We start from the raw sequence: 113,677 nt of genomic DNA, 5'->3' as shown, positions 1-113,677 counted from the left end.
CTTCGCTCCTTGTCGTCCTTTCGTTCGTACAATAGACGTTCTTTCGTTTCATCGACAAACCCTTGCAGTTCTGTAAACTCTTCATGCTCCCTGGAAAGCCGTATATGGATGTCTTCAATTACTTGCTTATACCGCAAATAAGTCTCCTCCGAGATGATGTTTCGCTGCACTTCATGCTTCATCCGTACCATGCGTTCCTGCAAGGTTTCGACGTCGATACGCATTTCGCTAACCTGGCGGAGGGCTCCCACGAACTCGCCCTTCTCTAGTTGTTTTCGCAATAGCAGCTGATTGATCGACAAATGGAACTCCCGGAAAAACTCCTTCGTGGCAAAGACTAGTTCCAGTCCGTCTTCATCCAGCGAATAATACTGTTTATTTGCGGCGATGTCCCCTCGCTCCGCTTTTAGAAGAGAGAACTCGACATTGTCCATCTGCCGCGTCTCCCAGTTGTAGAAGCTGCGGCGGTTGCGTTTTCCGCTGGCAGGACGAAATGCCTCGATAATGGTTCGGGCGAGCTTTTCAAACCCGGATTCGTCCATATCGATTTCCCCTTGGTTCATCTGTTTAAGAAAAATGGCAAGCTCCTGGACGCCTGTTTTTTTGTTGCGAATCAGCATGTTTTCAAAGAAAAACAAGAGTGTAAGCAGCCCTAGTCCGAACATGTCTATGGGGCGCTCTTGCCTGTCTTTTCCGCGCATGGCATCCAATTTGTGCAGAGGATCAAATAAGGCCAAACGTTGGATGCGTTCTTTGTATCCTTCTACTACTCCCGCCAGACGTTCTTGTTCCAATGTCATTTTTCCTCCCCACTTCCACCTGCAATCCCCAGCAGCCTATCCCTCAACGCCTCCGCAGTTATCGCCTCTTGCGGCAGGTACTCTCCTTTTTCTAGGATAGACGGGATATGCAGTTTTTCCTCGGCTGAAAAGAAAGCCGCAAAACTCTTTATCGCTTCCTTCTTTATCCTTTGTTCCCTTTTTCCAACAGACGGCTCGCACTGCAATAACGTGCAATATAATGCAGTTGCTGGAACCGCCTTGCATTTTTGATACAGGGAATACCAGATGGCTAATCCCTCATGGTCAAGATCTCCAAAGTACTCGAAGTGGTGCGAAACTTCTTCACCTACTCCCAACTGTCCCGGCAAGTTTCCGATCCCGGACACCACCTTCCAGCCTGCTCCATAGATCAGGGTCGTGTAGGGAAGCCACTGGAGAATGGGCAAGATCGCATAGTACGTAGTCTTGTTTTCGACGACCAGATGCCTGTGTAGATTCTGGTTTTCCTGTATTTTTCTGGGGTTGATTGCAAACATGAGTGGATCTGGCATTGTGGCAATTTTCAATCGCTCCCATACCCCGATTGTTTCGAGTAGCTTGCGCCCACCCTTCTCATCGATCCATTTTTCGTCTCCGGTTATGTGAAAAGATCGTTCGGGCGCCGTTGCTTCCTCTTGTGGAATCCCGTGGTGTGTGAGGTAGTCGTGAACATTTTCGATGTAGGGCAAATCTTTGGTCCATTTGGATTGGGAGGAACGAAAATACGAGTCCAGCCTGATACTTGGATGGAAACGCAGCTGTGAGGTCTTGATGTCTTGTTTGATCGGCTCTGTGATGATGGCTTTCCGGATGCGAAAGGTAAGTGGCAACGGCGGATTTTTGCCGTTCGTCCCGTGATTGCGGACAGGGATAAGGATTTGGTTGTCCTGCAACACTTGTAGGGTATGGTGAAAATCGACATAGGTCATCTGCGGGTCAGCCCATGCTTCGAGCAGGCCGAGGGATATTTTCGTGTTTTTATAGGTGGTCAGATGCTTGATCATTTTTTCGTACATGGAATCACCCCATTTTGATTATAGGAGAAAGGATGGATGGGGAGTGTGAAATTTTGTTTGTAGAGAAAAATATTTGCTAGCTTTATCATGATCTTATTGATGGGGGTGACAGAAGTTGTCAGGGAACAATCGTTCTTTTGATAGAGCAAATAGAATGGGCATGACGAAGTAGTGAGGAGTGGTACAAGGGGAGGATTGTTATTGTGAGGTATGAAGTAAACTAGACTTCCCCTTGGATTGCTTTGTGCTGACACAATGCGCAAAGTGAGTCCAGTAAGTAAAAATTGCATGGTATTCGTAATTCAGTGAAGCGGCGGGAGAAATTTAAATGACTCCCGCTTTTTCACAAAAGGGAGGTACCTCCTTTAGCGTTCCCCTCCTTAATTGGTATTCTTAAAATTGTATTTCTTATTGATTTTCTCTGCTATTTTTTCCAGAAAAGCATCCACTGTCATTTTTTCTACATGGTTTGTGTACCAGGAGAGCTTCGCTCCTTTGTCCACCCCGTCATATTCCACTTTTAGTGGTATGTATTTTTTCATCGCATAAGTATAGTCGAACTTGATGTAAAGTTCGTTGCCTTGCGGGCATTCCAGGATGACCGTGTAGTTTGGGTTTTTGTATTCCGGTTCGAATTTTACTTTTTTGATTTTGGTTTGCATGGGGTGCTCCTTGTGGTTAAACATCTATTAAAAATTTTACTGTAATTTAATAACCCTTTAATTCGTATATAGATAGATTAATTTTCTTAGTATGTTATTCAGTTCTAATAATCTTTGCATTGGTTAAAATATATTATCAAATATAATGATGGACAGCAGCAACCACTATAAGGATTTGTCTCAACGCCTTAGTCAAAACTTGATTTACCTTTCTTTCAATCTTACATCGGAAGAAATCCATAAACGTGTATAAATGGATTTCAAATATCAATCTCTATGATTTGTAGAATTTAGATCATTCAGTCTTAAAAACAATGATTAAGACTCAGATACAAAAAGGAGTGGATTAATCCTCACCTCCACTCCTTCCTTGTATAGTTTCTTCTTCATAACAATGATTATTATTGATATTTTTTTCGAGTTAATGTCACTAAAAACTAATGCGTGAAATTATTTAACATGTCGGCGCCCGTCCCCCACAATACTCGATATTCGCTCAAAGTTAATCGTTGGAGCCAAGTAAATTGTTTAGTTTCCAGTTTTATACAATCACTACTCTGCACTTCCGGACCTGAGAACGTTCGGATGCGGCTCTTATTACCAAGGCTCACTTAGTTTACTTACAATGTCACGACGAGATAAAACAGAAGCACATCGTTCCCATAAATGTGCCTCAGGATCTATGGTTCCACGATATTTCACAGAAAAAGCATCCTCAGCTTTTTTCCTTTCGTGCATGTACTCGTTCATTCGGCGTTTAAGCTCTTCTTCGTCCTTAATCCATTCATCATCGATTGTATCAGGGAGGCTTCCAAAAATGTCATAGGTGTCGCGCAGACGTTCTGATAAAACATTGTAAACTTTCTCATCTTGTGTTTCACTGTAAACAAGATTGAGCATGTCAACAAACTTTCGGGCCTGACCGAACCGTTTAATTCTACCCAGTCGCTGTTCCAGACGTGACGGATTCCAAGGAAGATCGATGTTAATCAAGGTGCCTAGTGTTTGAAGGTTCAAACCCTCGCATGCCGCGTCGGTTGCTACTACTAACCGAATTTCGCGGGTTCTAACAGCGGCCTTAATGACTTCACGTTCTACATTGTTAAACTGCTCGCCTCGAAAAAGTCCACTCTTCCCTACCCCCGCATATACGGCCACAACTTCACCTTTGAAAGACTTCGCAAGCTCTTTGGCAATCCATTCAGCCGTATCGAAGTACTGGCTGAAAATAATACAGCCATGTTCAAGCCATGTCTTCCCGTCTGTCCTGAATTCAGTTAAGAACCACTTCACGGTATTGAGTTTAGAATCTACTGCTTCAGCACGAGATAGCTGTGTCTCTATAGCTTTGAGACAGGAAACCTCTGCAGGAGTCATTTCAGTAAGGATGTGTTCTACTTCTTCAATACGATCCTCATCCTCATTAGTAATAGAATGCTTGAGCATTTTCTGTGCGGTTTTCAAACCAGAAGCAAAGCTCGAACAAATACGCTGAAGCATCAAAGACTTCATAAAGCCGCCAGCTTTTGTTCTAGATTGAAGAAGCGTGCAAAACTCTTCGGCTTTTTCGTACGCCACCTGAAAGGGTGTATTTGTTGGAATTCCCAATCCAACAAAACGAGAATGATATTGAGCCGGATTTCGAGTTACCGGATGTGTATTGACGCCGACTTTTTCCAAAAGTCCATCGTCTTCAAGCTGTTTTCGCTTTCTTAAAACGGTATGACGCAATACAGGGTTATTTTCTTTAAAAAATCTAGGGTCCAAACATTCAGAAAGCCACATGTTCTGAATCATGTAGTCAAGGTCTTCAAACCGGTGAGCGCATAAAAAAGCCTGGGTGTCGATTGCCAAATGATCGCGAATCTGCTGGACTATATGATGCTCATTAGATGGAGGCAGTGGGTTGCTTAACCACCTCCATACCTCTCTCTCGGAAGTAACTTGGCTTTTTCCAGTCACCAGTGGGATAGCTTGTTCATGATCTCGCCAAGGTGATAATGGGTCACCAAGTACAAACTCTGCACCACTATTCAGGATCCCTAAAAGATCCCAAAGTTCCCGGACGTCCGTCTGGATGGGTGTCGCAGTACCCAGTATCAAATGCTTAGTACGCTTCCCGATTTGATGCATGAAAGCAAGAAGATTATTCGGTTCTGCCGCTTTATTACCCAGCCCACCTCTTGCTCGTGCTTTGTGTGCTTCATCCAAAACGACTGTCCCGAATCGATTCTTAAGAAGCATTCCAGCTTCTTTGACGAACTCTGACCCCTCCCGCTGGTGCATGATCAATCCAGTCGATATGATAGCGATCCTATAAGGACATTTTTTTATAGACGATGAATCTCCGCGCGGTGATAAAATCTGCCCTTCAACACCAAGCCAAACTTTTTTTTGAGAAGACCAGACTGCCGCGGGCACCCCTAGCTTATCCATCATCTCAATTTGCCACTGAATCGTTAACGTTGACGGAGCAAGAATGAGAACCGGACCATCATCAAGAAGAGCACTCACCAAAGCACTAGTTGCCATGGAGAGTGTTTTACCAACCCCGACCTCATCGGCTAGTAGTAAGCGGGCTTTACCATATGTTTCCCGGTGCTCTAAAAACAAAGTCACAAAAGAGCGCTGCCATGGCTGCAATTGTTCTCCTCCTCGATATATCGGAGCTTCAGCCATTGCAGCAGCAGGGACCTCAGACGGCTTCAATACTTCTACTGTGACCTCCCGACGGTTAGCTACACGATTGATTTCTGCCAAGATGGCTTCCGGCAGAGGAACACCGTCATTCCACAAAGCCCAGAATTCTTTCTCCACCCAATCAGCACTTTCCTCTTCGTCATCCTGCCATACCAGCTCATAATTATGGGCAAATGCACTTTTTGACTCGTTAACAGAACCAATGAACGATTTGCGACTACCATTCGGATAGTGTATAGATCCGGCTTTTCCGTGAAGAAATAGGCGCTCCCGCGGCACAACCCTTATTTCCACATTACCAGACTGCAATAGCTTATCGAGGATCTGATAGCGTTCTTTTTTCAGAAGTGCTTCCGCTTCAACATCTACTTCGTTCCAATGCTCTTTAAGGGCTGTGTTCCGCCTTGTTGCCATCTGAAAATCAGTCAAGTCCAGTTCAGAATTACAAATAATCTTCACTTCAGGAATTTTTGAGATTTCTTCGCCTACCAGCTCGAAAATAGAACTCCTAAAATAGCCTGCAATTCGGAAGTACTTTGTTGCACCTTTAAGAGTTTCAGCCAAAAACTCTGTATCTAATCTTTCCGTTCGAGATGAAAAACGCTTTAGCGTCATATTTTATAACCTCTGGTTTCTTATCGCCTCCGCGAGTATGCGTGCGCAGCTCGCCTCAATATCGGGTTTGTAGGTTTTAGTGTCTTTCAGACCTTCACGTTTTTCCGCCAGATAGTCTGCCATATTGGAAAGCAAAGTCTTGTTGGGCAGATAATTAGGACAGTTTTCCATCAGATGCAACAGCACATCTTCTACTTCTACCTCTTTGGAGAGTTCAAAGAGAGCGTAAAGTAAGGCGCGAAGCGGTGTCCTCGCAATTTCAGCATCCCCGGACATCATTGCGCTTTTGAACTCCGTCGACAGCTTCAAACGTGCCGAATTTGCTTTGGAGCTATCGCTCATCAACTGGTCAAAGTGATGGACTTTGAAGGCTTTGGCGAAGTTCTGGTAATTATCCAATGTATTGGCACCTTGATGTTCCATCTCCGCCATCTTAAGATAGAAACGCTCCACAGGCTGCAGTTTCTGCCACTCCCCTTTTTCAAAACCCACTGGGACAAGGAACTGGACAGCAGTCTGGACAGCAAAATCGATCAACTCATCCACAAAGGTCTTTTTGCCTCTTTGGCGAGGTGCTTCGGCCTCGGTGACCATGTCCTTGCCGTCAATGCGGGAGTAAGCTGTGAGGACTTTTAGAGCTGCTGCATATCCTGCCATTTGTAAGTCAGCGTCGTTATATAGCCCTTCGGAACCCTTGGCACGCACCTTGCTATCCAATCCTATCAACGATTCAACCTGCTCTCTTACTGCTTCCTCAATCTCCCACCCCAGATCATCTCGAAAGGTCTCCAGTTCCTGATTGCGTTTACGGAGAACAAGAATAACAGTACCTTTAACATTGGCTCCCTGACGCAAGGCAGAATCTGTTTCCGTAACCACATACCATGCAGCAGTCACCTGCAAGCCACTAGCCCAAATAATGTTCGCCATGTCCGCCCATATTGTCCCACTTTGATGGGTAAACATTAAAATTTGAATGCCGTTGTCTGGCATCATTTGGGTCATCTTACGGTATGCAGCAACCATTCCTTGCCGGAAGCCCTCATCCTCACCCTTGATTGCAAGGGAACGACGGCTGTCCCATACCCAGTTTTTAAATTCTTCTGGAGGATTCTTTCGAAGCCAAGCTATAAAAAATTCTAGAATTTCTTCATACTTTACCGCATCTCCATAAGGTGGATCTGTTATATAAATATCATTTTCTTTCGTTAATTGATCTACAGGGTTGGCTTCCACAAGCAAATTGATATTTTCACTAAGTGGAAATGATTTGTAATCCGCAAATATCATTGGTAAACAATTGCTTAACGCCCGGCTGCCATAGTTGTAAAGTGTGTTCAAGGCTTGATTATCGAAAACCCCCTTAACACCTGCACGCCCTCCACCAGAATTATCCCACCTGCTTAATTTACTATTATTTTGGACAAGTTGGAAAAAAGCTGGTTTTAATCTTGCTGAACTAAACCTATTCACCAAACCGAGTAACAGCAACTGTCTTGGATTAAATAAATGATGCCAATACGTCCAACCTCGCTCCCAAATTGGCTGCCTAGTGTTATATCCCATTTCAATCCGCATATCCGGTATCCAACCATTCGTTTGCCATTCTGAAAAATTCTCTTCAAGGTAATCCTCAATAATTTGCTCTCTCATTAAGTCTTCTTTTGTGACAGAACGAAACTCAAACCTTTCCTTGGTCTTCCCTGCGCTAGGGTTTTCCTTACTTTGTACCCATTGGATAGCATAGAGCCTTTCTTGAAAGACATCGTTGGGTCTTGGTTTAAAATCACTATTATCCCAACCACGTAATTTATTCCCTGTAGACCCGTCCTCCTTACGGAAATCTCCCCGCAAGGTTGAAATCTTAGATCTAAATTCTTCGCCACTTACTGTATGAAGCAAATATGGGTCTTGTCCACGCCCATCAGAACGAACGGTACCTTTTGCCGCTTCAATAAGTTCATCTCCAGTAACACCTATCTTTACTTGTATTTCATAACGCTTCTCATCTTTAATGGGAATCAATTCTACAATTGCGTTCTGATCCTTGCTTAAAATACGCGTAGGTAAAAGTGGAACCATCCAGCCCGTTTGAGGGCACCGAACTTCCATGCAATAGAGAAAAACCCTTGGTTTCCATCCATTTTCATTTGCTTCTATACCAAGTTGATCTACCACTTGCTGAATTTTTTGGGCTAAAACCTTTTGCTCTTGGGCAATAAAGTTACGACTTTCTGGGTATCCTCCAACAATATTGAGGCCCCCCCAGGTAAGCATACAAGCAACTGGATTAATATCTGATGCATAAACATCGCAACCTAACCTTGCTGCTTCAAACGGAATTTGGCCTGATCCAGAAAAGGTATCAGCAAGTCTTGGTCTACGGCCAAAGCGGGCTATACCGATTTGCTCTACAAGGTCAAGATAGGAACTGGCTGAAGTGCCAAGGTGCTGGTTAACCTTAGACCAAACATGATTAAAGAGGGAATCACCTAACTCTTCCGACCGTTTTGCGATTCGGACTTGATCATTGAAAGGTAACAGAAGATATTCCCCAACAGTATGCCGTCTTGAAGCTGGTAGAGTTGCCTCAATCCGCTTTTGCATCGTTACTGAATCCAATCCCATCAACAACTCAAAAATCTCCAAATCTTTGAGGGGATCATCTGTGGCAGGAAGTAGCGAACCCAAGATGCAGGCTTTGTTCAATATTAGTGGCTTTCGCCCCTTCCAATAACTACCGAGCGCAGTTAGAGTCTTCCCTTGGTTTGCCATCTGCTCCTTATAGCTCTCAGCAGATATTTTTTGAACCGGAAACAAATGTTCAATCAGTGCCGGTTTGTCTCTCCATTCAAATGGTGCAAGTGCCATTAGATATCTCCCTTTTCTGTAAAATCAAAAAGAGTCAGATCCTCCTTCTGTTCTGGTTTCTGTCTGATCTTTGGTTTCTTTTTGGTCTCTAACTTAATATTGGAACCATCAGACAAGGCGCAGTAAAGTGCTTTGCGCCAGCCACGCCAAGATTGATTGGCATGTCCTGCTTCAGAAGAAGTTTTGCTGTAAAGCCACCAGCGCTCCTCGGGACGTAATGCCAACCACTTTTGGCATATAACAAGGCACTCATCAGGTGAGGCATGCTCCGCTGCCCAGCCAAGGACGCATAACTCCCTACCTAGAAAGCGGTCCAGCTTGACTTTCCCGATTGTCCAACTACCGGTACTCTGCTTTTTGCTTTTTAAGCGGGCATTAAAGTCTCTTCTGGCATCATCCCGAATTTTGTTCCAAAGCTCACGAGCCAAAACCAGTCTACATTCAACTGTTTCTCGGCGTGTCTCATCGCCATCGAAGCCAAAATCCTCATAAATACAGATAGCATCACGTGGAGCCGCGGGAATATCCACATAGAAATGGTGCATCCCAAATTCTGTTGGCGCTCCAAAATCTATAGTGCCACTCATTTTTGGTCTACCTCTCCGTTGCCTATTTCAATACCTAGCTGCTTGGTAAATTGCTCTAAATCGTAACCGGTTGGCGTATAGGCTTTTTTAAATGTCATAATTACAGGTGCATCTGGGCTAAGGAGGGTTTGAAGATGTGCAAGCTCCTTTTCAATAAACCCTGCACTGATCCTCATTTCACCAAGGGATAAGTGGATCACTTTAGGTGCAGAACCCACCATTAGCGTCACCTGTTCAAATTCGATGTTTTTTTCTTTTGCCATCTTCAGTCCCTCATACGTTTTCGAGGAACTATCCAGGCGTTTTGGTGAAGCGCTATACAAAACTGCAGGGGCTTCTTTAATTATAGGAACTTCCTTGGAGCCGGATTTGTAAAAGGTAAAGTTTCGCTTCACCTCAAGGCCGTCACACTCAGCAAATACATAAATTGTCGTTTCTGCATCACCTATTTGAATAGGACCTGTATAATCAAGTCCGTTTCGGGGTTCTGAACCGTCCAAGGTGTACTTAATAATACCTTTCGGCGCAACAAACAGTTCAACTGTTCGAGAAACTTCATTAAATTTATTTCGCAATGTCAGGCGGTTCTTCCATGTTGTAGGAGCACCAGTTAGGTTCCTCCCAGTGGGGTCGACGGCAAGAAACTGAACCCGCAATGCTTTGGTTGCCAGTGTATTATCATTCAGTACTGGGCTACTTTCTGAAACTTCGCTTTCCTCTGCAAAATAGATTCGAGGACTATTGCCTGCATTCACCACATCGATCTTCAACCGCACCGTGCCCGAGTCATCCGGTGAAGAATCTTCACTAATAATGACCTCTGTTGTTTTGGGTTTCGGCTTTTTCGTAATAAAGCCATTCCCTAAGTCCTCCCACACACCGCGCTGGCAAGCTTCAATGGCTAATTGGTCGAAACCACGACTTGGAAGCCACGGCATTTGCGTCTTCTGCTTCATTCTGTCGAGCAAGTCAGTCTTGCGCGCCTCATCCTGTGAACCGAAAAGCAAAGACTCGGCTCTAGCACGAAGGGCATCAAAGTTTTCGCTGATCTGGGTATATAATTTAATGGGGTCAGACGTCAGCGTTTTTACAACCTGCCGTTCACCATTGTAGGGTTCATTGGATGGATACGTACTATCGAGTGCTTTAGGACGTAGCACATCTTCCCCCCTATTGTTCCCCGGAAAAAGAAGTTTGTCGAACACGGAAAGAACCGTGGTTTGGAAATCCTGTTCATATTGAGCCTTCTTCTCATCAAGCTCTTTTCGCTGCGGATGTGAATCGGGAATTTCCTTATCCGCTTTTGTTACTGCATAGACATGGCGGGCAGCTTTATCAATACTGGCAATAGACGACTTATCCCCAGTTAAAACCAGCACATTATTTTTGTTAACCAAATCCTTAAAAAAGTTTGCAACAACACCTGGAGGGGTCTTTCCATCAGGACTAATAATCAAAAGTGCCCGTCCTGTTTTAAGAACAGCCTCTGCTTCGTCCATTTCAGGCAAAGGTAACACTTTTTCATATGCTTCTTTGGTTACCGGTTTATACATCTCTTCAAGGCGATGGCGGATCAATTCATCCACCTTGTTTTGCGGAGCTTTATCCGCATAGCCTTGCAGCTTTTTTGTTAAATTCTCCTGATGACTGAAATAGTTACGGCCTTCTTGAGTCTGATGTAAGTACCATGCTGATTTTTGAAGCTCACTAAAGGCTGTTAAGAACCCACTTCCTTGGTGATTTGGGTCGATTAAGCATTCAAGCATTTCGCTTTGAGTGAGCCCCTTTACAGAATTGACTGCAGTAGAAAGGCTTGCAGTTAGCAACAAAGTTCCAACCTGTTTTGCGTAATGATTCCGGCTATTGATGTCGATGATCTGAGCATGAGCGCTGTCAGTGGAATCCCAGAGGTCTCTTGCAATCACATCACGCATTTCTGAGATATCAGCAAGCTTCTCACGAACATCGTGGATGGAAAGATCAAAATGCTGGGCGCCAATCAGATATACGTCTTCGCTGCTTTCCCAGACGGATTTCAGAAGACGCGAAACCAATTCCATCAAGCCGCGTGTTTGTTTGAATTTTTCATTTTCCTTAAACAGGGCAACAATACTCTTGAAGCTTGGATGGAAGGGATAGGTTGATTCAATCTCATTGGCCAATGCCTCAGCGCTTCTTTCAACCGTTTTTGCTTTTGCTGCTTCTGCCAGCCTTGATGCATAGACTGAGGCAACTTCTGCTATCTCACTTTTATCCGGCAACGAAAGAAAAAGACGTTTGCGAAGAATTTCATAGATTTCATTGGACTCCAAGTTAACTGGAGTAATAGATACTTCTGCACGCCCCAGCTCCTGTGTAGCATCATCTAGAGCGCGTTGAATTAGCTTTCCGCCAGTATCGTAGGCAGCCTCCAGGTCGGATACGACAATACAGACATTTTTCTTTTTTTGTGCTGCCGTCAGCATATTGGAAAATGCTCTGGTAACAACGTCGGCAATTGTTCCATGCCCTAAAACCTGAGTGCTGTAATAATGGAAATATGGAGGCATCTCATCCAAGAGAATAAGAATGGGCTCTTCTCCATCGAGCAGATTTATCCAAGACTGTTCATCTGGAGCTTTTGCACCGGATTCCCAATATTCCCTGAAAAGACTCTCCTTCCCTAACTGACGAGCAATTTCTCCCCAAAAATATGTATGAGGATTGTTACGTCCATTAAAGGCGGCTATCTTAGCAGAACCAAAATCTGACTGATATGGCATGGAGCCTATTTGGGTCTCTCGAAGAGCAGAATCTTTTGCAAGAAGTCCAAATCCAACCATCAAGTGTGTTTTACCTCCACCCATGGCCTGTTTAAGATGGAACACAGTATCGTTTGACTTTCCGGCAAGACGTGCCATACCTTTGGAAAGAAGAGTCTTCATTCCATCTGTTATAAACGTTTTCTTAAAATAATCTTGTCCGTTGGTATCTTGAATGATCTGATCCAGTTGCTCGATTTGATCACCAACATTTATTTCAAGGGCTTTGGGTTGTAATTGGCACGCAGATTTGATTGTTTTCATTATAAGCTCCTTCATTCCGTGGAGGGACTATGCTTTCTTCCACTTTTTATTTATACCATTTTTTTTAATGCTTCGTCGTGGTATTGTATAGTTTTACCCTTGTATTTGCTGGATTTTTTCTCGCGACCGATCAATAGCGACTCCCCTCACTGCTTAATTAATATGTTTTTTTGCAGTTTCATCGAAGTCGCATTTATAGTTCGATCTTGATATCTTCCTTGTTGACTCATAGCTATAATGTCTAATCCCTCACTACGTGCACATCACTTTATTGTTGTCCTTTCCAATATACATGTCGGATTAACAAACTCTGTAATCGATTGTACTCCAAGTATCATGAAAGGAAATGAGACAAGGAGGTGGATAGAGAGTCACCACTTGTCTCCCATACGGATTTGGTGATCCACTCCAGACTTCTGTCTACCTGAAGCCATCCCATTACTTCCTTAATCCGCATCTCCTCCGGCAATACCTTATTCGCATAAGGACGTCCCAGCCGGGATTCGATCAGATCCAGCTGTTCTGCAGCAATCAATAGAATCCGATCAAAACTGGCAAAAGCCAACCACTTCGGCTTGCGCTGCCCACTAGCTGCCGGGATTCGCACATAATAGGGGGTAGGATAAAAAGCTCGCTTATCGACACCTTGACTTTTCTCAGCTAGCTCCATGACCAAAGCCATCTGGATTCCGCCGAGATGGAAAATGTACAGCTCATCCCCCACTTCAACGACCGGCCAGATGCGCTCGGGAATCCCCAGGTATCTTCGGACGAGCATGGGATGCATCGTATTTCGGATGGCGGGACCGCTGACGTACTGCCATTGGCTGGGGAGGCTTCCCGATTTCTTGACGGCCGCCACCTCCAGCGTATAGTCTGTTTGGCTAGTCACGCGAAACGTTTGCCCTCCCGTAAATACTTCATTGCCGCTAAGCAGTCGAACCCCTTTTGCGATTTTCTCTCCTGTCCTCTCATTCACGACAGTCTGCCCCGCGGCTGTCTCTATATTGGAATGAATCTCACCAGATGAAGCCCGCTCCAGCCAGTATGGTCCGAGCCCAATCCCGTTCGGAGTTTCGACCAGCTCTTCCTGTGCAATGAGCACTTGCAACAGCTGATCGATTTCCCGAGGCTCCGCTACCTGTTGAAAAAGCTGGTAAAACATCTTGCGTGAACGGACATTTTTCGGGCTTTGATAAATGTAAGAAGCTATCTGCTGACGCCAAACAGCAAAATGACTGCCGCCCGCATCTTCTCCCAGATAGCCATCCCTCGCAGCTTGCAGCATCGCTTCCTGGATGAGCATGTCCCGCTCGCTGTCCGCGCACAGCACGACTCGGGTCTGCTGCGAACGGCGATTGCTCCGGCCGACCCGCTGCAGAAACGCTGAAACGTCTGGTGGTGGACCATCTAAAAAGACGACGTCCAGATCCCCGATGTCGATCCCGATTTCTAGCGTGGATGTAGCGAACAACACCATGCGGTCCTCTTTCTTTGCCCGTGACTCCACCTGTTCCCGCCAGGTTTTGCTCAAACTCCCGTGATGGGCAAAGACGCGGTAGCCTTTGTCTCTCAAGGGTGCATCGAAAGCGTAGGCCAGTTCGTCTACCCGCTTTCTCGCGTTGCAGAAAACGATGATTTTCTCCGGCCGGCCGAGCGACATGATATATGCGGGCAGCCGCTCATAAATAGATGCCCCCGCATCTTCACCAAACTCTATTCTTTCAATCTCCCTTTTTCCCGGGATCTTCAATACCTTTCCATTCGGCATGTATGCGTCAAGCAGTTCACCCGGGTCAGACACGGTCGCACTTAACCCGATGATCTGCATTCGGTCATCCGCAGTCCATCCCTGCTTTTTGGCCTGTCTGCGCAATCTGTGCAGTCTTTCCAGCAGCCACTTTGTCTGCTCTCCTCGCGCTGTTCCATGGAGCAGGTGGATCTCGTCCAAAATGACGGTCCTCACATAAGCCAGGAGGTGGTCGTCAGTTTTTTTCCGCTTCCCCCTAGCCAGCATGCTGTCTAAAGACTCTGGCGTCGTTATCAAAATGTGAGGTATCGCTTCCGAAGTGCTGCGATATTCCCCCGTTCTCCGTTGCAAACGCAATTGCAGACGCGCAGCGGGAACCTCCAGACGGGCGAACAGATCATTGACGAGCGCTCTTGTTGGCGAAACATACAGCACCGTCCATATTCCCGGCCGATGAAGTTGCCTTTCGAGTACAGGAGCACATGCGGCTTCCGTTTTCCCGCTCGCTGTAGCGGAACAAATCAAGACGTCATTCCCATCGAGAATAGACGGGATGGCCTCGCGCTGCACCTGAGTCAGTCTGCCGAAATGTTCGAAGAAGGCTGGCCATGTCCCTGTCAATTGCCGGGCAAGATCATAATCAATTTGCCTCTGATTTGGCTCCATGCTTCGGCACCTCCGGAGGACCGTACAGCATATCCAGAAACGTCACGTACCACTTGATGAATTGACGCAGCATCCCGCTGTCGTCATACCCGCGGTTTTCCATGAGAGAGTGTACTTCCTCTGCAATCTTTCCTGAATAAGGCTTGCCGAGCATGTACGATTGCTGGTAGAGCGCATAAATCTTTTGTGCGAGCTCGAGGCGCTGCTCTTTTTGCCAGGTTCCAAGGGTGTAGATCATGCCGCTCGACTGCTTGCATATCTGATCCAGCCTTGCATCCGCGGGATTTGTGATCTGCCCCAGCGTGCCAAGGTAGACAGCTAGTGGGGATGCCGGCAGGGAGCGGTTTTCCCCTCGCATGTAAGAACCTACTACATCGATTACTTCCATGAGCTGTGCTTGCTTGCTCTTGGTCAGGTTCACTTCCACTTCGAACTCATCTATTGTAATGACTAGACCCTTGAACCCCGCCATTCTGGAGAGGACTGCGCAACTGACCAATGCTTCCAAGAAATCGTGGGAACGCTCGGCAACGGCTCGGGAAATGGGAGAGCGTAATTTCAGCTGCGGCAGGAACAAGTTGGGCTCTTTGCTCAGCCTGCTGTTGACTTCCGTAGCCGTATACTCTTCGCTGCCATTTAGTACGCCCTCGATCATGTCCTGATACGTTTCCGTGTATCCCATTCTGGCAAGCAGCTGAATCGTGGCCATATTATCCGTGAGTTTGGTCAAATGCAGATTCGCCACGGAATGCGGCGTGTATCCGTATTGAATGGCCCTCTCGTAAAGGGACAGCAGTGGCGATTCCGTTTCAAAACCGTGTCCTCTTACACTGTTCCACAGGGCGTTTATCAAGCGTGCAGGCTCGGAAAGGCTGATGGCATTGCCGTCCACCTCCACTTTGGCGACCAAATAACCCGCTTGTTCCGCCAGATAGCGCAGCACAGCCATCGTATGGCTTTTCCCCGTTCCATACGGGCCCACCACCTTGTGCATCCTTTGGAACCCTTTTTCTGGAAAGCTGGCGAATGCCCAATCTTTTATCGCGGAGAAGCCCATCGTCAACTGTTCGATATGACCATTCGGCACCAGTCCAAATCGCAGAGACTCCAATGTTTTGCGCGCTTGCAACCGGACCGGATCCATCGGCAATGAGACGATACGCGTGCCTTGTGGTGGTTGAGTCTGTGCCACGGGTCGCTGTACTTGCTGTTTGGGTTGTGGCTTGGGTGGAGATTGTGTTTGAACCGCTTTGTCAGATGTTGCAAACGTTGCTGAAGCTGCGGCTGCCCCCCTGTGGTTTCCTTTTGCTCCAATGATTTCATCAATCAAATCGAGCGTCGCGTCTTTATTCTCCTGCTTCGGTGAGCTTGACTGGTTGTTCCCGGAGATTTCCGCTGGCCGCATCGCATCGAGTTTCAAGTCAACCTGCAGCCGAAATCTCTCAATCTGGACTAGGGCGCCCGTCGGAGTGAGTTTGACAATCGTCCCAGGTCCCATCCCGTTTACTTCCACTTTCATGCCAACCTGAGGCGTCCACATCATCTTCACACCTCATCTTCCTCGGAGTCTTGAGCCGCTGCTACTTCATCCGCGTCGTCGTACATGCGCAAGAGCATGGTGCACACTTCTTTCACCATGGTACGCCTGGTGCTGCTGGACAAGTCTTGTTCCACGATCCGCAATGCCCTGTCGCGGACGCGTTCCAGAGCAGTTTGCCGCTTTACCGGCATTTCTTCTTCAAAATGTTCATACATCAGTTGGACCAGTTTTTCCCCGATCTCCCGCAAATCCTCGAGCATGTCGGAACGTTTGGTCAAATCAATCAAAGGCGCGAAAGTGTTTCCATCAAAAAATCCCTCATTCGGAGCCGGGTCTGCAATCCTCTGCTGAAGCGCAGCGAATGCGTCCATTTTGGAGACGACATCGGGAGTCAAGGCGTACACCAACAACACGGAGCCTTGATTCAGCTCCACGATCGAGTTGATATTCGCCATCAGCATGGAGTGAATGCGTTCCATCTTTTTCTTATCGACGGCAAAGCCTTGCTCCGCCTCATCAAAGCAGACGACCGTTCCTTGGTAACCGGCATGCTTGACGAATTGAAACAGAGAAAACATCGCCCGTTTCGCCTGAAGATTTTTCTCGGCTGCTGTCACCGGTGACAACTGTAATTCCTTACAAAGCTCCCGGTTATCCATTTCTCCGCCCAACCATTGACACAACCTGTCAAAGCGGTCCCTGTTGTCGTCCAGATAGGCACTGCAGGCTTCGCGCAGCATTTTTCCATAGGCAGTCAGGCGAAAGTCGACTTGCTCAAGCCCGCTGATCCAACCTTTCAACAACAAGTCTCCTGTGTACGGGTTGTCGGATTGGCTCTTGATATTCTCGACTATCCCCTGGATCATGCTGCCTATGCCATGCTGGTTTGAGTGCGGCAGGCGGATTTCTTTGGCGACTTCCTTGAATACCACCAGATTCTGTGTAAAGTCGACATCTTTATTCAATAGCACTTTGGCAGTGACGCAATTTTCTCCACGGGCTATTTCCATCAGGTGGTGGAGAAAGTGAGACTTCCCGGAACCAAAAGGCCCGACCACAAATTTTTCTGCGGACGCTCCCCGATCGAACCTTCTTTTCAGGTAGACCTTTTGCAGGCGAGAAAAAGCATCGTCATAGCCCACGCCAAACAAGCTGCATCCTTCTTCCGGTGCAGTGCCATGCGAAGCCATGCTTTCCAACATCGTCAGTATTTTGTCCTTCATGGTAGTTCTCCCCTCTGCCTACAAGCGGCTCAAACAGGCATGTGACAACGATTTCATCAACTCGCGCTTGTATCCGGACCCAACATTATTCTCCAGGACCCGTTGCCCGATGCCGGTCATCTGTTCCCGCAAGCCGTCTATGTTTCCCTGCAGTCTTTCTACATGGCCAATAAACATCTCCGTGCTCGCCTTCAAGAAATCTTCCGGGTGCTGCATGATGTTCACCTTTTCCAACGGCAGAGTGGGAACGCGCCAAGCTTGCTTGGGGAGACCGCCGCTGACCATCTGAAGGCGCTGCCCCAATGCCGGGTAGTTTCGCGAACACATTTCCAGAAAACCTGGGAGGACAGCAAATACGGAAACCGTTCCCACTAAAAGCCCTGTCGTACATCCATCGATCAACCGGCGCATCAGATTGGCTGCAATACGCTGACTTCGCGGCGGAATTGACCTTGTGGATTGCAAGGTCCTTTCATTCTCGTCAAACAAGAGCAGGACTCCCGGGACTCCCAAATGATACAAGCCTCCGAGAACTGTCTTGAGCACCAGCTCTGCATTTCTGCCATTCAGCGGTCCCTTTACTCCCAGCAGGTTGTGCCTCCTCATGTCTGCCACGCTTACCCGGTTCCCTGTGAGAAAATCACGCAGCGTGTTCCAGGCGGCAGCATTCAGATGCTCCTTTTGGGCTGCCCACCATAACGCATTGTGAAAGCCAGGGTGGACAAGGTGCACTTTCTTGAGGTTATCTGCATGAATGGTGCGGCCCGCCTGAAGAGCAGAAATGATCGCAGGCAGGGATCTCACCATTTGATTGTTGACCCGCGCCTCCATGTTTTCCAAAATGTATGCCGTAATCTGTTTCCAATCCTCGAGCCGCAGAGCCTGTGACAAATCGGCACTCGCAACAATCATTCCTTTTTCCAAAGCCCGTTGTCGGAGCAATTGAAGCAAATGAGTTTTCCCCGAACCGTATGCCCCTTCAAAAAATTTGCAGGTGGCTCCTCCATGAGAAACAAAACCATCCATTACTTCCTGTTCGAAATAATCGAGATAGGGTCTTGTTCCCACATCGAAAAGATGAGCGCTCCCTGGATTCGGTATTCCATATTGAGCCAAGGTCTCTAAAGCATCGATGACATCATCCCGATATCCTGTTGTCACGTCCGTCATCTCCTTCGCTCTTTATTTATAGGGAATGGCGTAGCACATCGTTTTATACTCTTCTTCTGAATGTAATCCGTTTACCGTTACTCCCAAGCCTTTGCTTACTTCCTGCTGGCTTCCGGTTTGCAGCCCGATACGCTGCTGCGCTGGAACCATACCTCCCATTAGCCGGTAACGGTCCAGGTTGTACAGGAACAGCCACATAGGCAATTTGTCATTGACGCCAAATCCGACCGACTTGATGAACTCCTTGTCCTTCGCGCACAGAACTAGGAATTCTTCCGCGAATTCCCGGATCAATACGGATTGCCCCTCCATTTGCTCATAAATGCCGACTACTGCTTTTTTGTAAGCGATCCACATCCAGAAAGTCAGCCTTTCCTGATCGATCGAAGCATTCTCCAGCATAAGAAGGGCCTGGCTTTCCAACTCTTCGATCTCTTTAGAAGCAGCAACCGTGACAAACGGGGTCAACGGCTCCCGGTTATAGCAAAAGCGAATCTTTCCTTCGCTCGGCTTGGTTTCCAAAAGCAATGGACCGACTCTCCATCCATTACTCACTTCGCGGATAATCGTCCCCTTCTCTTTGGCGGAGCGCAAATATGCCGTCTCATGCTTTTTGTACTCCTTCACCTGTTCGTCGAGCACTTGTTGAACGAGGGGGATGTACTTGGCCTTGAACTGTCCCATCATTCCTTCATCAGGCAGAAGCTTTAACTGCTTGGCGGCAGTTACTAGAAAATCCGCATCTGTTGCTTTGGATTCCGCTAGGGAAAACAGCGGTTTAAACATTTGCTTCAGTTCTTTTTGCATGTCTTTCCCCAACGTTTTTCCGTCTATTATCGTCTTTTGCTGTTCCATTTGTTACACCGTCCTCAATACTTGTTCTGGTTGAAACGGATATTCCGTAAGAAAGGGGCTGGGCGTACCGAAATATAGCAGATGCACTTCTTGCTGTGCTCTCGTCACGCTGACAAACAGCAGCCTGGCATCCAGCTCGTCTGCGAATGACCGATTATTGGCATTCGGGATGATCACGGCATCAAACTCCAGTCCTTTCACCAAGGACACGGGAATGAATACGACCCTCTCCCGCAGCTGCGCCTGGCTGTCCTCCACCAGCTGGATCGATTCTACACCCAGCTCCAGCATTTTATGATACAGCGCTCTCGATAAGGCCCCCTCTTTGCAAATGACGGCAATTTTGGGATGGCCCTTCTCGACCATCAAACGGATGGAGTGTCTTAGTTTTTGGACAAGATCGGCTCCATCGCTTACCTCAATCAATTGTGGGCGATCGCCATGCCTGTTGATTGGCTGAATAACGGGCAAAGATCCTGCCGAAGCTTGCAGGATATGGTTGGCCAGCTCCATGATTTCGAAGGTCGAACGATAGCTGACAACAGTCTCCATATAGTGAAGCTCTGTACCGAAGATGCTCCCCAGATCAGACCAGTCCCGAAACCCTGTCCAAGGATAAATGCATTGTGAGATATCCCCCAGCATCGTCAGCGATTTGGCTAGCGGCTTGAGCGAGTCTGTCAAAAACGGGTTTAAATCTTGCATTTCGTCTATCACGAGGTAATCTAGCAAGACGTCTGTCCCTTCGATTTTTCTTTCCATATGCAACAAGGCACCAAGATCCTCGTAGCCTATCTTCTTCTGCTTGAGGTCATCGCTGTGCCATCCCTGCTCCTGGCAGACGTCTATGTAGCATTCAAGTGTGTTCAGCGGCTTCCAGGAATCGAAGTACGCCGTCATGCCCTGCTGCCAGTTTTCCTTCATCAGCCGCACTCTAATCCCTGCCACTTCCCGGAGCTTACCTTCCCACTCTTTTCGTTCCACGAGTTCCTCTGGCAAACCGGACGTCCATTCCTTTACCGTCGCCAGATAGCGGTTTTCCAGATGCTTTTCCTGTTTTTTCAGTTCCATTTCTGCCCAGTTCCGGATCGATTTGATGGTCTCTGTACGGCGCTTGTTCAAAGGCAAATGCTGGTAGCCCTCATAGATTTCTTTCCATTTTTCAGCCGTTTCCGTCTCGGGGGGCACGATGTATACAAGCTGCGGAACGTCGGCTGGCAAGAACTCCTCTTCCCGTACGGCAAGGTAAGACTCCACACGTTCCTTGAAGGAAGGCGATGTTTTTTCAGCCAGGATCGGGGCTATTTCTTCCATTCGCCCCGGATTGTCAATAAATTCGGTCAGCCATTGCTGCGGCGTCTTGACCTCTTTTGCGAACTTCAGGAGGGATCTGGCGAAATCGATGACCGTGCTTTGCTGAATGCCTGCGATATCCAGGTCCTTAACAACCTGTTTCATGTAGGAAAGAAACATTTGATTGGGGGCAAGCACCATGATTTTATCTGCCGACAGCTGCTTGTCATAGGCATACAGAAGGTAGGAAATGCGGTGTAGAGCGATGCTGGTCTTGCCGCTTCCTGCTACCCCTTGCACCAACACTGGCCTTGCGATTCCCATCCGGATGATCTCGTTCTGCTCTTTCTGGATCGTCGCAATGATTTCTTTAATTTGGTGGTCTGTATTCTTTTCAAACCAGATCTGTGCCAATCGGTCATCGGTCAGGTCGGGTGCGATCTCGTCAGCGGTCTCGCCAGGCTGCAGCGCAGGCTTACGGTACTGGTTGCTCAGAGTATCCCGCACATCGATCACCTGTTGATTTCGGATATGGACGGAGCGCTTGCGATTGATGGCCAGTTCCTGTTTTCCGCCAGGCGTAGCGATGGCGATGTTACCTTCGCCGCCGGAGAAGCCGTAGTATGCGTTCCCGTAGGGGGTCCGCCAATCATAAATGATGTCCGAAACCTCGTCTTTTGCTACGGGGATCTTTCCAATCCGATAGGTAACGACCTGCTCTCCTTCGATCAGCTCCAGTTTTCCGATGTAGGGCTCGGATAGGGCCTCTTTGTATTCGGAGATTCTTCCTTTGTTTCGAGATTCGACGTATTCCTGTCCCAGATCCATTGGCATTCGCTTGCTATTTGCAAGCTGTTCAATGACTTCTTCTATTTCCTGAATCGTTTGGTCAACGTGCCTTTGTTCTTCCTGAATGATTAGTTGTCTCATGGAACCACCCTAGCAGGACTTTTGGGTTATTTTAGTACAAAATTAAATGTGATAATTTTCCTATAAATTCACTTTAGCTCATCTTCCATTCTTTTTCCACAATTTCAACGCTGTGAAACTTCTTAGTAAAAACCGGGCCCCAAACAGGACCCGGCAATAGTTTTTTGATCATTACTTCGTTGCAAGAAAAAGGAATTGTTTTCTCAAGCCATATGGGCAAGCAGCCTGCTGAAATCCACTAACTCCCCAATCGTAGACGGTTCTGCTCTCTTCAGATACTTCTTATCTTTTTCCATCAATTTGAAAATCTCAAACGTCGTCATCGCATCATCCAGAGCCCGGTGATGCTTCCCTTTTGCCGAATGACCGAATTCCACCAGCGCCTTCATCAGCCCGGTTTGATTTTTCGTGCCGTAGAACCGTTTGTGCTCCATGGATAAATCGATTTCTTTGTTGGGAAATGGGTAAGGTATGCCAGCCTGCAGACATTGTTTCCGTAGGACATACATGTCCATATTCCCCCAGGTAACAACAGTACTCATGCATTGGCTTTCGTATTTCATGAATGCGGCAATAAGCTCTCGAAAGGATATCCCTTGGTCAACTGCTTCTTGGGTGATGTCCAAAAACTGCATGCATCTGTTGCTCAATAAAGAATTGATCTCAGGTTTCACAAAGGATGAAAACGTATCATGCACTTCCCCGTTCCGCACGACTGCCACACCCGCTTCTATGATTTCCGGTACGAAGCCCTTTCTTTTTTGATGATCTTCGGGCATAGTAAACTCAAAATCAACGAACAGATATGGCTTGGACATCATACGTTCCTCCTTCTATTTACTTTCATCGGAAGAGATTCTTCTGCTTCCAACATACTTGTGAAAGTGACACATCCTGACAGGGAACGTATGTTTCTCCATCAATTTCCGCATATCCAAATCGTAAACAGCTCCGAAAAAACGAATACTGTCAGGGAACCTGGATTCCCTGACAGTATCTCTCGGCCATTTCCCGGTATTCACCGTACAGCCTTTGCCGATACTCTACCGGCTCCAGCAGCTCCGCGTCCTTCCCGTACTGTTTCATCCATCGCATGAATTCTTCCGCCCCGCGAGTGGTAACCGTCACGATGAGCGATCCGTCCTCTTGATCCACAAACTGGGGTTCCGAATCGTATTTATGCTCTTTGATATAGCGGGCGACTTCCTTGGTGAACCTTACTTTGAAAGTTGTTTCGTTGCGGTCCGCCTTGATGCCCCACAGTTTGTCCAAAAAAGTGTCGATATCAAAATCGTCCTCGATAAAAAACTTCTTGCCGGTCAGCTCGATGCGTTGAAAACGGCTCAAGCGAAACGTGAGGACCTCTTCACGCAAGTGGCAAAAACCGATCAGGTACAAATACCCTCCGCGCGGGACCAGATAATAGGGATCAATCATTCTTTTCGTCCAATCTTCCCGATACATCGAATAGTACTCGCACTCGATCGTCACGTCGTCCACGATCGCCTGGATCATTCGCTGCATGAGCAAGTCCTGCTCCGGATTCATCTGCTCCGTATGTATCCGGATCCGTTTCCCTAATAGCAACAGGTTATCGTTTACTTTGAATCGTGTAAGGATCTTCTCCATCGCGGACTGAAAAGACTTTTGGAAGAGCTGCCCCTTTAGCCTCGATTGGCTTGCCAGGATCGGGTACAGAGAGATGGCCAGATATTCGTCGACTCCGAGCTTACCCGGGGGTTGTATATAGTTGTCTACGATAAAATATCCCTTGCTGCCCTCCAGCATGACTTGAATCCCGCACTTATCCAGGTCTTTGATATCTCGGTAAATGCTACGCACCGAGGTCCCTGTCAATTCGGCGAGTTTCGGCGCGGTGATGCCTGGCCTCTGCTGTATAGTCGTAAGGATATAGAACAATCGTTGTGTTTTGTCCACGTTTTTCACTCCAAAAAGGCAAAAATATCCTACCATTCATTCTCGATAGATGAGGCTAATTCCTCTTCACAACGTAAAAAGAGAAGAGAGGAAGCTGACACAAATCCATTTTGGGTGGTTCAGAATGCGAGATGTGCTTCCCCTACTGCCAACAACTCCTTCTCTACCATTACTTCGCTGATTCCTTCCTTTGATCCCTCCAATTCCTCCAGGCATGACGCCGATCGCTCCGATCCTTGGATACCACTCCTTGTTTCTTCTGAACTTCATCATGATAGAAGCCAATGGGGTTTCCGGACTTAGGAGGATAGAAATCAAAAAACCACTTGATTTCTCAAGTGGTTTTATTAATGAATTATGGTGATCCGGACTGGGTTCGAACCAGCGACCCCCACCCTGTCAAGATGGTGCTCTCCCAACTGAGCTACCGGATCATGGGATATGTATGTGATCTTAAACATCTATGTACTCGTTTAATGGTGGGCCCTGTAGGACTCGAACCTACGACCAATCGGTTATGAGCCGACCGCTCTGACCAACTGAGCTAAGGGCCCCAATCGCACCGGACGTCGATCACATTTATTACTATACAGCATGCCTAAATGAATTTCAAGAGGAAAAACATAATTTCTAGTAAATTTTTTCACTCCCACCAAAAGGTCACCAAAAAACGGTTGTTTGGTGGGCATTTCCTTCTCAATCCTCCACATCGTTCCATGAAAAGGAATACCTTCCCTTACATACAAAAGCCACTCTCTGCTCCTCAGCTTGTATGGTCACTGAATATAGGCGAAAAAACACAACCATGACGGCAGTCACCGCTCCACCTTTTTCCCCCTGATCCACGTAACCCGAACAGAGAATGGCTCACTTCTCTTAATCAGCTTTTACAAACTGTTACAAAGCAAGCAGTACAGTCCTTTACTTTCCGAATCCGAATCTTGTATTGACCATTCGGCTTCGCGCTCTCGTGAAGTCCTTGCTTCCCTAATAAGCCATCCTCACCCTGCCTGCTCGTTCCCTTCCTCACCCTTCGCCTCGAGCTTCAGCTCCGCACTTTGCTGCGCCAATGCTTCTTCCCGCGCAGCTGCTGCCTCTTGCTCATCCCGCATGCGGTGCGCCATGCGGCTGGATGCGTTGGCTGCCACACTTGCCACCAAATCATCCAGGAACGTATGGACCCGCCCCTCTGCTGATTTTGTATCCAGGCGCTTGATGACTCCGACCTTGTGTTTATCCAGATGTCCAAAAGTCGTCACGGCAATGCTTCCGTATCCGAAAACGGAGCCTAGCGCCAGTGTCTCGTCGCATCCAAACAAGCCTTCGTCCGATGCAATGATTGACTGCAGCGGTTCGGAAAGCAAGCCTTTTTCTGCTAAGATATCCAATTCAACGCCCACCAAAATGGCGTGCTGCATTTCCCTTTTTTCCAGTACTGCTTTCACACTCTCGATGCATGGTTCCATCGTCAGGTCTGGGTGGTAAGGCGACTGCATGAGATACACGATCTCTGCGATGTCCTCCACGGTTACGCCTCGTTCTGTTAGGCGTGCGAGGGCGGCGTTTCTGACTTCGATGCTGTGTACTTGCTTCTTCATAAGAGACAACCCCTTCCGCATATCGAGTGAAGTCGTTTTCTACCATAGTATCATATGGTGACAAAATTGCGACAATGTTTCACCCAGAATGGAAAGTCCACCGCAACTTTTACTCGATATAAAAGTTTACTTATATTCCCAATTAATAGTATCCTTTTCCAAGGAGGTGGTCATTGCGTGAAGCTGAAAATAGGGAGCTTCCCCCTGCTTGTCTTGCTCATCGCCAGTATTTTGACCGGCTGCCAGGCGCAGCCCTCATTGGAAGCGGAAGCGGCAAGGTTGCTCCTTTCCTTGAAAAAAGCCCAGTATGAGTTTTCCTACTCCCAGCTGGCGGGCGGGCACTACGAACAGCTTGCGTCATCCACCGAAAAAGGGGACGCCTACTTTCTTGCGTTTCAAGCCATTTCAGAAAAAGTAAAGCCCTTCTTGCATCAAAAGGAATACGAAAAATTTTTCAAGAATCGGGTCGCAGGTATGACGATTGAAGCTGTTATCCGGGAAAAATGCGAGATCAGAGTGAAAGATGTACGCATGGACGAGTTTTATCAAGATGAAACGAACGGCTCCTACATCGGTCACTACACCCTGGGATTACAGTTTCTTTACGGAAATGGTCTTCCCGATCAGTCAGTGGTGAAAAAGGGACAGATCACGATGAGTCAGGTGGATGGGGTATGGAAGCTTGAGCGGGATTGGGATGGCTATTTAAAAGAAAGCGATCTTCCCTAAGCTCTGCTCTACAAAATGCGACACCCTCTCGTCCACTTCCCCCCTCTCCTGTATAATAATCACCAGAACATCCCATGAAGGAGGGACAGGCTTGTGGCTCTTGAGGAAATCATCTTGGAAAGCCGGCATCTGGGAACGCCGGAAAAGCTGATCGTCTATACCCCGGAACGCTACTCTCCACTCTATTCCTATCCCGTGCTCTACGTACAGGATGGGGATGATTACTTGGCCTTGGGCAGGATGGCTACGCTCTTGGATAGCATGATTCGGGAAAAGCTGCTGCCAGACGTGCTTGCAGTCTTTTTACCTGTCGATAAGAATAAACGGACGGCTCGGTATCATCCGGATGGAAGCGAGCATCTGGCGTATCGCCGTTTTCTGGGGGATGAAGTCGTGAGCTATATGGATACCCATTACTCGACGGATACGTTGGGCAACGCGCGGACGCTCATCGGGGAGTCACTGGGTGGTGTCGTCTCGCTGTTTACCGCCTTGGCTTATCCCCATACATTTGGGCAGATTGCCTGCCAGTCGATTGCGATGGATGCAGAGCTGAATCGGCGGGTAGCAGAAACGGCGTTTGAAGTCCCGTTGACTATTTATCTCGAAATCGGCAACCAGGAGACAGCGGTTGCTTCCTCTCGCGGGCCGCTTGATCTCGTCACTGCCAACGAAGAGCTGCGAGAAATTTTGCAAACGAAAATGGCCACCCTGGTCTTTGAGACCTTTGAGGGTGACCATACGTGGGGCCACTGGCAAACCAACATACCGCGTATGCTGCATGCCTTGTTTGGGTAAACTTACCGTGGCTGTTCTTCTTGTGGGCCTTCGTCCTTCAGCGGCGCAACCAGAGCTTCTTCAAACTCTACTTTGCGGATCGCCGTTAGGATGGTGAAGGTCAGCACAGAGAGTAAAAGAAGGACAAGAAAAATAAATGTGATCATCATGGCCATGTACATGCTGTACGGCACCTCCCTGCACTACACAGTCTTTCCTGCCGCCAGCGGAATATACGGACTCACGCATAACATTACACAAATGAAGAATTTTCTGTTAAAATAGCAGAATACCGAGAGAATAGATGTTTGCTAGATAGTGAAGGAGGAGTGGTTCTCATGATGTACAGTATCGTAGTATTTCCATCCAGCAAGGTGCAAGAGGTCGCCAACTCTTACCGCAAGCGTTACGATTCGGCGTATGCTCTGATCCCTCCATATATCCGTTTGAAAGAAGGCTTCGAGCTGGAAGAGGCCAAATTGCCTGAGCTGGTCAGCCATCTGGAGCAAGTCGCTTCCTCAACGGAAAGCTTTACGGCTCAATTCCATCGGGTATCGTCTTTTCATCCGACGACCAACGTCATCTACCTGGCCTTGCAAAACAAGGAGCCTTTCACCGCTCTTCATCAAAAAATTGCGAACCAATGTGTCAATGAAAAGGAAACGTATGCGTACGTGCCTCACCTGACCATCGGGCGTGATTTGTCAGACGATGAGCTTCGCGACCTGACAGGACAAATGAGCATGGCGAAAATCGACCTGACCTCTGAAGTAGATCGCTTCCACCTCATTTATCAGCTGGAGGATGGCATCTGGAGCGTTTACCAGACCTTCCTGCTGAAAAAGTAAGACATATACCCAAAACACCAACGACCCTCCCTGTAACTTTCGCAGGGAGGGATCTTTTGCCGTAAAAAGGACGTGCCACCATGAACAAGACGTATCAGATCCAAACAGTCCAATCTGAAAAAGAAATGGCGGATGCCCTCTCCGTCCGTCGCGCTGTATTTATTGTGGAACAGGAAGTACCCGAAGACCTGGAAATCGATGAGCACGATCAAGTAAGCAGCGGCACCGTTCACTTCGTCGCCTACGATGGGGAAACTCCTGTGGGTGCGAGCCGCCTGCGCCCGTATGCGCCAGGTGTGGGCAAGGTAGAGCGCGTTGCCGTGAACCAGTCCGAGCGTGGAACCGGACTCGGCCGTATGATCATGCAAGCGATGGAGGAAATCGCCCTCAAGCACAATTACGATACACTCAAGCTGAATGCGCAGACACATGCACAGCGCTTTTATGAAAAGCTTGGCTACGAGCCGCACGGGGATGTTTTTGACGAAGCCGGTATCGAGCATATTGCCATGGTGAAAAAGCTTCACAAAGCATAAGAGCTCGTAAACAAGAAAGACAACCGAACAGTAACACCAGTCAGAAAGGCTACTGCAAGCATAATCGTGTAGCCTTTTTTGGTATGCACGATACGCGCCTGTTTTCCCGCTTTCTATGCTGATTAAAAAATACGGATCTCCTTTTCCTTCGCCTAGGTCCTCTTTCAATGCCCAACTCAAAGAGGCTTGATCTCCTAGAAGCTGATGACTGTGATCGATCCATCAAGTGGTAGACTGCGGCCACGTACCGCTAACACGATTCGTATGCAATCGTCTCCTCTTTACGGCTCTTCACATAAATGATATTTTCATAGGAAAAGACTTTATGAGAAAATATGTAAATTTGCCTCAAAAGAAGCTGGACTGCTTGTCCCTTCTTCGCGGCTTCTACTGGAGCTGCTACGACGTTCTCTTATTCGGAGGTGTGATCTTATGCCATTTGGAATCGATCAGCCGCTTGTGATCAGCAAAACAGATGCTCGGCGATTGGCTATCGCAAGTCAGCATCTGGCAGCTCCTCAGCAGGCTGCAAATGAGGAGAAATTGATGGCTGTCTTACAGTCATTACGTTATTTGCAGCTGGATCCGGTCAGTGTAGTGGCACCGAGCCATGAACTCGTGCTTTGGAGCAGGCTCGGTTCCGGTGCCACGCCACTGCTCAACAACCTGCTATGGCACCAGCGCTCGTTGTTCGAATATTGGGTCTACTGTGCAGCCATCGTTCTTACGGAAGACTATCCGATGTACCGGGCACATATGAACGCCTATCCCCCCAAAAGCACCGCGGAATGGATAAACGCGAACGACAAGCTGCGTCAGCACATCTTTGAACGCCTCCAGGAAGATGGCGCACTCCCTACGAGCGCATTTGAGGACCTCTCCGCCGTCGCCTGGAAATCGAGCGGCTGGACTGCTGGCCGCAATGTCGAGCGCATGCTGCAGTTTTTATGGTTGGGAGGCGATGTGATGGTAACCGGTCGTGCATCTGGCCAACGACTGTGGGCAACCACCGATGCTCATTTGCCGCAGGAGACTGATCGCGATGCGCTGCCGATGGACTTAGCGAACGCTGTTGCCGTGGAGCATGCGGTACGTGCCCTCGGCATCGCGCGGGTGGCTGATGTAAAGCAGTATTTTTTTCGCTTTCAATCCCGAGTGCCCCTTCGTTCTATACTCGAGCGGCTGCAAAGGGAACAAAAGGTGATTCCTGTCGAGATCGATGGTGATTCTTCCAAACATACATGGTTCGTCCACACCGACTCCCTCCATGCACTTGAAGCCATTCGAGAAGGACGCTGGGAGGCGCGTACGACGCTGCTGTCTCCCTTTGACAACCTGATAAGCGACCGGGAGCGCACCGAACAGCTCTGGGGGTTCACCTTCCGCAATGAGATGTACGTCCCCAAGGCTCAGCGGAAATACGGCTACTACCTTATGCCGATCCTGCATGGCGACCAATTGATTGGACGGGTGTCACCCAAGGTCGATCGCCGCCGCCACATCCTTTGCATCGAGGGACTTTATTTAGAGCCTGACGTCCTCCCAACAGCCGACTTGTATCACGACATAACGGAAAATCTGGGCGATCTCGCATCCTTCGTCGGTGCCGACGCGGTCGAATACAGCGATCTGGTACCAGACCCGTGGCTTGCGAAGCTGCACAAGTCGTGATCCCCACTCAAAAGACGAAACCTCGTCCACCCTTTGCAACGGATTGCACGATTGCCCACTGATGATTGGTGAATCAGATCGGGGGCTCAGCTGACCCGGGATCGTTCGTTTAAAACAGCAGGAGTCCTGGACTTGATGATCTGGTCCATGGCTTCTGCTGTTTTCATTTGCACGGTTACTTCTGAGCTTTTCTCCCCGCCGCAATCTCCCGCAGCTTTTCAACGGCTTCCATCGGTGCCGTATGCGTTCCAAGCATCGCATGAAACGGCTCTTCTCCTCGCCATCCGTGGAAGTCTGAGCCTCCTGTGATCACAAGGCCATGCTCATTTGCCCAAGTCGTGTAGCGTGCACGCTGATCAGGATCATTGTCAGGGTGATGGACCTCAATCCCGTCCAAACCAAAGGCAATCAGCTCCACTACCAGATCATCTGCATCGTACAGACCGGGATGTGCCAGTACCGCTGCTCCCCCTGCATCCTTGATCAAGGTGATAGCCTGTTGCGGAGTGATTCGCGGAGGGTTTACATAGGCTGCCCCTTCTTTCCCCAGGTACTTCGCAAACGCCTCATCGATTGACGCTACCACCCCAAGCTCGATCAGCTCCTCCGCAATGTGGGGTCGGCCGATATTTTTATCGGTGCCCTGCTTGCGGCGGTACACGTTTTCCAGCGTAATCGGGATCCCCAGCTCCTGCAGCCGCGCAATGAGCAGCTGATTTCTTTCGTGGCGCGTTTCCCGCAGACTAACCAATCGCTCCTGAAACGCTTCATCTTCATAAGGGACAAAGTAGCCGAGGACGTGGATGTCCTGTCCCCGCCCTACGGAGCTGACTTCGATACCGGGAATCACTTCGATCCCGAGCTCTTCTGCTGCTTTCCGTGCGGCTGGCACTCCCGCTACGGTATCGTGGTCTGTGATAGCGACAGCGGCAAGTCCCGCCTCCTTGGCAAGTCGTACGTTTTCAGCCGGATCACATGTACCATCCGAAGCTTTGGTATGGGTATGCAAATCTGCATGGGTAATCATGGAAATTCCACTCCTTCTTTTCTTTTTCCAGAAGTCTGAATTGTAATGGACCTACATAGGATGTAATCAAACCCGATTTCTTACAGGTTGAATCGAGGAGGATGTCCATGCGGTTAAAAAACAAAACCCTGACCGGTGTCGTGCAGCCGCTCTCCTATGTCGACAAGATGCTCCGACTGCAAGGCTTTTCACGCTCCGTTGGGGACGCCACACCCACGTATGATGTCGTCATGTACGACTCAGCCAGCAGCAGTACGTACTTTTTACGAATTCCTACGAACTTCGCCAACACGACGACAGGTAAAGGCGAACTGACTGTCAAGCTGGGGCATCCCTATTTGGAAGCAAAATTTTACATGAACGCCGCTTCCGAGGAAGTATTTTTCATTCCCAAAGCTGTCCGTGAAGCTGCTGAGCACAAGCTTGCGGAAATCGCCGACTACCTCTCTTCCCCATCTGCACCGTCCTGAACAAGCAGCTCTGTCTTCCTCCACAACCATCTATTTTGGACAAACCGATAGACAACTCTCCCTTGTTTGTGCAGTCCAACTAAATAGCCCATGAACGCCGTTCGAAACAGTACATAGCTTGAGGCGTTCTCTATGGAAATGTGTAAACGCTCACAAAGACGAGCCAATGCCTCTTCCAGCGTATTCTCATCCTGCAGCAATTCTTCGATCTCCTGATAGATTTTGTGATGGAGCTCGATGTTTTTCGTTACCGCACCATGAGAGGAGGTGGTGTAAGGTCCGTGTCCAGGTATGTAGCCTTTGTAGCTGGACGCATGCAGCTTTTCCAGACTGGCAATCGTCTCATGTGCATCGACAAGAAACGGCAGTTTGTGCTTATCCAATATGTCTTCCCCCAAATAGCTGTCGGCGGCAAAGCAGATCTCCTCACATACAACGCCCACTTGTTGCCAGCTGTGCCCCGGCAGAGAAAGGATGGAAAACACCACACCGTCAATCTCGATATCACCCTCCACAGGAAGGAGATGGTCCACCCGCGAAGCTGGGGCAAGCAAAAACTTGTTTCGCAGATCGGCGAGCGGTTCAGCCCCCATATTCAGGTAGATCGGTTCGAGGATTGGGTATCGGATAATCGCTTCTTCCAACGGTGGTGCGTATACCTTCGCTTCTGGCCAGCATCCGAGCAGGTAGGCGTTGCCACCGAAGTGATCGGCATGAGCATGCGTTTGAATAACGGCAGACAAGGGCTGGGCGATCGCGTCCAGTCCCTTCTTTATTTTCTTAGCTGTTTGGGAATCCAGACCTGAGTCGATCAGAATCGCACCATGGTTTCCGAGGACCAGGCCAATATTGACGTGACCGGGAAAAAAACCGACACGCTCCGTAATCATTTCTGGCATAGGGGCAGACAAGAAGCGTCCCTCATTTCATTTCGATTTCCTATTTATTTTCTCCATAAATTTCCCCTTCCCTTCCCCCTTCTCCATGTAGCTATAGGAGATTGGCTGTGGAGCATGTGTACGAATGGTTCTGCTCGAACCGAACGCGATGCGCTCACGGCTGGCTTTGGAAACAAGCGGTCCCAAAATGGTGTACGGAGGACGCTTGCCCCTAAGTCCACTGAACATGTGCGTAGTCGCAGCCACTGCGATGATCGTAAGCAGAGAAAATACGGTTCTTTCTGCACCAATCGTCTGTAAGGAGCAGGCAACAATCAACCCATCGATAAACAAAATCAGCAAAGCGACGCGCATATGAAATCGCCTGGCGAGGAATTGTGCGAGCAGGTCCGTTCCGCCCGTATTCGTTTCGTAGGCAAGCATTAGCCCAATCCCCATTCCAATCAAAACGCCGCCCGTGATGGATGAACTGGCTGTCGACCAATGGTTCCACTCTCGCAGCACAGACAAAATGTCGATGAAAAAGGAGGAGATGAGCATCCCGTGGAAGCTGTGAAAGAACAAGCGCCGATCGTAAAAAAATACGAGAATATACACCGGGATACTGACGAAAATCATGACGAGGCCCGGCTGCCATTTCATATAGTAGGTGGCCAGCAAACCGATTCCGATCATGCCTCCATCCATCAGCCGATGAGGAACCAAAAACAGATTGACGCCTACTGCAACCAGAATACTGCCTGCCAGGATAGCCATCATTTTGGTCAACCAATACATGCTCCTCCCCTCCTTTCCTATAGAGCTCGTTTATGTGTATGACACAGAATCTACGGGTATGTCCCATCCGCTTTGGAATGCACACTACGGAGTCGGAACGTTTTGACTGTTCGGCTGACCTATTGGTATACTATCCTGTAACAAGGAAGATACGAATGTTTGCAAGCTTTCAATCGTACATTGGAATTACCATATTTTCAATCAGACGGAGGTGAGTTCTCCTCCTTTCGCACCGCGGGAGGTAGGAGGCATGCTTGGAGAGTCCGATAGGGGAGCTTACGCTGAATCTGCTGCTCGTGCTGTTTTTGGTTTTCTTGAACGGTTTTTTCGTCGCAGCAGAATTCTCGTTAGTAAAAGTCCGCCAAACCCGATTGGCCCAGCTCGTCAGCGAAGGCAATCACAAATCCGCCCGCTACGCGCAAAAGGTCACCCAGCAATTGGATGCCTATCTTTCTGCCTGCCAGCTCGGCATTACGCTGGCTTCGCTCGGATTAGGCTGGGTTGGTGAGCCTGCGATCGCCCATTATGTCGAACCCATGATGGCATTTTTTCATCTGCCGCTTTATTTGGAAGGCCCGATCTCACTGGCTATTGCCTTTGCGATCATCACGTTTTTGCACATCGTTTTGGGAGAGCTGGCACCCAAATCGCTTGCCATTCAAAAAGCAGAAGCAACCTCTCTGTGGACAGCAGGACCGCTCATGTTTTTTTACAAGATCAGCTATCCGTTGATTTGGCTGCTGAACGGCGCCGCCAATCTCTTCATCCGGCGACTGGGCATCGAGCCTGCATCCGAGAACGAGTCTGCCCATACGGAAGAGGAAATTCGCCTGCTTGTCACACAGAGTCACAAGAGTGGCCATATTGACCAGACGGAGCTTGCTCTCGTTGATAATGTCTTTGAGTTTTCGGAACGACTTGCCCGGGAAATCATGATTCCTCGTATCGATATGATCTGTCTGTACGACGACAATACATTCGATGAAAATTTGGAAATCATGAGAGATTCGCGCCACTCCCGCTTTCCCGTTGCCCATGAGGATAAAGACCGGTTGATTGGCTTTGTCCATACCTCGGACTTTTACCTTTCCGCATTGACTACAGGTAAAGCGGAGCTCAAAGACTTCCTACGCCCGCTTTTGACCGTGCCGGAGTCCATGGAAATCAGCCATGTACTGCGGCTGATGCAGAAGCGGCGCTCGCAGCTCGCCATCGTCATCGATGAGTACGGGGGTACAGCTGGCATTTTGACCATGGAAGACATTCTGGAAGAAATCGTGGGCGACATTAAAGATGAATTTGATGACAATGAACGACCTGAGATTGAGGAAAGCTCGAACAACGAGTTGTCCGTTTCCGGAAAAACGCTTTTGACAGAGCTGAACGACTACATTACGATTGAAGTGGTGTCTGATGAAGTTGATACCATTGCCGGCTGGCTCTACAGCCAATTGAATGAGGAAGTAGGGCACGGAAAAGCCGTTTTGTACCAGGGCTACCGCTTCACTATCAGCGAGCTGGAAAACCATCGCATCACCCGTGTAGGCATCTCCTACGTTGGCGAAGAGGAATCCGCAGCCCATCCCGAAGATAACGTGCTCTTGCACGCCCAATCCTAATGACACAACAAGTTGGCAAGTGTCCCCTGCGGCCAGGGGGCACTTCTTCTTTCATTCTTACTATCAACCTGAGGTGTCCTTGATGAAACATGCCTTTCTCGACAATAAACCTATCCTGCTGCAACCGGAAACCTACAACCGCATCCCCTTTTGGCGTATGGCAGCGCGACAGGATCAAATTCGCTGTCCAGTCTGTGCATTCCCTCTGCGTCTGATTGCTGGTGTTACGTTTGAACCGTACTTTGCGCACGCCGAGGATGTGGCTTGCTCCGGCTTGTCTTTGGAGGAAGCGTCCGGGCCAGACTGGCAGCTCGTGCAGGAGCAGGTCGCCGCTGCCACAGCCGTTGTGGACAAGCCGGAAGAAGAAGAGACGACAGAGGATCCGGTGATCGGTTCTTTTCGCATGCCGAAAAAGCGCAGCATCGGCAAAAGCGTGACAGTTCCTTCCCCTGCTCCCAAGCCGCCGATCTTTCGGAAAAGGCTGACGCCCAAAAAGAGCATCCAGCATCTCGCCGAACAAAAGCGTAACGAAAGCCTGCATCCCGGACAGCAGCAAGCCGTTCATACGACCGAGGGCCCTCTGCTCATTTTGGCTGGTGCGGGCAGTGGCAAGACTCGAGTCATGACCGCTCGCACAGCCCATCTCATACAGGATAAAGGCATCGAACCGAAACAGATTTTGGTGGTCACGTTTACGACAAAGGCAGCCGAGGAAATCCGCCAGCGCATCGCACGGCAGCTGCTGCCAAGCCAAGCCCGCGAGCTTGTCGCCGGTACGTTCCACAGCATTTTTTACCGCATGCTTCTGCATCATCAGCCCGCTCGCTGGGATCAGCAGCGCCTTTTGAAAAAGGAATGGCAAAAATGGCGTCTGCTACGAGAAACTGGCGCGCTTTTGGGGCATGATGACCTGCTGGCGCTAAAAGAAAACGAAGCGCTGGACGCTCTCGGCGTGATTAGCCGCTGGAAAAACGAGTACCTCCTGCCGCATGATGTCGCCTACCGCGAGCCCGCGAGCGATACGGAAAAGCAGGCCCAGCAGCTCTACCCGCTCTACGAGGAAGCCAAGCGAAAGCATAACTGGTTTGATTTTGACGACATGCTGATCGGCTGCTACGAAATGCTGCGGGAGGATTCTACGCTGCTGAAACGTTACCAGGATCGAATTACCCATGTGATGATCGACGAGTTTCAGGATATTAACCGGATTCAGTACGAAACGGTCAAGCTGCTCGCTGCTCCTCACAACAACCTGTGCGTCATTGGCGATGACGATCAGTCCATCTACGGCTTTCGCGGAAGTGATCCGCAGTACATACTGGGCTTCACCAAAGATTTTCCCGAAGCGCAAACGATCACCCTCGAAGTCAATTACCGCTCGCACTCGTCCATCGTCAGTCTCGGCTATTCGCTGATTGGTCACAACCGGGAGCGCTGGGAAAAGGAATGCCGCTCCTTCCATCACGAAGAAGGTGATGCGTATTTATTTGAACCAGAGGACGAAGAAGAGCAAGCATCCCGGATCGTCGATGAAATCATCCATCGCCAAGAGCAAGGGGCGCTGCTCGGTGAATGCGCGATCCTGTATCGCACCAATGAATCCGCGCGACCAATCCTGGAGCGTTTGAGTGAAGCAGGAATTCCATTTCACTACACCCAAGAAGAGGATTCCTTTTACCAAAGGCAAACGGTGCGCTGGACGCTCGCCTATTTGCGCCTCGCGCAGAACCCTGACGATTCGGATGCCTTAAAGGAAATTTTGCCGACGCTCTACATTTCTCATGAGATGTGGAATGCCCTGCGCAGTCAGGCGATTTTGGAGGATGTGCCGATTCTTCACGTCCTGCCCAATCAGGCTCAGCTCAAGCCTTACCAGCGCAAGCATCTGCAAACGGTGATGGACATCCTCACCTCCTGCCGCGAATGCTCAGCTGCCCAGGCACTGGAGCTCATCTACGAGGATGGCAAGCTTCGCGATTATTTGAAAAAACGGGCAAAGAACCGCGAAGACGGCAAAGATCGCTGGGCAGACGAGCTGCAGCAATTGCTGGCCGCTTCCAAGCGTCATGCGACTGTCGCTGATTTTCTCACCTACATCGACCAAATGACACAACGGGAAAAAGAGTGGCGCACGCAGCGGCCACTCCCGGAAGAAGCTGTTCATGTACTCAGTATTCACCGGGCAAAAGGGTTGGAGTACGATCATGTCTTTTTGCCGGACCTCGTCGAAGGTGCCTTGCCCCACGAATACACGCTGGACGAGCTGCGAAAAGGTGGAAACGCAGCGCTGGAGGAAGAGCGAAGACTCCTATACGTCGCGATTACCCGTGCCCGTCACAGCTTGTGCATCGGGATCCCCCGCGAACGCTTCGGGAGAAAGACCCGGATCTCCCGCTTCGTCGCTGAAATGGGCAGGTAGGTACTGAAAGCCGCCACCCATGTAAATCAAAAATTCTTCCATATTCGTAATTAATGGAAACATAAAAACAGGCTCCCTTCCTCGCATTTACGTAAAGTGTGCGCGAAAGGTGAGCCTGTTATGCATGTATCGCTATTAGCCGGCGACGATGCTGTAGCCTGCATCTACGTGCAGAATCTCTCCCGTAATCCCGCGAGACAGATTGCTGAACAAAAATAACGCCGTATCCCCTACCTCGGATTGATCAATCGTGCGCCGTAGAGGAGCTTTTTCTTCAATTTCCTTGAGGACAGCATTAAAATTGCGGATTCCTTTAGCGGCAAGCGTACGGATCGGGCCAGCCGATATCGCGTTGACGCGGATGTTTTCCTTGCCCAAATCATTGGCCAAATAACGAACAGATGCATCCAGAGCAGCTTTGGCTACGCCCATCACGTTGTAATTCGCAACGGCACGCTCTCCTCCCAGATACGTCATGGTGACGATGCTGCCGCCTTCTGTCATTAGCGGACGAGCTGCGCGTGCCACCGCAACCAGCGAATAGGCACTGATATCCTGTGCCAGCGCGTAGCCATCTCGGGACGTATTGACGTACTCGCCCTCCAGCTCTTCTGTTTTGGCAAAGGCGATGCAGTGAGCCAGTCCATGAATGACACCGACTTGTTCGCGAATTACGCCAAAGGCTGCCTCTACGTCCTCGTCCTTTGTCACGTCACAATTGACCAGCAGCGACTCCTTGCCCAGCTTGGCAGACAGCTCGGCCACGTTTTCACGCAGACGTTCTCCCTGGTAAGTAAAGATCAGGTTGGCACCAGCCTTGTGAAGTGATTGGGCGATTCCCCAAGCAATGCTGCGATGGTTAGCCACTCCCATGATTACGATGTTTTTCCCCTCTAACAATGTATTCATAGTACGCATCTGCCCCCTTCCAACTTATCCCACATTATAACCGATCTTGTCCACGGTTACGAGAGTGAGAAATGGGACAGATTTCCACTATCATTCGCTGTCAGACGAGATCCCTGTCGAATTGTCTGCGTACAAGTCAAAGCCCCACCAAGGCTCCTCCAACGGGTTCAAGGAAGTGCCTATTTCCGGGAATTCGGCCTGCCTCTGCATGATCAATTCCTCCAGCTCTCCCGCGCCCTGTTTATCATTCATTTGTTCCTGCCTCCTTCTTGCACAGTCCATCCAGTCATTCTTTCCTTAGACTGGCAAGTTCAGGCTCTGTTTATGCATGCGAATGGCCGCCGGATAAATACGCTGCCAGCATCATATACGCCAAAATTGCGCCAAAAAAGTAAACGCCCAGCTGTGCTTTTCGCGCATGGTGAATGTACGGAACGAGGTGACTGGCTGAGACGTATAAAAAGATACCCGTTGTCATTGCCAGCATTACCGGAGACCAGTCCGGGGGAAAGATACGCTCCACGGCCCCCATGCTGCACGCTCCGACAATGGTGGCAATCCCTAGGGAGGTCGCCCCCCAAAATGCTTTTCGGCGCGAGCGGGTCGCGGCGAGCAGCAAGGACGCTACGGTCACACCATCCGGGATTTTGTGCAGCAGCATCGCGAGCAAAACAGACATCCCGACTTCCGTATCCATCCGCATACTTGCTGTGAGCGATACACCCTCGACAAATGCATGCATCAAAAATCCTGACATCACGCCAATCATTCCTGTGGAGCCAAGCTCTCCCCCCGACTTCCCGATCATTTCAATCGCAAAGAGCATCCCGAAACCAACCAGGACAAACGGCATCATCCGGTGATTTTCCCCTTCAAGCACATGCGGCAGCAGATCCAGTATCGTTATCGCCAAAAGCAGGCCTGCCCCCGCGCTGATCATGGCAAACAGGGCCTCTTCCGACCAGGCGCGCAAGCACAGCAGAAGCCCGCCGATACTGCTTGCTGCTGCAGCAGATAGTAGAATAATCCAGAAGACAGGTGACATCGTGCAGTCCTCTCCTCGTCTTTGCGGGTAGGCGATTCATCCCTTCATTGTACGCGCCTGTCCCGGTCATTATGAGCATGTACGCCATTTTGACAAAAAACGCAGAGCTGTCCAAAACAGACGAATTCCCACTACTTTTTAGAACCTTTGTCGATTCTCTCTTTCCCGGAAAAAAATGGTGCTATAATGACTCCACCGGGAATATCTGGGGGAAAAAAAGGAGTGATTCGGGATGGATGTACAAGTTTGGATGGCTTCGAAAGAGGTAGCTGATCGCCTTGACGTGCATGTTCGTACATTGCGCAACTGGCTGGACTTGTTCGTACCGGCACATGAACGACTGAAAAATCCGCAGGGTCACTATTTGATCAGCGAAAACGGCTTCGCCTTATTGAAAGAAGTAAAGGAACGAAAAGATAGCGGGAACAGCTCGTTGCGTGAAATCCAGCGCCAGCTGATCGATGAAGGTCGGATTCCGGAAGATCTCCTCCTATCGGACGAGCTGTCTTCCGTAGAAGAGACCGCCATTACTGTAGCGGCTTCCAACAAGCTGGACGCGGGCATGCAGGAAATGGAGCGCAGTGTGCAGGAGACACTGGTTCAGTTTCAGCGTGAACTTACGCAGCTGACTACCTTGAACACGATGCAGTCGACGATTCTGCAAAAAATTACGGACATCGAAGAAATGCAGGAATCGCTGCGTTTGGAGATTCGCCGTGTCACTTTTGAAATGGACCTGATGCAGCAGCGCTTGACACGGCGCAAAGAGCGCTATGCTCGCCATGAGCCTCGCTGGTCACTGAATCCGTTTCGCTGGTTTACCCGATCGGATCGCGCAGCAGAATAGAATCTAGGGAAACGGTAGTCTCCTCCCCTTCCTTGTGCTATATTGGAACTAGCGGAATAGCCAGAATATCAGGACGATTTACACTTCAACAAGAAAAGGACTGGGACCATCGTTGTGAGAAAATTGCATATTTCCTCGGTAAAGCCGGGCGATATAGTAGCGAAAAGCGTGTTTCTCGAAAACGGAAATGTTCTGCTGGGACTTGGAGTAGAACTGACGCAGCGCTATATCGATCGGCTTGTTCAATTGGGTATCGACACCATTTATATTCAAGATAAGCATACGGAAGATATCATTCCTGAAGAAGCGATACGTGATGAAACCCGAAAAGATGCCGTTGATGCGGTCTACAAAACGATGACGGGCTTGATGGATCAGCCCTTGGTCAAACGCCGAACCTCTTTGCCCGACTTCGGCAGCACCTTTCAAAAGGTATTCAAAGAGATCATTACCGACCTGAGCAGCCGCCGCGATGTGCTCGTCAATCTCTCCCATCTTCACGTACTTGACGGCTACTTTTTTCATCACGCGGTCAATGTAGCTGTACTTGCGGGAGTTGTAGGGCTGGCAAAAGGCTATAACCAACAGCAGCTGATGGATCTGGGGATTGGCGCTCTTCTCTTTGATATTGGCATGACACAGGTTCCCAAAGAGCTATGGAGTCAAAAGCTGGAGCTAAATGCGGAGGAACGCAAACGAATTCAGTATCATACGGAGGAAGGCTTCAACATTTTGCGCGGCCAGTACAATATTTCGGTGGTGTCTGCCCACTGTGCCTTGCAGCATCATGAGCGCTACGATGGAACCGGATACCCTCGGCAGCTGACAGACACAAACATCCATGAGTACGCCCGGATCGTTGCCATCGCAGATGTATATGACGCGCTGATTTCCCCTCGCCCCTTTCGCAACAGCTATTCGCCCAGCGACGCGACGGAGTTTTTATTTGCGACAGGCAACTCCTATTTCGACTTGGATCTGCTAAAGCTGTTCTTGCAGCACGTCGCCATTTATCCGGTAGCCTCTACGGTGAAGTTGAATACCGGGCAGGTGGGGGTCGTGTCCCAAGTCAATTCGCTGGCGGTGAATCGACCGACGATCCGCATTTTGCATGAACCCGATGGATCGAATGTCGCATCCCCTTACGAAATCAATCTATACGAGAAAGAATGGATGAGCGTCACGATCGTCCAAACGATGTAAGAACATAGTATAAGCTGAGACCTCGTGCGTCTCAGCTTTTCCTTTTACTCCGCATGTGCCTGGTCGTGGTGGCTTCGTTGCCAGTAACCGAGAAACAGCACTAGCGCAACAAGGACAATTTTGATAACAGCTTCCAGGCCACTGTACGGGGAAAGCCAGTCTGCGATGATCTCTTCATTTGTAATCATGTTGGCTGCTGCCCAGGCCAATACCGCAGAGCCCAGGTAGACGAGCCAGTTAAACCGCTCCATAGCTTTGAGTATCAGCTGGCTTCCAAACACCATGAGCGGCACGCTGATAATGAGCCCAAGCACGATCAATACGATGTTGCCATTTGCCGCCCCGGCGATAGCCAGAACATTGTCCAGCCCCATCATCACATCGGCGACTACGATCGTCTTGACCGCCTGCACGATATCCTCACTGGACTCGATCTGACTGTCTTCGTCCTCTTCCCGCAGCAGATTGTAGCTGATCCATAACAAAACAGCCCCACCCACCAAGTACAAAAACGGGATTTTGAGCAAGTAAACCGCCAGCACAGTAGCGATTACCCGGACAATCACAGCCAGGAAAGTCCCCCAAAGGATTGCTCTTTTCCTTTGCTGCGGGGCAAGCTTGCGGCAAGCGATCGCAATTACGACGGCATTATCTCCACTCAGCACAATATTGATGGTAATAATGATGAGCAGCGATGAGACAAATGCGGAATCAAACAAGGATCATCCCTCCGATACTTCACTTTCTTGCGGTCGATGAGGAAATGGGAAACCGTGCACTCTCTCCCCTTGTCTGGGGTTGTTGTAAGTACAGGAATTCAGTATGATTGTAAGGAGGAGGGTTGTCGAAATGTCGAAACAATTCGTTACCGAAGCGATCATGCTGGCTATCTACGGGGAGCTGATGTCCCCATCGCTACCGGTAGAATATCTGATACCCGCGTCGACAATCTATGAATTGGACGAGTTTATCCAAAGCCCAGAACCTATCATGCCCTACTCTGGCGACGATCAGTACGTACGGAAGATCATGCAGGAAATGAGTCAGTTTTTCCATGATCCGTTCAACCGCAAACGTTTGGAAAAAGGGTTGATCGCTCCGTGGTCCAAGGTGCCTTTTACCTTTCCGAATGGGGTCACGCTGACCATCATCAAAGTGGAAGACAACGCCATGTGGGGAGAAATTTTTGATCCTGTCGAGACACAGCTTTTGCTCACGTCCATGCGATTTGAAGTCCCGCTGATCACGGACCAGCCGGACTATCAGGATCGGATTTTGGAATATATCGTACCCGTTCAATTTTATGATGTGGATGACTTTGAATTTGCGCTGGAACAGGGAATTTCGCTTAGCGAGCTGAAGGAACCCTGAGGAAGCCCGATAAGAACGAGCAGACTGACACGCCACGGCTTGTCAGTCTTTTTTTGCTTCTTTCCTTTAGTATGGCTTTTTTTTTGAAAAGAATTGGCTCTTTTCTTACCATCGGGAGTACCCCTTCAGCTTTTGGCACAATCGCTCGGATACGAGGTGAAATGGGATGCGAAAAACGCAACCTACCATCTGTCTGTAACGAATGCCAAGTACTGGCGAGCTCGACCAAGCTCCTGAAAAAGACGCAAGGCACCCATAAAGACTTCATTCTCGGGGATTCCATCCGCCTTCCCTATCCGGTTCAGACTGACCGAGAACAGGTGACGAAGCTGATGGCGGATGATTATACATATCGGATCAAGATTAAATAAATGCCCTACGACAAATGCACCCTTCATTTGGGTGCATTTTTGTCTGTCATGTGCCAAAATAATGATTTTCATGGCAAAAGGGATGCACTACAATGGATAAAAACGCTTGGAAGACGAGTCAGGAGGATGCACGTGGATCCATACGCCCATCAGTCAAAGCAGCTATGCTCACAGAATTCGTTAACGGCAGCACAGTCTTTTGCCATGCAGTTTGTCCAAAACCAATCCACGCTTTTGCAACAACAAATGCGTGAACAAGCAACGTCCATCCTGCAGAATGCTGGCGTAGACTTTGTAACGGTGGAGGATTTGCTGACCAACATCCGACAGCATGCTCGTGTCACACTCAGCTTTCATCCAGATCGAATCCTTCCCGCTGGCATTTCCGTAGTAGAAGGACTTTTGGCGACTGGCATCTACAAAAGCCAATTTGAAACCGGCGTGACCAACGGTGGCCGTACTGCCTATCCCGGTGGGGATCGTGATCGCTGGGAGGAGAAATTATTCGGAGGCGCCTACCAGTCATCGGCCGTTCAGGAAAAGGAACGCCCTAAATACGGTGCTCTCAACCTCATGAACTATGCGGATGGCGCGTCCCCGCGATTTGGCTCCTGTTATATTCAGCTGCGCCCTCACCTGCTGCAACGTTGTACGTTTACGTTTGGTGACAGCCATACCGGACCGGAGCATTTCGGAACGGCTGATTCTTTCGACGCGATCCTTGCCGCTCTATTGCACAGCGTCGAAACCACCAAAGAAGCACTCGGCTCGCCGAACATGGACGTACCAGCCGTGGTCCATCAGCTCCTAACTTTACGGGCAAATGGATTTCAAGAGGCGAATCACCGAATCGGGCGCGCATTGGACGATTACATCGAAGCGCAAATCCACGGGGATATCGATCTTGGTACCGATGTCGAAGCGATTTTTGCTGATCCTTCCTACCAAGGTACACACATAGCCAGCAAGCTCCAGCTCCTAGCGGACAAGTACGCCATCGAACTCGTATGGCATCCGGGCTTTGTTCTTTCTGTGAGCGACGTGCCCGCAGATTTTCGCGGTCCTGCTATGCCGCCATTCGCGGCAAGATTGGATCAACGGTACGGCGCATCTTCTGGAGTGCTCGATGCCGCAACGATTGGCAGAGCGGCCGCCGACTTTTCCGATCACCCGGACAACTGGAAAGACTGGGGCGAGCCCAATGAGACATGGCAGCATTTAAAGCAGATCTGGCACGTGCTGGTGCGATACGGAAGACAAGTCAGCTGAAGCAATAGGCTGTGGGGTATGACGTCAACAGCGGAGTCCATGACTTTACCTTCTGGTCCATGGCTCCCGTTGTTTTGATAGGTAGGGTAACCGGACGGATTGCGGATCGCGGCTGGACAAAACCCGCAAGCCTTGTGCTTGGACAAGTGAAAAACCATCCCCGTTCAGGTTTGTCCATGCTACAATATGGGTAAAGAATGGAAAGAGATTCGGGGAGGAAGTGTCATATGGAACTTGTGAAGCAAAATCACGGATCGCAGTGGGATACAGAAGGGGCAACTGCCCAATCGATCCTTTTCAAGATGGGGAATGAGTATTACGGCCTCTCCATTTCGCTCGTGCGGGAAATTATCAAGCCGTTGCCTGTGACGCGTTTTCCCAAGTCGCCTGCGTACGTAGAAGGGGTAGTCGATTTGCGTGGACGCATCCTGCCAATCATCAATCTTCGCACCATGTTCGGGCTGGAGCCTGTCGCAGAAACAGACGATACTCGCTTCGTCGATCTCCAGCTGGAAGGACTGGATGTGGGCATCATCGTCGACGCTGTCTCCGAGGTCATGAATATTCCCCAAAAGCTGATTGAAGCTGCGCCTCCACTCATCGCCGGCGTGGAAGGCAAGTATTTGCAAGGAATTGCCCGCTTGAACGACAAGCTGATCATGCTTCTGGATATCGACGAGATTTTCGGACAGTGGAAAAAGAAATAATACACATCAAACCCAGTACGGTCTAATCGGACGCTGGGTTTTTGTTTTCGAGAAACGAAACCTCGCTTCATCCGTACTATTTATCCGAATGGAGTGTGATTCCTTTGGAACGACATGATCGTGCTGCTCTGGCAGACTGGATACCTGCCGCCTTTCTGTCAGGGGCATACCAGCAGCTCTACGAAGCGTGCAGCCTCTCGTTTCGAGAGCAATTGAGCCTGGAGGAGTTTGGCACGTTTGCTTCCCAATTTCACCAAGGGGTAAAGACTTATCAAGCACGCCCTGCCTCCATCGTCCCTTGGGGCGGCGCACTTCGTATCGTCTGGGTGGACGAGAGTGGGCAGAAAGGGTTATCTACCGCGATCAGTCAAAGCGGTGAGATTCTCGGTTTACGCCTCACCCATCTGAGCTCTTTTCCTGAAACCGACGAAGCCTTATCAAAAGGAACCTACCGGCTGCCCTTTACCGGGGAGTGGTTCACTTATTGGGGCGGCACAAACGAGCTGGTCAACTACCACTACGCCTATCCGAGCCAGCGCTATGCGTTTGACTTTCTCGTCATGAAAAACGGGCAAACCTACCTAGGTGATCCCAAACACAATGAAAGCTATTTTGCTTTCGGACAGCCGATCCTCGCTCCCGCTTCTGGAACCGTCCTCAAGGTGTCAAACGCTGTAGCGGACAACGAGCCTGGCATCGTCAATGAAGCGTATGCGGCCGGCAACTTTGTGGAGATCGACCACGGCAACGGAGAGTACAGCCTGCTTGCCCATCTCAGATGCGGCTCGGTCACTGTGCAGACGGGCGATTCAGTCTTGCAAGGACAGCTGATCGGGCAATGCGGCAACTCTGGCAATTCCAATGAGCCCCATCTACATATGCAGGTATCGGATTCCTCCGATCTCCTGCTGGCCCGATCCGTTCGCATCCGTTTTGCAGGCATTGACCGGATTGAACAGGGGGATACCGTTCGCGGTTAAGGCTCTGCCAAGCCTAAGAATCGTATACATTCTCCCCGTATAATAAACAGAGGAAGGCAATGTGCACGTCGCCACATCGCCCTCCTCTTTTCTTTTCTTTTCTATTCTCTTCCCCCGCTTGCCAGGTAAGCGTAATTGACCCAAACCATCTCTTCGATGCCTAGAATCTCTTTGAACAGATCGACTGAATCGTACAACAACGAAGCGCCAGTCTCTTCATCTACATCCGTCAACAGCTGCAAGTCGAACAACGAACGAAGCTGTTGCACTTGCTTGGGGCCAACGATGCGCTGAAAGGACTGTGGCTTAATCCTGGTAATTCCTTTGCCTACTTCTCGCCGATACAGCTCCGAGCGTACTACCCGGTCCAGGATGTCTTCGTACTTTTGCCGCACTTCGTCACTTTCTCCGATGCCTTCCTGCAGGTCGATTTCCGGATACAGTCGGCCAAATTCCTCTTCGGCCATCTCAACATCCAGCGAGTAGCTGATCGTCCCCGATGACACTTCGTAGCCAGCATCGAACAACCGAAATCCCCAGCCATTGTCTTCTGCGTCGTGAAACCATAGCAGCGGCACAAAATGCTTTGACAGCTGCAGGAGAAATTGCAGGGTTTCCGATCTTTCCAGCCACTCGTCCTGCAGGAAAAAAGCGTTCCAGTCGCCGTTGACGTTTCTATGGAAGTACGGCTTTTCTGTCTTGGACAAGGCTATCAGTACTTTCGGTTCGTATTTGCGTGGATAAAGAATGCCGGTCGTGAACTCACCCATCCGTTTTCCACCGCTTTCTGGAAGATCTCCACTGGTCTCTTCTTCCAGTCTATTCAGGCACCGCTTGTTTTTTGCTGTGTTCTTTATCAAACGTGCTTGTGTGGATAATCGAATGTACCGCTCCCTCCGGCTTTAGCTCGGACTGATACAAATGGACATGCTTCGCCTGCCACTGTGGCGGCTCGATCGCCAAATACCGCTCGTTCCACTCCAGCAGGGGCAGCCCGCCTCCCTGACCATGCGGACCGCGGGCGAGGGTGATATGGGGACGATACCGTTTTCGATCATAGGAAAGACCTTCATGCAGATCAAAGCGCTTTCCCAGCAACAGGTGCAGCTGCTTCAAAGGATTCGTCTGGCCACGCAACCCCAGCCAGAGAACACGAGGATGCTCCGCATGAGGGAATGCGCCAAACCCTCCGATCCGCAGCGAAAACGGATTGATAATGGCGCTGACGATATCCATGTCTTCACAAATGGCTGGGAGCAGCGACTCAGGCACTTCCCCCAAGAAATGCAAGGTGAGATGGAGATTGTGCAAGGATTGCCAACGATCAGCAGTCACTTCCTGCTGCAGCCGCTGTTGAATATCCGTTATATACGCTGCTGCATGCTCAGGTATATCCAGTGCAACAAATAATCGCATACTCTCATCCTTCTCCCTTCCCGCCTTTTGCTTCCTCCCCTAAAGAAGGAAAAAAGCTCTCCTATGTTCGAGAGCTTTTCGGTCTACATTTTATGGTGATCAGGCGGCCTTCATGTTACCCGTTACGATGCCCAAGACGCAGCGTACATATTCCCCCAGCCTTCCCGTGCCCGGTTGATAGGAAAAGCGAATCGTCAATTCCACATGCCCGATATGCCCTTCTGGGGGAATGTTCCAAAACAGGTCCACTTCCCCGTAAAGAATTTCTTCGATGCGCTGTTTCTTGTGTTCGATATCTATGTTTGGATCGTGCGACAGGGAAAACTTCATCATGATCGCAAATTGATCTTTGGAAGGCAGTCCTTCGTTTCGCAGCTGCAGCTTGCCGTGGATCGCGACGACCCCATACTCGCCCCACAGTGTGTACTCCAGCAACGCCTGGAATTTGGGTTGGACCTGCAGCTCCAGAGCCGGCAGCCCGCCTTCAATCGTAAGTACATGACTCTCAGCCAGTTGTTCAATCTCCTCTTGAAAACGGTGAGCGCAATCGGAAACGTACTGTAGTATATCGGGTTGAACAGCGTACATCGTTGTCACCTCTCCCCAGCAGATTGTCTGTCCTACCTACTTCGAAGTTTTCCTTGTCGTATCCTTTGTTGAATTTTGACTTATTTACCCATATTTCATCGAAGCCGAAAACATTCCTATGAAAATCCGTTTTCACAATGTTGCCATGATTATAGATAAGGATTAAAACTGCCTGAAAACGCTTCCTGATGCAGTTCGAACATTCGTGCCTGTACCCTTTCATCCAGCTCCAATTGATAGAGACGACCTCTTTCATAGCGCAGGAGGGGAAAGGCGCCTAGGCGTATGGGGAGCACGTCCTCGCATCGAATAAAGGCAGGCAGAGTCATGAGAAAACGGGCAAATGGATTGGACTCGTCCTCTGACGTATGAATGACTTCAAATAGATCCGAGAGCATCGGCGTGACAACGAGGGAGAGGTGCTCGCCCTGCTGAGCTGCCCAGACGGTGAAGGACGAGTCCCTCACTTCACTTCGGGCGTGCCTGCGCATGACCCACACTGCCTGCTGAACCGTCCGCATCAACAAGTGTTGTGCTTCCTCTTCACCGTGTGCTTCCAGCATACTTTTGTAATCCAGAACAAAGGCCATTCCCTCTTCTTGAAGCACTTCGGCGGGGAGAGCAAGCCCAGACATCGTCTGCGTCTCTTCCTCCCTCACCTCGGCAGCTTCTGGCAGCACTTCGGGCGTTCCCTCGAACAATGCCCGGATCATTCCCTCCGCACGCTCGATTTCCTCTGCCGAAAAGGAGATCGACTCGGTAAAAATATGCGTCAGGCGCCCTTCCTCGTATGCCAGATAATGCAGAGGGGTCGCCTCTTGCCTGAGGATCGCCTGTGCCATATGGCGTTCTTCCCTTTGCAAAATATCAAAGCTGAGCGGAAAACCCAAAGGCTCCAGAGGATTAGAAAGCGTCCAGATGACCGCAAGCAGTTTGTTCTGGTACGTCTTGAATTCCAGCGATACAGCATCCCGCGTCTGCTCGCTAAATGCATCCACCGATTCGAAGACAAGGTACAGCTCGACTACACCTTGCGAATTTAGGCGAGCAAAATAGGGGAGCCCTTCGTCACCAGCCAGTCTGTACAAATCGGAAAAGCGGTCAGGATCCAGCCGTTCTCCCATAGTGTGAGTGCTCGGCGACAGCCTGTTTGCATCTGGCTCAATCTGTGGCTCGTACTCCTCTGCCATCTTTATCCCTCGCGTTTCCCCCAGGATTTGATGAAAGTCCATTCATCCAGCTGTTTGAGCAGGTCGCGGTCCGTAGCGTCAATGTGCACGGGTGTAATCGCGATGTAGCCGTGTTTGAGCAGGTCGTAATCGTACGGCTCAGCAAGCGGCATGACTTCTGGATATTCCCGTACCAGATAGTAGCCGGCACCTTCCTTATTGTACTTGTCTTCATAATGATTCAAGGACAGGGAAGCTGGCACAATCCCCTTCAGCTCTTTTTGCGGCACATGCGGAATATTCACATTCCAGAATACCTGCTGCGGAAGCTCGCCCTTTTTCGCTTTCTCACTGAACTCTTGAATGAGGGGCTGGATCATTTCCACCACTTCCCCGTAGTTATCCTGATCAAACCAGTTATCGTAGGACAGAGCTATGCCAGGTATTCCGAGAATGACCGCCTCACGCGCGCCGCTGCACGTCCCTGAATAATAGATGTCTCGTCCCAGGTTCGTACCGACATTGATGCCGGAAAAAACAATATCCGGTTTTTGATCGTCCTCAAACAAGAGGTGGTACGCCGCTTTCACACAGTCGGCGGGATTGCCGTTAATAGCCCAAGCTTTTACAGGAAGACCGTAGAAATCGTGCTCTTGCGGTTCCAATGCACTGCGAAAGGTAACCCCATGACCTACACCGCTTTTTTCTTCCTGTGGTGCAACTACGTAAATCTCCGCACCCTCCAGTGTCAGCAATGCTTCGGTCAGACGTTTGATACCCAGTGCATCAATACCGTCATCGTTCGTAATCAAGATCCGCAACATAGATTTGTCCTCCTCTTTCGCTAGCCTTCTCCTTATTGTACCAAAAAAGGTGAAAGGACCCCAATTTGTTTGGGGCCCTTTCTAATTTGCTACGATATCATCCCAGCGTTCCCGCCATTTGATCCCGTCAATGATCCATTCTTCTACCTGTGCCTGCTTTTCTTCCGAGATACCGATCAAGCAAGCAATCCTCCCGATCTCCTTGGATTCCTTTGGAGACAGCTTGCGGTCAATTAACGCCATGTGATACAGCTTGCGCATCATCATCAGCTTTTCGGATAAAGGCAAATCCACCAGATCTTCGGCGATCACTTCCGGACGTTTCGGATAATCCATGTCGTCCATCAGGATTTGTCTCTCCTTGAGGGTGAAGTGCTCCGAATTCACCAGCTCATGTATGCGGCTTACTTCTTTATTTCCTATATAACCATCTGCATGACCTACGCAGATCATCAAGCGAATGGATGCAAACACGATATGTTTGTCCTTTTCCATCTTCGTGTACAACGCGTTTCCCCCTCGACCGTTTTGTCTGACTGATAAGATTTTGTTCTTAATAACGGTAATCACTCTACGTCTAATTATACGTTGAAAAACGAAAGCGGTTTCACACTAAAATGTGACAAATTTTCAGCTATGGCTGAACGAACACTCGGGAAAAGTCAACCCAGCCATACGCGTCCAGACAAATTCCGGACAGTTGCGGATGTGCACGCATTTCGATACGGTTGGAATACAGCGGGACAAACGTATGTCGGCCAAGCAGTATTCCCAGGATCGCTCTCATCGTGTCCGCTCTCTGTGTATCGGTTGTCAAAGCACGCATGCGGCTGACCTGCTGCTCGACCTCTTCCCGACCCTCCTTATCCAGATGATGGCGAATGCTCAAGGCGTCCGCATAGAGAAACTCCAAAAGAGACAGCTCCAACCGCTCGTCCACATTTGCACTATCCACGATCAGGTCTGCTTCCTGCAGCCTCTCCGAACGTGCCAGCTCCTCCGGGTCAACATAGACGATTTCAATCGCGATCCCGTATTGTGCGCATCTGTTTTGAATCCAGCATGCGTCTTCCACATGATCCGGATCAGGGTAGGTGCAGAGCAAAAGCGGTTCCCCTGTATGCCTGTATGGCCCATGCTCATCCAGCACGGCGTCTGGCTGCCTAGTCTCCTCCTGCAAATCGGAAAGGGCATCTCCCCATGCCTCCACTGGCTGCCTTGCCCCTTTCAGCTCCGCTCGCAGCATGGCTCCAGATAGGATAGCGGCGAGTCCCGCACGAAAAGAACTCCGGTGCAGCGGTCCAGGTTTATTGGCATTAAGACTGACGTATTGAAAGCTTTGCTCATGGCGAGAAAAGCCTCTCCATTCCCCTTCCTTGCTTGTCGGGGCGATCCCTGCACCAGCCACGGACCGCAAAAGGTGCATCTGATCCGCATCCGATCCAGCCTCCATCTCCGGTACGCACCACAGCTCTACCCGATCGAGAAACGGGCGTCCCGCAAAATAGGGCTGAAACGCTTCCAGGACGAGCATGGAGTCGTCGTTGCGAACGACTTTAAAAGGTCCCGTGCCAATCGGCCAGCTCTCAAAGCCCGCTCCCATCTTCAGGGCATAGTCCTGCGGCACAATCGAAGCGTACTCTTTGCTCAAGGCATGCAAAAACAACCGATCGGGCTGCCGCAAGATCACTTTGACCGTATACTCGTCGAGTGCTTTGACAGATTCGATCGAAGCTGTCGTCCAGCGATGTCTCGATTCTGCTCCTGAGCTTCGTTCCAACGAATAGCACACATCATCCGCAGTGAGCGATCTGCCATGATGAAACAAAACCCCTTTGCGCAAACAAAAAGTCCATTCGACACCACTTTCGTCCGATTCCCAGTAAAAAGCGAGCGCTCCGACAACGGTTTTCGTGACGGGATCAAAACGGACCAACGTATCAAAAACGTGTTTGACCACATGCGTCTGTGAACGCAGCAGGACTCGTATGGGATCGAGACAGCGAAACGGTCGATCCACAAAAAAGCGCAAGGTATCGATACGCCCCCCTTGTCCCCGTTCCTTTTCCCTGGAAACGCGAAGCCCAAACTGACTGCTCATCCACAAGGAATAGGCCTCCTCCAATCCTGCCCACTCCCTTTGATACTGCTGGATCAGCTGTCGAGAAGTGTGAATCTCGCCTTTTTGAACGAGCTCCTTGGCTGCCGACATCACCAGATCCTGTGGAGCCAAATGGCAAGTGAGCATCGAGCGGTTTCCTCTCCCTCGCCCCGGCTGCCACTGCAGCCAGCCATGATTTTGCATCTTTTTTAACGTCCACGTAGCATTGCGCTGCGTACAAAACAGAATGGCCGCCACTTCCGCCAAAGCGATTTCCTGCGGCACTCCCAGCTCTTTATTTGACAGACCCGCAATCAAGCGCGTGTATTGTTCGACCAATTGCATAGGATCACCACCGATTCTTTCCGAAAAACATGAAAAACTTTGCGTCCTAATCGTACGCTTTTTCTCCTCATTATACCAACGTAAAATGGGACGAAACCATTTCCCGCAGCAGAAAGAAAGGATACTCGCCATGAATGACATTCCTCTTTGCCTCAGACGCCTGATCGCTACTTATCCACCTATCTTATGGGTTCGGCTGTTTGGAGAAACACTGACTTCTCTGTCCAGCGCCATGATTGCTCCATTTTTAGTCCTGTATCTCAGTGAACACATGGGCGGGTCCATTACCATGACCATGCTCATTATTGGGCTGCAGCCTTTTTCCGAAATACTGCTTACGCTGTTTGCCGGTCGGCTGACGGACCGCTTCCGCCGAAAGAGTGTAATGCTCGTGTCCCTTCTCATACAAGGAGCAGCTATGCTCGGAATGGCTTGGGCAGACTCGATGGCCGCCCTTGGCTTGCTCTACGTTTTGAACGGAGCAGGACGCTCCTTGTTCATTCCAGCGAGTCGGGCTCATCTCGCCGATTCCATCCCAGAGGAACAGATGGCTGGCTCCTTTGCCTTACTCAACACCGCAAGCAGCATCGGCGCCGTACTCGGCCCGCTCGCAGGTGTACTCCTCTACCGATACGATCCTGCGCTTGCCTTTTTGTTTACTGCTGCTTCCCTGTTCCTGTATGCGGCAGCCCTGTGGAGAAAAGTCCCCCATGCAGAGCCTTCTTCCGCTACGTCCGAAGAACATTCGGCAGCGCATGAGAAAGGCACTTGGCACGCGTACCGCCCAGCCTTTGCGATCATGCTGCTGTCGGTGCCCATCAGCTTGTTCTACGCCCAAATGGAAACGAATCTGCAGCTTCATTTTCGGCAACGCATACCGAATTATTTGCAAACATTGGCTACCTTGGTTTCAATCAAAGGCGTGCTCCTGATCTGTCTCGAATTTTGGCTGGTCAAAATTACGCAGCACTTGCCGACTCGTCTGTTAATCGGCGGCTCCTACTTTTGTTTTCTACTCGTAGCTCTCGGCTATGGGTTCACCGATTCCTTGCCTGTCCTCATCGCCCTACAGCTGGTATGGGTACTCGGAGAAAGCGTTGGTCTCACGCAGCTGCTCACCTTCGTTTCGAAAATGGCGCCACCAGCCATGCGAGGCCGCTACTTTGCGATCACAGGGACGCATTGGGACATTTCCCGCACCTGCGGACCGTACCTTGGCAGCTTGGTCTTGCTTCATTTCGGCGGCCCTACCCTGTTCTTCCTCATCGCGATGGTTCTCTTCCTCGGCGGCTGCGCGATGTATGCCTACTTTCGCAAAATGGAAAAGAAGCTCGCCCACTCGTAGACGATTCTACGGTGGGACAGCTTCCCGCACAAAAAAACATCCCGATCCACACTTTCATGGAATCGGGATGTTTGGCTTTTAGGTAAGCAAGAAGCGGTCTTCGTTGAAGCTTTCCCCGCCACGAGCGGTTTCAAAAGCTCGGAGCAGATCTTGCGGCTTCATAGTACGTTTTTTCTCATCTGGGATGTCGAGAATAATCCCGCCATCATGCAGCATGAGCAAACGATTTCCCATGTTCAGTGCCTGCTCCATATTGTGTGTCACCATGATCGTCGTGAGCGAATAGCGTTCGACGATCTTCTCCGTCAGATCGACAATCAGCTGAGCCCGTTTCGGGTCGAGCGCCGCCGTATGCTCATCGAGGAGCAGGATCTTTGGCTCTGTGAACGTCGCCATCAAGAGGCTGAGCGCCTGACGCTGACCGCCGGACAGAAAGCCTACCTTTGTTTTCAAGCGGTTCTCCAGACCTTGATCCAGCTGCTTCAGCTGCTCGCGGAACAGCTCCCGCTTGTGGTTATTCACCCCGAAAGAAAGCTTGCGGCCTTGACCGCGTGCCAGAGCAATCGCCAAGTTTTCTTCGATTGTCATGTTTGGCGCCGTCCCTGCCATCGGGTCCTGAAACACGCGGCCGATTAGGCTGGCACGTTGATGCTCACCCAGCTTCGTTACATTTTTCCCATCGATGGTGATGGTACCTTCATCCGGCAGCATGCCACCGGAAATCATATTCATCATTGTGGATTTCCCGGCCCCGTTACTCCCGATGACCGTAATGAATTCGCCACGTTTCACATCCAGATTGACATTGCGCAGGGCAATTTTTTCATTGACGGTGCCCGCGTTGAACACTTTATTTACGCCTGAAATTTTAAGCATCGCCAGATCCTCCCTTCATCGCACGTGCCGGCTTCTTCCAAACCGCTTTGGCAATCGTCGGTACGGTCAATGCGATGATAACGATCAAGGCAGTAATCAGCTTCATATCGGACGGATTCAGACCCGCCTGCAGAGCCAATGCGATCACGAGACGATAGACGATCGAACCTAAAATGACAGCGAGCGTCACTCGAAAGATCGAGGAGCTTCCAAACAAGACTTCTCCGACAATAACAGAAGCAAGACCAATCACAATCATCCCGATCCCCATTCCGACGTCGGCAAAGCCCTGATACTGGGCTACCCAGGCACCGGAAACCGCGACCAGACCGTTGGAAAGCGCCAGACCGACGATCGTTGTCGTATCGGTGTTCACCCCGAAGCTGCGGATCATTTTCGGATTGTCACCCGTTGCCCGCAGATCCAGACCCAGATCCGTATGCAGGAACCAGTCGATCGCCAGCTTCAGAACCAACACTCCTACCAGGAACACGATAGCCACACCGGTGAGGATCGTCACACCGCCAACAGCCAGGTTTGGAACGCTCAGATCCTTCACATAGGTGAACAAGGTGTCTTCGCGCAACAGCGGCAGGTTGGCTTTCCCCATGATACGCAGATTGATCGAATACAGCGCGATCATGGTCAGGATCCCAGCCAAGAGGGCGTTTACCTTCCCTTTCGTATGCAGGACGCCGGTAAAGGCGCCTGCCACACCGCCGACTACAAAAGCCAGCAGAGTAGCCAGGTAAGGATTGGTTCCATCGATGATGAACTTCGCTGCGATCGCACCGCCCAAGGCAAAGCTACCGTCTACGGTCAAATCAGGTACGTTTAGAATGCGAAAAGTTAAATAGACGCCCAGGGCCAATATTCCGAATAACAAGCCCTGTTCGATTGCTCCCATTATTGCCAGATTCATAGAAGAAGTCCTCCCGTTACTGCATGTATTACTCTACCACTTCTCCTGCGCGGTCGAGCATCGCTTGCGGAATGGTCACTCCCATTTTTTCCGCAGCTTTCTTATTCAATACCAATTTCATATCGGCTTGCATTTCCACTGGCATATCGCCTGGTTTTGCTTCGCCTTTCAGGATTTTCACAGCCATGTCAGCCGTTTGTGCACCCAGCTTGGTGTAGTCGATACCGTAAGTAGCGATCGCTCCGCTCTTCACGGAGTTTTCTTCACCCGCGATCACTGGAATTTTTTGAGATTCAGCAACACCCAGTACAGCAGCGATGGAGGAAACAACCATGTTGTCTGTCGGAATGTAGTATGCATCTACTTTGCCAACCATGGACTCAGCAGCCTGCTTTACTTCTGTAGCGCTCGTGATAGCAGCTTCTTGGATCGTCAGGCCCAGCTTGTCTGCAACCGCTTTGGCTGCGTCTACTTGTACCTTGGAGTTTACTTCTCCAGAGCTGTAGATAATTCCTACCGTTTTTGCATCAGCTTTCATTTCCTTGATCAGCTTCAGTTGCTCTTCCACTGGGTTCATGTCAGAAGTACCTGTTACGTTGCCTTCTGGTTTTTCCATGGTTTTCACGAGCCCTGCTTCTACTGGATCCGTAACCGCTGTGAAAAGGATCGGAATTTCTTTGCTTGTTTGTGCTGCCGCTTGCGCCGTTGGTGTTGCGATTGCCAGCACCAGGTCTACTTTGTCAGCTTCGAATTTTTGTGCGATGGAGATCGCTGTATCCATGCTTGCTTGCGCAGATTTCAGATCGATTTTGATTTGTTTGCCATCCTCGTAGCCGTTTTTCGCGAGCTGTGCCACAAAGCCTTCACGTGCTGCGTCCAACGCTGGATGCTCAACGAATTGGGAGATCCCAATTGTCAGCTGCTTGTCGGCAGCAGGAGCTTCCTGCGTGCTTGCTGCAGGCGCGGTGCTTTGGTTGTTAGCCGGAGTGGCGCTTTGCTGTCCACACGCGGTGACGGACAAAAGCAACAAGGGAAATAAAAAACTCTTCATCATTTTTACTGTTTTCTTTTGTTTGAACATTTGATCAATAAACCCCCTTAAAAATTTTTTCTAATTTTAACACGCTTAAAACATTTTTAAAAGAAGAAAAAGAGAGCATGAAGCTCTCTTTTTAATCACTTGATGATTTCTTTCGCCTGTTGTTTGAGCTCTTCAGAAACGGTGAGGCCAAACTTCTGGGCTGCTGTTTCATTGATGTACAGTTCGGCTTGTTTGGAAATTTCTACTGGCGTGTCTGCGACTGCTTGCCCTTTCAGAACTTTCGCAGCCATTTCCCCCGTTTGTTTCCCCATGCCGTAGTAATCAATTCCGTAAGTGGCAACTGCACCGCGCTTTACCGTGTCTGTGTCAGAGGCAAATACAGGAATCTTGCTTTGCTCTGCTGCACCCAGAACGGCTTCAAAAGAGGATACGACTGTGTTATCAATCGGAATAAACAACGCGTCCGATTTTGCTGTCAATCCACTTGCAGCCAATTGCACTTCCGACAGCTGTGAAATACCAGCTTTGACGATCTCTACGCCTTCTTTGCTAGCTGCTGCTTCCAGATCCTTCACTTGCACCTCGGAGTTTACCTCCGAAGTCGTGTAGATCACACCAAGCTTTTTCAAGTTTGGCAGGAATTTTTTGATCAGCTGCAATTGTTGTTCCATGGATACTTTATCTGAGGTACCGGTCACATTAGCGTCTGGTTTTTCCAAACTGCTGACCAATTGTGCGGACAGCGGATCTGTCACGGCACTGAATACGACAGGCTTGTCAGTGATGGCTTTTGCTGCTGCTTGTGCGGACGGAGTAGCGATGGCTACCACCAGATCCTTCTGGTCACCCGCATATTTTTGTGCGATGGAAACGGTGTTGTTCATATCACCGTGAGCGTTTTGGTAGTCTACTTCCAGGTTCTTGCCTTCTTCATATCCAGAAGCTTTCAACCCATCCAAAATCCCTTGGTGAATGGCATCCAAAGCTGGATGCTCCACAAATTGCGTCAAACCCAATTTCACAGTTTGTGCTTGCTCACTTGGTTTTGCTGCATTTGCGCTTGTCTCCGTTTGTCCACCTGTTTGATTGCCGCATGCTGCCAAAGAAAACGCCAGCAACGCGGTCAGTCCCATACTGACTGCTCGTCTCATCTCTACTTCCTCCTCTAGGCTCTGCTACTTTCTACTCATGACTATACTACTAGCCATCGAGCGAACTCTGAATCATTATACCATATCATACAAGGTTTCAAAGATTTTTTCATCAACATTTTCGATTCCTTTTCTTTGAAATGAATGCCGATTTTCCTGATGTTCTTAGTTGATTTTCGATTTATAACACTCAGTATATGTTCGCTCACTATATTTACAAACAAAGAAAAGCAGTGATGTCCCTTGTCAGGTCTCCACCACTGCTTCCTCAACAGGCAGCTTTTTCACAATCACGCGCGTAATCCGGTAATGATCCACTTCCCCGACGATGAACTGGTAGTTGCCTTGCCTCACCATGTCACCGACTCGCGGCGAATGATCGAACTGCATGTAAATCCAGCCTGCGAGCGTATCCACTTCGCTTGACTCCAGATCGATATCCAAATAATCGCTGACTTCCTCGAGCAGCATCCTGCCGTCGAGCGAGAGAATATTGTCCCGGCGCTCTACCTCTGGACGCTCATCATCGAATTCATCCTGGATGTCGCCGACGATTTCTTCCATAATATCTTCCAGCGTGACCAGTCCGGCCGTTCCCCCATACTCGTCGATGATAATCGCCATCTGACCGCGTTGCTTCTGCAGCATCGTCAACAGCCTGCTGATAGAGATTGTCTCGGGAACCGTCAGAACCGAGCGCATAAGCGACTCCAGTTCCCGCTGCTCGCCTTCCAGAAGTCCCGTCAGCATGTCCTTGATGTGGAGACTGCCAACGACGTGATCCTTGTCCCCATCTACGACCGGATAGCGTGTATATCTTCCATTTTGTACGAGCCTGACGTTCTCCTCGAAGGGATCACGGATGTTCAATACAACCATGTCCGTCCGGGGAACCATGATTTCCCGTGCCATCGTCTCGGAGAAATCGAAAATGTTGTCCACCAGCATCATTTCCGTGTTGTCAATCAGGCCACTCTTGTGACTTTCGTTAACGAGAATCCGGATCTCTTCTTCTGTATGCGCCTCCTGATGCGGCTCCATTGAAATATGAAATAAGGCGAGAAAGCGCGATGCCGACCAGTTGAGCAGATGAATGAAGGGATACATGATTTTGTGAAACCACATGATGGGCTTTGCTACCGCAAGCACGATCATTTCCGTCTTCTGGATCGCCATCGTCTTCGGTGCCAGCTCCCCCAGAACGATATGCAGAAAGGTAATCACGGAGAAAGCGATGATGATCGAAATGCTGCTGATCAGCGTCTCATTTAAACCAAAATAGCGAAAGACCGGGTACAGCAAGTGAGCTACTGCTGGCTCGCCCAGCCACCCGAGACCGAGTGAGGCGAGCGTGATTCCAAGCTGGCACGCAGAGAGGTAGGCATCGAGATTGTGCAGGAGCTTCTCCACATCTGCGGCCCTGCTGTTACCTTCTGCCACTAATTGAGCTATGCGGGATTCCCTCACTTTGACGACAGCAAACTCCGTCGCCACAAAGAATCCGTTGAGGAACACGAGGAGCACAACCATGCCCAAATTGAACCAGGCCCCGACCATCCGTCCGACCCTCCTTCCCTTCCGTACGTGCTTTGGGATATTGTTTCCCACCGCCGGATAAATGTTACCTGTCTGTTTTTCTTTCTTTTCCCGATTGTGATACCATGGTTCTGTATGAATATATGTAGCTTGTAAATGAGGTGAGTCACTTGTCTTACCGTCCAGATTTGCCCATGATCGTGCAAAGTGACCGAACGATCCTGCTGGAAACCCAGCATCCGCTATTTACGGAAGCGAGACAAGCCATATCTGGATTTGCCGAGCTGATCAAAAGCCCTGAATACATGCATACGTACCGCATCACTCCCCTGTCGCTGTGGAATGCTGCGGCTGGTGGAATGACGCCTGAGCAGGTATCAGAGGCTCTGACCACGTATAGTAAATACGGGGTTCCTCCCACTATCGTCCGCGAGCTGGAAGAAACCATGAGCCGTTACGGTCGCATCCGTCTGGAAAAGTCTGGGGACGACATCCTTTTAATAAGTGACGATCCTCTCATTCTCACAGAGCTTACCAGCTATAAATCGGTTGCCCAGCTATTGGACGAATCCCGAGCTGACGAAGGCTTTATTATCAAGCCATACGCCCGGGGACTGATCAAACAGGAGCTGATCCATCTGGGCTATCCCGTCCAGGATATTGCGGGCTATACTGCGGGCGAGAGCTGTCCTGTTAGCTGGCGAGAAATCACAGCGGCAGGAAGACCATTTGCTCTGCGGTCTTATCAGGATGAGGCTGTTCGCGCCTTTCACTCCGGAGGAGCTGCTACCGGTGGCAGTGGGGTCTTGGTCCTCCCCTGTGGGGCAGGGAAAACCGTGATTGGACTTGGAGCCATTTGCCAGCTGCAGACGGCCACGCTGATCGTGACAACCAATACGACCTCCGTACGCCAATGGATCTCAGAGCTCCTCGACAAAACGGGATTGGATCCCTCGCTCGTCGGTGAATATACAGGAGATCGCAAGGAAGTAAAGCCCATTACCGTGGCCACTTACCAAATATTGACCTTTCGCCCCAGTGCTGAAGATGAATTTCCTCACATGAAACTCTTTTCAGAGCGCGATTGGGGGCTTATTATTTACGATGAGGTTCATTTGCTGCCAGCGCCTGTTTTTCGGGTAACATCCGGTATCCAGGCCACGCGCAGACTGGGTTTGACGGCGACTCTCGTTCGGGAGGATGGACGGGAGGAAGACGTTTTTACCTTGATCGGCCCCAAAAAATATGAGGTGCCTTGGAAAATCATGGAGGAACAAGGGTGGATTGCCGAAGCTCTCTGCCGGGAAATTCGTCTTCCCTTTGAGCCAAAATGGCGGGAAGCTTATGCCCGTGCATCCACTCGGCAAAAGTTTCGCATTGCTGCAGAGAATCCAAGGAAGCTGGAGGTCGTTCGCTACTTGCTGGACCAGCATTCCCACGATCAGGTGCTGATCATCGGGCAATACGTCGATCAGCTTGACCAAATGGCGGCTGCTTTGGGGCTGCCCCTCATTACCGGAAAAGTGCCTGAAAGTGAACGTGAGCTTTTGTACCAGCAATTCAAAAAAGGGGAAATCAAGCGCCTCATCGTTTCCAAGGTCGCAAACTTCGCCGTGGATCTGCCGGACGCGAACGTCGCGATCCAGATCTCCGGAACTTTCGGATCCAGGCAGGAAGAAGCACAGCGGCTCGGGCGTATCCTACGTCCCAAACCGGATGATAACAAGGCGCATTTTTATACACTTGTGACACGAGATACGCGGGAGCAGGAATTTTCGCTCCATCGTCAGCTTTTTCTCGTGGAACAAGGCTATCCGTACGATATTATAGAAATGGAAACGCTGGTCTGAAACGTTTTAAAAATACCAGCGTCTCATAGAGGGAAGGGAGGCCGGAGATTCAATGCAATCCGACGCCGAAATCATTCAGCGGATTCTTCAGGGCGACATCGAAGGGTATCGCGACCTCATCCAACGATACCAGCATATGATCTACGTTTTTATTTACAAGATGGTAAACAATCGCTCCGATGCGGAGGATCTCACTCAAGAAGTTTTTGTCAAAGCGTATGAAAAGCTGTCTACCTTCCGGGGTGACAGTCAATTTTCTTCCTGGCTGCACACACTGGCCCGCAACAAGAGCATCGACTTCCTGCGTCGTCGGAAGTTCCATGACTCAGATGAGCAGCTGGCCTATGTACCAGCCAACACGCGAGATGAGTCTCCTCAGGAATCGCTTATGAATAAGGAGCAGCGTCGCGAAATCGAAGAAGCATTCGCTTTGCTATCGGACACCTATCGAGAAGTAATCGTGCTTCGTTGCACGCATGAATATCCTTTCGAAAAAATCGCTTCGCTTCTCGGCATTGCCGAGTCGACCGCCCGCGTCCGATACCTGCGCGCTCGCCAGGAACTCGCAAAATTGTTAACCCGCAAGGAAGGGGGGCTCGTACATGAACTGCCAGGCATTTAGAAAAGCATGGTTGGAAGAAGACACGGACAGCGATGTGATCTCACATATTGAAACCTGTGATGATTGCATGGCGTGGATCGAAAAACTATTGGATACAGACGAGGAGGTGCAGTTCTTGAAGGAGGTTCCTTTACCATCGGTGAACCTGGAAGAGAGAATTATGCAGGCCATCTACCAGGACGCCGGTCAAGGTACGCCCCCTCATGCCGCAACTGAATCGCTACAAGCACCCATTCCGATCACAAGCAAGCGTCGGACCAAAGGCTTCCCTTCACTCGCCTGGGTCAGTGCCGCAGCTGTCTTGCTGATCGTTGGTTTAGCAGGCTACCAACAGCTTCAATCCAGTAATCAGGAAATGGCAGCTTCCATGCCGCAGAGTAGTGCCGCCGGAACAGCCAACACAGAGATTGCCATCAACAGTCAGACAAATCAAGCTCCAGCCGCAGCAGATGCACAACAACCCGCTACGGCAAAGATGGCAGTGAACACGGAAGTGGCAAAAGAGCAGCCCCCTGCTGCTGCCCCAGCTTCGGAAGCTGTACAGCCAAAGGCGGCAGACGCGCCTCTAGCGGCTGGAAAACAATCCGTCGCGATGGTGGCTCCGCAGGCGAAGACGGCTGCACCCGAGTCCAGATCCAAAGCCCCGGATTCGCAGCCTCTAGCCCGTAACGCTGCAGAGGAAAAAGCAGCGGCGAAAGCACCTGCCCAAAATGAAACAGTCGCATTAGCTGACAAGGCAGCCAAGGAGAACCATGCTCCAGTCGCAAAACAGGAGGCAGCTGCACTTGCGGATTCGAATCAAACATTCAGTACCATGACTGCTTTGGATGACACGGAAACAGATCAAGCGGAGTCTGCCAAAGCGCTTGTCGGGCCGCCCGCACCTGCTGTGCAAAAAGCCGCTATTACACTTTCTACCTTTTCAGACCTAGAGACGGCTGTACAAGCATCTGATTTGCCTGTACCTGTCCTTGCATCGGCGAGCGGCTTTGCGGTCAACGACGTGTCGGTCCAGTACGAATCGGAGACCAGCCAAAAAGTAACGCGGCTTACGGCCGATTACAAGCGCAACAACAGCTGGATCAAAATCGATGTCGTCCGGAATACACACGGAAAACGCAGTCTCTCCATCCCCGGAACCTTTTCCGCTACGCAGTTGTTTACGGTAGGCGGAGAGCAGGCGATCGGCGTCTCGTTTGATCAGCAGGGCACGAAGGCTACAACTGTACAGCATGCCGTTCACTTTAATGCACAAGCAGACAATCAATCCTTGTACGTCGTGATTTCTGCCAATGGCGTGAGCCTGAATGAGCTGATCGAAACTACGAAAGAATTGACCTGGGAATAGCAGAAAGGACGCGTGAGCTTTTGCAGCTCGCGTGTCCTTTTTTCTTTCCCCATTACTCTACTGCGCCGCAGCCGCCGATGATGGGGATTTCCTTTTTCGTGTCACGTTCCGGTGTAGTCAGCTCAATGCGGATCCCACTGGGGTCATAGCAGAACAAAGCGATCGTTCCTCCCTCCTGCCCCTTTACCCCAATCCCTCCAAACGAAAGGCGAATCCCCCTCTCTTTCATCCGTTCCTCGATCTGTCGCAACACGGCTACAGACTCAACAGATAGCGCGAGATGATGGAGTCCGGCTACATTCACCGATGCTTCCTTTTCAGCTGTCTGCCAGAGCGTAATCATCGTTCCTTTGTCTGTCACATAAGCGTGATGTCCTTCTGCATATTCCACTGTTTCGAATTCCAGTATATCGGTGAAGAATGCCTTGCTAGCCTCCAAATCCGTGACACTCAATCCTACATGGTTGACCCCTTTTGTCAAAGCCATGGTCCCTTCACTCTCCTTTTGATAGACTGACTAATTTCGGAATGCGTGCTGAGCAGTTTCGATACACTTGCTCGACAGTTACTTTCACCACCTGAATGCTGCCCACAAACCAGCGCCGCAGCTCTTCATCGTCGAGCACCTCCGCTTTTCCGTTGATCCGCAGACGCTGCTGATGGGAAAAATCAATAAACAACATGCCGATATTCGGGTTTTCCACGATGTTGCCCAAGCTTTGAAAAGCCCCATTGCCTGGGTAATCCGGGAAGATAAGCGTCTCGTCATCCAGCACCTTTACAGAAGGAGAGCCTCCCCGGAAGCTGCAATCGCAGTTTCCATCGCGATCTGCTGTGGCGATGAAAAAGAACTCCATCGCTTCCACGTAGCTACTCAGCAAGGGTGTCAATTTTTGTCCCACACGTATGCCATTTGTTTGAAATTTGTCCCGCAGCATTAGTTCACCAGCTGTCCCCATCTCACTCACCCCTTATAACCTTTAATATTTCGTTTTAATGGTTAAAGAATACATGATCTACCAAACCTTGTAAATGTATTTTTAACGGTTATAATAAAAGAGAGGTGAGCCCCTATGGAAACGACACGCTTTACGTTAGGCGGAGCTGTCTGGATCAATCTCGTCAACACGATCAACAAGCGACAGATTGATGTCTTGGATGACCCAGAGCGACTTATGGCATGGCTTATGGCAAATGAGCTGCTTCGTGAGAGTGATCAAAAAGAACTCGAAAACAAAGAAACCTTTCGTCAGATTACGGACGTCCTTCGTTCTTTACGCAATATTTGCTTCGCTGTCCTTGAGGATTTCCAGCAAGCGGGACTTTCCCCATCGAGCGTACAGCAGCTGAGCAGCTTGACTGATCCACTAAAGGTAAAGCTTACTTTGCGCGCATTCGAGGGTCGTCTAGAGCTAGTCAACGAGGGCCTGCATACGGATGATCACATTACCTACCAAGTCCTCGCCTCTATCGTTTACACGCTGCAGACCGTATCTCGGGATCGCATACGCGCCTGCGAGCATGAGGACTGCATTTTGCACTTTATCGATATCTCCAAATCAGGAAAGCGGCGCTGGTGCAGCATGGAAACGTGTGGGAACCGGCACAAGGCAGCTGAGTTTTATGCGCGGAAAAAACAGAAGGAGTAGAGATCTGTTTGGTTGCTATCCTTTACTAGGCGGGCATAGGCAAAAACCCCCTTCTTGCCTGATGAATAAGCAAGAACGGGGTTCCTTTGTTTCCCTGTCGCTATGAGGTGACATCTCTTCTAATAAACACCGTATAGGCCACGACTAAAGCTGCGATCGCCCAAACCGTCAGCACTGTTAGCGAAAACGGCAGCGTCATCCCTTTGATCGGCGGCAGAGTGCCATTTAAATAATCGGTCAGCTGCAGATTCACGACAAACAGGTACTTGGAGGACTCCCAGGACGAGGCCATCTGCGTCAAAATTGTCCCGCTGATCAAGGCCGCCATCATGATCCCCATACCTGCCGCTGCACTTCGCACCAGCACGGAGACCATAAATGTCACCGTGCCGACGACCACGCAGACAAACCAGCCCAGTCCATACTGCAGGAGCAAAAATTGCCACTGCGGAATCATAAATGCCCCTGCTGTTTCCAGCTCGCCCCCCGTCACCTCGAAACCGGTCAGGATGGGAAGCGTCCAACCCGAGTACCCAAAGACGACTCCGGACATCAGGTATGCCAGGATTAACGTCATCAGCACCGTAAGTGACGTAAACAGCAAGAGCGTAAGATACTTGCTCGTCAGCACCTTCCACCTTCGGACCGGTCGTGTCAGCAGCAGCTTGATCGTCCCTTCGCTAAACTCAGCGGATACCAAGTCCACCGCCAAGACGACGATGATCATCGGCAAAAACATCGAGACCGCCTGATCCATAAAGCCTCGGGCAAAGGTAGGTCCTCCCGGTGCCATGGGGTTGATGTCATGATCCAGATAGTACTGCTGCTGCTGAATCCTGACCTTGATAAAATCTCTCCACTCATCAGGCAATCGGCTGGATGCCAGCCTGTTTTGCATGTCAACGATCTGCTGAGTCAAGAGTGGCCGCCAATCCGATGTTCCCATCCGCTCCTGGGCGGTCACGACGGAACGATACTGCGCGTATGTAAAAATCGGTATAAGGATCGCCAGAATCAGGACGACGACGAGAAAGCGGCGCCTGCGCAGCAATTTTACCGTTTCATTTTGAACCAATCCCAGCATGCTCTGTCCCACGATTGCCACCTCCCTGCGTCAAGGTCAGGAACAGATCTTCCAGCGTCACCGTTTTCGTTGCGATTCCGAGTACAGGAATCCCCGCCCGCACCAGCGTCTGATTGACGTCACTGACGCGCTCCACATCCATCCGGCACTTCAGGCGTCCATCTCCCACTTCCCACACTTCGGTTACAGCGGGATGGCCCTTCAGCACGTCTCTTGCTTTTGGCACTGACGCTTCCTGCACAGTCCAATCCACCTGATCTGCGAACTGCTCCATCAGCTCTTTCACCAACCCGACGGAGATGACCTTCCCCTGGCTGATAATCGCGACACGATCGCACATCATTTCGATCTCGCTGAGCAAATGGCTCGATATGAATACGGCCAGCCCTTCCTCTTCTGCCAGCTTGCGGATGAATTGACGCATCTCCCGAATCCCTGCCGGATCCAGTCCATTTGTCGGCTCATCCAGGATCAGGATTTTGGGACGGTGCAGCATCGCTTGGGCAATCCCCAAACGCTGCCGCATGCCGAGTGAATAGGTCTTTACTTTATCGTCAATCGCTCTCTCGAGATCAACAAAGCGGACAATCTCGTCGATCCGCTCAGGCGTTATGCCTCCGCTCATCCGGGCAAACTGCTCCAGATTTTCTCTGCCTGTCATAAACTTGTACAGCTCCGGATTCTCCACAATGCAGCCTACCTGGGAGATCGCTTGCGGGAACTGGTCCTGTAGGGAAATGCCTCCGATTTGGATGTCCCCACCATCAGCGGCAGCCAGCCCGACAAGCATGCGGATGGTCGTCGTTTTCCCTGCACCGTTTGGCCCGAGAAATCCAAACACTTCTCCAGCGAAGACATCGAAGGTTATATTGTGAATGATCGGTTTTCCCCCGATCTTTTTGTGCAATCCTTTTACAGAAAGTACCGTTTCGGTCAATGTGCACCCTCCTGTTCTATTGCCGCCCCATCGCCTGTTGGAAGCGATCTGTTTATGGTACACTGTCAAGAGATGTCCATCCACATTATACCACGTTCTTCCACCCAACATCGAATAGGAGGGGTATCCGATGCGTACATCTGGACAACTGCTCTGGCGTACAACTGGACTCTTGTCTTTTCTATCCTTCTTACTGTTCGCAACGGGCTTTGTGCTCGCCATGAACCCGCAGCAGATCGCTCCGGCAAAGACATCGTCACCTGCACCATCTGAGCAAACAGCTCCTCTCCCTGCGCAAGGAGTCCAAAAGGTAGTGGCATTAGGTGACTCACTCACGCGCGGAGCAGGGGACGCGAATGGCCAAGGCTACGCGGGTCTCGTCCGGCAGGCATTGGAAAAAAAGCTGGGCAAGCCGATTACGTTTTCCAACCTGGCAATTAACGGTCAGGAATCCACGGACTTGGTCAAGCAAATGTCTCAATCTCAAGTAAAAACCTTGCTGTCCGAAGCGGATCTCGTCTTGTTTACCATCGGTGGCAATGACATGTTTCGCCAGACGGGTGGCCTCTATACCATCGACAAAGAAAAATTGGCCGCAGCTACAAAAGAGCTGACAGCCAATTACGAAGAGATTATCCGACAAATTCGTGCTGTAAACAAGCAGGCGACGATCGTCTACACCACCTTGTACAACCCGTTTGGGGACACAGAAGCTTCTGTCGACACGATTCAGCCGGTACTGGATTGGAACTATACCGCTTCCGAAATCGCATCCAAGTACCCGCACGTCATCGTTGTCCCCACCTATGATCTGTTTGTGAACAAGGAAAAATCCTATTTGTACACGGACCATTTCCACCCGAATACCGCAGGCTACCAGCGCATTGCAGAACGGGTCATTCAAGCTTTAGAGTGATTCCGTACGTGCGTAGTTGATCGAGTGCCCCTTGGTCGCGAGATAGGCGCGCTGCCCAGCCCATTGGAAGGCGTTGCTGATCATCGAGAACGCGGCAACGACGAGGAACAAGGTCGTCCCCCCGTAGGATGCGAGCAAGATTCCGCCCAGCCATGGACCGATGAATTGGCCTACGTTGCTGAAGCTTTTTGCCCCATAGTAGCTCCCTCGCATGCCCTCTGGCGCCATTCGGTCAATGAGCACATCTCCTGAGGTAAAGGTGAGTATTTCTCCAAAGGTGAAGAAGACCATAGCGATGATAAAAATCAGCCACGAATTGGCAAAGGCATAGCCGATATCTCCGATGGCATACATGACGTTCCCCACGAAAATCGCTGTGAGGGGCGTCTTTTTTTCTGCCCAGCTCGTTAGCGGCAGCTGCATGACCACCACGACGATGGCGTTAATACTCATGAGTACCGCGAACAGCTCTGTCCCGTTTGCTACCGTCATCTCGGCAAATTTCGCCAGCGTCGAGGACATCTGTGAATAACCGATGGCTCCCAGCATTCCGGCCATCATATAAAACCGAAATGCCTTGTCTTGAACAACTACGCTGAACGCACGCCTAAACGTGACAGCCTCTTTCTTTTGCCCTTCAATCTTCTTGATGCCAAACTTGTTCAGCAATCCCTGCAAACTGATCACATAGATCAAGTAAATGATAGCCGTAACCATGAAAGGCAGTGCAACAGAGGTCTTCGCAAGTACGGCGCCTGCAATCGGCCCAACCGCAACGCCCACATTGATCGCCGTATAACGCAGGCTGAACACCCGAAAACGTTTCTCAGGAGCGGTTACGTCTGCCATCAACGCCTGCGAAACCGGCTCGTAGAACGATCGACAGAGTCCACCTGCCATGTTGAGCACAAGCAGGACCATCGGATTTTTACTAATGGCGAATCCCACAAAGACGAGCGTCCAGACGTACAGCGCCCCTAGCATGACCCTCCTGCGCCCGATCCGGTCGGATAATGTGCCTGCAATAAACCCACCCAGCGTCCCGGCGAGTGGCCCTGCCCCAATCGTCAGACCAATCGTCGCCAGATCCATATCCGTGTTGTTGGACAGGTACAAAAACAAGAAAGGCATGCTCATGGAGCTAGCTGCCCGAACGAATACCGTCCCGACCACCAGTGACCAGACGATCGGATGAAACTCCTTTAACAATGATGACACTCTACCCATGTTCTCTCTCCTCGGCAACTGTTCTGTTCGCATCGTCTGCCAGAACAGACGCTTCACAATGTACTCATTGTAGAGAGGAAGCACGTGTTCGTCAATGAGCATTCAAAATTTTTGGATTATGAAAAATTTCTATTACCCTTCAACGATTTCCGATACCGCTGTTTGAGAAAAGAAAAAACCGGGGCTAGCTCTGCAATGAGCGTCCCCGGCACTTCCTTATAGCTCTACACCCACGTGATCGATGATTTCTCCACTCTCATTCCACTTTACAACACGGTAGATCGCATCATGGTAAAACGTAAACCAGGCACCTTGCGCAATCCCTTCCTTGATCCATTTTTCTTTGGCGAAAATGGAATTCATCGGGTAGTCGTCATAGGCCATGACCCACAGGGGATTGTTGTGTGCGTGAGACGGCATGATATCTGCGAGATGCAAAGCCAGCTTCCCTTCGCTCTCCAGCCTCACAATGGCATGCCCCTGGCTGTGACCACCCGTATGATGAAGAGATATGCCTGGCAGCAGCTCCAGCACGTCCTGGTACGTCTTTACCTGCTGCTCGATCGGACGCCAGTTGTCTTCCCAATATGTATTGCGCGAGCGGATGTTTGGCTCTCTCATTTCCGCCCATTCCTGCTCTTGCACGTAAATCACTGCGTTGGGAAACGTCGAAACAAGCTGATCATCCTGCAGGGACACCAGTCCGTTGCAGTGATCGTAGTGCATATGTGTCATGATGATGATCTCGATATCCGCAGGAGTCAGACCTTTTGCCGCAAGGGACTCTAGGATCTGGGACTCCTCCACCAACCCGTAGTTTCTCTTCTGCTTGTCCGTCAAACGACCATTCCCCATCCCTGCTTCGATGAGTATATGCTTTCCATGTGCTGTAAGCAGAATCGGGTCCGCACGCAGGGGAATCTGATTGAGCTCATTGACCGGGTATCTCTTGCTCCACAACGGTTTCGGAACAACCCCGAACATGGCCCCTCCATCCAATTGCGTAAGCCCACCCTTTAACCATGTCAGCTCGAAAGCACCTAGCTTCCATTCGTTCAACTTCATACCCTTTCCTCCTTCTGCTCTCTCTGTCTACGTCCAGCTAGCGGGATCGTGAATAAAGTACAAAAAAAGCACTCCGCCACGAGTGCTTCACTGCTTTTCTGCAACACTTACGGTTCGAGTCGCCGGAGCGATTTCCAACATGATCTCACTGGAGACCGCTTGCACTGTCACATCGGAATCAGAGCGTCTATGATGGAGAACGAGTTGTGCGACTTTTTCGTTTTCCCGATATACACTTATCAATGTTTGCAGCGGGTTAGCACTTCCACCCGCGATCACTTTAAAACCCGGGGCAACGGTAAACGTCCATCCCTCCACCTCTATCAACGGTGCAAGTGAGTATAAAAAGTGACGCTTCCCCAACAGTATGCCATTATGATTCATCAAGGCGAGTGCCCCCAATCAAATGAATTTGAACAGTATGTTATTATATTGCAAGAATTCAAATACGATGAAAAGTCTTTCGACAAAAGTTCTTATAAGGTGACATCTCTTATGATACACGAAACTATTTATTTTCGGAATAAAAAATCTCTTCTGAGCAGACATTCAGAATGGGAGCTTCCGCCTCCTGCCTATTACAGAGTGAATATTCATTCATATCCATGCTCTCTGTAGATTCTCCTTCGCCCTCCAAAAATCCTGCCCCGTTTTGCATGAACTTGGTGTGGAGAGGAGAACCGCTTTGTTCGATCCCTGAGTCCTCCTCTCTTCGTCAATCAGCTCAACCGTACCAGCTTTCCGAGATCACTGGAAAATTGCTTTAGAACGCGGGCAAATTGGCTTGCTTCCGCTTCTGTTTTTGGACTCTCCAGGATAAAGTGATAATCGAGGATGTAAGCTGTCTGTGCAGGCTGCCCTGGCTCCAGAAAGCGCTTCTTTTCCGTGAGCGAGATTTTCGGGATGAGGGCTCTCGCTTGCTCCCACATCACGCGGGTCTCCTCAGCGGTCCTCTCTGTCGTAAATTCCACCTCAACCTCCACTTCACAGCTCTCCGCTTCCTCCAGCTCAAAGAGATGAATCGTGGCCAAAGGCTTGCCTGATTGCTCCTCTTTTGCGAAAGTGAGTATGACTTCCCTTATTTCTTGCTCCTCCACTAACGATTGGTCCGAGCGCAGAAGGACATCGACAATCGTACCGTGCGAAGCCAGATGCTCATTTAATTGTTCTACCAGGAATTGCAGCACGTCATTTGCTCCTCTCCAACCATCCTGCTCTTTCAGCAGTATACCACGATCAAATCGCAAACGAAAAACCCCTTCACGAGGAAGGGGTCGGTGAGTTGTTCATATTTTTTTGGTTCATAAATTCAGATAGCCATGCCCGTCGTACTTCTTTGTTCGGGCAGTACCCTAAAATGTAACTTTCTCCGCGCATATATTTTTCCTTGATCCACTCCTTATGCTTGCGGAAAAAGGCATGTTGGAAATCAATCGGCATCTGCTGATATTCTTCCAAGGCTGAGGGGTTCTGGAGGAAAAAATCTTCATCATACACTAATTCTTCATTTTGTTGGCGGCTGATCAGGTACACAAAAGCAATCACCAGAAACAGATTCACCAAGAAAATCGTCATCCAAATCCCTCCAGTCAAAATGCAATAATTATCTGATTAATCTGTCTTATCAGCATATTATTATTGTACCATGTATTTGGTGTTTTCTAAACCTTTCCTTTGAATATTTTATTAAAAAAGTTATTCGAAAATGTACTCTGCTGGCATGTATCAATAAAATATATAAAAAAACACCCGCTCATGGCCTGCGAGCGGGTGTCTGTGTCATTGGCGCTGCCAAATTGGATCACTAGGAGCTGCTTTTGGGACTCGTCGAACTTGGAGTAGAGCTGGCATCCTGTGTCGAAGGAGGGACGATATCCGGCGGTGGTGCTGTTCCCGCCTCAGGTGTTGTCGTAACCGCTCCATTTTGTGTCGGAGGCGTTTGCGTCGTTTGCCCCTGTTGTTGTTCTGGGCTCACCACATCCGGCGGAGGAGTCGCTTCGCCTTCTGCTACCACATCGGCTGGCGCTTCCGGCGTATCCGGTTCCTCTTTGACCTCCTCGACAGGCGGTTTTTCTTTTGGCGTAGAAGAAGCCGCAGCAGATTGTGTCGTTTTCTTCTTCACTGGCTTGGTGCTGCTGCTGCTGGAAGCTGCCACTGCTGATTCATTCGACCCAAGCACAGGTGAATTGTTCAACTGCGCAACCACGTTGCCCGATATCCCCATCTCTGACTGCAGGGACTCACGAATGACTTCCAGTTTGTCTTTCTCCAGGAAGGTGTACCCGCCTTGCCAATAAGCTCCGTTGTCCAAGGCATTGACCATGGAAGCACTGAAGCCTTTAAAGTCAAAAGCTAAGCCTTTGATTTGATCTTTGGAAAGATCCGTATGTATGTTCTTCGCCCCTACATCCATGATGTTGAAGATTTTTGTCAAACCTTCCAGAGAAGCTGCTTTATCCACGACTGCCTTGATCACTTCTTGTTGACGGCGATTGCGGTCAAAATCGCTGGAGTAATACTTGGTTCCCCGATTGTCATGGCGGTGGCGCACGTAGCCCAGAGCTTGTTCGCCATTTAAGGTTTGCAGGCCCTCATTCAGATTAATGTGCGTGTCGTCTGTCGGATCGTCATATACCAGCTTGCGATCTACATTCACTTCTACTCCGCCAAGTTCATCAATCACTGCCTTGAAGCCATCAAAATCAATGGCAACGTAATGCTCAATGGGAATCCCCAAAATTTCATTCATCGTCTTTTTGGTAAGCGAAATGCCGTCTTCTGTCGGCGTCTGATTGTTGCGCTCTGCCTGACGACGCTCAGCTTCCCCGTTTGCATATACAGAATTGATTTTGTGATAGTCACGGTAGCCGGGGATCTTGACCCGTGTATCCCGAGGAATGGAAACCATTGTCACTTTTTTGGTAGATGGATTGGCTACTGCCACAATCATCACGTCCGTGTTCATCGAGCCTGTCTCCGGACGGCTGTCCGAACCGAGGATGATGAAGGACATCGGCTTGTCATTGTGATACTCAGGATCGATATTTTGCGATACGTTTGAAGTGAAATTATCCTTTGGCTGCGTCACTGTATCCAGAGTGTCATTAATTTTCCAATAAATCGCACCGGCTGCCCCGCCAACCAAGAGCAATGCGATAAAGCTACAAAGCACAACTAATCTGCGAAGTTTGCGACTGCGTCCCGGTTGCTTCTTTCGGGGAGCGGAGGCGCGTTGTCTTGTTACCTTTTCAGGCATATGTATCAGTCTCCTTGTTCGCGCACGCTTTTTGATCGTATAGAATGCATAAGCATGTCCGCTTATACATTCAGGAGCGAAAAACAAAGCTGCCGCAGGGCATCGCTTTGGTAACATTCCCGCGAATGTCGCGGTCGCTCCTCCTAGAGATAGCCTTTTTCAAAAAAGGAAAAGAGAGGCACGATTGTGAACAGTGCCAACAGACAGGATGCACTATTTTTTTCTTCAGATGGGAATCATCTGATTCCGATATTGTACCATACCATTGTCTGCATTTGTAGAAAAATGTTCCCTGCACATGAAAAACCTCCATCTTTTTGTCGATGGAGGTTTCTTGATTTTCCCGCTGTTTTACTTATTGTAAACCGCGTGGGGCTTGGCTGAAGCCTTGCACAGGTCCTTTTGAGCGCTTGTTTGTCGAGCGATGAGAGTCGCCTCCCTGACGAACATGACTTTCCTGTTTCCCATTGACATCATTCGATTTCTTTTCCACGGGTACACTCCTCCTTGTTGTGAAGCTACCCGGTAGTTTGCTCAAGAACCGTCATCTCATTCGAGGTTTCCATTGACCCAAGGATTTGGTTTGGTGACAAAGAACTCTGCACGCCTAGACAGCTCATTCAAATCGATGTTTCCTTTTCTCTCCATACTTAGCTCTGCCATGGCCATGCCGAATGCTCCCTGCTCAACGAGACGCTGGGTTTTGTTTTGCGCGTAGATGACTCCTGCTGCAAACGCATCTCCCGCTGAAGCGCGGATCGGGGCAGCTGGCGGCGATAGCCAGAAGGACTCCGTTTGATTGCACAAGTAAAGACCTGCTTCCCCGCACATGATCATGACCTGGGAAACCCCTTCATCTACCAAGGTCTTCGCACACTTCTCCACATCCTGATAGGAGTGCAGGATTTGACCACAAAGCGTCTCCATTTCATCGATACTGCCCACGATGGTGTATATCCCAGCAAGCAGTCCCTTCCATTTTTCCGCCTTTTTCACAGAAACCAGATCCACGATCACTTTCTTTTCGAGTCGGTTGGCTTCTGTTAGAAAGGCTTCCATGACAGGCAATGGAAGGTTTGCGTCCATGAACAAGCCCGCCGCCTGCCGCAAGCTCAGAAGGCCGCTCTGGATCATGGCCGCGCTCCAGGCATCATTGATAGCCATATCCGCAACAGCCGTGTACAATTCTTCATCCAGATCACAAATCGCTAAATAGCGCCCTGTCGATCTGCCTGGCACTCGAAACATGCCATGCGTCGCAACACCGCTGTCTGCTGTAATCTGCCGCAGCCATTCGCCATCGGAGTCTTCCCCTACCAAGGCGTACAAATGCACTTCTTCGCCCAGCCAGCCCAAACTTTCCGCAACGTTACGAGCTACTCCACCTGCCGTTTGATGGACGACTCCTGGATTACTCGTTCCGGGAAGCAATCTGACCGAAGTGACTCCCTGCATATCTACATTGGCGCCACCTACACATAGCCAGTAATCTTTCATCCCCTCCAGCATACAAGCACCCCTCCCAGCCGATTGCACACGGTTGATTCATCTTTTTTCATCCTTACCTCTTTTTCGACAAGAGATGTTCATTTACCTACCAGTTCGGAAAGTTCCGTGTTTTTTCGACCGTTATGCCCATCCTCCATATGCCAGTATTACAGGGGTGACGATTGGGGAGTTCCGTGCTAAAGTGAAAATTGTTAACTAGGAAACAGCCGTACGAAAGAGAAGAAAAGCGCTTTGAAACGTTTTTCGCAGAAAAAATATTGGAGATGAACCATATGAGCGCCACATCCACACCCATTCATGCATCACCGACTGGGCAGGCAGCTCCTACCGTGTACCGGATGCTTTTTGCAATCAGCATCGTTCACTTGTTGAATGATAGCCTGCAATCTGTTATTCCAGCACTGCTGCCCATCCTGGAAAAAAACCTCGCTTTAAGCTTTACGCAAGTCGGCCTAATTCTTTTGGTAATGAACCTTACCTCCTCTATCCTTCAACCGGTTGTCGGCTATTTATCTGATCGCAAATCCCGCCCATTTCTGCCGCCGCTCGCCTTGCTAGTATCCGGGCTCGGTATGCTCGCTCTCGCTTTCGCAGGCAATTACTACCTGGTCCTCATGGCTGTCGCTTGTGTAGGGATCGGCTCTGCCGTTTTCCATCCGGAAGCATCCCGCTTTGCCCACCAGGCTTCCGGTGTTCGCAGAGGGCTGGGACAATCGATCTTTCAGGTAGGGGGAAATGCGGGGCAAGCTTTGGCTCCTCTGATGACGATCCTGATTTTTGCGAACTTAGGTCAAGCGGGAGCCCAATGGTTCCTGTGGCCAGCTATTCTCGCCAGCGGTGTCCTGCTGTATGTCGCCCTATGGTATCGCGGACAACAGCGCTTGAAAAAAGCAGCAACTGATGTCGCCGCTTACAGCCATCGCAAGCAACGTTTCATCGCCCTGGGTCTCTTGGTCTTGATCGTCAGCGTCCGGTCCTGGATGAACGCAGGCTTTCAAAGCTTCTACCAGTTTTATTTGATGTATGTCAAAGGGGTCGAATACTCTCACGCGCAGGTCGTCGTCTTTGGCTTTTTGATGGCTGGCGCGATCGGAACCTTTTTGGGAGGTCCTCTCTCCGACCGTTTCGGGAAGCGCAACCTGCTGATTATCTCTACGCTTGGTGCTGTTCCCTTGACGATCCTGACGCCTTACGTCTCTGGCATTTGGGTCTATCCCGTTCTGTTCCTCAGCGGCTTGATCATGCTCTCCAGCTTCTCGGTTACGGTCGTGTATGCACAGGAGCTGCTCCCTGGACGAATCGGAACCGTATCTGGCCTCATTACTGGCTTGGCATTTGGTATGGGCGGCGCAGGCAGTCTCGTGTTCGGTTCTCTTGCGGACACGTTCGATCTGACCTTTGTCATTACCCTTTGCTCCCTGTTGCCTCTGATCGGGGTCCTTGGATTCTTCCTGCCGAATGATCAAACGGTTCGTGACTGGGCTCGCAGCTAAGTCCACATCTGAAAAAGGGCAATCCCTCACATTCGGGATTGCCCTTTCTTTTAACAAAAATGGGTGTCTTCTGCAGCTTGCTCTACAGAGGACACCCTTTCTTATTCCTTATACCAATACACTAGTCGGAGCACCCAGCAGCATGGCAACAACTGGCGGATACAGCTCCGGTGTGCCGAATACCTTCCAGCTGCCGTCCTCGGTCTGACCGAAGAGCCCAGCGATCAGCCAATCCGAAGCCAATACGTCTGTGGCATCCGCTGCCAGAGACAGCGTAATTTTTTCTCCGTTAGCGCGCTTCGCCGTCCAGCCGTCCTTGTTCTTCTCCAGCAGCAGGAACGTTTCCTCTGTCAGATCAGAGAGGCTTGCTTGGCCAAGCAGATTTTGATTCGCTTCCTTCTCCAGTACACCGCGCAGGCGATATGCCTCCGGAAGAGTTTCCTTCAGCTCTGCCAGCAAAGGCTGCATGGTTGCGTGTACGTTGGCTACGCCCTGCTTGTCCAGCCATTTGAAAAACGCGGTGAGAACAGACAGCAGGTTGGTCGCCAGCGTCTTCGTGGTCGCATCTGTACGTGCGTAGATATCGTGCACCAAGAAGTAGGCGAGTTCTTCCTTGCGCAGCTGTTCCCAAGTGAAGCTCGGTCCAAAAGCACCACGAACGAAGGAACGGAAGTTGTTCATGACCTCGTCGTACTTTTTCACCGTCGCCTCCGATTTGCCCTCGGTCATTTCATGGACAAAGCGGCTGATGTCAGCCAATCGATCGGGATGCACGGTATAGACGCTTTCCGGCAAGCCTTCGATCAAAGGGCGGCGCAGCAAGTTGTTGACGTGGAGCGTCTCATTTTTCAAAGTCAGTCTTGGGCGGAGCATGTCCATGCGAATGAATCGCGCCAGACCTTGCCCCAGCTTGTTGTCCTGTTCCATCTGCTCCATCAGGCTTTGCAGCTTGCCATTCAGCTCGGCATTATCCGATGCCGCAACCAGGATTGGCGCGAGCTCATCCAAAGCTTCGTGCGGTGTAACCAGCCATTTTTCTGCGAAATAGGTTTGCACGGCCCATTGCAGTACTTTTGGCGGCAAAGTGGGCTGACTGGTGATGAACAGCGTGCCTTTGGAAAGCTTGGAGCCAGTCGAAGAGAGTACACGAATCTCTTCTTCGTTTTGCATTGGATGCAGCTGCAAGAGATCTGCTACTTCATCCAGCTGCGGCGCAAAGCCTTCCAGCATGATTTTGTCATCTGAAATCATCAGCTCTGCCTGTACTTCATACAGCTCGAGCAAAGCCCCTTTCAGCGCTGGGAAGAGATGTTCTTCCTTGCGCGTCGCATATACCCAGATTTCTCCAGCGGCATCTCGACGCTTCAGCTCAAAAGAGCGTGTCGCTTCCATTTCCTTGATCAATTGATCACGATTTGCCAATGCGTAGCTGCGTCGCAGCAGAGCATCTGCCTGTTTCACTTCGCCCGTCTCATCATCCCCGAACGAAACGATAAAACGGTACAAATCTGTCGTATACACGCGCTTGCCCGTATCATTCGCTGCATCCTCAACTTCTGGATGCTCTTTTAGCCAATCGAGCAGCGATTGTTTAACATGCGGCTGCAGGATAATGCTGCCTGAGAACAGCATATCGCGCAGTCCCAGATTCAACAGGCGACCGACGATCATTTGACCTACTTCCACATGCAAATTGTTCGAACGCAGCAGGTAGTGGGTCTCGTGGCTGACTGGCTGTTGTACCGTCATCACGTCCCGATCTACTTCCACCACTTCATATACATTCAGATGAAGTCTGGCAAATGCACGGCGTAGATCTGGCTCCATGCGGCGGCCATGCTGCTTCACGTAATTCTCCAGCAGCGTGCTGCCCGCATTTCTAACATCCAGCACATACCAGTTGAAGAAGTGCGCCGCCCATTCCGGACGCATAACGCTCTCTTCCGTCAAGCCAATCTCTTCAGCAAAGCGGCTGCGGGCTTCCTGGATCGCATCACTGGTGACGTTGCCCCCCACAAAGTGGTTCAGACGTTCTACCCAGCCAGCGTATTCCTTCTGCAGCTTTTGCTCATGACGACTGCGCAACTCCGTAATCGGAGTGACCACGCCACAGCATTTTTTGTATTTTTTCCCGCTCCCGCAGGGGCACAATTCATTTCTTCCTACAGACATAGAGGGTTTGGATCTCCTTTCCATCCCACGCGGCATGCGCGGGGAATCCTGCACAATCCCCCTATTTTACCGCATTATTCTTCATGTGTTCAAGGGTTCTCGTTTGGTTTCATGAACGATACCCACATCGCTGTTGTTTTCCCACTGGTGGATAAACTGCTCCAGACGGTTCATCAGCCTGACGATGCGCTGCTTCTCGCCCATGCATGCAGAAATAGCAGAGAGCTGGTTGGTGGAAAAAAGCTGCACCACTTCCTGCTCCATTTCTTGAAGCCGAATCCGATAACTCGCGATGACTTCGCGTAGCAAGGCAAACCTCTGCTCCAACCGGATCGTAGCCTCAAGCTTACTCATTGTTGTTCACTTGTAGCCAGCACCTGTTCGATGCCGAGTACGATCTGCTCATGTTTATGTTTCTCTTTCATCAGCACTTCTATAGCTTGCATATTGCTTTGTTGAAAATGATTGACAACTTCCTGTGCCATTTCTTCCTGACGGGATTCCAAAAGGGTGATCGCCTTCTGCATCAGTTCTTGAACCTCTTTCAATACGTTTTGTTCAGTAATGGTAGTCATTGTCTTTTCCTCCTTAGGGTTCGTTGTTTCGTGATGTTCTTCCAAAAGCTGCACGGTTTGTCCCGATTCGGTCAAGTCTTCTTCTGCTTCTTCCTCGGCCTTCGCTATCGTTTCGGAAGCGGCGGTAACAGCAATTTCCATGACCGCCGACTCATCTTCATATGGCTCTTCACTGCGAACAATGATGTACAGCCTCTCACCGTCGATCCGGAAGCGATCATCCAGTACCGGCAAGAAGGCTGCCTCTGCCGCAATTCCCACTTCCTGTTCGAGAAAATGAACGAGGGAGCGAGTGGTCACCTGTGTGATACCGTTGTCACGGCAAAAAGCGAATACTCGATCGTTGCTCAGTGTCCACTCTGCCAGAAACCAGCGAGGGTCGCCTTGGTACTGCACAAAGCGAGGATCCTTCTCCAGCTGCAATAGCCGTTGAATCTGATTCCAGCCAAATTGGGTTTGACGACGAAGCTCCGCCACAATCTGATCCATTTTCTTAGGCGTGAGGGTTTCACGCAAAAAACGGTACGCCAGATCGTACAGCTGGTGAGGCTGGTAGGTCAATTCCACAATCGCTTCTGAGCTCCCAACCCGTACGGGTGACTGCTCCTGCTCCAGCACTTTGTCAAGCAGCGCTGCACTGTCTAGGTTTAAAAAAGCATTCAGCTCGTTTCCTTCCATCCGGGAGCAGACTTCTGTTCGGGGGAGGGAGCGCTCACCGGACCGGAATACCTTTTTTACAATACTTGGTAGGGTATAGGTTGGCCGTTTCATGAACTTTCTCCTTCTCGTGACCGGCATTGTTTGCCAATCAAATGGGAATCAAAGAGATATTCTACAAAAAGAAAAAAAATCCTACCTCGTTCAAAGTGTTTCTCTATTCCGATAATTAATAGCTTTTTCCTACACAGAAAAGCCTGGCGCAGTCATCAGCCAGGCCAGACTTCTCCCTTCTATTCTTCCCACGCAAGCCAGCTGTCTACAAGATCGCCGTTGTGTGCATCGACCGCATGAGACAGGCTGTCTTCCGTCGCCGCATAGACGAGCTGCGGAAGCTCAGCTGTCTGATTGGCTGCTTTTGCGTACCAGTAATACGAGCGCAGCTTGACTTGCTTCAGAAAAGCTTCTTTCGCACTCTTCTCGCCAATCAGTCCTTGCTTGCTTACCTGACTTGGCGGCAGCGCCACTGCATCGTTCACTTGTGCAAAGACCACTTTTCCCTTTTTGGCATCCACCTCAATGGTGTAGGCAGCAGATTTTACGGGTATTCCGTTCACCTCGGGATAGAAATCGTAGCGGTACTTCGTCTGCAGTCTTCCTTTGTCCTGATCGACCCACGCAGGCAAATGCTCGGCCAGACTTGTCGTCTTCAGTACAAATGCTTGTTCTTTGGCGTGCAAATACTTCTCCACAAATTGCTGTGCGGCTTTTCTGCCTTCTTCCGCTGTCAGAGGGGTTTCTAGTTCTTTTTCGGCTTGACCCTCTACTTCGATTCGGAGTGGTGTCCTTGTTTTCCGATCCAAAGTGATCTTCACACTCTCATTGGCGACTGCTTTCCACTCATGAACAGAGACGTCGGCCCTCTTGTCGTTTTCATTTACGAAGTCGTATCTCAAACGGTTGAGCGTCAGATGAAGGCCCTCACCGAGCATTTTTTCCATGCTTTTTTGATCTTTCCATACGTCCTTTGTTGCCACTCCTTTGATCTGCCGCTCTTCTTTTGCTTCGACATACACATCTGGAGCGATTTTGCCTGTCAGACTATCGATCTTCGGCTCATTTCCTGCTACGTACACAAGCTTGCCGATTTCCTGATCGTAGACGAGTTCCATGGTGAGAGCTTCCTCCCACTCCTTCATCGCCTGATCAGCTGCCACTGCTTTTTTCGGGTCGGCTGCTTCTGTCCCTGCAGGAAGCTTCTGCTTCTTTTGAATGAACATAACGACTTGACCATCTGCGTCGAGCATCACTTCACCCATCTTCTTGCTCAATGGCACGTCACTTTGTGTCTGGTAAAAGGGAACGACCATGAGCTGATCCGTTGCTGTCCCCCTTTGTGTCACTAGATATCCGGCAGTAGAGACCGCGATGTCCACCCCAACCTGCTCCCGGATAAAGCTGACCGCTTTTTGATAAACAGCTTTTTTATCGAAATGTTTCGTCTTATCACGATCTGGGTCTTTCAGCTCAAGGGCTAAGATATTTCCGTTTTCATCCGCAGTAAGGTCAAGGGATACGCCAGAAGTGATCTTGCTCTTCTTATCCGACAGCTTCACTCGATATTCTGAGCCTTCCTTCGTAAACGCGTCCGTATGAAGATTTCCCAGCGCCGGGACAAAGTCCTCCTTCAGATCCTTGAGTACCTGCACGAGATCGGCTGGCAGCGGAATGATTTCCACCTCACTCTTATTGATGCTCGCATGGGCAATAGATGGCTCGATCCATGTCGCCGGTGAAGACAACAAGCTGGCCGCTACCAACAAAAACGCTGCTTTGTTCCAGTTTCTCAACATCGATTCCTCCTCTTTCAGTAGCTCCTACTAAAGACGGTAACAAAAGGAAAAACGTTTCTTTCGGAACAAAAAAATAGTCGCCTGTATGCTTTACAGACGACAAAAGGACATCTTTAGTAACCGCGCCACACTTTTCTTCTGAGCACTCCGGCATAGGCCCACTCTTCTTCACCCGCATCCGCCAAGGTTTGCCCCAAGGCATTCATTTTGCTGTCGATCTGGTCGAGGTAGTGGAACAGTACAGCGGTAGGCGTCTTGCCGGAAACCGCACTGCCCCAGCCGTTTTCCACCTCTCCATGATGGCTGAGGATGCAATGCTTCAAGTGCAGCACCTCCGCGTCCCCCAGTGGAATATCGAGCTTGCGGCATATCCCGCTCACGATCTCTACCCCCATGACCAAGTGCCCAATCAACTGCCCGGGTGTTGTATAGTCGGGGGCAATCGGATCAGACAGCTCGTACAATTTGCCGATGTCATGCATGATGCAGGTCGCATACAGCACATCCCGGTCCACCTGAGGATAAAGCGGCAACAGTCTCTCCGCTGCCGTCAGCAGAGAAACAATATGTTCGAGCAAACCGTGGTAGTAGTTATGATGCATCCGGACACCTGCTGGGAATTGACGCAGACGGCCGTGAATCTCTTCGTCAGCCAAAGCCTCGCGAATAATCGCTTGCAGTATTTTGCTTTGCAGGCCATCCACTGTCTTCTGCAGCTTTTCCCACAGCTCATCGACAGGGACCGGCGAAATCGGGATCAAGGACTCCATCTCGACTTCGTCCGATGTGGATGCTGGCCTGATCCGTTGAATAACCAACTGCTTCTTTCCCCGGTAGCTTTGCACAGTGGCGTCAATCTTGACGATCCCCTTGACCGCAATCGCGTCCTTGATCTCCGGGCTGACATCCCACAGCTTGGCCATAATCGAGCCGGAACGGTCACCCAGCTCCAGATTGAGATATTCACTCTGGTTGCTGGCTACTCCCGCTTCTTTTGATTTGACCAGGCAAAATCCCACTACCCGCTCTCCTTCCAGATACTCCGCCAAATATTTCATCTTTTCTCCCATCCCAGCCTATTTTTTTCGGAACAAGGTCTCTTCCAGCTTTTTCACGATCTTTTTGCCGACCAAATCATCGGCTGACTTGACCACCTTGGTGATCACGCTAAGCACATCCTCTTGGCCGTTCCAATGCTCCCGGACGACGACTTCATCGACATCCACGAGAATTTTCCGCAAGGCGTAAACAGCCAGAATCACGTCATCGAGAAGCCCGAAGCCTCCAACCAACACTTCCGGGATAAAATCGATAGGAGTAATAAAGTAAGCGACAGCAACACCCGCGATCGCTTTGGATTGGACGCTCACTCGCTTGTCGAGCATCAGTCTTGCCATCAGCACGAACAGGTCAGGAGCTAGCAGAATATAGCTGGCAACCGTTTCGTTGACGCCTTTATCTTTGATGAAGCCTTCTATCTTTTCCCGCAGTTTATCGTAAAAACGTTGATGCTTTTCCGGCAGCACGACCGGAATCAGCTCTTGTGTCTGTCGCACGGCAGGCAAGTTTGCTGCTGCGTCTTCTTCTACTTTGTGATCTTCTTTGCGGTCTTCTTCATTCATTGTGATTCCTCCCGTTTTGGTTTTCTTGCCACGCTGACTCGATGGCGTACATAGGACCAAATCGCGACGATCGCCAATAGCCCCAAGCATACGATAGCGAGGTTGCGGGAAATCAGGTCAAACATTTCATCCCAGCGCTCCCCGAGCTGCCAGCCTAACGTGACAAACAGAAGACTCCAAAAGAGGCCTCCCAGATACGTGTAAAGCATGAAGGTGGGAAACGGCAATCGGGTGATGCCGGCAAAATACGCTGTAAACTGTCTGACTCCAGGAATGAAGTATCCGACAGGCAGCGCCCATTTTCCAACGCGATTGAACCAATCCTCTGTCCTCTTGTAGACAGTGTACCCCAAGCCAAATCGCTTTCCATAGCGTTCAATAAAGGTGTATCCAAGCGTACGGCCAATCCAGTAAGCAGCCGTCATTGCCGTCACGGAGCCGAGAAAGCACACGAGAAAGGTAGGCCAATAATCTAATTTACCCGTAGAGACGAGAAACCCGGAAAAAACGAGCAGCGTTTCTTCTGGCAGCGGCATTCCCAGAATCCCCAGAAAAAATAGACCAAACAAAGCTCCGTAACCGTATTGCGTAATATATCCGCCAAAAGACGACATCATTTCTTCCATTTTGCCTCACCACTTTTCTGGCTTGTCCGCCCTATTCTCCATTATGCCAAAAGATAGCTGCGTTCTCAAATCAGCCCGGTTGACTTTATTCCTCTGGCGTTGTACGGTTACCTAGATCACTAAAATAAAACAAGCCGTCATTATTGAGGCTCACCTTCTTGTTGAGTAAAAATAAACTTTTTGTAGAAAAATGGCGAATCTATAGACAGGCGCCGTGGCTTTCCAAATGTCGATTCGGTATAATAAAGCGTAGAGAAAGAGAAACGGGATAAACGAGGGACAGGCCGGATGTGGAAAAAAATCTACCGCAAACTAAAGTTTGAGTACTACAAGCTGATTCGTATGAAGGGTGCTCCTTCATTTGTCGCCCGCGGTTTTTCCGTAGGTATTTTCGTCGAATTCATTACCTTGCCAACTTTTGGTTTGGCGTTTTTACTTCTGTTTCCACTGATTAAAATTTTTCGCGCCAGTTTGCCAGCTGGATTGATTGCGTTTGTTATCGGCAAGCTAGTCCTCCCAGTTTTTATGGTACTCAATTACAATCTTGGGTACGCAATCGTCGGCAAGCCTATGAATGAGCATCTCGCTCACGGTCCGATGCCTCCATGGGAAAAATGGCTGCTCTGGATGAAGGAAAAAGGCCTCGCCTATTTTACAGGGAGCGCCGTGATGGGCTTTGTTGTAGCAATCGCCAGCTATTTTCTCGTTTACGCTGCCCTCCAGTTATATCGCCGCAAAAAAATGCGTCGCTCCGTCTCTCGCAGTACCTCGTAGGAGATGCCGCACGCAACGCATTTGCATAAAAAAAGACCGGTTCTGAGTAGATCAGACCGGTCTTTTTATTTTGTTTACACGCTTATGCAAAGTAGCCTTTATCCCGCAGTTGCTCCATGATTTCGGCAACGGTCATATCTTGCTTCAAGAGCTCCAGCGTTAGTTCCACTTGCTCTGGGGACAGGCCGTTCGCACCCAGGCTTTCACTGATCAACACGAAGTTGGGGCGACGGAAGTACGTTTGCAACGTACGCTTCACTCGTCCTTCCAGACTTGTTCTCAGCATCAATTCTGTCGTCGACATCTGTTCCACCTCTTTCTCGAAAAAGATCTATGCATAACCTCTATTATCGTACAAATTTGCCCAAGAATCAACTATTGGCTCAGACTGCCATCCATTAAATTTCCGGCATCAGGTTGCGCTTGTGCTCGGAAATGCGATGGAGGTACTCGATGCGCTCTTTTGCTTCCGGTCTGGTCTCGCCAGTAATGAGCAAACGATCCAAGTCTTCATAGGTAAAGCCCATTTCCTGTTCGTCTGTTTGACCTTCCCACAAGTCAGCGGACGGAGCTTTCGTAATGATCGATGTCGGTACACCCAGCTCAGCTGCCAGGATCCGAACCTCATGCTTCGTCAGGCTGGCGACCGGATTAATATCCGCCAGTCCATCTCCGCCTTTCGTCATATAGCCTACGTAAACTTCGCTGCGGTTGCAGGTATCCACAACGAGGTACCCTTTTTGGTTCGCAATCGCGTAAAGAACGGTCATGCGAAGACGTGCCTTCGTATTTCCTTTTGTCTTGGCATCCAGTGGAAGCACGCCTTCGATCGCAGGAACGATCGCATCAAATGCCGCTCCGACATCTACCGTCACCAGGTTTAGACCGATCGCATCTGCCAGGCGTTGAGCATCTTCCGCATGGACATCCTGGGAGTAAGCTGGCAGCCACACCCCGATTACCCGATCCTTACCCAATGCTTGTACGCAAAGAGCAGCTGTCACGGCACTGTCAATCCCGCCGGAAATTCCTACGACTGCGCCACCCAGACCCGGTCCATCAATCTGTTCGCGGATGAATTGGACGCGCTTTTCCGCGTCTTCTTTTACATGTATCTGGTAGTTCGCCAGATGTTCCTGAAACTTGTCCATGCTACCTACCTCCCGGGTGATTAGTTCTTCCTCATCCTACCACGCAGTTTTCACGGTGGCAATTAGCCTCAAATGGGTCTACACTATATATGTACGCAGTAGTATCAAAAGCGGGGACAAGGAGAGAGTCGATGATTATCCTCAAGACACCAGAAGAAATTGAACTGATGCGCGCCGCAGGGAAAATTTTGGCCGCTTGCCATCGGGAAATTGCGAAGATGATTCGTCCTGGCATTTCTACCTGGGACATTGATCAATTTGTAGAAGAGTTCTTGGCCAAAAACGGAGCTACTCCTGAGCAAAAAGGGTATTCCGGTTATCCGTATGCGACCTGTGGCTCTGTCAACGACGTGATTTGCCACGGTTTCCCTAAAAAGGATCCCCTTCAAAACGGAGATATCGTAACAATCGACATGGTTGTTCGCAAAGACGGCTGGCTGGCTGATTCAGCGTGGTCGTATGAAGTCGGTACCGTTTCACCAGAAGCGAAAAAATTGCTGGAAGTAACGGAAAAGTCGCTGTACTTAGGGATCGAGCAAGCCGTGGTCGGCAATCGGATCGGGGACATTTCCCACGCGATCCAGACTTTTGCCCAAGCAAACGGCTACTCTGTCGTGCGTGACTTTACCGGACATGGCATCGGTAAAGATATGCACGAAGAGCCGTACGTTCCGCATTTCGGACCTCCAGGACGCGGACAGCGACTGAAGGAAGGCATGGTCATCACCATCGAGCCTATGCTCAACATCGGTACGTATCACGCCAAGATCGATGCGGATGGCTGGACAGCTCGCACACGGGACGGACAGCTCTCTGCACAATATGAGCACACCATCGCCATTACAGCGGATGGACCTGTCATTTTGACTAAACAATAAGGACATGACTACAGAAAAAAGCCCATTACAGGGCTTTTTTCTTTTGCCTGCGGTTCTCCGATGTGCTGAATCGAACATCGGAAACTTGACAGTTGACTGGCAGGTTCGTATGATGCAAGTACATTTGTTACTGATCAGTAACAAACCTTCAAAGGAGGTTTTTCATACATGTCTTCATCTGCTAAGGACAGCCAAGCATCACCCAAGCAGCTTCGCAATATTCCCCTGTCGGTATTGGATTTGTCTCCAATCGTAGAGGGCAGCAACGCTACCGAGTCATACAAGAAAAGCCTAGACCTAGCTCAGCATGTGGAGAAATGGGGGTACCATCGCTTTTGGCTGGCCGAGCATCATTCCATGCCGAGCGTAGCCAGCTCCGCCACGTCTGTTTTGATCGGTCATATCGCGGGAGGTACTACGACACTGCGCGTAGGTTCTGGCGGGATCATGCTTCCGAATCACGCACCTCTGGCTATCGCAGAGCAGTTCGGCACTTTGGAATCCCTGTATCCTGGGCGCATTGATCTCGGACTGGGAAGAGCACCAGGAGCGGATCAGCGCACAGCACGTGCTCTGCGCCGCGACTTGCGAAACGGCGAGGACTTTCCTGAACTTCTGCAAGAGCTGCGCGCTTATTTCGATCCAAGCCTCGGTCATACGCCTGCGGGTGTACACGCCGTTCCTGGGGAAGGGCTGAGCATCCCGATCTGGCTGCTCGGCTCCAGCGATTTCAGCGCCCGTCTTGCCGGCCTGCTCGGATTGCCGTTCGCTTTTGCCGGACACTTTTCACCCAATTACACGCTGCCCGCTCTGCAAACCTATCGTCACAGCTTCCGTCCGTCTGAGGTACTCCAGGAGCCGTATGCGATGGTCGGGGTCAACGTCATGGCTGCCGACACAGATGAACGAGCGGAGCGACTCGCTACCTCTCATTTCCAGGCGTTCCTGAATATTATCCGTGGGGATCTCAAGCCCATTCAGCCTCCGGTAGACAGCATGGACGACCTGTGGACAGAGTTTGAAAAGCTGTCCGTTCAGTCCCAGCTTCGTTCCTCCATCATCGGCAGCCCGGACAAAATCAAAGAGGAGCTGCAGTCCCTCCTGAACGCCACACAGGCTGACGAGCTGATGATCACGACGTCCATGTTTGATCATGCAGACCGCCTGCGCTCCTATGAAATCGTGGCCGATGTCTGGAAGTCCTAGCATCATGACCACTGGGAAACGAACGCGAATCCCGCGGGAGCAGGCGCAGGAAATCATCCTGAACGCTGCCGAGGAGCTGTTTTATCAGGAAGGCATACACGCTGTCAGTGTGGACGCCGTGGTCGAGCGGGCCGGGATCAACAAGATGAGTGTGTATCGGCAGTTTTCCTCCAAAACCGACCTGATCAAAGCTTACATCAGCCGCAAGCAGGAGGCGTTTTGGACAGAGTGGAGCCTCAGCTTGTCCAAGCATCCTGACCAGCCCCGTGAGCAGTTGATCCAGTTTTTTCGCGACCTAGCTGCCAAAGCCTCCTGCACCGATTATCGGGGCTGCTGCTTTCTCAATGTTGCCGTTGAATTTCCTGATACCGCGCATCCAGTTCGGGAGCTCGTTACCACGCAGCAGAAGAAGATTCACGATGCGTTTCTGGAGATGGCGGAAGCGCTGGGGGCTGCTCATCCAGCTGAGCTTGCCTATACCCTTCGCCTTTTGATGGAAGGGACCTATGCCGAGAGCCAAACATATGGAACCGATAGTGCCGCCATCCAGGTGCTCCCCGCCATTGTGGAAAAGCTGATTGATACATCCATCGCATCCCGATAAGAAAACCTCTATCGTGGCCTGTTCAAGGAGGAGCGACAAGCGTTTTAGCGGAAAGTTTTACCGAAGCAATGCCAGAAGCGGACGCTGAGGCACTTCTCCATGCGCTCCGAAATTCTTAAACGTAAACGCTTATCCATTCCTAAACGTTAAAAAAAGTGGCTTGCCGCATTCCCATGCAGCAGCCACTTTCTATTTGTTTCCACCCATCCTCATGGTTTTACCCTTGTACACTTGTTGCGAGCTTCTTATCGCCTGTCATTGCTTCCAGGTCTTGAATGTCTTTTTCCAATTCCTGAATGTCTTCTTCGATCAGCTTTTTCAAGTGCTGCTTTTCCCTCAGGACTTTCTTGGTTTGCTCCAAACGCTGGTTCAAGTCGAACACGCCGAGATACACTGCTTTTCCCTCCCTATGTACATTATCCACCTTACATGTTATGCGGCCGATCCCATATGTTTCCATGGCCCAAGGCAGTAGACGGGCCTTTTTTTCACGACATCCCCAGCAAGATGCTAAAAGAGACCCCCACTTGCCCCGCGGAGGTCTCTTTGTCCTTTTAGATGCTTTTGTATTTCCCCAATTCAGTGCGAAGTCTATGGACCTCTTGCACAAGCGCACGCTTCTCCAGGCGATCGATTTCCGAATCCAGATCGTTCATTCGCGATTGGCTCGGATAAGGGCGTTCAAATCCGTCAAACCCATCCCCCACGTAAGACCATCTAGGCTCTTTCGGCATGATCATTGCCAACAGCAAATAGATCAGGATCGGGATCCCCGTACAAACGGTTAAAATGACGACCCCCACCCGCACGAGCGTCGAATCCAATCGCAGAAAATGGGCAATCCCCCCACAAACCCCGAACAGTCGTTTGTCTTGCTGCGAACGATATAAACGTCTTTCCATCATCTTAATCCTTCCTCTCTGCCAGCTTCCGCTTTGCTTTGTATCTACAGGATACCCCACGGCCATCTATCGCAAAATGGCCCATAGAGGGATTTGTCCTCCGACCCGGGACGGAGATCTGCTGTGTTCTGCATGAAATAGGCGTATCCCGTTTACGCTACAGGAAGAGGTGATCCGTCATGCCATTTATCTGGTTCGCAGCTTTTTTCTTACTGGCCGGGTGCGCTGGGAACACTGCCGAAGAACGCAGCTTCATTCAGAGCGATCGACATTTTTACTACCAGCAAAGCGTCGTGCATCCCTTTGGCCAGGAGCCAAACGTCACCCCGTACGGCCCGCCCGTCAATGCCAGCACTTCCGGTGAATACGACCGCTGGATCAGGCCGGATGCGGTTTCCCAATATCCGGGTCTCGTTCCGAAATAACCGAGCTCTCCAAGCAAAAGACCGCTTTGAAATGGTAGGCGGTCTTTTGCTCTTCCTATTTGGTTGCATTCCCTTTCTTTTCGTAGATGGGCCGTGGATGCTCAAACACTTCACCCAATGTCGCGTAGCCTTGCCCTGCCAGCCTGCTCACAGGAGCAAACGCTCTGGCATCAATCCGACCGTTGTGGTACAGCTCGTCGTCTACCTGCACATGCAGGACCTCTCCGATAATGAGATCCGATACCGTAGGACTTCCCAGCTCCACGATTTGATTCAGCTTGCACTCAAAATGAATGCGGGATGCACCTAGACGCGGTACCCTCACAGAAGCAGAAGGCAACAGTTCAAGACCTAGTGCTGCTACCTCACTTTCCTCTGGCGGATACTCCGCAGAGGTTTGGTTCATAGCATCTACATTGTGCACATCCACCATATTCACAACAAACTCGCCGCCCTCCGCAATGTTTCGTGCGGTGTCTTTGCGCATTCCGTCCGGCTTGCGCATGACGGCAACGGATAGCATCATCGGTTCAACACTCGCTACATTAAAGTAGCTGAACGGCGCTACGTTCACTAGACCGGCTCCGTCCATGGAGGTCACCCAGGCAATCGGCCTTGGGATTACGCAGCCTGTCAGCAGCTTGTATTTTGCTTGCCTAGCAAGTTCCGCCATTGATAATTCCATTCCGTAGCCTCGCTTTCTCACTCTTTTGGTGGGAGCCAGCTCTCCATATACCCCCCATCCTCTACGGACAATGCCTGGCGCGTCACCTGCAGTGGATGGAAGGTATCGAGCATGACGGCCAGCTCCGTCGTTTCCTTTTTGCCGATGCTTCCTTCGATCTTGCCTGGATGAGGGCCATGCGGAATCCCCATCGGATGAAGCGTAATCGAGCCTTCGAAAACACCCTTTCTGCTCATAAAGTTCCCTTTTACGTAGTATAGCACCTCGTCGCTTTCTACGTTGCTGTGGAAATACGGCGCAGGGATCGACTGGGGATGATAGTCGTAGAGGCGTGGCACAAATGAGCAAATCACGAAATTTTGCCCGGCAAACGTCTGATGCACAGGCGGCGGCTGATGAATGCGCCCGGTAATCGGTTCAAAATCGTGAATGCTGAGCGCATACGGATACAAAAACCCATCCCAGCCTACGACGTCAAAGGGATGGAAATCAAAAAAGTAGCTGTATACAGCCGATTGCTTTTTGACGCGCACTTCAAATTCGCCACTCTCGACATGTGTCTCTAACCTCTCCGGCACACGAATGTCCCGCTCGCAATAGGGGGAGTGCTCCAGCAGCTGCCCGTGCTCATTGCGGTAACGCTTCGGCGGGACGATTTCATTTTGCGACTCGATGACCAAAAAACGGCTCGGCGCCGAAGGAACAAGGCGGTATGTCGTGCCAATGGGGATCACCAGATAATCTCCGGGCCAATAAGGCAGCGTGCCAAAAGTCGTCTGCAGCTCTCCTTCGCCCTCGTGGACAAAAAGGACCTCATCACCGTCTGCATTGCGATAGAAGTAATTCATCGGCTCCGTTGGCACACATACCCCCATGAGCACATCGTCATTTCCCAGCAAATAGCAGCGGCCCGTGATCGGATCTCCTCCAGGACGCAAATCAAATGTTTTGAAGTGCTGATGCCTGAGTTCATGCTGCGGCACGAATTCGGGCTTCCAATCCGCAAATTTGCTGGTGGAACGTACCTGGGTAGGAGGGTTGTGATGATACAGGATCGATTGAATACCGGAAAATCCTTTCGTTCCCATGACCTGCTCGCGATATAGCTCGCCGTTTGGCTTGTAATACGTCGTATGCCTTTTTTTCGGCACTTCCCCCATGCAATGATAAAAGGCCATCCTCATTTCCCCCTTCGTAGGCTCAAGTGAAACCATCGGAAAACAGGAAAAAGCCCAGCTCACCCCCAAGCCGATTCGGTTGCATGACAAATGTGGGGGCTCCCCGCTGTCAAACGTTCCGAAACATGCATCAGGCGCAAGCTGGGCTCTATCTGCTAAAGAGAAAACGTCTTTTGGACAAATCTCCACAGACAGCCAGCTGTCGTCCGATTGTTTCCACTGTTTGGAAATCAATCATTTGCTTTTATCATATCGAAACCGCTTACACTTTTCTAGAGGAAAATGCCGATGTGCATTCCCTTCACTCTCGTTTTCCGAACAGCTTTCCAGCCAGCTCGCTCATGTCTTGCGGCAACGGCTCCGTCCACACCATCGGGACACCGCTGCGCGGATGAACAAAGGAAAGCTGACAGGCATGCAAAGCTTGTCTGCCAATCTGCTCTCGGCTCCCTCCGTACAGGTCGTCTCCTGCCAGAGGATGCCCGAGACTGCTCATATGCACCCGGATCTGGTGCGTTCGCCCCGTATCGAGCTTCAACTCCAGATGGCTCATCCCCTGTCCTCGTGCAAGCACGCGATAATGGGTGATCGCGGTTTGTCCGTCAGCACGAACCTGCCTGGTGATGAAGGAATCCTCTGCAAGTCCGATCGGCGCATCGATCGTCCCGGAATCGGCCTCAACTACCCCTTCCGCGATCGCCTGGTAGATGCGGTGCAGCGAACGCTCTTGCTGCAGTCGGCTGAACTGCTCATGCGCCCACTGATTTTTTGCAACGATCAAAAGGCCTGATGTATCTTTATCCAAACGGTTGACGGCACGAAACCGCCGATGCTCTCCCCGCTTTTGCCAGTAGGCAATGACTCCATTAGCCAATGTGCCACTCGCATGGTTTCCTGTAGGATGCACCACCAGACCTGCTGGCTTAGCGATGATCATCAAATCCTCATCTTCATACCGAATCGAAAGCGGCATATCTTCAGGAGGCACGGTTTCTTCTGCATCCTCGGTGACCATCACCGCGATCTCGTCACCTGCCTGCAGCTTTTCATTGACGAAGACCAGCTGTCCATTGCGCGTGATCAGACCTTTGAACTTGGCCCGAATCAGCAGGCGGCGGGATACCCCGTAACGCTTTTGCAAAACGTCCCGTACGGTGCGACCAGCATCCTCTTCGTCCGCGATAAATCGTAGTAATTCTTCTTGCATGTTGTCTCTCCTTTAGGTGTTCCCTTTTGACAGTATACCAAAAAAGGAGGGCATCGTCCGCTGAGGAGCGCGCTCGTCAAAGCTGCTGGCTGCGCACTTCAATTACGAAGGCATGTCCAGCATCTCCTTGATCCCATTCTCCTCGAACATCAAACATGTACCAGCCTGGCACTTCAGGAGCTTTCCATTCGTTCCCGTTCTCCAGCGGCTGCTCGATCTGTTCTGTTCCGATCCATTGGGTGACCCGCAGTGTTTCTTCGAGAGGAGCTTGCGGAAATGTGACAGTGAGGGTGGCTCCCGGTTTGACAGAGAGCGGTCGTGGCTTCATTTCTCCGATGATTTCGGGAGGGGCGGCAGTATCCTTGCAAACTCCTTGACTTTCATAATGCCAGCAAGAGGAAGTGGGAACAGTAACAGCCGTTTTCCCCATCCACGTAATCGAGGGGGCAGGGGGCTGAGGCAGCTGCTTGGGGGCTGCCTGATTGGTCTGCCAAAATTGACAACCTGTCAGCAATAAGGTCGCCGCTAGGCAATAACGAATGATCTTTCCATCCATCTTCATGCAATCACCTCACTTAAAAGGACGCAAAAAAAGCCGGGACGTTTCACCCGGCTCGTCTGGTCTTCCGCAAAAAGATTTTCTAGTGCCATACACTGCCTGGCAGGGAATGCGCCTGGGCAGTCGCCTGCAAATATTCATCCAGATGCTCTGCTGGCCTTTTGACAGGCTTGCCGTGACATACCTCCAAATGCACGGGCTGCAGCTCTCGCAGGATGACACTGCTTTTCAAAGCTTGTGCCATATCTGCTGTAAACATTGGCATCGGTCTGTGAAGCTTCCCAGCCTTTGAAGTAAACAAATCGCCTGCCAGCACCACTTGATCTTCCTCGTGATAGTAAATCACATGCCCTGGCGAGTGTCCTGGAGTGAGATAAGGCTTTAGGCCGGCGACAACTTCAAGCTCCCCGCATTCATCTACAGCAAGTGGCTGCACGACTCCTGGCGTCACGGTGACTTCTGGTCTCTTTCGGCGCGGGTACGCCTGCTTGCCCTCCAGATACGGTATTTCGATGGAATGCGCATACACGGGAACTGGGGTGTTTTCCCTTATCCGTTTGACTGCCCCTACGTGATCGGAGTGCCCGTGCGTCAGGAGAATACGCTTGAGCGGCCCTGCATGCAATCGATCGATAAAAGATAGGATACCTTTTGCCATAAACGATACTCCAGCATCAATCAGTGTCACACCATCCTCCTCCACTACTACCCAAACACGCAAGGGAATTACCATCCACGTATGCAGGCTATAAATGTGACGCGAGATTTGTTCGACTCTCATCCTCTACCCTCTCCTCTGCGTAATACTTGTTTACAGCCTTCCAGCAATACCTCTAAAGACAGCTCAAACGTCGGCGTCAGACGTTCGAGCAACTGCTCAACCGTTTCCTCAGAGTGTGTATACGTCCCGATAATCCCTTGCAGGGTATAGGTATAAATACGGGCAAACGCGAGATTTTCATCCTGCTGATCATGCTCAGGCAGACACGCGAGAAGTGCCCTCCTCAGAACTTCAAACAGCCGCGTCCGCTGTATCTGCAGCTCCTCCGTCGGCTCTGCCGCAACATCAACGCGTGATGCCTTTACCATGAAAAACAAGGTATGCATCGTCCGGTGAAGCAAGCAAAACGCAATAAACTGCAAACTGACTCTTTTGAGCCGCCCTTCAGGACTGAGGGATGAATCAGACAATGCCGCTTCCATCTGCTCCTGTAAAGCCTTCAAAGGTCCAATGGAGAGCTGGTGAAGCAGCGCTTCCTTATCGGCGAAGTAAATGTACAGAGTTGTGTGGGAGCACCCTGCCGCTTTGGCAATTTCCCGGATCGATACTGCCTCAAATCCCTTTTGAGAAAACAGCTCACCTGCTGCCTTTATAATGGCGTTTTTGGTCTCCTCTGAACGCATTTCCTGTCGGCTACCCATATCTTGAGACACTCCTTGTCGGGTTGTTGCTCCAAATTATAACCACCGGTTACTAACCATTGGTTATAATATAACCAATGGTTACAAAAACGTCAATACTATTCACAGAAAATAAAGCATTAGACCGAGACCCCTTATTCTACAAGGAGTCCCGGTCTTTTGAGCAATCCATGGATCTAAACGGAATAAGAAAGGTTTTGATTTCGCTCCCTATCCCGAAGGTCCAGTCGTAGAGTATGGGGGTGGAGATTAAAACGGCTTGATGACCATCAGCACGATAACTGCAATCATCAGCAGTTGCACCGCCAGCTCTAGTGGCGCGATCTTTTTCATCGCGTGAGAGAACTCGGCAGGTATCTCATCCCCACTGCTTGCCGCCACGAGCTTCGTGACTTTTTGCAAACGAGGCTCGATGAATCCGCCAATCGCGACCACCAGGAGCAGCGACAACAGGAGGGACACACTCAGCCACATATGGGACAGTCCCATGCCGGTTAGGATCATGAGCCCCATCCCAGTCGCGATCAGAGCAGCTCCGCCTATTTTGGGCAGCCAGGAAAGCTTGGCCGTGATATCGAAGACAAAGCGAAGCTGGCTGGCGGTTTTGGCTGTCTTGCGAATGGCAGGGATGAGGAATGCGGATCCCATGAAAGCAATCGCCGAGAGTATATGCAAAACGAGCAGCATTCCGAACATATAGGCAGTCTCCTTCCGCGCTCAGCTTACAGGCAGCTCGCTTTGGTAAGCGACGCCGACTCTTTTGCCTTTAAACGGCCCTCCAAGCTCAAGGTGGTTCAGCATACAGTTCGCTACATCTTCGTAAGCAACATCCAGCTCCTTAAACCGGCTGAACAGGTGGCCGGCAATTTCCGCTTCGGAATAGTCCTTGATGTTCTCCGGAACAGGCACAGGCAAACTGTTTGTGCTCACATGCATACGAACGGACGACGGTAGATCGGCCGTTTCGACCATCGTTCCCGGGCACATGACGGACCAATCGAGCTTCGTCTGACGCAGTCGTTCCAGATTCCGGTTGTGAGTTTGGTACATGGGCGGGAACCCGGGCAAATTATTGCCCATCAAATCGGTATAAGGAATGTCGAGCAGCCCGGCTCCTCCCATTACCCATACCCGTCCAGAAAACAGCGTGTTTTTTTCACACTGGCTGACGATGTTATCGACAATGCGAACAAACTCTTCTCCCTGTGCAGCATTACCAGCTGCAAGAATAGCGGCGTCTTGCTGCGAGAGCGCTTCGTAGACGCTTTCCGGATCCGTGATGTCCTTCGCGATCACCTTCACTTGCGCCGCAATCTCCACGCCTTGCTGCTCATAAAGCTTCTCGGGATTGCGCACGAAGGCGGTCATTTCATGCCCCCGCTTAACGCCTCGTTCCAGTACCTTTCTTCCCGTGTTTCCCGTTGCTCCGAAAACAATAATCTTCATCATGATCCCCTCTTCCTAGTGATTTCCAAATTTTTCACTGCTTGATTGACTTCATGTTAGCACCACCCTAAAATCTTGATAAGAACCCACTTTCATGTAGGGTACTTACTTGAAAGTAAGCTTTGAGCAGGGAGGGATTGGATGGAAGCTGGGACAAAGGCAGCAATGGAGAGAAAATGTCCGATTGAAACGGTAATTCACGTGCTCGGCGGGAAGTGGAAGCCTACAATCTTATGGCTTTTGTTAGACTCCACCAAACGGTTCAGCGAGCTGGAGAAGCTGATTCCCGAGGTGACTCAGAAGATGCTAGCCCAGCATTTGCGAGAGCTGGAGAGCGATCAACTGGTGACACGGACGGTTTATCCATCGGTCCCCCCGAAAGTGGAATACGCGTTAAGTGATTATGGAAAGACGTTGGTGCCCGTGATGGAAATCATGTGCGAGTGGGGCGAAACCCATCAACGACCGGGCTTAAAGCAGGCTGTCCTGTAATCTGCAAATCCTAAGTAGAAGCGTTATTGTGCGAAATTGAGTAAAGACTCTCCAGTTATAGACTGGCCATAATAAACGAAACAGCGGCGAATTAAGACTTGAAAATAAAGTCTTAGACTCGCCGCTGTTTTATGAAGCTGTCGTTTAGACCTTTGCTTGTGTAGCAATTGTTCTACTCTCCATCTTCTCTCCGCCTCATGATTCATCGCCTCTCACCTTCTATCAATTTTATCGATAGTAGACAATTTACGCGAAATCCAAATGAAAAGCCCTCCTGCGCCGGATAGACGAAGAGGGCTTGGTTATTCCATCGATGTGCGATGAAATTTATTTTGCAGCTTGTGCAGCAGCGATCGCAGCTTCGTAGTTTGGATGCTCACCAGCAGCCGCAACATACTCAGCATGTACCACTTTGTCGTTTGCGTCGATAACGAAAACAGCGCGGGACAAGAGGCGGAATTCTTTGATTGCTACGCCATAGGCAGTACCAAAGGACAGGTCTTTGTGGTCAGACACGGTTTTCACCTTGTCGATACCAGCAGCACCGCACCAACGGTTTTGCGCGAAAGGCAGGTCAACGGAAACAGTCAGAACAGTTACACCGTCCAATTTCGCTGCTTCTTCGTTGAAACGGCGAGTTTGCGCATCGCAAACACCTGTGTCAATGGAAGGGATCACGGAGATGATGCGAACGGTTCCTTTGGAATCAGCCAAAGTTACTGGGTTCAGATCGCCACCTACTACTGTGAAATCAGGAGCAGTATCGCCCACTTTGATTTCTGGACCCACCAAAGTTACAGGGCCACCTTTGAATACGAATGCGCCTTGGCGCTCAACAGCTGTTGTCATGATTTCTTCCTCCTCACCAATCATTCATATGTACTTACTCATCATACCCTATCATTCACTTTTTTTCACTATGCCAATAGTAGAAATTACAGATTCAGCTGCACTTTTCCAGAGGAATTCGGCTCTACCTTTTCTATTCGCTTCACCTCATGCTCGTATTCCCAGTCGGTTTTCGCGTTCAGCTCATGGCAGCGCATCAGAGCGTGGTAGAGAGCGAAGCCAAAGTGAACGTTCTTCAATTCATAGCGATTGGCATGCGCTTTGGGTAAAGCCGTGTTGATGATGTGGATCTGGTAATTGGCTTTCTTCGTTTTTTGCTTGACCGGTACAATGTAACCCATTTGTTTCAGAACAAAGCCATAATCGAATTGTCCCTCGTCATCAAAATCAATCGTTTCATCCGAGGTAGCCAGATACTCCAGCAGTGTTCCCAAATCCAGCAAATCATAGCAGGCTGGCTTGGGCATGGAGAGAACAGAGCCGTCATTGTTGACAAAATAAATATGGTCACGGTAATGAAAGATCAGTTCGTCTTCTGGCACTTCGTCAGGAAACATCCAATGACTCGCCGGAATCAACAAGCGCCAGATTTGGGCAGGAGCCTCATTCAGCAGTTCCATGGCAGGGATCCCTCCTTTTTCCCTACCAGTTTTGGCAAAAGCACCTTCCCCTATTCAGCCAGCACATCCAGCATGTAACGGCGCCAATCGCCATCTTGGATACGCGTTCCCCATTGCTTCACGTATTCCGCATCCAGGTAGCGATATACATAAGCAATCACTTCTTCGCCTGTTTGCACCAGGACCGCCGTAACCTCGATTCGCTCGTACTCATTTCGCAAATCCTCTGGGCCAAAGTAAGTTTCCAGCTCGTCCAGAGCGCTTAGTGCCGCTTCATAGACTTCTGGGGAAAAGAGGAGAATCTCCCCTATTACGTCGTCATTTCCTGCGAGCAAGCCAGGATAGCCCTGTGGCAAGTGATAGACCTCCCCTTTGATTTTCGCTGGCAGGATCTCGCAGCCGTAGGGCTTTGCATATAAAGCATGGTTCATAAAGCCCTCCAGCAGAGTTCCGTACACAAAAACAGGCATCGTTTTGCTCATATTCACGGCTCCTATCCAGTTGGTCAACAGCTTGTATGAAAATAACGCTGTCTTCTCTACAAAGATTTTTGTATATTTAAACTATATATATTTTTCAAGTAATTTTAAGTTGTTTTTGGATTGGCGTAGATAAAAAAGGAGTGAGAGACCATGCAAAAGAGAAACATTAATCGATTACTGGTCGCAAACCGCGGAGAAATCGCGATCCGCATTTTCCGTGCGGCGACCGAGCTGGGGATCCGTACGGTAGCGATCTACTCGGAACAGGACAACGTCTCGATCCATCGTTTCAAAGCGGACGAATCCTACCTGGTAGGCGCAGGTAAAGGTCCAATCGAGGCCTACCTCGACATCGAGAGCATCATCGAAATTGCCAAGCGCAACGACATCGATGCCATTCACCCCGGCTATGGCTTCCTCGCAGAAAACGCTGAGTTTGCCCAGCGCTGCAGGGACGAAGGAATCATCTTCATCGGTCCGTCGCCTGAGCTGATCGAGAAGTTTGGCGACAAAGTCGAAGCGCGAAAACTGGCGATTGAAGCCAATATCCCCGTCATTCCTGGCACACCTGAGCCTATCGAATCTCTGCAGGAAGCGCTGCTCTTTGCCAAAGAATACGGCTACCCGATCATCATCAAAGGCGTATCCGGCGGCGGCGGTCGCGGTATGCGTATCGTTCGCAGCCAAGACGAGCTCCAGGACTCTTTGGATCGCGCCCGTTCGGAAGCCCGCTCCTCTTTTGGCAACGCAAAGGTTTACCTGGAGCGCTACCTCGAGCAGCCTAAACATATCGAAGTACAAATTCTGGGCGACAACCACGGAAACATCGTGCACCTCTTCGAACGTGACTGCTCTGTCCAGCGCCGCCATCAAAAAGTCGTAGAAGTTGCTCCTAGCTTGTCTTTGGATGACGCCTTGCGCCAAGAAATCTGCCAGGCTGCCTTGACCTTGATGCAGAAAGCCGACTATTCCAATGCCGGTACCGTCGAGTTCCTGCTCACGCCTGACAAGCGCTTTTACTTTATTGAGGTCAACCCTCGCATCCAGGTGGAGCATACCATCACAGAGCTGATTACAGGCATCGACATCGTACAGGCGCAGATCCGTGTAGCCGAGGGCCATGTCCTCTCTGACGTCGAGATCGGCATCGCCTCTCAGGATGCCATCTCCATGAACGGCTACGCCATCCAGTGTCGTGTGACGACAGAGGATGCGGAGAACAACTTCCTGCCTGACGCAGGTCGTCTTCTGGCTTGGCGCTCCGGTGGCGGCTTCGGTGTTCGCCTCGATGGCGGAAACGGGTACCCTGGTGCCATTATTACACCTTTTTACGATTCGCTGCTCGTCAAAATTTCGACGTACGGAGCAAGCTTTGATCAGGCTGCTCGCAAAATGCTGCGGACCTTGCGCGAGTTCCGCATTCGCGGAGTAAAAACCAACCTGCCCTTCCTGGAAAACGTCGTGACTCATCCCGATTTCCTGAGCGGCAGCTACGACACTTCCTTCATTGACACCAAACCAGAGCTGTTTGTTTTCCCGGGCCGTCAAGACCGTGGTACCAAGCTGCTCTCCTACATCGGGAACACCATTGTAAACGGACATCCCGGACTCGGCAAGCCGGAGAAAAAACCGCACTTCGACTCGCCGCGTATCCCGCGTACACCGTACAGCCAGCCTTATCCGGAAGGCACCAAGCAAATCTTGGACCGCGAAGGCGCAGACGGACTCGTACGTTGGATCAAGGATCAGAAGCAGGTGCTGGTCACGGATACGACGTTCCGCGACGCTCATCAATCTCTGTTTGCCACTCGCGTTCGTACGTACGATCTCGCTTCCGTTGCTGAAGCTACCGGAAAGCTTGGAGCTGACCTGTTCTCCCTCGAAATGTGGGGTGGCGCTACGTTTGACACAACCATGCGCTTCTTGCAGGAGTCTCCATGGGAGCGGCTGCAGATTTTGCGTCAGCGCATCCCTAATGTTTTGTTCCAAATGCTGTTGCGCGGGGCAAATGCCGTTGGCTATACGAACTATCCCGACAACGTCATCCAATCGTTCGTTAAAGCTTCTGCTGAAAATGGCATCGATGTCTTCCGCATCTTCGACAGCCTGAACTGGCTGCCAGGTATGCAAACGGCGATCGAAGCCGTGCGCGACACCGGAAAAATCGCCGAAGCTTCGATCTGCTATACAGGGGATATTCTCGATCCTGCGAAAACCAAATATACACTCGCCTACTACGTGAATCTGGCAAAAGAGCTGGAAAAGGCCGGAGCGCACATCCTCGCGATCAAAGACATGGCTGGACTTCTCAAGCCTTACGCCGCCTATGAGCTCGTGAGCGCCCTGAAGCAGGAAATCGACATCCCGATCCACCTGCATACGCATGACACCTCTGGAAACGGTGCTGCGATGCTGCTCAAGGCGATCGAAGCCGGTGTTGATATCGTCGATGCTTGCGTCAGCTCGATGTCCGGTCTGACCTCTCAGCCAAGCTTGAACGGTCTGATCGCGAGCCTCGCCCACACGGAGAGAGACAGCAAGCTCTCGCTGGATGCTTTCAACAAACTCTCCGACTACTGGGAAGATGTTCGCCCGTACTACCAAGGCTTCGAAAGCGGTATGAAAGCAAGCAACACCGAGGTATACGTACACGAGATGCCAGGCGGGCAGTACACCAACCTCGAGCAGCAGGCCAAAGCGGTCGGTTTGGAAGGTCGTTGGGAAGAGGTCAAGCATATGTATGCGGTCGTCAATCAGATGTGCGGCGATATCGTCAAAGTGACACCGTCCTCTAAAGTAGTAGGAGACCTCGCCTTGTTTATGGTACAGAACAACCTGACAGAGGAAAACATTTGGGAAAAAGGTGCGCGCCTCGACTTCCCGGATTCCGTCATTCAGTTCTTCCAAGGTTATTTGGGCCAACCACCAGGGGGCTTCCCGAAACAGCTGCAGGAACTCGTGCTGAAAGGCCGCGATGCTTTCACCGCACGTCCAGGCGAACTGTTGGCACCTGTCAATTTCACTCAAGTCGCAGCAGAGCTGGAAGAAAAGATCGGGCGCGAACCGGATGAACTCGATGTGCTCTCCTACATCATGTATCCGCAGGTGTACCTGCAGTTCGACCAACGGATGAAGGAATATGGCGATCTCTCCGTCCTGAATACTTCCACCTTCTTCTACGGGCTGCGTCCAGGGGAAGAAACAGCCATTACGATCGAGCGAGGAAAAACGCTCATCATCAAGCTGGTTGCGGTAGGGGAACTCCATCCCGATGGCCGCCGCATCATTTACTTCGAGCTGAATGGGCAGCCACGCGAAATTTTCGTACGTGACCAATCTGCGGTAGTCAGCGAACAGGTACGACGCAAGGCAGATGCTCAAAATCCATCACACCTGGGCGCATCGATGCCAGGAAAGGTGTTGAAGGTCCTTGTAGCTGAGGGTGACAAGGTGCGTAAAGGCGAACATCTTTTGGTCAGCGAGGCCATGAAAATGGAGACGACCATCCAGGCACCTGCAGATGGCAAAGTCAAATCCGTCTACGTCAAAGCGGGAGAAGCTATCGAAACAGGCGATCTCCTCATTGAAATGGAATAAAGATCCACTATAATGGGTGTAGAACTATTGAACGTAGGAGGTGACCGGCATGAGAGTGAACCGGATCAGCCATATCCCGTACAGCCATCGCGTTGGCCGCTACCATTTCCAGATGGTACAAGCAAAACTGACGGCACCTGTCGATCCGATCATCAGCTACAGCCTTCAGCCGTTCTACACCCGTGAACAGCAATGGATGACGGAACTTTCCGACTCTCTCTCGCGCCTGTACCGCTATTCTGCTGATTTGGATAGAGCGGCCCGCCAGTTCGATCCCGAGCGTCCGAGCAGTGCTGTCAGCAAACGCTTGGCCATCAGCTCTGACCCTGAAACAGCAACGGCTCAAGCACAGGCGCATGCCAAGACCGGAGTGTATCGGCTCGATGTTGCCAGCTTGGCGAATGCCCAAGCCAACAAAGGAAAAATGGCAGAAGCGGCCTCTCTCACCTCTGTAGCAGAAGGTCAGCAGCAGTTTTTCGTCGTGACGGAAAATCAGGAGGATTCGTACACCTTTTATTCTGCTGCCACCGATACGCATGGTCAAAGCATCCAGAGGATGGCGGAAGCACTGGGAAGTCAAGGGTCTTTGCTTTCCACGCGAATCGAATCGCAGGGAGACCAGCAAGCGCTCATTCTCGAAAGCAAAACTACGGGAAAAGAGAACGCCTTTGCCATACAGGATCAAAAAGGAAATAGCGTCCGGGCACTTGGCGTTCATAAGGTGAGTGTCCCAGCACGAGATGCGGTATTCTTTTTGGATGGGGTGAAGCGCTCCTCCGCAAATAACCAGGTCCTGATCGGGAACGGTGAGGTTCGCGTGTCTATGCACCAAAAAGGAGCCAGCCCTGTATCGATTACGGTCGTGCCTGATCACGACGGACTCCTGCAGCATACACGCTTACTGGTAGATCGCTTTAATCGGCTTCACGCCTTCCTACAGGAAAAGAAAAACACCTTGATTCATGAAAGACTGGAGACATTTGAGCGGATTTCTCAAGCTGCAGACAGTAGCTTGAACCGCTACGGAATCCGCTTGCAGTCGGACGGTCAGATGGAGCTGCAAGAAGAGGTGTTTCAGGAAGAGGTTGCCCAGTACCACGATCAGTTTGTCCAGGACATGCGCGGTTTGGCCCAGCAATTTCGGGAAGAAGCCATACGGGTGCAAACCAAGCCCCTTGGAGCGTTTTCCCAGCCCTTTGAAGATGCGGCAAGCCGCCAGCCCTATGCTTCGCTTTCGACCTCCAGCTTCCGCTATCTTCATGTGGTGAACACAGGCTTGTTTATCAATCTACTCTTTTAAAACAAAAACAGGTACACCCCTTCTGTGGATGTACCTGTTTTTTTGCTCGCTATCAGCTTCGTTCCATGAGATCCTCGAGGTCGCTTTCCTCTACTCGAGCCACCACGGTGGTGGAATGAAGAGCGGTGTCATCCTTTTTGCTGAGCATCGATTGCAGCTTGTCCACAAACTGTGGAACAGAGTCCAGTATCCGATCGTACAGATGCGTCGAATTTTCCAGTGGGATGGAGCGGATTCCCTGTTTCCCTACGACGAGAAACGCAACGGGCGTAATGGAAACGCCTCCCCCGCTACCACCGCCAAAGGGATAGCCGATTGCACCTGGGTGATCGCGATCGTACTGAAATTCACTCCCCCCTGCTGCGAAGCCGAACCCCACTTTGGAGATCGGCAGAATCACGCTGCCGTCCGGTGTCTCCACTGGATCTCCAATGATCGTATTGACATCGACCATTTGCTTGATATTTTCCATCGCCGTTCGCATTAAGCCTTGAATGGGGTGGTCTGCCAAGTTCCTTCCTCCTTTCGATCTTCCGCATTCTTTAACATGCCCTAAAAACTTTGGAGCATGTACGACTCATGCCCTCTACGCCTCAGAGGGTGCCGTCCGCCACTTTCGCGAGCGCCCCTTCCGCAGCTGGAGGAACAATCGAAAGACAACCCAAAAGATGTGGCCTAGGATCACGTGGAGCTCGCACTGAAACTGAGTTCGAATAAACGCTTGGTTCCAGACGGGCTGTACACTCAAGCTGGGAATGATGCGCAAGGAAATGGCGTTGGAAATAGCGCCGATGATCATGCTTTTGACTGCCCAGATGATACCGGTGAGTGCACCTGTCTCTGACGCTTGCCCCGCCCCCATCACGGTATGCCATACCAGGCGTGTGCAGTGGATTCGTCTAAGAAACTGTTTCATTAGCGGCTGCATGTCATGAACTCTTTCCAGCACTTCCCTGTAGTTGTGATACCATTTGTTCACCTGCTTGCGCGTCAGGTCCTTTACTTTGTCTTTGGTCTTCGTTTTCTGCTGCACCGTTTCCACTTTTGCTACGACTTCTGGTCCTTCCTCTGTTGCCTTCATAAAAACCATGGGTATTTCGTATTTCCTGCGAATCAATCGATACCACGCAGACAGCTCTACAACGATATGATCATTCTCCCCCACGCGCCCGTAGTACAGGTGGATTTGGACAGGAGTAATCAAGAGCATCAGAAAAAGAAAAAGGACGATACCGATCAACCAGCTCACAAAAAATCCCACCCTTTCCCCCATAGTATGAGTGGAAAGAGTGGGTAATATGTCCAGCAATCGTCATTAATCCAGAATGTAAACGTTCACGCCCTGCTTCATTCCGTAGCTTTGTGCTTGCTGGAGTGTTGGCAAGTAGAGATCTACATGTCGCTGCTTTACGGCACCGCCAATGTCTGCGGCAACGGCATAGCCGTAGCCCTCGATGTACAAGTGAGTGCCTAGCGGGATGACATTGGGATCCACTGCTACAACTCCCTTGCGCAAAGGGTATTCCAGATAAGATAACGTGGTTGGGTCACTTGCATATGTGTAGGCAGTAGTCTGAACCGTTAGCCGTTCCCGAAAGGACGTACCGTTTGCCAATTGGTTAGCACTTGCTGTCTTCGCTGCTTTTGGCGTGAGCAAATGCAGCGAAGCGTACGTCGCCGCCTCGGCCCTCGTGATCAGCGTCTGTGGCTTGAGTGTCCCGTCTCCATATGGACTTACCAGGCGGTTCTCCAATGCGTAAACGAGCGGCCGTTGGTACGCCTGCTGCACACTGTTTCCGTCCTGATAGGTAGCCAAGGCTTGTACGGTGGTAGACCACTTCACCTGATTTACCGCTCCACTTTGCCCCATGGAACGAACCAGGATAGACACCATCTCTTCTCGCTCCACAGGCTGGTTCGGATTCAGGTAGACTTGATTGCCCTTCTTTTGTCCATGAACGATTCCCAATTCGTACGCCGTATTTGCATAGGGAGCCAGCCAGCTGTTCGCTGGAACATCAGCGAAAGAAGATTCTGCCGATTTCAAGGGCTCAATTCCCTTTGCTTTTACGAACATCGTGATGAGCTCGCCTAGTGTGACAGGGTCATTTGGTCGGAAATCTTGCATCTGACCAACTGCTCCTGCTATGTAAAGTTTTTCAATATCTTTTTCTGCCCAATGACCTGCAATGTCTACATACGGTGGAGTAGAAGTTTCCGTTTCGTTCGTCTTTGCCTCTACAGCTGGCGCCCCCATGATCATCATGGCTGCCAGTGAGGCCAGGATCCATGCCTTCCTCATCATCGCCCTCCGATATTTTGATATGCACATCTTTCATATCATTTTAGCGGATCTCCCTGCAAAAACAACGCACAATTCTTGCCATTTCGCTGGAAAAAAGAAAAGGCCCTTGAACATATGACCGTTTCGTCATTTGCAAGAGCTCCTTTTCCTGTTATTTATCGAGCAAAAATATGCTTTCCGATTTTCTTAATCTGCGGGCGTGACCAGATCCAGTCAGACGTTGCTGTATCTGGGTTGAAGTAGTAGAGAGCCCCGTTTGTTGGGTCCCATCCTCTTACGGCATCCCAGGCAGCACGATAAGCCGTTTTGTTCGGCGTCATCCAGAATTGTCCATCGTCTACAGCGGTAAAAGCGTATGGTTCGAAAATGACACCGTTAATGGTGTTGGGGAAGTCGCTGGAGCGCAGTCGGTTCATCGCGACTGCTGCAACTGCTACTTGTCCCTCGTATTTTTCTCCACGAGCCTCTGCATAAACGAGCTGTGCCAGAAGCTGCATTTCTTTTTGGTTCACGCTGACTCTTTTCAGTGTTCTTCACGTCTTGTTGCCCACTACGCCATCTGCAGGCAGCCCGTAATTACGTTGAAACTGTTTCACCGCATGGATAGTGTCAGACCCATAGATGCCATCCAGTTTTTCATCGTAATAGCCTAACATCTGCAAACGATATTGCAAATCCCACACGTCTCCGTTGACGCTTCCTTGTTTTAGTTGCGTTGCTGCAAACGCTTCGTTGGGCGTCACAATCGCTATGGCCAATATTGCCAGCAGCAGGGTAGTCAGCGTTTTTTTCATCCACCACATGAACATCCCCTCCTTCGCAAACATTCTACAAGCTGGCGAAAGAAGGTTCAATTCAAGCATTTTACCAGATGCGGCAAACCATACCTCTAGCAGGAAGGACTATTGACTCTGCTGTCAATGCTTGTATTGAGGCTGAATCTGCTTCAGGATTTCCTCCAGCTTCGCAGCATTATCCTTGTATTTGGCTTGCAGCTTGGAGTTTTGCTCAGCATTGGCTTGCTGTTCCAAATCTTGAAGGCATTGCTTGAGCGTTTCATAGGTTTCCTGAATTTGCGGCTTCTTCTTGCTTCCCCCCGCATCACTGACGTAATCGAGATAGAGGTTCCCCGATTCGTCCACTTGTCCTAAAAAGACATCCTGCAGCGTCTTGTTGCGCTTCTTCAGCTGTGTTTCCAGCCAAGTCTGGTCCTTCCCTAACGCCGCCAAAGGAACGGGCATAATTTTCCCATCCATAATGACGGTTTGTGGAGGCTTTGCCGACGCAACATTCAGCTTCAGCTGACTAGGGGTTACGGGTAGCTGTTCTGTCTTCAGTTGAACAGTAAGCTCACCGCTCGTTTCCATCAAGGCAAATTCCACATCCGCCACCCGAAACACATTTTTGACCCGCAGCTGTTCTAACAGATCTTCTGCCGTAAGCTTTTCTTTGGCGAGATTGCCCTCCAATATCTTGCCATCCTGAATCACAATCGTTGATTTGCCTTCCATCAGGTCCCGATACCATTTGCTTTTCAACGACAGCCACTCACTAAGTGCCGGAAACACAGCGAAAATCGTCAGTGCGATCAAACTGTGAAAAATGGGGCCATCCATTTCCGTGGCCATGAAGGCTGCGATAGACCCGATGGTAATCCCGACTATGTATTCGATATAAGTCAGCTGCCGTATCTGTCTTTTGCCAATCAGCTTGGTTAAGAGAAACAAATAGACGAGTGCTCCAATCGATCGCAACGCTATATTCAGCCAGTCAGGCATGCTTTTTCCTCCTAACGGTTATGCATGGTACGAAGATTTTCTGTACGTTAAAAAGGAAAGACACCCGCAGGTGCCTTTCCCCATCCAGCTATTCAATTAGCCGCGACCAGCCAATTGTTGTTCAGCGAAGGAGACAAGACGTTTAGTAATCTCTCCACCAACTGAACCGTTTTGACGGGATGTGGTGTCAGGTCCAAGCTGAACTCCGAATTCGGAAGCGATTTCGTACTTCAGTTGGTCCAGAGCTTGGTTCGCTTGTGGAACCACCAGGTTGTTACTGGATCTGTTGTTGTTAGCCATCTGTGTATCACCTCCTCGTCGTTAGTAGCTTTAATATGTGTGAAGGAGCAGATGTTCATTCGTGTTAACCTTAATTTTTTTCAATTCCAATTTATTACTTTATAACCCCAGCAGATATTCCGCTGTCTGCCTGGCCGCTTCCGGCCTGCGCACTTGCTCTATTTTCTCAATCTCTTTCTGCCCCTCCAGACGAATTCTCCACCGATTCAGGGTCTCTCGGATTTCCATCGGAGTATTGGCCACTGCTGCTGCTTGATTGTGTCTGAGAAAGGCACTATTTCGCCTCTCCTGACCGGGAAGCGGCTTGTACAAAAGCAGCGGCGTTTTTAAGGCCAACGCTTCTGCACAAGTAATTCCACCCGGCTTTGAGATGTACACGTCGGCTGCAGAGATCCATTGCCACATTTGAGACTCATAGCCCCTGATCAAAATATGATGCCGGAGATCTGGCGTTTTTTGCTGCCAGTCATCTAGCTGTCTCTTCAGCTTGGCATTTTTTCCGGTCACCACGATAATCTGGAGCGGCTCCTGTATACGTACCAGCTCCTGCAGCACTTCCGCAATCCCCCCATATCCCCCTTCTCCGCCGCTGACGAGAACGGTAAACCTCTCAGGAGATAGCCCCAGTGCCGCCCTCCAGGTGGGCTTGTCCCTTTCTCCAGCCGCACGAAAAGCAGGTCGCACCGGGATTCCGTGGACCTGGATTTTATCGGCATGCACCTGAAAGTCTCTCTTCAACACTTCCGCAAGCTGTTCATGCGCTACCACATACGTGTCGATCTGCGGGTGTACCCAAAAATGATTCACATGAAAATCCGTAGGAATACTCACCAAGTGAAAAGGGGCATCCATTTCCCGCTTCGCTCTCGCCAGTGCCGACAAGCAGTATGCATGCGTTGCTATCACTACATGTGGCTGCTCTTTCTTCAGCAATTCGCGGGTCAATTTCCGCGAGAGCCACCAAGCAAGCGGCTTTTGCAAAGAGGTGCTCCATAGCTGCTCGCGTTCATAGATACGCTGCCATAGCGGAGGCGCTAAACGGAGCATCCCCAGATAAAAAAAACGGGACAGCTCCCTCAAAGCGGGACTGGCCGTCTCTAATCCGCCTACAAGTTTTGCTGAATCCACACCTGCACTGGCGCTTAGCTCCTCTACCAAAGCCTCTGCTGCCATTCTGTGCCCGCTTCCCGCCCACTCTTCTGTCACAACCAGAAATCGCTTCCCCATCAGTGTAAATCTCCTAGAGGGGAGGGATTTTGCGATCCGTACCTTTCCAGCAGGGACTCCTTCGACATGTACACGCGTTTTAACGGCATGTCTTGCTTCCAGCTTTGCACCCGCTTCTTTCCATCCGGATGAATGAAACGCAGCAGCAGACGTAAATACCAGCGCTTATAGCGGAAATACCCGTTCATCGGCACGTCCGAAATGGAAAACCCCAAGGGCTGAACACCTTTATGCAGCATCGTAGTACCGACGATCCCCTTGATTTTTTCCTTTTCATCCATGCTTTCCAGATAGCCCGCCAATTTCGGTAGAGAAAGCATGATGTGGCGCCTCAGCAGCAACGCCAGCCTCAGGTCGTCCTTTACCCCTTTGCATAAGGTAGCAAAGTAATAGTTATGGATATGGATTTTCACGATCCAATCACCGCGGTTGATTACCTGATGATCCGTCGTAACCAATGTCTCGCCTCGATAACGAAGCAGAACAACGCGGAAGATGTTGGCTCCTTTTTCTATGTAGCGAAGCCGTGTACAGCGTTGATATACATCGTCCCACAACCCCCAGAGCATCAAGAGGCTCGAATTCATCTGCATCCGGATCCTTTCTGGACATGTTTTTAAGTAGTATGCCCCAGAATGCAGCCCCCTCATTACCAGCTACGCCCTTTTTATGCGTCCCCACACCATCACGAGGAGTGCCACAATGACGGGAAGCCACATATGGTTCAGCATGAGAGGATTCACCCATTTCCATACATAGGGATCCTCTAGGCACATCTCTACTGCCGTGAATGCCAGAACCCCCCCTCCGACGATCACCAGCCAGTTGAAGCGATTCATCAATCGAGCAACAAACGCACTCCCCCACATCAACAGCGGAATGCTCATCAAGAGCCCCAGAATCACCAGCCACAAATCTCCGTGAGCTGCCCCCCCTACTGCCAGAACATTATCCAGGCTCATCACAAAATCGGCGAGAATGATGGTTCGGACGGCTTGCCCCACGTTCTGATTGCGCGACACCTCTGCCAGCTCTTCGCTTTCCCCTATCATCAGCTTGCATGCGATCCATAGTAACAAGAACCCGCCTATCGCTTTGACTAGCGGAATATCTAGCATCCAGGTTGTCAAGCTTGTCAGTAATACGCGCAGCAGAATGGCTCCGAGTGTTCCGTACAGGACGGCTTTCTTTCTATCTTTGTTTGGCAGCCCTCGGCAGGCCATCCCGATCACAACTGCATTGTCACTGCTGAGTACGAGATCGATCATAAAAATATGTACCAGTCCCAGCCAAAAATGCTCCTCCATCCCTGCCTCCCCTGGTCCACCAAAAGTCTGTCCATTCTACTTTATGCGACTAGAATCGGACTCATGATTAAAGATTTTTCCGAAATAGGGAACTTTTTAGCGGATTTTGTAGATAAAAACTTCCATAAAAAAACATTTTATTGCGAATTTAGGAGAATTATACCTTGTCTTTCCGTGCCCTTATCCCTTACGATTTTAGTGGGGTGGATAAGAGATGGTGGAAACTGTGACGCTAAATTTATTTAACGTTTCTAGGAAAATTTTAGATATGGCACCAAGTATTACCACGGTGTGGATGCAAGAAATTGTTCGCAGTATGGAAATTCCTGTAACAATCCCCCGCGATTTTGCGGAAAAGCGTACAGTTCTCTTAGCTCGTTATCTGGTGGAAAATGTGGATCACGATATGCAAGCTTGGTCACTGGATATGGGAGAGTGGCTGCGTTCGCAGGAATTCCCCTTCTCCTCCATTTTGCGTACGTATCAGATCTATCGAAATGTATTTTGGCGTGTGCTGCAGCCAGAACTGCACCAGTGGTCGTTGTCTCCAAGCGATATGCTCTATTTGGAGACACAGCTCGGGAAAGCCATGGATGAAAGTGTCTTTTGGGCCGTCTACCATTTTGAGCAAATGATGAATGAAGAGCTGGTTCAAAAAGAAGAAACCATATCCTATCTGCACAACGATAAATTGACGATGCTGGGGAAAATCGCAGCAAACATGGCACATGAACTGCGGAACCCGCTATGTGCCATTGAAGGGTTCTTAAAGCTGATCGGTGAGTCAACCAAGGAGCAGGCCAAGCTGCAGTCTTACATTCAGGTGGTCATGCACGAATTTGAAAACTTGCACCGGCAGTTAACCGGATTTTTGAGTTTCTCGAAAAAACCGATCTTGGATGAAATCTTCAAGACCGTTCAAGTAGAAAATCTTTTTGAAGAAGTGGAATTACTCATCACTCCCCGATTACTAGGAGAAAACATACGCTTTGAAAAACTAATCCACCCCTGCTCACTTGCATGTTATGAAGAAGGTCTGAAGCAAGTCATCGTCAATCTGTTAAACAACGCGATTGACGCTGTACAACATCGACCAGACAAGTGTATTAGCGTCATCGCCACGTCATCGGATGGATGGCTGTATTTGAGCGTGGAGAATAACGGAGAAATGATCCCAGCCGAGATCGTCGAGAGCCTGTTTCAACCGTTTTTTACTACCAAACAAAACGGGACAGGCATAGGACTTTCTATATGTAAAAATATTATTGAGAAGCATAATGGAACCATCCACTGTGATTCAAACGAGAAGCGGACGCGCTTTGTTGTCTCGTTACCCATCACCACTGCCGAGCCTACCGAACAGTCTGTCTCCTGACGATGGCCGAGCATGAAAAAAGCCTCCTGAAATCAGGAGGCGATGCAAGAGATCCGTTACCTATTGTGTTGGTAAGCGATCTATATTTACTCTACACGAAAACATATGTTTCTACCACTGAAATGATTAGACACACTTCGACACTCTCCTGGATCTGCAAAGCTGTATGTACGTCTACGGCGATGCAGATCCTTTTTGTGTTAGCGTCTTTTGCTGACTCGTTAGGACATCTGCTCAGGATAGGAATAGAAAAAAACAGAGAGCTGCTTAGCCTCCCTGTTCTCTATTCATATGGAGCGGGTGATGGGAATCGAACCCACGCGACCAGCTTGGAAGGCTGGAGTTCTACCATTGAACTACACCCGCGTGTAATTGTAATGGTGCCGAGGACCGGACTTGAACCGGTACGGGAGAAACTCCCGACAGATTTTAAGTCTGTTGCGTCTGCCCATTCCGCCACCCCGGCAACTCAGAAAGATCTGGGCAAATCATGGTCGGGAAGACAGGATTCGAACCTGCGACCCCTTGGTCCCAAGCCAAGTACTCTACCAAGCTGAGCTACTTCCCGACTATTCAATATAACCTATCTTATCATAATCTTTCCTATTCGGAAAGATAGTGGCGTGCCCTGAGAGATTCGAACTCCCGACCTTTTGATTCGTAGTCAAACGCTCTATCCAGCTGAGCTAAGGGCACATATGGAGCGGACGAAGGGTCTCGAACCCTCGACCTTCGCCTTGGCAAGGCGACGCTCTACCAATTGAGCTACGTCCGCATGTGATTTGTAGTTGATGGGGTTTGTTTGGTGCGGTCGAGAGGACTTGAACCTCCACGGTGTTGCCACCACTAGAACCTGAATCTAGCGCGTCTGCCAATTCCGCCACGACCGCATAGTAAGATATCGGGTTCCCCGAAAATTATTTAGAATGTGCTACAACGGCACGATTCACTTTTTGGGGAATAAATACTGGTGAGCCATGAAGGACTCGAACCTTCGACCCTCTGATTAAAAGTCAGATGCTCTACCAACTGAGCTAATGGCTCTCAAAAATAAAACTGGTGGGGAGAGACGGATTCGAACCGCCGAACCCAGAGGGAGCAGATTTACAGTCTGCCGCGTTTAGCCACTTCGCTATCTCCCCACAAATGGTGCCGGCAATAGGACTTGAACCCACAACCCCCTGATTACAAGTCAGGTGCTCTACCAATTGAGCTATACCGGCGTACTCATATATTTTACCAAATCATTCATCTACAATCAATAGCTTTTTTCATTTTCAGTGAAAAAGATTCATTCAGATGAATGTGTGCCATCTCTTTTTGAAGATGGCGGAGCTGACGGGACTCGAACCCGCGACCTCCGGTGTGACAGACCGGCGTGAACTCCAACTTCACCACAGCTCCATAGCTTGTTGTACACTATGTGTACTTCTTGTCTCCTTTTGCTACCAGGAGAAATTTGGTTGCGGGAGCAGGATTTGAACCTGCGACCTTCGGGTTATGAGCCCGACGAGCTACCGAGCTGCTCCATCCCGCGACGATATTATGGTGGAGGCTGACGGGATCGAACCGCCGACCCTCTGCTTGTAAGGCAGATGCTCTCCCAGCTGAGCTAAGCCTCCACGTTTCCCCACAAAGTGACGGTATGCTCTGGAGCATATTCCGAGTACTTTGCGGGGCCCCAACAACTAGTGCGGGTGATAGGTGACCCGTAGGGGATTCGAACCCCTGTATGACAGCGTGAAAGGCTGCTGTGTTAAACCGCTTCACCAACGGGCCATAAGATTTTGGGATAAGTGTTCATGGTGCTCCCGACAGGAATCGAACCTGCGACCTCTTCCTTACCATGGAAACGCTCTACCGACTGAGCTACAGGAGCGAAGTGGCTCCTCGGGACGGACTCGAACCGCCGACCGATCGGTTAACAGCCGATTGCTCTACCAACTGAGCTACCGAGGAACGTTTGAAGGATTCGTACCTTCAAAACTGGAACTGCATGTTTGCTAAGTATGTGTGGATAAGTCCTCGACCGATTAGTATTCGTCAGCTCCACGTGTT

General features: G+C 50.2%; 109 protein-coding genes, 17 tRNA genes and 1 pseudogene (1 of these 127 cut by a window edge). 31 read left to right on the top strand and 96 right to left on the bottom strand.

Annotated elements, in window-relative coordinates:
• The 18 genes from EDM59_RS20430 to EDM59_RS20345 form a co-directional block, all read right to left on the bottom strand.
• A protein-coding gene (locus EDM59_RS20430; RefSeq protein WP_246011136.1) for a replicative DNA helicase crosses the window boundary here: on the bottom strand, positions 1-800 show its 5' portion. Its footprint begins 709 nt before the window's first position; only the first 800 of its 1,509 coding nucleotides appear in the window; the start codon lies at positions 798-800; the stop codon falls past the left edge of the window.
• Entirely contained in the window at positions 797-1,837 is a 1,041-nt protein-coding gene (locus EDM59_RS20425; RefSeq protein ID WP_122925308.1) for a Wadjet anti-phage system protein JetD domain-containing protein, read from the bottom strand. The genes EDM59_RS20430 and EDM59_RS20425 overlap by 4 nt, the downstream gene beginning before the upstream one ends.
• Before the next feature lie 380 nt (positions 1,838-2,217).
• On the bottom strand, positions 2,218-2,499 hold the full coding sequence (locus tag EDM59_RS20420; RefSeq protein WP_122925307.1) for a hypothetical protein: 282 nt from the start codon (positions 2,497-2,499) through the stop codon (positions 2,218-2,220).
• Between the two features lie 597 nt (positions 2,500-3,096).
• Positions 3,097-5,814, bottom strand: coding sequence for a phospholipase D-like domain-containing anti-phage protein (locus tag EDM59_RS20415; protein WP_122925306.1), 2,718 nt, complete (start codon positions 5,812-5,814; stop codon positions 3,097-3,099).
• Positions 5,815-5,817: 3 nt separating this feature from the next.
• Positions 5,818-8,685, bottom strand: coding sequence for an anti-phage-associated DUF1156 domain-containing protein (locus tag EDM59_RS20410; protein WP_122925305.1), 2,868 nt, complete (start codon positions 8,683-8,685; stop codon positions 5,818-5,820).
• Positions 8,685-9,272: an anti-phage-associated DUF3780 domain-containing protein gene (locus EDM59_RS20405; RefSeq protein ID WP_122925304.1), complete on the bottom strand. Its 588-nt coding sequence runs from the start codon at positions 9,270-9,272 to the stop codon at positions 8,685-8,687. The genes EDM59_RS20410 and EDM59_RS20405 overlap by 1 nt, the downstream gene beginning before the upstream one ends.
• Positions 9,269-12,337, bottom strand: coding sequence for an anti-phage-associated DUF499 domain-containing protein (locus tag EDM59_RS20400; protein ID WP_122925303.1), 3,069 nt, complete (start codon positions 12,335-12,337; stop codon positions 9,269-9,271). The genes EDM59_RS20405 and EDM59_RS20400 overlap by 4 nt, the downstream gene beginning before the upstream one ends.
• A gap of 334 nt (positions 12,338-12,671) precedes the next feature.
• Entirely contained in the window at positions 12,672-14,753 is a 2,082-nt protein-coding gene (locus tag EDM59_RS20395; RefSeq protein ID WP_122925302.1) for a DEAD/DEAH box helicase, read from the bottom strand.
• Entirely contained in the window at positions 14,728-16,296 is a 1,569-nt protein-coding gene (locus EDM59_RS20390; protein ID WP_122925301.1) for a BREX system ATP-binding domain-containing protein, read from the bottom strand. Before EDM59_RS20390 ends, EDM59_RS20395 begins: the two co-directional genes overlap by 26 nt.
• A 2-nt stretch (positions 16,297-16,298) precedes the next feature.
• A complete protein-coding gene (locus EDM59_RS20385) occupies positions 16,299-17,516 on the bottom strand; it encodes a BREX system ATP-binding domain-containing protein (protein ID WP_122925300.1) in 1,218 nt (405 codons plus the stop codon).
• An 18-nt stretch (positions 17,517-17,534) separates the two neighbouring features.
• Positions 17,535-18,677, bottom strand: coding sequence for a BREX system ATP-binding domain-containing protein (locus EDM59_RS20380; protein ID WP_183192975.1), 1,143 nt, complete (start codon positions 18,675-18,677; stop codon positions 17,535-17,537).
• Positions 18,678-18,698: 21 nt separating this feature from the next.
• Positions 18,699-19,541: a hypothetical protein gene (locus EDM59_RS20375; protein WP_122925298.1), complete on the bottom strand. Its 843-nt coding sequence runs from the start codon at positions 19,539-19,541 to the stop codon at positions 18,699-18,701.
• Between the two features lie 3 nt (positions 19,542-19,544).
• Positions 19,545-21,764, bottom strand: a complete 2,220-nt coding sequence (locus EDM59_RS20370; RefSeq protein ID WP_122925297.1) for a HelD family protein — start codon at positions 21,762-21,764, stop codon at positions 19,545-19,547.
• Between the two features lie 203 nt (positions 21,765-21,967).
• Positions 21,968-22,585: a 3'-5' exonuclease KapD gene (gene kapD / locus EDM59_RS20365; RefSeq protein WP_122925296.1), complete on the bottom strand. Its 618-nt coding sequence runs from the start codon at positions 22,583-22,585 to the stop codon at positions 21,968-21,970.
• Between the two features lie 148 nt (positions 22,586-22,733).
• Positions 22,734-23,702 carry a helix-turn-helix transcriptional regulator gene (locus tag EDM59_RS20360; RefSeq protein ID WP_122925410.1) on the bottom strand — a complete coding sequence of 323 codons (969 nt, stop codon included), beginning with the start codon at positions 23,700-23,702 and terminating at the stop codon, positions 22,734-22,736.
• A gap of 358 nt (positions 23,703-24,060) precedes the next feature.
• A tRNA-Val gene (locus EDM59_RS20355) sits at positions 24,061-24,136 on the bottom strand.
• Between the two features lie 43 nt (positions 24,137-24,179).
• Positions 24,180-24,256: transfer RNA gene (locus EDM59_RS20350), tRNA-Ile, on the bottom strand.
• 447 nt (positions 24,257-24,703) lie between these two features.
• Positions 24,704-25,300 carry a phosphatidylglycerophosphatase A family protein gene (locus EDM59_RS20345; RefSeq protein ID WP_122925295.1) on the bottom strand — a complete coding sequence of 199 codons (597 nt, stop codon included), beginning with the start codon at positions 25,298-25,300 and terminating at the stop codon, positions 24,704-24,706.
• Between the two features lie 177 nt (positions 25,301-25,477).
• On the opposite strand from EDM59_RS20345, the gene EDM59_RS20340 reads away from it, so the two are divergent.
• Positions 25,478-26,029 carry a hypothetical protein gene (locus EDM59_RS20340; protein WP_122925294.1) on the top strand — a complete coding sequence of 184 codons (552 nt, stop codon included), beginning with the start codon at positions 25,478-25,480 and terminating at the stop codon, positions 26,027-26,029.
• Positions 26,030-26,122: 93 nt separating this feature from the next.
• A complete protein-coding gene (locus EDM59_RS20335) occupies positions 26,123-26,827 on the top strand; it encodes an alpha/beta hydrolase (protein ID WP_122925293.1) in 705 nt (234 codons plus the stop codon).
• A gap of 2 nt (positions 26,828-26,829) precedes the next feature.
• On the opposite strand, the gene EDM59_RS31160 is transcribed toward EDM59_RS20335, so the two are convergent.
• Positions 26,830-26,988: a hypothetical protein gene (locus EDM59_RS31160; RefSeq protein WP_170184505.1), complete on the bottom strand. Its 159-nt coding sequence runs from the start codon at positions 26,986-26,988 to the stop codon at positions 26,830-26,832.
• Between the two features lie 156 nt (positions 26,989-27,144).
• On the opposite strand from EDM59_RS31160, the gene EDM59_RS20330 reads away from it, so the two are divergent.
• The 3 genes from EDM59_RS20330 (at position 27,145) to EDM59_RS20320 (ending at position 29,861) form a co-directional block, all read left to right on the top strand.
• Positions 27,145-27,654, top strand: a complete 510-nt coding sequence (locus EDM59_RS20330; protein WP_122925292.1) for a YjcG family protein — start codon at positions 27,145-27,147, stop codon at positions 27,652-27,654.
• A gap of 80 nt (positions 27,655-27,734) precedes the next feature.
• Entirely contained in the window at positions 27,735-28,190 is a 456-nt protein-coding gene (locus tag EDM59_RS20325; protein WP_122925291.1) for a GNAT family N-acetyltransferase, read from the top strand.
• 432 nt (positions 28,191-28,622) lie between these two features.
• On the top strand, positions 28,623-29,861 hold the full coding sequence (locus EDM59_RS20320; RefSeq protein WP_122925290.1) for a winged helix-turn-helix domain-containing protein: 1,239 nt from the start codon (positions 28,623-28,625) through the stop codon (positions 29,859-29,861).
• Between the two features lie 175 nt (positions 29,862-30,036).
• Here EDM59_RS20320 and EDM59_RS20315 read toward each other — a convergent pair whose 3' ends face one another.
• The gene (locus EDM59_RS20315) at positions 30,037-30,888 is read right to left on the bottom strand and encodes a PHP domain-containing protein (RefSeq protein ID WP_122925289.1); all 852 of its coding nucleotides are present in this window, start codon (positions 30,886-30,888) and stop codon (positions 30,037-30,039) included.
• A 107-nt stretch (positions 30,889-30,995) separates the two neighbouring features.
• On the opposite strand from EDM59_RS20315, the gene EDM59_RS20310 reads away from it, so the two are divergent.
• Positions 30,996-31,358 (top strand): hypothetical protein, encoded by a 363-nt coding sequence (locus tag EDM59_RS20310; protein WP_122925288.1) that lies wholly within the window; start codon positions 30,996-30,998, stop codon positions 31,356-31,358.
• Here EDM59_RS20310 and EDM59_RS20305 read toward each other — a convergent pair.
• Positions 31,328-32,248, bottom strand: a complete 921-nt coding sequence (locus tag EDM59_RS20305; RefSeq protein ID WP_183192986.1) for an MBL fold metallo-hydrolase — start codon at positions 32,246-32,248, stop codon at positions 31,328-31,330. The genes EDM59_RS20310 and EDM59_RS20305 overlap by 31 nt on opposite strands.
• Positions 32,249-32,284: 36 nt before the next feature.
• Positions 32,285-33,034, bottom strand: a complete 750-nt coding sequence (locus EDM59_RS20300) for a YitT family protein (protein WP_122925287.1) — start codon at positions 33,032-33,034, stop codon at positions 32,285-32,287.
• A gap of 254 nt (positions 33,035-33,288) precedes the next feature.
• Here EDM59_RS20300 and EDM59_RS20295 point away from each other — a divergent pair, with 254 nt between their 5' ends.
• Both EDM59_RS20295 and EDM59_RS20290 read left to right on the top strand, forming a co-directional pair.
• Positions 33,289-34,653, top strand: coding sequence for a hemolysin family protein (locus EDM59_RS20295; RefSeq protein WP_092267591.1), 1,365 nt, complete (start codon positions 33,289-33,291; stop codon positions 34,651-34,653).
• Positions 34,654-34,735: 82 nt separating this feature from the next.
• Positions 34,736-37,072, top strand: a complete 2,337-nt coding sequence (locus EDM59_RS20290; protein WP_122925408.1) for a UvrD-helicase domain-containing protein — start codon at positions 34,736-34,738, stop codon at positions 37,070-37,072.
• A gap of 135 nt (positions 37,073-37,207) precedes the next feature.
• On the opposite strand, the gene fabI is transcribed toward EDM59_RS20290, so the two are convergent.
• The 3 genes from fabI to EDM59_RS20280 form a co-directional block, all read right to left on the bottom strand.
• Positions 37,208-37,981 carry an enoyl-ACP reductase FabI gene (gene fabI / locus EDM59_RS20285; RefSeq protein ID WP_092267590.1) on the bottom strand — a complete coding sequence of 258 codons (774 nt, stop codon included), beginning with the start codon at positions 37,979-37,981 and terminating at the stop codon, positions 37,208-37,210.
• Positions 37,982-38,071: 90 nt separating this feature from the next.
• Complete coding sequence (locus tag EDM59_RS31155) at positions 38,072-38,233, bottom strand: hypothetical protein (protein ID WP_183192974.1); 162 nt, start codon at positions 38,231-38,233, stop codon at positions 38,072-38,074.
• Positions 38,234-38,303: 70 nt separating this feature from the next.
• On the bottom strand, positions 38,304-39,026 hold the full coding sequence (locus EDM59_RS20280; protein WP_122925286.1) for a ZIP family metal transporter: 723 nt from the start codon (positions 39,024-39,026) through the stop codon (positions 38,304-38,306).
• Between the two features lie 232 nt (positions 39,027-39,258).
• Here EDM59_RS20280 and EDM59_RS20275 point away from each other — a divergent pair, with 232 nt between their 5' ends.
• On the top strand, positions 39,259-39,873 hold the full coding sequence (locus tag EDM59_RS20275) for a MerR family transcriptional regulator (protein WP_092267588.1): 615 nt from the start codon (positions 39,259-39,261) through the stop codon (positions 39,871-39,873).
• A 114-nt stretch (positions 39,874-39,987) separates the two neighbouring features.
• Positions 39,988-41,076: an HD-GYP domain-containing protein gene (locus tag EDM59_RS20270; protein ID WP_122925285.1), complete on the top strand. Its 1,089-nt coding sequence runs from the start codon at positions 39,988-39,990 to the stop codon at positions 41,074-41,076.
• Between the two features lie 44 nt (positions 41,077-41,120).
• Here EDM59_RS20270 and EDM59_RS20265 read toward each other — a convergent pair whose 3' ends face one another.
• Entirely contained in the window at positions 41,121-41,795 is a 675-nt protein-coding gene (locus EDM59_RS20265) for a TerC family protein (protein WP_122925284.1), read from the bottom strand.
• A 130-nt stretch (positions 41,796-41,925) separates the two neighbouring features.
• On the opposite strand from EDM59_RS20265, the gene EDM59_RS20260 reads away from it, so the two are divergent.
• From EDM59_RS20260 to EDM59_RS20240, 5 genes are all read left to right on the top strand, one after another.
• Entirely contained in the window at positions 41,926-42,447 is a 522-nt protein-coding gene (locus tag EDM59_RS20260) for an ADP-heptose synthase (protein WP_122925283.1), read from the top strand.
• A gap of 161 nt (positions 42,448-42,608) precedes the next feature.
• On the top strand, positions 42,609-42,818 hold the full coding sequence (locus EDM59_RS31150) for a hypothetical protein (RefSeq protein ID WP_183192973.1): 210 nt from the start codon (positions 42,609-42,611) through the stop codon (positions 42,816-42,818).
• 126 nt (positions 42,819-42,944) lie between these two features.
• Positions 42,945-44,087 (top strand): DUF3626 domain-containing protein, encoded by a 1,143-nt coding sequence (locus EDM59_RS20250; protein ID WP_122925281.1) that lies wholly within the window; start codon positions 42,945-42,947, stop codon positions 44,085-44,087.
• A 227-nt stretch (positions 44,088-44,314) separates the two neighbouring features.
• Positions 44,315-44,794, top strand: a complete 480-nt coding sequence (locus EDM59_RS20245) for a chemotaxis protein CheW (protein WP_092267582.1) — start codon at positions 44,315-44,317, stop codon at positions 44,792-44,794.
• 104 nt (positions 44,795-44,898) lie between these two features.
• Positions 44,899-45,774 (top strand): M23 family metallopeptidase, encoded by an 876-nt coding sequence (locus EDM59_RS20240; protein WP_122925280.1) that lies wholly within the window; start codon positions 44,899-44,901, stop codon positions 45,772-45,774.
• Positions 45,775-45,875: 101 nt separating this feature from the next.
• Here the strand turns inward: EDM59_RS20240 and EDM59_RS20235 are convergent, their stop codons facing one another.
• From EDM59_RS20235 to EDM59_RS20205, 7 genes are all read right to left on the bottom strand, one after another.
• Complete coding sequence (locus tag EDM59_RS20235; protein ID WP_122925279.1) at positions 45,876-46,544, bottom strand: hypothetical protein; 669 nt, start codon at positions 46,542-46,544, stop codon at positions 45,876-45,878.
• Positions 46,545-46,593: 49 nt separating this feature from the next.
• A complete protein-coding gene (gene thpR, locus EDM59_RS20230) occupies positions 46,594-47,190 on the bottom strand; it encodes an RNA 2',3'-cyclic phosphodiesterase (protein WP_122925278.1) in 597 nt (198 codons plus the stop codon).
• Positions 47,191-47,289: 99 nt separating this feature from the next.
• The gene (locus tag EDM59_RS20225) at positions 47,290-47,778 is read right to left on the bottom strand and encodes a hypothetical protein (RefSeq protein WP_122925277.1); all 489 of its coding nucleotides are present in this window, start codon (positions 47,776-47,778) and stop codon (positions 47,290-47,292) included.
• Positions 47,779-47,927: 149 nt separating this feature from the next.
• Positions 47,928-48,968: a hypothetical protein gene (locus tag EDM59_RS20220; RefSeq protein WP_122925276.1), complete on the bottom strand. Its 1,041-nt coding sequence runs from the start codon at positions 48,966-48,968 to the stop codon at positions 47,928-47,930.
• Positions 48,969-48,970: 2 nt separating this feature from the next.
• Positions 48,971-49,771: a 5'/3'-nucleotidase SurE gene (surE, locus tag EDM59_RS20215; protein WP_122925275.1), complete on the bottom strand. Its 801-nt coding sequence runs from the start codon at positions 49,769-49,771 to the stop codon at positions 48,971-48,973.
• Between the two features lie 81 nt (positions 49,772-49,852).
• Complete coding sequence (locus tag EDM59_RS20210; protein ID WP_092267904.1) at positions 49,853-50,266, bottom strand: tellurite resistance TerB family protein; 414 nt, start codon at positions 50,264-50,266, stop codon at positions 49,853-49,855.
• 139 nt (positions 50,267-50,405) lie between these two features.
• Positions 50,406-52,217: an SgrR family transcriptional regulator gene (locus EDM59_RS20205; RefSeq protein WP_122925407.1), complete on the bottom strand. Its 1,812-nt coding sequence runs from the start codon at positions 52,215-52,217 to the stop codon at positions 50,406-50,408.
• Positions 52,218-52,347: 130 nt separating this feature from the next.
• Here EDM59_RS20205 and EDM59_RS20200 point away from each other — a divergent pair, with 130 nt between their 5' ends.
• Positions 52,348-53,562: an MDR family MFS transporter gene (locus tag EDM59_RS20200; protein WP_122925274.1), complete on the top strand. Its 1,215-nt coding sequence runs from the start codon at positions 52,348-52,350 to the stop codon at positions 53,560-53,562.
• A gap of 78 nt (positions 53,563-53,640) precedes the next feature.
• Here EDM59_RS20200 and EDM59_RS20195 read toward each other — a convergent pair whose 3' ends face one another.
• From EDM59_RS20195 to EDM59_RS20175, 5 genes are all read right to left on the bottom strand, one after another.
• Entirely contained in the window at positions 53,641-54,438 is a 798-nt protein-coding gene (locus EDM59_RS20195) for an ABC transporter ATP-binding protein (protein ID WP_092267574.1), read from the bottom strand.
• On the bottom strand, positions 54,431-55,360 hold the full coding sequence (locus EDM59_RS20190; protein ID WP_122925273.1) for an ABC transporter permease: 930 nt from the start codon (positions 55,358-55,360) through the stop codon (positions 54,431-54,433). The genes EDM59_RS20195 and EDM59_RS20190 overlap by 8 nt, the downstream gene beginning before the upstream one ends.
• A 28-nt stretch (positions 55,361-55,388) precedes the next feature.
• Complete coding sequence (locus tag EDM59_RS20185; protein ID WP_122925272.1) at positions 55,389-56,441, bottom strand: ABC transporter substrate-binding protein; 1,053 nt, start codon at positions 56,439-56,441, stop codon at positions 55,389-55,391.
• A 95-nt stretch (positions 56,442-56,536) separates the two neighbouring features.
• The gene (locus EDM59_RS20180; protein WP_122925271.1) at positions 56,537-57,553 is read right to left on the bottom strand and encodes an ABC transporter substrate-binding protein; all 1,017 of its coding nucleotides are present in this window, start codon (positions 57,551-57,553) and stop codon (positions 56,537-56,539) included.
• A gap of 246 nt (positions 57,554-57,799) precedes the next feature.
• Entirely contained in the window at positions 57,800-59,110 is a 1,311-nt protein-coding gene (locus EDM59_RS20175) for a hemolysin family protein (protein ID WP_122925270.1), read from the bottom strand.
• A gap of 149 nt (positions 59,111-59,259) precedes the next feature.
• On the opposite strand from EDM59_RS20175, the gene EDM59_RS20170 reads away from it, so the two are divergent.
• Genes EDM59_RS20170 through EDM59_RS20160 form a run of 3 tightly spaced genes read left to right on the top strand, consistent with a single transcriptional unit; the run spans position 59,260 to position 62,909 of the window.
• Positions 59,260-60,939, top strand: coding sequence for a DNA repair helicase XPB (locus EDM59_RS20170; protein WP_183192972.1), 1,680 nt, complete (start codon positions 59,260-59,262; stop codon positions 60,937-60,939).
• A 52-nt stretch (positions 60,940-60,991) separates the two neighbouring features.
• Positions 60,992-61,561, top strand: coding sequence for an RNA polymerase sigma factor (locus tag EDM59_RS20165; RefSeq protein WP_055746429.1), 570 nt, complete (start codon positions 60,992-60,994; stop codon positions 61,559-61,561).
• Entirely contained in the window at positions 61,542-62,909 is a 1,368-nt protein-coding gene (locus tag EDM59_RS20160) for a hypothetical protein (protein ID WP_122925268.1), read from the top strand. Before EDM59_RS20165 ends, EDM59_RS20160 begins: the two co-directional genes overlap by 20 nt.
• Before the next feature lie 52 nt (positions 62,910-62,961).
• Here EDM59_RS20160 and EDM59_RS20155 read toward each other — a convergent pair whose 3' ends face one another.
• Together EDM59_RS20155 and EDM59_RS20150 are read right to left on the bottom strand one after the other, a co-directional pair.
• Entirely contained in the window at positions 62,962-63,396 is a 435-nt protein-coding gene (locus EDM59_RS20155; protein WP_122925267.1) for a VOC family protein, read from the bottom strand.
• A gap of 7 nt (positions 63,397-63,403) precedes the next feature.
• Positions 63,404-63,868, bottom strand: a complete 465-nt coding sequence (locus tag EDM59_RS20150; protein WP_122925266.1) for a pyridoxamine 5'-phosphate oxidase family protein — start codon at positions 63,866-63,868, stop codon at positions 63,404-63,406.
• A gap of 114 nt (positions 63,869-63,982) precedes the next feature.
• Here EDM59_RS20150 and EDM59_RS20145 point away from each other — a divergent pair, with 114 nt between their 5' ends.
• Positions 63,983-64,558, top strand: a complete 576-nt coding sequence (locus EDM59_RS20145) for a CGNR zinc finger domain-containing protein (RefSeq protein ID WP_122925265.1) — start codon at positions 63,983-63,985, stop codon at positions 64,556-64,558.
• 100 nt (positions 64,559-64,658) lie between these two features.
• On the opposite strand, the gene EDM59_RS20140 is transcribed toward EDM59_RS20145, so the two are convergent.
• Both EDM59_RS20140 and EDM59_RS20135 read right to left on the bottom strand, forming a co-directional pair.
• The gene (locus EDM59_RS20140) at positions 64,659-65,642 is read right to left on the bottom strand and encodes an ABC transporter permease (protein WP_183192985.1); all 984 of its coding nucleotides are present in this window, start codon (positions 65,640-65,642) and stop codon (positions 64,659-64,661) included.
• Entirely contained in the window at positions 65,620-66,579 is a 960-nt protein-coding gene (locus EDM59_RS20135; RefSeq protein WP_122925263.1) for an ABC transporter ATP-binding protein, read from the bottom strand. Before EDM59_RS20135 ends, EDM59_RS20140 begins: the two co-directional genes overlap by 23 nt.
• Before the next feature lie 130 nt (positions 66,580-66,709).
• On the opposite strand from EDM59_RS20135, the gene EDM59_RS20130 reads away from it, so the two are divergent.
• Positions 66,710-67,495, top strand: coding sequence for a GDSL-type esterase/lipase family protein (locus tag EDM59_RS20130; protein WP_122925262.1), 786 nt, complete (start codon positions 66,710-66,712; stop codon positions 67,493-67,495).
• On the opposite strand, the gene EDM59_RS20125 is transcribed toward EDM59_RS20130, so the two are convergent.
• The 8 genes from EDM59_RS20125 to EDM59_RS20090 form a co-directional block, all read right to left on the bottom strand.
• Positions 67,487-68,722: an MDR family MFS transporter gene (locus EDM59_RS20125; RefSeq protein ID WP_122925261.1), complete on the bottom strand. Its 1,236-nt coding sequence runs from the start codon at positions 68,720-68,722 to the stop codon at positions 67,487-67,489. The two genes, EDM59_RS20130 and EDM59_RS20125, sit on opposite strands and share 9 nt — an antisense overlap.
• Positions 68,723-68,938: 216 nt before the next feature.
• Entirely contained in the window at positions 68,939-69,787 is an 849-nt protein-coding gene (locus EDM59_RS20120) for a YtnP family quorum-quenching lactonase (RefSeq protein ID WP_122925260.1), read from the bottom strand.
• A gap of 87 nt (positions 69,788-69,874) precedes the next feature.
• The gene (locus tag EDM59_RS20115; RefSeq protein WP_122925259.1) at positions 69,875-70,171 is read right to left on the bottom strand and encodes a hypothetical protein; all 297 of its coding nucleotides are present in this window, start codon (positions 70,169-70,171) and stop codon (positions 69,875-69,877) included.
• A 335-nt stretch (positions 70,172-70,506) separates the two neighbouring features.
• Complete coding sequence (locus EDM59_RS20105; protein WP_246011131.1) at positions 70,507-71,034, bottom strand: hypothetical protein; 528 nt, start codon at positions 71,032-71,034, stop codon at positions 70,507-70,509.
• Positions 71,035-71,047: 13 nt separating this feature from the next.
• Entirely contained in the window at positions 71,048-71,362 is a 315-nt protein-coding gene (locus EDM59_RS20100; protein WP_092267556.1) for a hypothetical protein, read from the bottom strand.
• Positions 71,363-71,591: 229 nt separating this feature from the next.
• On the bottom strand, positions 71,592-73,043 hold the full coding sequence (locus EDM59_RS20095; RefSeq protein WP_122925257.1) for an LCP family protein: 1,452 nt from the start codon (positions 73,041-73,043) through the stop codon (positions 71,592-71,594).
• 355 nt (positions 73,044-73,398) lie between these two features.
• Entirely contained in the window at positions 73,399-73,536 is a 138-nt protein-coding gene (locus tag EDM59_RS31145; protein WP_170184459.1) for a hypothetical protein, read from the bottom strand.
• A 56-nt stretch (positions 73,537-73,592) separates the two neighbouring features.
• The gene (locus EDM59_RS20090; protein ID WP_122925256.1) at positions 73,593-74,552 is read right to left on the bottom strand and encodes a carbohydrate kinase family protein; all 960 of its coding nucleotides are present in this window, start codon (positions 74,550-74,552) and stop codon (positions 73,593-73,595) included.
• Positions 74,553-74,824: 272 nt separating this feature from the next.
• Here EDM59_RS20090 and EDM59_RS20085 point away from each other — a divergent pair, with 272 nt between their 5' ends.
• Positions 74,825-76,045: an MFS transporter gene (locus EDM59_RS20085; protein WP_122925255.1), complete on the top strand. Its 1,221-nt coding sequence runs from the start codon at positions 74,825-74,827 to the stop codon at positions 76,043-76,045.
• A gap of 108 nt (positions 76,046-76,153) precedes the next feature.
• On the opposite strand, the gene EDM59_RS20080 is transcribed toward EDM59_RS20085, so the two are convergent.
• From EDM59_RS20080 to EDM59_RS20050, 7 genes are all read right to left on the bottom strand, one after another.
• Entirely contained in the window at positions 76,154-78,217 is a 2,064-nt protein-coding gene (locus tag EDM59_RS20080) for a YecA family protein (RefSeq protein WP_122925254.1), read from the bottom strand.
• 81 nt (positions 78,218-78,298) lie between these two features.
• Positions 78,299-78,571: a hypothetical protein gene (locus EDM59_RS20075; RefSeq protein ID WP_122925253.1), complete on the bottom strand. Its 273-nt coding sequence runs from the start codon at positions 78,569-78,571 to the stop codon at positions 78,299-78,301.
• Positions 78,568-79,563: a hypothetical protein gene (locus tag EDM59_RS20070; RefSeq protein ID WP_122925252.1), complete on the bottom strand. Its 996-nt coding sequence runs from the start codon at positions 79,561-79,563 to the stop codon at positions 78,568-78,570. Before EDM59_RS20070 ends, EDM59_RS20075 begins: the two co-directional genes overlap by 4 nt.
• Before the next feature lie 179 nt (positions 79,564-79,742).
• Complete coding sequence (locus tag EDM59_RS20065; protein WP_122925251.1) at positions 79,743-81,302, bottom strand: YcdB/YcdC domain-containing protein; 1,560 nt, start codon at positions 81,300-81,302, stop codon at positions 79,743-79,745.
• Positions 81,303-81,415: 113 nt separating this feature from the next.
• The gene (locus EDM59_RS20060) at positions 81,416-82,360 is read right to left on the bottom strand and encodes a 3'-5' exoribonuclease YhaM family protein (RefSeq protein ID WP_122925405.1); all 945 of its coding nucleotides are present in this window, start codon (positions 82,358-82,360) and stop codon (positions 81,416-81,418) included.
• 18 nt (positions 82,361-82,378) lie between these two features.
• On the bottom strand, positions 82,379-82,924 hold the full coding sequence (locus EDM59_RS20055) for a YkvA family protein (RefSeq protein WP_122925250.1): 546 nt from the start codon (positions 82,922-82,924) through the stop codon (positions 82,379-82,381).
• Positions 82,921-83,550, bottom strand: a complete 630-nt coding sequence (locus EDM59_RS20050; RefSeq protein WP_092267547.1) for a DedA family protein — start codon at positions 83,548-83,550, stop codon at positions 82,921-82,923. The genes EDM59_RS20055 and EDM59_RS20050 overlap by 4 nt, the downstream gene beginning before the upstream one ends.
• 288 nt (positions 83,551-83,838) lie before the next feature.
• Here EDM59_RS20050 and EDM59_RS20045 point away from each other — a divergent pair, with 288 nt between their 5' ends.
• Positions 83,839-84,324: a DUF2062 domain-containing protein gene (locus EDM59_RS20045; protein WP_122925249.1), complete on the top strand. Its 486-nt coding sequence runs from the start codon at positions 83,839-83,841 to the stop codon at positions 84,322-84,324.
• Positions 84,325-84,406: 82 nt separating this feature from the next.
• Here EDM59_RS20045 and EDM59_RS20040 read toward each other — a convergent pair whose 3' ends face one another.
• The gene (locus tag EDM59_RS20040) at positions 84,407-84,628 is read right to left on the bottom strand and encodes a hypothetical protein (RefSeq protein WP_092267545.1); all 222 of its coding nucleotides are present in this window, start codon (positions 84,626-84,628) and stop codon (positions 84,407-84,409) included.
• Between the two features lie 94 nt (positions 84,629-84,722).
• Positions 84,723-85,475, bottom strand: coding sequence for an NAD(+) synthase (gene nadE, locus EDM59_RS20035; protein WP_122925248.1), 753 nt, complete (start codon positions 85,473-85,475; stop codon positions 84,723-84,725).
• Positions 85,476-85,606: 131 nt separating this feature from the next.
• Here nadE and map point away from each other — a divergent pair, with 131 nt between their 5' ends.
• The 3 genes from map (at position 85,607) to EDM59_RS20020 (ending at position 88,163) form a co-directional block, all read left to right on the top strand.
• Complete coding sequence (gene map, locus EDM59_RS20030) at positions 85,607-86,353, top strand: type I methionyl aminopeptidase (protein WP_122925247.1); 747 nt, start codon at positions 85,607-85,609, stop codon at positions 86,351-86,353.
• 168 nt (positions 86,354-86,521) lie between these two features.
• The gene (locus EDM59_RS20025) at positions 86,522-87,559 is read left to right on the top strand and encodes an LLM class flavin-dependent oxidoreductase (RefSeq protein WP_122925246.1); all 1,038 of its coding nucleotides are present in this window, start codon (positions 86,522-86,524) and stop codon (positions 87,557-87,559) included.
• A 4-nt stretch (positions 87,560-87,563) separates the two neighbouring features.
• Positions 87,564-88,163, top strand: a complete 600-nt coding sequence (locus tag EDM59_RS20020) for a TetR/AcrR family transcriptional regulator (RefSeq protein WP_122925245.1) — start codon at positions 87,564-87,566, stop codon at positions 88,161-88,163.
• 217 nt (positions 88,164-88,380) lie between these two features.
• On the opposite strand, the gene EDM59_RS31140 is transcribed toward EDM59_RS20020, so the two are convergent.
• Both EDM59_RS31140 and EDM59_RS20015 read right to left on the bottom strand, forming a co-directional pair.
• On the bottom strand, positions 88,381-88,557 hold the full coding sequence (locus EDM59_RS31140) for a hypothetical protein (protein ID WP_183192970.1): 177 nt from the start codon (positions 88,555-88,557) through the stop codon (positions 88,381-88,383).
• 160 nt (positions 88,558-88,717) lie between these two features.
• The gene (locus EDM59_RS20015; RefSeq protein WP_183192969.1) at positions 88,718-89,068 is read right to left on the bottom strand and encodes a PspC domain-containing protein; all 351 of its coding nucleotides are present in this window, start codon (positions 89,066-89,068) and stop codon (positions 88,718-88,720) included.
• Positions 89,069-89,244: 176 nt separating this feature from the next.
• Between EDM59_RS20015 and EDM59_RS20010 the strand changes: the two genes are divergently transcribed.
• Positions 89,245-89,490 carry a hypothetical protein gene (locus tag EDM59_RS20010; protein WP_122925244.1) on the top strand — a complete coding sequence of 82 codons (246 nt, stop codon included), beginning with the start codon at positions 89,245-89,247 and terminating at the stop codon, positions 89,488-89,490.
• 55 nt (positions 89,491-89,545) lie between these two features.
• On the opposite strand, the gene EDM59_RS20005 is transcribed toward EDM59_RS20010, so the two are convergent.
• From EDM59_RS20005 to EDM59_RS19970, 8 genes are all read right to left on the bottom strand, one after another.
• Complete coding sequence (locus EDM59_RS20005) at positions 89,546-90,175, bottom strand: flavin reductase family protein (RefSeq protein ID WP_122925403.1); 630 nt, start codon at positions 90,173-90,175, stop codon at positions 89,546-89,548.
• Between the two features lie 17 nt (positions 90,176-90,192).
• Positions 90,193-91,353, bottom strand: coding sequence for a homogentisate 1,2-dioxygenase (locus tag EDM59_RS20000; RefSeq protein WP_122925243.1), 1,161 nt, complete (start codon positions 91,351-91,353; stop codon positions 90,193-90,195).
• Positions 91,354-91,654: 301 nt separating this feature from the next.
• Positions 91,655-92,560, bottom strand: coding sequence for an RluA family pseudouridine synthase (locus tag EDM59_RS19995; protein ID WP_122925242.1), 906 nt, complete (start codon positions 92,558-92,560; stop codon positions 91,655-91,657).
• 76 nt (positions 92,561-92,636) lie between these two features.
• The gene (locus tag EDM59_RS19990; protein ID WP_122925241.1) at positions 92,637-93,122 is read right to left on the bottom strand and encodes a hypothetical protein; all 486 of its coding nucleotides are present in this window, start codon (positions 93,120-93,122) and stop codon (positions 92,637-92,639) included.
• 79 nt (positions 93,123-93,201) lie between these two features.
• Positions 93,202-93,900, bottom strand: a complete 699-nt coding sequence (locus EDM59_RS19985; RefSeq protein WP_122925240.1) for an MBL fold metallo-hydrolase — start codon at positions 93,898-93,900, stop codon at positions 93,202-93,204.
• A complete protein-coding gene (locus tag EDM59_RS19980) occupies positions 93,897-94,541 on the bottom strand; it encodes a TetR/AcrR family transcriptional regulator (RefSeq protein WP_122925239.1) in 645 nt (214 codons plus the stop codon). Before EDM59_RS19980 ends, EDM59_RS19985 begins: the two co-directional genes overlap by 4 nt.
• 249 nt (positions 94,542-94,790) lie before the next feature.
• Positions 94,791-95,237, bottom strand: coding sequence for a DUF2269 family protein (locus EDM59_RS19975; protein WP_122925238.1), 447 nt, complete (start codon positions 95,235-95,237; stop codon positions 94,791-94,793).
• 21 nt (positions 95,238-95,258) lie between these two features.
• Positions 95,259-95,990, bottom strand: coding sequence for an NAD(P)-dependent oxidoreductase (locus tag EDM59_RS19970; protein WP_246011130.1), 732 nt, complete (start codon positions 95,988-95,990; stop codon positions 95,259-95,261).
• 138 nt (positions 95,991-96,128) lie between these two features.
• On the opposite strand from EDM59_RS19970, the gene EDM59_RS19965 reads away from it, so the two are divergent.
• Positions 96,129-96,479 carry a winged helix-turn-helix transcriptional regulator gene (locus EDM59_RS19965; RefSeq protein ID WP_281274582.1) on the top strand — a complete coding sequence of 117 codons (351 nt, stop codon included), beginning with the start codon at positions 96,129-96,131 and terminating at the stop codon, positions 96,477-96,479.
• A gap of 327 nt (positions 96,480-96,806) precedes the next feature.
• Here EDM59_RS19965 and tpx read toward each other — a convergent pair whose 3' ends face one another.
• From tpx to EDM59_RS19950, 3 genes are all read right to left on the bottom strand, one after another.
• Positions 96,807-97,328, bottom strand: coding sequence for a thiol peroxidase (tpx, locus tag EDM59_RS19960; RefSeq protein ID WP_092267522.1), 522 nt, complete (start codon positions 97,326-97,328; stop codon positions 96,807-96,809).
• An 86-nt stretch (positions 97,329-97,414) separates the two neighbouring features.
• The gene (locus tag EDM59_RS19955; protein WP_122925236.1) at positions 97,415-97,948 is read right to left on the bottom strand and encodes a hypothetical protein; all 534 of its coding nucleotides are present in this window, start codon (positions 97,946-97,948) and stop codon (positions 97,415-97,417) included.
• Between the two features lie 50 nt (positions 97,949-97,998).
• Complete coding sequence (locus tag EDM59_RS19950; protein WP_122925235.1) at positions 97,999-98,430, bottom strand: gamma-glutamylcyclotransferase family protein; 432 nt, start codon at positions 98,428-98,430, stop codon at positions 97,999-98,001.
• 150 nt (positions 98,431-98,580) lie between these two features.
• Here EDM59_RS19950 and pyc point away from each other — a divergent pair, with 150 nt between their 5' ends.
• Together pyc and EDM59_RS19940 are read left to right on the top strand one after the other, a co-directional pair.
• Positions 98,581-102,027 (top strand): pyruvate carboxylase, encoded by a 3,447-nt coding sequence (pyc, locus tag EDM59_RS19945; RefSeq protein WP_122925234.1) that lies wholly within the window; start codon positions 98,581-98,583, stop codon positions 102,025-102,027.
• Positions 102,028-102,076: 49 nt separating this feature from the next.
• On the top strand, positions 102,077-103,327 hold the full coding sequence (locus EDM59_RS19940; RefSeq protein WP_122925233.1) for a flagellar cap protein FliD N-terminal domain-containing protein: 1,251 nt from the start codon (positions 102,077-102,079) through the stop codon (positions 103,325-103,327).
• A gap of 52 nt (positions 103,328-103,379) precedes the next feature.
• Here the strand turns inward: EDM59_RS19940 and ytfJ are convergent, their stop codons facing one another.
• The 9 genes and pseudogenes from ytfJ to EDM59_RS19895 all read right to left on the bottom strand — a co-directional run bounded on the left by ytfJ (position 103,380) and on the right by EDM59_RS19895 (position 110,244).
• Complete coding sequence (ytfJ, locus tag EDM59_RS19935; RefSeq protein ID WP_122925232.1) at positions 103,380-103,838, bottom strand: GerW family sporulation protein; 459 nt, start codon at positions 103,836-103,838, stop codon at positions 103,380-103,382.
• Positions 103,839-103,913: 75 nt separating this feature from the next.
• Complete coding sequence (locus EDM59_RS19930; RefSeq protein WP_122925401.1) at positions 103,914-104,576, bottom strand: DUF2953 domain-containing protein; 663 nt, start codon at positions 104,574-104,576, stop codon at positions 103,914-103,916.
• 66 nt (positions 104,577-104,642) lie between these two features.
• Positions 104,643-105,629, bottom strand: a complete 987-nt coding sequence (locus tag EDM59_RS19925; RefSeq protein WP_122925231.1) for an S-layer homology domain-containing protein — start codon at positions 105,627-105,629, stop codon at positions 104,643-104,645.
• A gap of 158 nt (positions 105,630-105,787) precedes the next feature.
• Positions 105,788-106,435 (bottom strand): annotated as a pseudogene (gene sleB, locus EDM59_RS31450) (spore cortex-lytic enzyme).
• 114 nt (positions 106,436-106,549) lie between these two features.
• Positions 106,550-107,410 (bottom strand): DUF421 domain-containing protein, encoded by an 861-nt coding sequence (locus EDM59_RS19915; protein WP_122925230.1) that lies wholly within the window; start codon positions 107,408-107,410, stop codon positions 106,550-106,552.
• A gap of 96 nt (positions 107,411-107,506) precedes the next feature.
• A complete protein-coding gene (locus EDM59_RS19910) occupies positions 107,507-107,710 on the bottom strand; it encodes an alpha/beta-type small acid-soluble spore protein (protein WP_007717155.1) in 204 nt (67 codons plus the stop codon).
• A 99-nt stretch (positions 107,711-107,809) separates the two neighbouring features.
• On the bottom strand, positions 107,810-108,937 hold the full coding sequence (locus tag EDM59_RS19905) for an MGDG synthase family glycosyltransferase (protein WP_122925229.1): 1,128 nt from the start codon (positions 108,935-108,937) through the stop codon (positions 107,810-107,812).
• On the bottom strand, positions 108,937-109,524 hold the full coding sequence (locus tag EDM59_RS19900; RefSeq protein WP_122925400.1) for a YkoP family protein: 588 nt from the start codon (positions 109,522-109,524) through the stop codon (positions 108,937-108,939). Before EDM59_RS19900 ends, EDM59_RS19905 begins: the two co-directional genes overlap by 1 nt.
• A 69-nt stretch (positions 109,525-109,593) precedes the next feature.
• Entirely contained in the window at positions 109,594-110,244 is a 651-nt protein-coding gene (locus EDM59_RS19895) for a TerC family protein (RefSeq protein ID WP_122925228.1), read from the bottom strand.
• Positions 110,245-110,458: 214 nt separating this feature from the next.
• Between EDM59_RS19895 and EDM59_RS19890 the strand changes: the two genes are divergently transcribed.
• A complete protein-coding gene (locus EDM59_RS19890; RefSeq protein ID WP_122925227.1) occupies positions 110,459-111,619 on the top strand; it encodes a sensor histidine kinase in 1,161 nt (386 codons plus the stop codon).
• A 292-nt stretch (positions 111,620-111,911) separates the two neighbouring features.
• On the opposite strand, the gene EDM59_RS19885 is transcribed toward EDM59_RS19890, so the two are convergent.
• The 15 genes from EDM59_RS19885 to EDM59_RS19815 all read right to left on the bottom strand — a co-directional run bounded on the left by EDM59_RS19885 (position 111,912) and on the right by EDM59_RS19815 (position 113,578).
• Positions 111,912-111,985: transfer RNA gene (locus EDM59_RS19885), tRNA-Gly, on the bottom strand.
• Positions 111,986-111,997: 12 nt separating this feature from the next.
• A tRNA-Leu gene (locus tag EDM59_RS19880) sits at positions 111,998-112,085 on the bottom strand.
• Positions 112,086-112,110: 25 nt separating this feature from the next.
• Positions 112,111-112,187, bottom strand: a tRNA-Pro gene (locus EDM59_RS19875).
• 51 nt (positions 112,188-112,238) lie between these two features.
• A tRNA-Arg gene (locus EDM59_RS19870) sits at positions 112,239-112,315 on the bottom strand.
• Positions 112,316-112,318: 3 nt separating this feature from the next.
• Positions 112,319-112,394: transfer RNA gene (locus EDM59_RS19865), tRNA-Gly, on the bottom strand.
• 28 nt (positions 112,395-112,422) lie between these two features.
• Positions 112,423-112,509, bottom strand: a tRNA-Leu gene (locus EDM59_RS19860).
• 78 nt (positions 112,510-112,587) lie between these two features.
• Positions 112,588-112,663 (bottom strand) — tRNA-Lys (locus EDM59_RS19855).
• Between the two features lie 13 nt (positions 112,664-112,676).
• A tRNA-Tyr gene (locus tag EDM59_RS19850) sits at positions 112,677-112,761 on the bottom strand.
• Positions 112,762-112,766: 5 nt separating this feature from the next.
• Positions 112,767-112,842, bottom strand: a tRNA-Thr gene (locus EDM59_RS19845).
• A 104-nt stretch (positions 112,843-112,946) separates the two neighbouring features.
• Positions 112,947-113,023: transfer RNA gene (locus tag EDM59_RS19840), tRNA-Asp, on the bottom strand.
• 56 nt (positions 113,024-113,079) lie between these two features.
• Positions 113,080-113,156, bottom strand: a tRNA-Met gene (locus EDM59_RS19835).
• 9 nt (positions 113,157-113,165) lie between these two features.
• A tRNA-Val gene (locus tag EDM59_RS19830) sits at positions 113,166-113,241 on the bottom strand.
• A gap of 83 nt (positions 113,242-113,324) precedes the next feature.
• Positions 113,325-113,398, bottom strand: a tRNA-Glu gene (locus EDM59_RS19825).
• Positions 113,399-113,422: 24 nt separating this feature from the next.
• A tRNA-Thr gene (locus EDM59_RS19820) sits at positions 113,423-113,498 on the bottom strand.
• Positions 113,499-113,502: 4 nt separating this feature from the next.
• Positions 113,503-113,578 (bottom strand) — tRNA-Asn (locus EDM59_RS19815).
• Between the last annotated feature and the right edge of the window lie 99 nt (positions 113,579-113,677).

Source organism: Brevibacillus nitrificans, from assembly GCF_003710965.1.
Taxonomy (GTDB): Bacteria; Bacillota; Bacilli; order Brevibacillales; family Brevibacillaceae; genus Brevibacillus; species Brevibacillus centrosporus.
This window is presented reverse-complemented; position numbering and strand designations above follow the sequence as displayed.

What these genes read in the sequence shown, in the direction of transcription:
- EDM59_RS20425 (WP_122925308.1), bottom strand. Translation starts at nt 1,837, where the DNA reads ATGTACGAAAAAATGATCAAGCATCTGACCACCTATAAAAACACGAAA.
- EDM59_RS20420 (WP_122925307.1), bottom strand. Translation starts at nt 2,499, where the DNA reads ATGCAAACCAAAATCAAAAAAGTAAAATTCGAACCGGAATACAAAAAC.
- EDM59_RS20415 (WP_122925306.1), bottom strand. Translation starts at nt 5,814, where the DNA reads ATGACGCTAAAGCGTTTTTCATCTCGAACGGAAAGATTAGATACAGAG.
- EDM59_RS20410 (WP_122925305.1), bottom strand. Translation starts at nt 8,685, where the DNA reads ATGGCACTTGCACCATTTGAATGGAGAGACAAACCGGCACTGATTGAA.
- EDM59_RS20405 (WP_122925304.1), bottom strand. Translation starts at nt 9,272, where the DNA reads ATGAGTGGCACTATAGATTTTGGAGCGCCAACAGAATTTGGGATGCAC.
- EDM59_RS20400 (WP_122925303.1), bottom strand. Translation starts at nt 12,337, where the DNA reads ATGAAAACAATCAAATCTGCGTGCCAATTACAACCCAAAGCCCTTGAA.
- EDM59_RS20395 (WP_122925302.1), bottom strand. Translation starts at nt 14,753, where the DNA reads ATGGAGCCAAATCAGAGGCAAATTGATTATGATCTTGCCCGGCAATTG.
- EDM59_RS20390 (WP_122925301.1), bottom strand. Translation starts at nt 16,296, where the DNA reads ATGATGTGGACGCCTCAGGTTGGCATGAAAGTGGAAGTAAACGGGATG.
- EDM59_RS20385 (WP_122925300.1), bottom strand. Translation starts at nt 17,516, where the DNA reads ATGAAGGACAAAATACTGACGATGTTGGAAAGCATGGCTTCGCATGGC.
- EDM59_RS20375 (WP_122925298.1), bottom strand. Translation starts at nt 19,541, where the DNA reads ATGGAACAGCAAAAGACGATAATAGACGGAAAAACGTTGGGGAAAGAC.
- EDM59_RS20370 (WP_122925297.1), bottom strand. Translation starts at nt 21,764, where the DNA reads ATGAGACAACTAATCATTCAGGAAGAACAAAGGCACGTTGACCAAACG.
- kapD (WP_122925296.1), bottom strand. Translation starts at nt 22,585, where the DNA reads ATGATGTCCAAGCCATATCTGTTCGTTGATTTTGAGTTTACTATGCCC.
- EDM59_RS20345 (WP_122925295.1), bottom strand. Translation starts at nt 25,300, where the DNA reads ATGAAGAAGCAAGTACACAGCATCGAAGTCAGAAACGCCGCCCTCGCA.
- EDM59_RS31160 (WP_170184505.1), bottom strand. Translation starts at nt 26,988, where the DNA reads ATGTACATGGCCATGATGATCACATTTATTTTTCTTGTCCTTCTTTTA.
- EDM59_RS20330 (WP_122925292.1), top strand. Translation starts at nt 27,145, where the DNA reads ATGATGTACAGTATCGTAGTATTTCCATCCAGCAAGGTGCAAGAGGTC.
- EDM59_RS20325 (WP_122925291.1), top strand. Translation starts at nt 27,735, where the DNA reads ATGAACAAGACGTATCAGATCCAAACAGTCCAATCTGAAAAAGAAATG.
- EDM59_RS20320 (WP_122925290.1), top strand. Translation starts at nt 28,623, where the DNA reads ATGCCATTTGGAATCGATCAGCCGCTTGTGATCAGCAAAACAGATGCT.
- EDM59_RS20315 (WP_122925289.1), bottom strand. Translation starts at nt 30,888, where the DNA reads ATGATTACCCATGCAGATTTGCATACCCATACCAAAGCTTCGGATGGT.
- EDM59_RS20310 (WP_122925288.1), top strand. Translation starts at nt 30,996, where the DNA reads ATGCGGTTAAAAAACAAAACCCTGACCGGTGTCGTGCAGCCGCTCTCC.
- EDM59_RS20305 (WP_183192986.1), bottom strand. Translation starts at nt 32,248, where the DNA reads ATGATTACGGAGCGTGTCGGTTTTTTTCCCGGTCACGTCAATATTGGC.
- EDM59_RS20300 (WP_122925287.1), bottom strand. Translation starts at nt 33,034, where the DNA reads ATGTATTGGTTGACCAAAATGATGGCTATCCTGGCAGGCAGTATTCTG.
- EDM59_RS20290 (WP_122925408.1), top strand. Translation starts at nt 34,736, where the DNA reads ATGAAACATGCCTTTCTCGACAATAAACCTATCCTGCTGCAACCGGAA.
- fabI (WP_092267590.1), bottom strand. Translation starts at nt 37,981, where the DNA reads ATGAATACATTGTTAGAGGGGAAAAACATCGTAATCATGGGAGTGGCT.
- EDM59_RS31155 (WP_183192974.1), bottom strand. Translation starts at nt 38,233, where the DNA reads ATGAATGATAAACAGGGCGCGGGAGAGCTGGAGGAATTGATCATGCAG.
- EDM59_RS20280 (WP_122925286.1), bottom strand. Translation starts at nt 39,026, where the DNA reads ATGTCACCTGTCTTCTGGATTATTCTACTATCTGCTGCAGCAGCAAGC.
- EDM59_RS20275 (WP_092267588.1), top strand. Translation starts at nt 39,259, where the DNA reads ATGGATGTACAAGTTTGGATGGCTTCGAAAGAGGTAGCTGATCGCCTT.
- EDM59_RS20260 (WP_122925283.1), top strand. Translation starts at nt 41,926, where the DNA reads ATGTCGAAACAATTCGTTACCGAAGCGATCATGCTGGCTATCTACGGG.
- EDM59_RS31150 (WP_183192973.1), top strand. Translation starts at nt 42,609, where the DNA reads ATGGGATGCGAAAAACGCAACCTACCATCTGTCTGTAACGAATGCCAA.
- EDM59_RS20250 (WP_122925281.1), top strand. Translation starts at nt 42,945, where the DNA reads ATGCACGTGGATCCATACGCCCATCAGTCAAAGCAGCTATGCTCACAG.
- EDM59_RS20245 (WP_092267582.1), top strand. Translation starts at nt 44,315, where the DNA reads ATGGAACTTGTGAAGCAAAATCACGGATCGCAGTGGGATACAGAAGGG.
- EDM59_RS20235 (WP_122925279.1), bottom strand. Translation starts at nt 46,544, where the DNA reads ATGGGTGAGTTCACGACCGGCATTCTTTATCCACGCAAATACGAACCG.
- thpR (WP_122925278.1), bottom strand. Translation starts at nt 47,190, where the DNA reads ATGCGATTATTTGTTGCACTGGATATACCTGAGCATGCAGCAGCGTAT.
- EDM59_RS20225 (WP_122925277.1), bottom strand. Translation starts at nt 47,778, where the DNA reads ATGTACGCTGTTCAACCCGATATACTACAGTACGTTTCCGATTGCGCT.
- EDM59_RS20220 (WP_122925276.1), bottom strand. Translation starts at nt 48,968, where the DNA reads ATGGCAGAGGAGTACGAGCCACAGATTGAGCCAGATGCAAACAGGCTG.
- surE (WP_122925275.1), bottom strand. Translation starts at nt 49,771, where the DNA reads ATGTTGCGGATCTTGATTACGAACGATGACGGTATTGATGCACTGGGT.
- EDM59_RS20210 (WP_092267904.1), bottom strand. Translation starts at nt 50,266, where the DNA reads ATGGAAAAGGACAAACATATCGTGTTTGCATCCATTCGCTTGATGATC.
- EDM59_RS20205 (WP_122925407.1), bottom strand. Translation starts at nt 52,217, where the DNA reads ATGCAATTGGTCGAACAATACACGCGCTTGATTGCGGGTCTGTCAAAT.
- EDM59_RS20200 (WP_122925274.1), top strand. Translation starts at nt 52,348, where the DNA reads ATGAATGACATTCCTCTTTGCCTCAGACGCCTGATCGCTACTTATCCA.
- EDM59_RS20195 (WP_092267574.1), bottom strand. Translation starts at nt 54,438, where the DNA reads ATGCTTAAAATTTCAGGCGTAAATAAAGTGTTCAACGCGGGCACCGTC.
- EDM59_RS20190 (WP_122925273.1), bottom strand. Translation starts at nt 55,360, where the DNA reads ATGAATCTGGCAATAATGGGAGCAATCGAACAGGGCTTGTTATTCGGA.
- EDM59_RS20185 (WP_122925272.1), bottom strand. Translation starts at nt 56,441, where the DNA reads ATGTTCAAACAAAAGAAAACAGTAAAAATGATGAAGAGTTTTTTATTT.
- EDM59_RS20180 (WP_122925271.1), bottom strand. Translation starts at nt 57,553, where the DNA reads ATGAGACGAGCAGTCAGTATGGGACTGACCGCGTTGCTGGCGTTTTCT.
- EDM59_RS20175 (WP_122925270.1), bottom strand. Translation starts at nt 59,110, where the DNA reads ATGGTCGGGGCCTGGTTCAATTTGGGCATGGTTGTGCTCCTCGTGTTC.
- EDM59_RS20165 (WP_055746429.1), top strand. Translation starts at nt 60,992, where the DNA reads ATGCAATCCGACGCCGAAATCATTCAGCGGATTCTTCAGGGCGACATC.
- EDM59_RS20160 (WP_122925268.1), top strand. Translation starts at nt 61,542, where the DNA reads ATGAACTGCCAGGCATTTAGAAAAGCATGGTTGGAAGAAGACACGGAC.
- EDM59_RS20155 (WP_122925267.1), bottom strand. Translation starts at nt 63,396, where the DNA reads ATGGCTTTGACAAAAGGGGTCAACCATGTAGGATTGAGTGTCACGGAT.
- EDM59_RS20150 (WP_122925266.1), bottom strand. Translation starts at nt 63,868, where the DNA reads ATGGGGACAGCTGGTGAACTAATGCTGCGGGACAAATTTCAAACAAAT.
- EDM59_RS20145 (WP_122925265.1), top strand. Translation starts at nt 63,983, where the DNA reads ATGGAAACGACACGCTTTACGTTAGGCGGAGCTGTCTGGATCAATCTC.
- EDM59_RS20140 (WP_183192985.1), bottom strand. Translation starts at nt 65,642, where the DNA reads ATGCTGGGATTGGTTCAAAATGAAACGGTAAAATTGCTGCGCAGGCGC.
- EDM59_RS20130 (WP_122925262.1), top strand. Translation starts at nt 66,710, where the DNA reads ATGCGTACATCTGGACAACTGCTCTGGCGTACAACTGGACTCTTGTCT.
- EDM59_RS20125 (WP_122925261.1), bottom strand. Translation starts at nt 68,722, where the DNA reads ATGGGTAGAGTGTCATCATTGTTAAAGGAGTTTCATCCGATCGTCTGG.
- EDM59_RS20120 (WP_122925260.1), bottom strand. Translation starts at nt 69,787, where the DNA reads ATGAAGTTGAACGAATGGAAGCTAGGTGCTTTCGAGCTGACATGGTTA.
- EDM59_RS20115 (WP_122925259.1), bottom strand. Translation starts at nt 70,171, where the DNA reads ATGAATCATAATGGCATACTGTTGGGGAAGCGTCACTTTTTATACTCA.
- EDM59_RS20100 (WP_092267556.1), bottom strand. Translation starts at nt 71,362, where the DNA reads ATGACGATTTTCTTGGTGAATCTGTTTCTGGTGATTGCTTTTGTGTAC.
- EDM59_RS20095 (WP_122925257.1), bottom strand. Translation starts at nt 73,043, where the DNA reads ATGCCTGAAAAGGTAACAAGACAACGCGCCTCCGCTCCCCGAAAGAAG.
- EDM59_RS20090 (WP_122925256.1), bottom strand. Translation starts at nt 74,552, where the DNA reads ATGCTGGAGGGGATGAAAGATTACTGGCTATGTGTAGGTGGCGCCAAT.
- EDM59_RS20085 (WP_122925255.1), top strand. Translation starts at nt 74,825, where the DNA reads ATGAGCGCCACATCCACACCCATTCATGCATCACCGACTGGGCAGGCA.
- EDM59_RS20080 (WP_122925254.1), bottom strand. Translation starts at nt 78,217, where the DNA reads ATGTCTGTAGGAAGAAATGAATTGTGCCCCTGCGGGAGCGGGAAAAAA.
- EDM59_RS20075 (WP_122925253.1), bottom strand. Translation starts at nt 78,571, where the DNA reads ATGAGTAAGCTTGAGGCTACGATCCGGTTGGAGCAGAGGTTTGCCTTG.
- EDM59_RS20070 (WP_122925252.1), bottom strand. Translation starts at nt 79,563, where the DNA reads ATGAAACGGCCAACCTATACCCTACCAAGTATTGTAAAAAAGGTATTC.
- EDM59_RS20065 (WP_122925251.1), bottom strand. Translation starts at nt 81,302, where the DNA reads ATGTTGAGAAACTGGAACAAAGCAGCGTTTTTGTTGGTAGCGGCCAGC.
- EDM59_RS20060 (WP_122925405.1), bottom strand. Translation starts at nt 82,360, where the DNA reads ATGAAATATTTGGCGGAGTATCTGGAAGGAGAGCGGGTAGTGGGATTT.
- EDM59_RS20055 (WP_122925250.1), bottom strand. Translation starts at nt 82,924, where the DNA reads ATGAATGAAGAAGACCGCAAAGAAGATCACAAAGTAGAAGAAGACGCA.
- EDM59_RS20050 (WP_092267547.1), bottom strand. Translation starts at nt 83,550, where the DNA reads ATGGAAGAAATGATGTCGTCTTTTGGCGGATATATTACGCAATACGGT.
- EDM59_RS20045 (WP_122925249.1), top strand. Translation starts at nt 83,839, where the DNA reads ATGTGGAAAAAAATCTACCGCAAACTAAAGTTTGAGTACTACAAGCTG.
- EDM59_RS20040 (WP_092267545.1), bottom strand. Translation starts at nt 84,628, where the DNA reads ATGTCGACGACAGAATTGATGCTGAGAACAAGTCTGGAAGGACGAGTG.
- nadE (WP_122925248.1), bottom strand. Translation starts at nt 85,475, where the DNA reads ATGGACAAGTTTCAGGAACATCTGGCGAACTACCAGATACATGTAAAA.
- map (WP_122925247.1), top strand. Translation starts at nt 85,607, where the DNA reads ATGATTATCCTCAAGACACCAGAAGAAATTGAACTGATGCGCGCCGCA.
- EDM59_RS20025 (WP_122925246.1), top strand. Translation starts at nt 86,522, where the DNA reads ATGTCTTCATCTGCTAAGGACAGCCAAGCATCACCCAAGCAGCTTCGC.
- EDM59_RS20020 (WP_122925245.1), top strand. Translation starts at nt 87,564, where the DNA reads ATGACCACTGGGAAACGAACGCGAATCCCGCGGGAGCAGGCGCAGGAA.
- EDM59_RS20015 (WP_183192969.1), bottom strand. Translation starts at nt 89,068, where the DNA reads ATGATGGAAAGACGTTTATATCGTTCGCAGCAAGACAAACGACTGTTC.
- EDM59_RS20010 (WP_122925244.1), top strand. Translation starts at nt 89,245, where the DNA reads ATGCCATTTATCTGGTTCGCAGCTTTTTTCTTACTGGCCGGGTGCGCT.
- EDM59_RS20005 (WP_122925403.1), bottom strand. Translation starts at nt 90,175, where the DNA reads ATGGAATTATCAATGGCGGAACTTGCTAGGCAAGCAAAATACAAGCTG.
- EDM59_RS20000 (WP_122925243.1), bottom strand. Translation starts at nt 91,353, where the DNA reads ATGGCCTTTTATCATTGCATGGGGGAAGTGCCGAAAAAAAGGCATACG.
- EDM59_RS19995 (WP_122925242.1), bottom strand. Translation starts at nt 92,560, where the DNA reads ATGCAAGAAGAATTACTACGATTTATCGCGGACGAAGAGGATGCTGGT.
- EDM59_RS19990 (WP_122925241.1), bottom strand. Translation starts at nt 93,122, where the DNA reads ATGAAGATGGATGGAAAGATCATTCGTTATTGCCTAGCGGCGACCTTA.
- EDM59_RS19985 (WP_122925240.1), bottom strand. Translation starts at nt 93,900, where the DNA reads ATGAGAGTCGAACAAATCTCGCGTCACATTTATAGCCTGCATACGTGG.
- EDM59_RS19980 (WP_122925239.1), bottom strand. Translation starts at nt 94,541, where the DNA reads ATGGGTAGCCGACAGGAAATGCGTTCAGAGGAGACCAAAAACGCCATT.
- EDM59_RS19975 (WP_122925238.1), bottom strand. Translation starts at nt 95,237, where the DNA reads ATGTTCGGAATGCTGCTCGTTTTGCATATACTCTCGGCGATTGCTTTC.
- EDM59_RS19970 (WP_246011130.1), bottom strand. Translation starts at nt 95,990, where the DNA reads ATGATGAAGATTATTGTTTTCGGAGCAACGGGAAACACGGGAAGAAAG.
- EDM59_RS19965 (WP_281274582.1), top strand. Translation starts at nt 96,129, where the DNA reads ATGGAAGCTGGGACAAAGGCAGCAATGGAGAGAAAATGTCCGATTGAA.
- tpx (WP_092267522.1), bottom strand. Translation starts at nt 97,328, where the DNA reads ATGACAACAGCTGTTGAGCGCCAAGGCGCATTCGTATTCAAAGGTGGC.
- EDM59_RS19955 (WP_122925236.1), bottom strand. Translation starts at nt 97,948, where the DNA reads ATGGAACTGCTGAATGAGGCTCCTGCCCAAATCTGGCGCTTGTTGATT.
- EDM59_RS19950 (WP_122925235.1), bottom strand. Translation starts at nt 98,430, where the DNA reads ATGAGCAAAACGATGCCTGTTTTTGTGTACGGAACTCTGCTGGAGGGC.
- pyc (WP_122925234.1), top strand. Translation starts at nt 98,581, where the DNA reads ATGCAAAAGAGAAACATTAATCGATTACTGGTCGCAAACCGCGGAGAA.
- EDM59_RS19940 (WP_122925233.1), top strand. Translation starts at nt 102,077, where the DNA reads ATGAGAGTGAACCGGATCAGCCATATCCCGTACAGCCATCGCGTTGGC.
- EDM59_RS19925 (WP_122925231.1), bottom strand. Translation starts at nt 105,629, where the DNA reads ATGAGGAAGGCATGGATCCTGGCCTCACTGGCAGCCATGATGATCATG.
- EDM59_RS19915 (WP_122925230.1), bottom strand. Translation starts at nt 107,410, where the DNA reads ATGCCTGACTGGCTGAATATAGCGTTGCGATCGATTGGAGCACTCGTC.
- EDM59_RS19910 (WP_007717155.1), bottom strand. Translation starts at nt 107,710, where the DNA reads ATGGCTAACAACAACAGATCCAGTAACAACCTGGTGGTTCCACAAGCG.
- EDM59_RS19905 (WP_122925229.1), bottom strand. Translation starts at nt 108,937, where the DNA reads ATGGGGAAGCGATTTCTGGTTGTGACAGAAGAGTGGGCGGGAAGCGGG.
- EDM59_RS19900 (WP_122925400.1), bottom strand. Translation starts at nt 109,524, where the DNA reads ATGAATTCGAGCCTCTTGATGCTCTGGGGGTTGTGGGACGATGTATAT.
- EDM59_RS19895 (WP_122925228.1), bottom strand. Translation starts at nt 110,244, where the DNA reads ATGGAGGAGCATTTTTGGCTGGGACTGGTACATATTTTTATGATCGAT.
- EDM59_RS19890 (WP_122925227.1), top strand. Translation starts at nt 110,459, where the DNA reads ATGGTGGAAACTGTGACGCTAAATTTATTTAACGTTTCTAGGAAAATT.